Below are 97,117 nucleotides of genomic sequence, written 5' to 3' on the forward strand. Positions count from 1 at the left end.
TAGATCATCATCATGTCCTCCGTTTTATGGTTTTCTTGGTCGAAAACATTGTAACACGGGTCATGATGATGACCTATTCTTTTTACACAATTATATGGACTTAATCTTCTTATCTGTCGAAAGCCAGTTTGGGGTTCTTCTTCAGGGGTTATGAACCCTTTTTATCTGTCGAAAACCAATTTGGGGTTCTCCTTCAGGGGTTATGAACCATTCTTATCTGTCGAAAACCAATTTGGGGTTCTCCTTCAGGGGTTATGAACCATTCTTATCTGTCGAAAACCAATTTGGGGTTCTCCTTCGGGGGTTATGAACAGGTATTTATAAAAGTAACTGCCATAACTAAGGCAGTTACTTTTAAACCTTATATCGCCTTTTCCCCTTTAACCCCATTAATGGAGTAGCTAACCGTGATTTCAGCATTTAAGGTATGAGAAACGGAGCAATATTTTTCCTTTGACAGCTGAATGGCACGGATGACTTTGTCTTCGGGTAATTCCCCGTCTAAAGCATAATGGAGATTGATGTTGGTAAATCGTTTAGGATGCTCCTCTGCCCGTTTGCCTTCCACATCTATTTGAAAGGAACTGGGCTCGAGACGCATTTTATGGAGGATGGAGATAATATCCATTCCGGTGCAGCCTGCAACGGCTTGGAGGAGGAGTTCGGTTGGTCTTGCACCCGTATTTTCTCCACCGACCTCAGGTGCGGCATCCAATTTGGTTTCATGGCCGGAGGGAGTTGTGCCTGCAAATGCCATTTTCCCATTCCAATTAATTGTTAAATCCATCTTAGACATTCCCCTTTCTATTTGCTTATTCTTGCCATTAGGGTCGTTTCTTATTTTTTACTTTATAAAACTAGATATTTCTATATTTACTTTATGTAAAGTGCTTTTATGAAGAACAAGAACCCCTTCCACTCTAGCGAAAGGGGTTCTTTACTTTATAAATTATTCTTTAACAGCATCTTCAGTTACAACTTGGTCTTCTGCCTCCACTTCAGTTGCTTCTGTCTTCTCTTCAGTAGTGACTTGATCTTCATCTTGAACTTCTCGAGCTACTACTGCTTCTTCATCTGCCTTAGCTTCAGTAGCTTCAGTCTTTTCTTCAGTTACAGCTTTATCTTCAGAAACTTCATCAGTTACTACTGCAGTTTCATCTTCTGCAACAGGTGTAGTTGCCTCCGCCGTTTGATCTTCAGTAACTGCTTCACCAGCTAGTACAGCAGAATGTTCATTGGCATGAGCCTTTGCTGTTTCACTCGCATGCGCACTTGCTTGAGATTTTGCTTTATTAGCAGCGGAAGGATTTACCTTAGCTTCTGTTTTCACTTCTTCTAAAGTTGAGTCGGCATCTTCCTTTTCAACATCTTCCAAAGCTGACTCGGCATCTTCTTCCTCTTTCGTTTTCACGACAGCATCCTGGTCTTTAACGATTTTTTTAGAATCCGCATCATCATCTTTATCAGCGTCTTCCTTCTCCTCTGTTTTAGCTGCTGTATCAGCTTCCACTTCAGTTGACTTTTCGTCCTCTTTCACAGACACTTCATCTTCTTGTTTAGGAGTTTTGACTTTAATAGCTTCGTCCTCTGCTTTGGGAGTTTCAACTTTAATAGCTTCGTCTTCTGTTTTTGGAGTTTCGACCTTTTCCGTTTCCTTTTCAACATCCGTTACAGGTTTAGTCGTTTGAGTTTCTGTTGTAACGACCGGTTTAGCTTCTTCCTTTACTTCCACGACTGGTTGTTGAGCCGGAACTTCCTTCGTTACAGTCTCTTCCGTTTTACCGACCTTCCCAAGAACAGCTGAGTTCGGATTTGCATGCTGTTTGGCTGTTTCACTTGCATGCACGCTTGCTTGAGATTTGTTCACTTTTTCAGCTTTCGGCTGCTGGACCTTCACTTCTTTTACCACTGGCTTAACAGTAACAACAGGCTTAGAAACATGCTTTTCCTGCCCATTTGCCTTTACAGTAGCTTTAACCTGAACAGCATGTCCTGCTTTAGCATGGTCAGGCCCAGCCGCTAAGGTAAAATGACCTCCTGCAAAAACTCCAACTGATAATGCTCCAGCTAATACGAAAGATTTCATCACTTTACTAGGGTTTAAATAATGTTTCATTTTATAATTCGCTCCTTTTAATTTGCGTATTCCGTAGGCTTTAGCTGCGGGTAACGGTTTTTAAAAAAGGAACTGTCTGCGGCGGCGGTGATGGCGGCGCATTTACCCATTGGTGGTGCTTTAGGTTATAGCGGGAAAGAAACGGCTGAACAAGCTTTATTTCATAGTGCTTGTTCCATTCAAACCATTTTTCCAAAAAGCTAATCGTATGTAAGCCTTGGCTAACGCGGTCATTCGACTGGCCGCCGCTGCCGCTGTTAGAACGCGGTGCTGGGTTCAAGGACTGATCGACAGTCGGAAGTTCTTCTTCACTTGCCGGCACCTTTTTCTTTACGGGTACTGGTGCAGCAGGCTCGATACGCTTGACTTTCTTAGATTTCATCTCCACTGAAACGGGAACTTGCTCTTTTGGAGCGGCCGTTCTTTTTTCAACAGCAATATTAGCTTGTTTAAGAGGTTGATCCGTTACGGATTGATTTTTTTCTTCCTGCACGGTGTTTACAACAGCGGGCTTCTCTTCGTTCTTGATGGCAGAATGGCCATATCCATTTCCATTTGCCTGAGACGGCAATGTTTTGGTTCCTAGGATTTGTTTCTGAGAAACCGCTTGTTTCGCGCCTCGTTGGACAGCCTGAACCGGCAAGGCTTTGGTTCGTACGGTTTGTTTTGGAGAAACCGCTTGTTTCGGTCCACGCTGGACAGCCTGACCTTTTGCTTTACTAGCAGGTGCTGGTACCGCAGCCTTTTTTTCCACAACAGTCTTAACCTGTTGAGGTTTCAAAGGGACGCTTACCTGTTTCACAACTATATTACCTTGTTTTAAAGAAGGCTGTGCCTCTGCCACATGGGCATTCGCTTGTCCGCTGGGCTCATGTTTCTCGGCAAACGCTTGGTTTGGCAGAAATAGAGCGGCCCCCGCCATAAGAGCAGGTATAATAAACGATCGGAAGTGCAACATCTCACCCCCTTTCCTCATTTGTCACGTTCAATGACAACATTCGGGGAGATTCTACCTTTTTTGACCGCTGGTTGCAGAAACAATTCTTTTTTCCTATACTCACTCCATCTATTTACCTGACTTTTTGAAAAAAAAATCCCTCTTCAATAAGAGGGACCTAAATCTATTTAATTTGAACAAAAACAAACACAACCGCATTGTTCTGCTTTGTTTGCTTCTCAATGCTAACATTTTGGACCGCAATCGTTATCTTGGCACGGTCATTTTCCTTTGTGAATATGGCTTCTTCTGCTTTAATCGTCCCTTTATCAGCCTGATAATCATCAAACTTATCAAAGATCTCCTGTGTATTGAATCTGATAAGCTCTTTACCGTTTTGGTCCGCTACTTTCAAATCGCTCCGTTTATCTTTTGTTTCTTTCAACAAGGAATAAGTTTTGCTTTCCTTTTTAAAATGGCTAATTTCCTTCTCACCATTATGGTCGAAGGGATAAAGATCAGTTTGAACAAATCGATCAAAGCCGGCAATATTTAAAGACATTGGCGGCTCAACCGTCAGGTAAAAAGATTGGTTTTCCTCCCCCGTCGCGTGATACTCACGAAAGCCAAACGTATCCTCAAAATCATTATAAATATTAAAATTTTTCGGTATCCAGTTAATTTCCTTTAGATAGCCCATTTGGTCTAAGTAATGAACCGTTTCGGTAATAATCTCTCTATCCTTTTCAGAGACTGTCCCGTTAGGCTTAATCTGATTATTTTCAAGCATATCATACTTTAAAAGCTCATTTTCAAGCGTGGAAATCTGACTGTTTCGGCTGATGGTAAACGCATCAACTGGAGGAATAATCGAAATAGCCGAAAAAATAATTAACAAGGCGGCAATCACGCCATTTTTACATACAGGTAAAAAGCTTAATAAAACACCAGAAATAATAGCAAATAGTCCAAATAAAATAACATAATATCGGGTATGTGTAATGCCTGTATCCGTTAGACTTATGACCGATGAAGCTATCTGAAAGAGCACAATCGGGATGAGTACCTTTGGGAAAACTTTTCTAAAAAAATCCGTAAACTTATTCTCAAGCTCACTCACTAAGATATAAAGCAAGATGACGGTAATAGCATACGAGACGAGCATAGGCTCCAGCAGGTTATCATCCCAAAAGGCCCCGCCAATGGTTTTGAAAATATAAACTACTAAGATGAGCGTAAACACACCTAGTAACGGAATCATGATATAGGATAACAGTATTTCTAGAAACTTCGGACAATGTGCAGCTTGATCAATGGTGTCGTCCTTCGCCCGTAAATAATGAGGGATAAGCGATAGGAAGTACAGGGGTGCAAAAAGAATAAAGATAACATTTGCTGTATGCGGGTAAGCCGTGTATCCAATCTGAAAAATCAACTCATTAAAAGCAACTAGGATAATATCGATTCCGACAAAGATAATTCCAGAGAAAAAGAGGGAAATAAAAAATGACTTAAAGGTTATCATGAAGCTTTTATTAAAACTGTTGCTGTTTTTGATTACAGGCACCCAGATAAAGGCCCAAAGCAGCGCAAACATGGCCACAACCGTTCTAATTTCCATCTCTGTACTTAAATTTGGAGCCGGCCTAACAATCAAGTAATATCCACCCGTTAGAATGATCGCCGCTCCCATCAGCGCCAGTCGAGACGAAAATTTTGAAAAGAATCGTTCATAGACTACCTGAGTGACGGCGCTAAGGAATGCACCCAGGATAAAGGTTAATAGTATCTTCGTATCATCCTTTTCCGTGCTGATTGAATAGGCATTAACCAAGACGGCGGCTAATAAGAATAATGTGGTTAAAGGGAAACGGCTAATGGCGTCACTCAACCCAGTAAGTCGATCTTTACACTTTTTCAACCATTTCATCTCCATCAAACCTCCCTTTACAGATGATTCCATATATTTCTAATAAAATTATATCATGTATCGCCACACGATATGGGTATTTCCTACTCTTTTATCCCCTTCAAAAACTGCATTTTCTATTTATTTTTCAAAGAAATTCGATTCGACAAACTTCACTAAAACCCTTCACATTTCCCGGGGAATTAACAAGATGATCTAATTTATTCCAAAAACAGCCAGTTTCTAATATCCTAGGTTTTACACAAGATGTTCAACACGTTAAAAATGGTTTCAGTTCCAATGATCAAAATATAACTTAGAATTGTGACCGCCACGGTAAATCGGATGCCGATATGGTCAAAATAACTTAGAATTGTGACCGCCACAGTAAATCGGATGCCAATATGGTCAAAATAACTTGGATTTGTGACCGCCACAGTAAATCGGATGCCAATATGGTCAAAATAACTTGAAATTGTGACCGCCACGGTAAATCGGATGCCGATATGGTCAATATAAAGAACCATGCTTCGTATTATTTCACCTCTTGGCTTATAAAGCTCATAACCTATGATAGGTTCACCGTAACAATAAAAAAAGCGCGCCTAATGTCAGGACACGCTTTTTCTAAGACTTATTAAATTACACTTGAACTGGTTTCCCGCTTGCTTCATGTTCTGCTGAATCGGTTACTTTAAAGCGCCCTGCCACAAAGGCGGCAAGAAGGGAGCCCAAGACCATCGCAAATCCTAATACGTAAAAACCATTGATCAAATTACCATCATGTGCGACCGCACCAACAACGATAGGACCTACAATTCCGCCGAAATTCCCGCACAGATTAATAAGACCATTGGCCGTCCCCGCTTGATCACGCGGCACGAATGACATCGCCCATGCCCACCATGGCCCCATGGCCGCGTAAATGCCGATACCGGCTACAATCAACACAATCATGTTAGCAACAAGACTTAAACCTATAAAATGTTCCACAATGAGAGCAAGTCCTCCGATAGCTAAAGCAACCGCGACAAACGTGCTCCGTTTCCCGCCGCGGCGATCTGACAAAGTAGCAGTTACATACATAGCGATGGCGGCGAGGATAAATGGAATCGCAGACAGAAAACCGATTGCCTGAATTCCAGAACTGCTTAACTGTTTCATCAAGCTCGGCATCCACAGGCCGAAGCTATATAATCCAGTAATCCAAAGGAAGTAAATGATACAAAACACCCAAATTTTCGGATTTGTAATAACCTCCAGAAGAGAACCCTTCTCTTTAATGGCTGTTGACTTATTTTTCTCCAGATAATCCCGCTCTTCCTTAGAGAGCAAGCGATCTTTGGAAGGAGAATCCGCGCCCAAGAAATAGAAAACAACCGCTAAAATCAATGGAGGAATTCCTTGTAAAATAAACATCATCTCATAATTCCAAGTATGGATCATCCAGCCCGCCAAAGGAGACATGATAATGGAAGAGATAGGAAGCGACATTTCCGAAAAGTTGATGGCCCGGGCCCTTTCTTCATCCGGATACCAGTTCACAAAGTAAATGGAAAACGCTGGCCACACGACACCTTCAGCCAATCCCATGAGAAAACGAACGGCCATTAAGGCAGTAAAGCTATGAACGACACCAGTGAGCATCGCGGCTGCTCCCCAAACGACTAAGGCAAAAACAATCATTGATTTGGCACTAAATTTACCGGCAACCCATCCTCCCGGTATCTGGGTAAGCACATATCCCCAGAAGAAACCAGAAAGCAAAACTCCTACACTAGCAGTGGAAAGTCCAAGGGATTTAACCATTAAAGGGGCGGCCATTCCAATATTGGAACGGTCCACAAAAGCCGTCAGATAAATTAAAAAAAGTAAAAGTCCAATACGGTACCAGCGGGCTTTTGGAATCTTTTTCATTATTTTCACTCTCCCAATTTTAAAATTTACTGTATGGTATTTCCTTGATGATTCCTTTTTTCAGGCTTTTCTTGACAGGTATGGATGCTAGAATCGCAGCCAACAGACTTCCCAGCGTCAAATTGCAAACCATGTTCGCCATCGAAGCCAGCCCTGCCAAAGGCCCAAATGTATCATTCGCCAAAACAGTCGCTAAAGCAGCATTGCAAATTCCGACTTCAAATACAATCGACCGGCACTCCGCTTCGTCAAAGCGGAAGAATTTCGCAAAACCATAGCCCAGCAGCATCTGCAGAATAATTTGCAAAATGACACATAAAAATAAGGAAGGTAAAATGGCCGGATGACCCAGCAGCGGCTTACTGGCCTGGGAGGCAATGCCCAAAACCACGATATACAAAGCAGCCGAAGAAAAAATCGGTGCGGCCGGTTTCACCTGCTGCTGGATCTTCGGAAATTTATATTGTATAAATATTCCGATAATTAATGGTAAAAAAACAATTTTTGTCATCTTCCATAGAAAAGGCAGATAGGCAAAATGCACACTTGAACCAATAAAAAGCTTCGCTAAAGCCGGCGTAATCAACGGGCCGATCAACGTGTCCACCGCAGACATGGTGATGCTCAAAGCAAGATCCCCTTTGGCAATCAAAGAGTTCAAATTAGCCGAAGTGCCGCTCGGAACAATCCCCGCCATGACAACCCCTGCAAAAAACTGGGTGGATGAAAAAAATAGATACGCCACAAGCAGCGAAACGAGCGGAGCAATCACCCATTTTCCGGCTGAACCCACTAGAGGGGCCTTGGGTTTTTGAATTAGTACCTTCAGGCGCGCTAGATCCAGCGTCAGCCCCATAATCAACAGGACAAAACCAAGGGCAAGACTGCTAATAGCACTAAGTGGAGAGAATAACCCCGGCATAAAGACAGCCCATGCAGCAAATGCTAGTATCCAAATTGGCATTAAGCGGGCGATCACAAATGTTACGATTTTCATTGTTTAGGAGCCTCCAAACATTCCAAAGGATAGTTTATTAAAATAATTATTCCAAATTGTCCAATTATTTTAAATGGTACAATTTTACCAAAATAATCCTATCCCCTATTCAAACCAATAAATTGATTCCTCTACCCTGTTCATCTTCACGTACTGCCCGATAGAAGCTTGCTCTCCCTCTAAGCGTGCCGTGACTCTTAATCCCCCTTCCAATTCGACCAAGGCAACGATATAAGGCAGCTGTGGTTCATACTTTCCTGCCGCCACGCGAATCGTGGTGTACGAATAGATGCTGCCTGTGCCTGTGTGTTTCATTTCAACGAAATCATTGGAGGTGCATTTTGGACAGGTATATATAGGCGGGAGGGCTTGATGGCCGCATTCCTCGCAAACTACCACGATGATATCCATGCGCTAAACCCCCTTTCCGGCAAAAAGATGGACGACGGAATACGCGCCCGTGCCGCCCAAGTTTTGCGCCATGCCGATCCTGGCCCCTGGCACTTGATTGGCTGCTGTTCCTCTAAGCTGGGAGACAATCTGAATAATTTGCGCAACACCGGTGGCACCGATCGGATGGCCGCGGGAAAGGAGACCGCCGCTCGTATTAACCGGAATCTTCCCGCCATGCTGTGTCAGTCCTTGCCGGACGGCCTGCCAGCCGGTTCCCTTTTCGAAAAAGCCAAGATCTTCAATGGCTAAAAGCTCGGTCATGGAAAAGCAATCATGAAGCTCGAGCACATCGATATCATCAGGGCCCAATCCCGCTTGGGTATAGGTTTGCCGTGCCGCTTCCACCGTTGCAGAAATCGTCAGCAGCTCCGGAATCTCCTGCATGAGCGGCGGACCCGAGGCTTGACCAGAGGCAAGCACCTGGACACCCTGCTCTTTTGCGGAAAGAACCACCGCAGCCGCACCGTCTGTAATCGGGGAACAATCAAATAATCCGAGCGGGTCACAAATCATTCGTGCCTTCAGGATTTCATCTATGGAAGTCCCTTTTTGGAATTGGGCCCTTGGGTTATTTAGTGCATATTGGCGGTTTTTCATGGCTGCCATGGCTAAATGCTCTTTTCGTGCACCTGTTTCATAGAAGTAGCGATTGGCCACAATGCCGAAAAATCCAGGGAACGTCAATCCGGCTGGTCCCTCATTGGAGTCATTGTCCATCGCCGTGTTAATGGAGTGTGTCACAGTCTCCGTTCCGGCATGTGTCATCTTTTCAACCCCTATAACCAGGACCCGGTCATAGATTCCTCCCGCAATCAGCTGGTAAGCCTGCCGGAAAGCAATCCCCCCAGAAGCGCAGGCTCCCTCCATTTTGGCGGCGGGAATCGCACCCAATCCAAGCGAGCTTGCAAGCATCGAACCCAGAATTTCTTGTCCGGCCAAGCTTCCTCCCATAAAATTGCCCACAAAAATTGCATCGATTTTCGGCTTGCCTGCATCTCGCAGCGCTTCCCGGCCCGCTTCCACGGCCAGAGATTTGATGCTCTTATCAGGATGCTTGCCGAATTTTGTCATGCCGATACCTGTTACGGAAACCTTTCTCATTGGGATACCCCCCAATAAGCTGCACGAATTTCCTTGCGCATGATTTTTCCGTACGAGCTTTTCGGCAAAGTATCCACGATGAGTATGGCTTTTGGCTTTTTATATCCGGCCAAGTGATTCCTGCATAGCTCGATCAGCTCCTGCTCTGTCACCTGCTGCCCCTCTTTCAGCACAACATGTGCATACACAGCCTCTCCCCATTTCTCATCAGGGATGCCAAAAACACAGGTTTCCTTAACAGCCGAATGAAGATTTAGCACTTCTTCCACTTCCCGCGGATACACATTCGCTCCTCCGCTGATAATCACATCCTTCTTGCGGTCGACAAGATGCAGAAACCCTTGCGAATCCAGCCACCCCAAATCACCGGTATGGAGCCATCCGTCCTTTAATGTTTCGGCTGTGGCCTCGGGCTGATTCCAGTATCCCTTCATCACGAGAGATCCCCGGCAAATGACCTCACCGATCTCTCCAGCGGACAATGGGTTCCCTTGATCATCTACAATTTTTACGTCCACAAAAGGACCGATGGCCCCGCAGGAATCAGGCTTATTGGCCAACTCTTCCCTCGGCATCATCGTGATGGTCATGGGAGCCTCGACCTGTCCATATGTTTCACAAATTTTAGAACCGAGCCATTCTAACGCGTCCTTGATTTTTTCCACGGCCATCGGGGCACCTGCCATATTGATCGTCCTTAGGGAGGAAAGATCCCTTGAAGGGAAGCTCGCTTCATGAATCATCAGATTGACCATCGTCGGCACCAGAAAGACGGTGGTAATTTTCTCCTTTTCAATGGCCTCAAGAAAATCCTTCGGTTCAAACTTATTGAAGACTACCTGCTTACACCCCAATAAAAGTGCGCATTGAGCCAGGAAATTGCTGCCGTGCGTGAGCGGGGCGACATGCCCAATTACATCCTGCTGTGTAATCCCGCAGCCCATGATCAAAGAAAGCGCACCTGAAAGGAAATTACGATGCGTAAGCATGACCCCTTTGGGTCTTCCGGTTGTTCCGGATGTATACATAATGGCGTAGGTATCGTCTTCGGCCACCTCAATAGCCGGCATGCTTTCCGGATACGGTGAGATCCATTCCTCGTATTCTGCTGTGGTTACTATTGGACACAGTGTCTCGATTCCCTGCAGCAAAAGGGGTTCAGCGATCAACAGGCTGGCCTCTGAATGCTCGAGAATGTATTCATGCTCTTTCGAATGCATTCTGTAATTGAGGGGAACCTTAATCAGCCCCGCCCAAGCGATGGCTACGTCCAATTCGATATGCTCTAATCGGTTGGACATCAGGATCGCGACCCGATCACCCTTCTGCAAGCCGCGGTCAAGCAGCGCATGGGCTAAGCGGGCGGACCGTTCAGACAGCTCCTTGTATAAATAGGTAGTCTCCCCATCCGTCAGTGCCGCCTTATTTGCATATCTAAAGCAGGTCTTTCTAGCAAGGCTCGCTATCGTTTCCATTCCATCATCACTTCCTTCGGTATTGAATAGTTTGAAAGCCCAATTGAGGGCGGTACGCACGTACAGCTTCTATTTCCTGGCCAACAAGAATCGTATATTCCAAGGTAACCAAGATGATATTGTTTCCCTTGAGAAAATGCCCTCCGCGAATCAGGCCGTCCTGGTCAATAAACATTCCATGAAAATGCAGGTCAAGTTCCCCTTCCTGATTGCGGCAGATCATTCCTGTGCCTTGAAGGATTTCCATGACGCCTTGAATGGTCACAGGATCACTGTAGGCAGGTTGTCCATCAGGGCCTTTAATTCCATATACGTAATGGGACTGCTGAAGGGATCCGATACAGGTCACCATGCCGGTATCGATTCCATGGTATTCACATTCCTCAAGCAGCCCTTGCATTAAATCCTGGCCTTTTGCCAGAGTTCCCCAAATGACGCCTTGATCACGGTTATAGACCGATTGTCTTTTGACCGGCATAATTCCTCCCCCCTTACATCATTTGCACGCCGCCGCAAACATTGAGCGCTTGGCCAGTAATGTAAGCAGCTTGATCGGAAGCGAGGAATAAAGCAGCTTCGGCCACCTCCTCGGGCTGTCCCACTCGCTGAAGGGGAATCGGGCCCACATAATCAAGAATGGCTTTTTCCGCGGAACCGCCAAAGAGGGAAGCCCGGTCACGGCCAATCGCCTGCAGCATTTCCGTTTCCATGGGACCTGGACAAACCGCATTGACCCGCACTCCATTTTCTCCAAAAAAATCTGCCATCGACTTTGTTAAGCTAAGCACCGCTGCTTTTGACGCCCCATAATGCATGGCCAGTGGGCGGGGAAAGCGGGCGGCGATCGAAGAAATATGAATGATAGACCCCTGGCGCCTTGTGATCATATGCTTCCCGACTGCTTGAGAAAGAAAGAACAGCCCTTTTAAATTGACGGACAACACACGGTCCCAATCCTCCTCCTCCATTTCCAGAAAAGGTTTGGTCTGCATGATTCCTGCATTATTAATCAAAACATCGATTCGCTCCGTGTCCGCAATGACCTGGTCTACCGTTTCCCTCATTTCCTGAACATTCGTAATATCCATGACCACACTTTTCACATAGTCGGTCAGCTTCAGACATTCCCGCTTCGCCTCTCCCAAGGCCGCTTCATCCCGGTCGACCAAAATCAGGTTTGCTCCTTTTTCAGCGGCGGTGCGCGCCAGAGCTAGACCGATGCCTCTGGCAGCACCGGTTATCATAATAAATTTTCCTAGCAAGTTATCCAATGGCCAGCCCTCCACATACCTTCAGAACTTGACCGGTCACATAATTCGAAGCAGGTGAAGCCAAATAGACAACGGCTTCTGCAATGTCTGCCGGGTCGCCCATCCGCTTGATTGGCTGCCCGTCCAAAGGATACTCCAATCCTCTGGTCAGTTCCGTGACGACCGACCCTGGGGCAATGCTGTTACAATAGATGCCTAGCTCCCCTACTTCCTTCGCCACCCACTTCGTCAGGGCGATGATACCTCCTTTGGAAGCGGCATAGGCAGGGCCGGATCTTCCTCCATTGCTCCCGGGCAGAGAAGAGGTAACTCCCCCAATAATTCCGGAAACCGAACTGATGTTGATGATTTTGCCGCAGCCTTGGTTCTTCATATGAGGATAAATCACCGCTTGCGTAAACAAGAAGGTCCCGAGGAGGTTCGTATCGATATCACGCTGCCAATCCTCCACAGTCATTTCCTCCAATCCTAGACGTGATGCGGTCCCGGCATTATTTACCAGGATATCGACTCTGCCAAAGCGTTCAACGGTTTCATTGACTGCCTTTTGCACTTCCTCCTTCTTGCGTATATCAACCTGCATCGCCAGGACCCTGATATCAGGGTTTTCCGATTCGATGGCTTGCACTGTTTCTTCACTGGATAAAAGATCGATGATCACAATATGGCATCCGTTTTTAGCCAGGGCTCTAGCACAGGCAGCACCAATTCCCCGTGCCGCTCCTGTAATGATGGCCACTTGACCTTTCAAGCTTTGGTTATGGCTAATTTCCCACATATGTAAAACTCCTTTCCATTTCATGAATTAACTATGCAACTATCATGCCAAAAGTTTTTGTATTAAGGATTAAGCGCTTTCAGTGTTATATGCATTAGTGCATATGCAAAAATGCTTCTATTTTTAATTAATTGCGCATACTTGCCTACATGGTTTTCTAAATATAAAATATATTCAAACATTTTAAAACAGGGGGTATTTCATGACAAGGTTCGAAAAAACACGAATTACCGAGAAGCTTTACCAGTCACAATTACTACTTACACATTTAATTGATAGCTCCTATGATGGCATCACAATAATGGATCCGTCTGGAAGAATCATATGGTACAATAAAGCCTATTTGCGTATATCAGGTTTAGCCCCCCATTTATTGGATACCTTAACCGTCGATGAAGTTTTGGAAAGAGGCTTCGTCAAGTTGTCGGTATCGAAGGAAGCGATTATCCACAATAAGACGATCACGAAGCTGAACCAATATTCCACAGGGATTGAAGCCTTGGTGACGTCTACTCCTGTCCTAGATGAAGAAGGAAATTTACTTTTTGTCATCAGTAATATAAGAGATTTAACCGAGCTGAATCGATTAAAAAGACAGCTGGACGAAACAAACAGCCTGACTGAAAGTTACAGGAAAACACTGCAGGAAATGCAGGTGCCGAGTATGGATGGGGCGCAAATCATCTACCGCAGCCAGTCAATGGAAAAAATCGTCTCTCTTGCCCAAAAGGTTTCTGCTATCGATACGCCTGTCCTCATTTTGGGAGAATCTGGGGTAGGAAAAGATGTCTTGGCCAACTATATTCATTTCAACAGTGACCGGCATGACTTGGGCACCTTTGTAAAAGTCAACTGTGGGGCCATTCCGGAGAATCTCCTCGAGTCCGAACTATTCGGATATGAGCCGGGTGCTTTTACTGGTGCGGCACGACAGGGGAAAGCAGGACTGTTCGAGGTTGCCGATAATGGGACGCTTTTTTTGGATGAAATTGGAGAGATGCCCCTCTCCTTGCAGGTGAAATTGCTGGGGGTTTTGCAAGATATGAAGATTCAAAGAGTGGGTGGAACGAAGTCGATTCCTATCGATGTCCGGATTATCGCAGCCACGAACGCAAACCTGGAAGAGCTGATCCAAGCGAAAAAATTCCGCGAGGATCTTTTCTTCCGAATCAACGTTCTGCCCATCCACGTACCACCGTTAAGGGAGAGGACGGAGGATATTTTTGTCATGCTTATGCATTTTCTTCAGATGTTTAACGAAAAACATGGCAGGGAAAAAGTACTTCCCCTCCATCTCATCGATCGGCTTCTTGCTTACCCATGGCCCGGCAACGTTCGTGAGTTAAAAAATGTAGTCGAGCGGCTCGTCATCTTATCTGATGAAGATTTCATCCCTGAATCCTTGCTTCCGCCTGCTATTGATCAGTACAAAGTGGTTAAGCCGTCTCCAGTACCTCAGGACAAGAGGGCTGCAAGGGATCCAAAGATTTCTCTAAAAGAGATGGTAAATGAATATGAAAAGACTCTATTAGCTTCCTATTTATCTACTTATCGTCCCATGAAACGGTGTGCTGAAATCCTTCAAATCGACCTGGCTACCCTTGTCCGTAAGAAAAAGAAGTTTGGGCTGTAACTAGTCTCATTTTTTATGGGCTTTTCGAAAACTAGCTGGTGAAATATCAATATATTTTTTAAAGATTCTATGAAAATGGGTCATGCTTTCGAAGCCGCATATTTCTGCGATGGATGAAACTGAAGAATTTGTTTCTATTAAAAGTTCTTTCGCTTTAATAACTCTTTTGGAATTCAAATACACTGTCAATCCCATCCCAGTTGTTTGTTTAAATACTCTGCTGAAATGAGAGGTGCTGACAAGAGCCTGGCCTGCAAGTTCGGTCAGGCTTAAGGGGTGGCTTAAATTGTTATTAATATACACTAATATTTCTTTGACCCAATACGGTCCATAGGTATTCGGTTCATTTAGGTGCTGCTTATTATCCATGTGGGCACGATATAGGTCCAAGATGATCTGATGAACAATCAACAAAGAAGCATGCTTATGACCAAGCTCACTTTTTTGCATTTCTTGATAAATAGTTAAAAGTTGTTCTTCCATCTTTTGTTGATTCTCTAATGGCAATGCCATTTTATAATTTCCCACTTTTTTTGCCATCTCAAACAAATTTAAAAAAGAAAAAACATCATCTATTAAAATATTATAAAGTAACGTAGGGCTGAAAAAGATGATGGTAGATGTAACTGGTTCATCCCTATCAGGCATTGCACGGTGAATGGTATCGTTTGGGATAAGAAATACATCACCCTTTTGCATGTCATAAAAATGATCATCAATAAAAAATGTCCCTTTTCCGCTATAGACAAACACAATTTCATAGTAGTCGTGAATATGATCAGGCAGTTCATTTTGAGGGCTTTTCGTATCTTGGTAAATAAAAGAAAAAGGAAACAGTAAGTTGTTGTTGGAAACTTTTTGAACGGTTCTCATTTCAGCTCATCCCCTCACTTTATGGTATATCAAAAAATGGTACAAATAAAGCAAAATATGTAATTTATATTTCGTTTCTTGTTGATTAAGATAAAAGGAGGCAAATGGTAGAAATAAATACACCCCAAAATGAAAGGGTTTTCTCACCAATTATTAATGAGACTCTACTGCTTGCTTAAAGACGTTGTAATTCTATAAAAATAAAAGATTATCAAAATTTGAATATTTCATGATGAAATTACCATATAAAATAAAGGAGTGTAATTCCAAATGAAAAGTATTGTCTGTGAAAAGCCTAATGAATTTAAAATGGTTGAAGTTGAACGACCTGAGCTTAAAACGGGAGAAGCCTTAGTCCGTATCCGCCGTATTGGTATATGCGGAACTGATTACCATGCGTACAGAGGGAATCAACCTTTTTTCAGCTATCCTCGTACACTCGGTCATGAACTTTCTGGTGAAATTGAATCCATTGATGAAAACCCTGCTGATTTAAAGCCAGGAGATCAAGTATCAGTCATTCCCTACATGAATTGTGGCGAATGTATTGCTTGCAGAAATGGAAAAACAAATTGCTGCACAGATATGAAAGTATTGGGTGTCCATATTGAAGGCGGCATGAGTGAATGGATTACAGTCCCTTACAATCATTTAGTTAAAACAGAGGGGCTAACATTGGACCAATCTGCGATGATAGAACCTTTAAGCATAGGGGCACATGCCATTAGACGTTCTGAACTCAAGCAAGGGGAGTACGTCCTAATCATCGGTGCTGGCCCTATTGGTTTAGGGGTCATGGCTTTTGCTAAGCATGAAGGGGCAAAGGTGATCGCAATGGACGTTAACGAAGAACGTTTGGAGTTTTGTCGGAAATGGGCCCGTGTGGATTACACTGTGAACGCATTGGATAACCCGGTGGAGAAATTGATAGAAATCACAAAAGGTGAAATGCCTACTGTTGTATTTGATGCAACAGGAAATAGTAAATCTATGGCGGATGCTTTCAACTATCCTGCCCATGGAGGAAAATTAATCTATGTTGGGTTAACCAAAGGGAATATTTCATTCGATGATCCTGATTTCCATAAAAAAGAACTTACCTTAATGGGAAGCAGGAATGCTACACGGGAAGATTTTGAATATGTAGTGAATGCCGTACATCATGGCGGAGTAGATATCGAATCGTATATTACACATCGTACAAGCTTTGATGAGATGATTAATCTATTTGAGGAATGGTTGACTCCAGAGGCCAAGGTAATTAAGGCTGTTGTCGAAGTATAATAACTTAAGATTTTGAATAGAAGTTTCCTTTATGTTTGAAGAGGAATTCCTCTTTCAATTGAGAGAAAGCGCTAACAGATTTTGGGGAGGTAAATCAATGCTATCAAAAATGTTCACAAAAGATAAACTGCCTGTGCTAGTTCTATTATTCTTTGCAGGTGTAATTAACTATTTGGATCGTTCTGCATTATCCATTGGTGCTCCATTTATAAAAGAAGATCTATCATTATCAGCCACACAGATGGGACTAATTTTTAGCAGTTTCTCTGTTGGATATGCCATTTTCAACTTTATTGGCGGAATGGCGTCTGATAAATACGGCGCAAAACTCACTTTGTTCGTTGCCATGGTCGTTTGGTCATTATTTAGTGGTGCTATTGCTTTAGCGGTTGGATTCGCTAGTTTAATTGTCATTCGTATTTTATTTGGAATGGGCGAAGGCCCGCTTTCAGCCACAATCAGTAAAATGGTCAATAACTGGTTTCCCGCTGATCAGCGTGCGTCAGCAGTCGGGTTAACCAATAGCGGAACACCACTTGGCGGAGCCATTTCAGGTCCGATTGTCGGGTTTATTGCCATTACTTACAGCTGGAAAACCTCATTTCTTCTGATTATGGTGATTGGACTGTTTTGGACTGTTTTATGGTGGAAATTTGTTAAAGAAAAACCAGCTGCCTCAGAAGAAAAAACAACTGTTGTAAAAGACAAGCAGGTCCCACAGGAAAAACGCCCATTAACCTTTTACTTAAAACAAAAAACAGTTTTATTTACAGCATTTGCGTTTTTTTCCTATAACTATATTTTGTTTTTCTTCTTAACTTGGTTTCCTAGTTATTTGGTAGATGCCCGTCATATGGATGTTAAGGATATGAGTGTCATTACAATGATACCTTGGATTGTGGGATTCATCGGACTTGCATCCGGCGGATTTATTTCAGACATTGTTTTCAAAAAATTCACAAAAAAAGGTGTATTATTCTCAAGAAAAGTTGTGCTAGTCACTTGTCTATTTATTTCAGCTGTTTGTATCGGAGGTGCTGGCCTTGTCACAACAACCGTCAGCGCAGTAACTTTGGTTGCATTTTCGGTATTCTTCCTATATTTGACTGGAGCCATTTACTGGGCCATCGTCCAAGACGTTGTGGAGCAAAGCAGTGTTGGATCAGTTGGTGGATTCATGCACTTCTTAGCAAATACGGCTGGAATCATCGGACCAGCTTTAACCGGGTTCCTAGTTGATAAATCTGGTTCATTCACATCGGCCTTTTTACTTGCAGGCGGATTGGCTATCTTTGCTTCCTTATCCGTAATCCGTTTTGTACGTCCTATTAAATATCCAAGCACGAAGATGAAATCCGTAAAAATGACAGTTTAAATTAAAATTTAAATAAAAAAATCGACAGGCACATCTGCCTGTCGATTTTTCTATTTAACATATTAGATCGAATTTTACCTCTCTCCTAGTTAAAAGGTAAAATACTCTGAATACTTTTCTATTACTTTTGGTAATTCGTCTTGTTTATGGCTAAAATGGTGCAGCAATAATTTCTCTGTTTTCTCCTCATTTTTAGAAAAAACGGCCTTAAGAATAGTTTGGTGCTGACTTACCACATTTTCCATATGGTTTGGAGTCTTTAACTCTAAATATCGCATCCGGTTCAAATGACCTCTCATTTGTGAAACAACAGAAATTAATGTTTGGTTTTCCACTAGTTCCAGAAAAAGTTGATGGAATGTCTCATCATGCTGCATGAATTCTATACTTTCTCCCTTTAAAGCGGCTTTATGTTGTTTTTCAATTAATTCAAACGCTTTTGCTTGAATCTCCTTATAACGTAAATCATCAGCATCCCAGTTTCTCGCTACTGATTTAAAAGCACTTATTTCCAAGCTTTCTCTTACAAATCTGGCTTCTTCCACTTTCTTTACCGATATCAAAGCAACACGTGCCCCCCGTTGTGGAAGGATTTCAAGCAACTCTTCCTGCAGAAGATTTAGAAAAGCCTCACGAATGGGAGTACGACTTACTCCTAAAGCAGCTGCTAGTTCGCTTTCTGATAACATTTGTCCCGGCTTGAAGTTTAAAGTAATAATTTCTTCTCTGATTTTGGTATAAGCTGCCTTCCCAAGTGTATTTCTGTTGGGAGAAGAGATACTATTTAGGCCCAAAATGGACACCTCTTTACTTTTTGTTTTTTAGTATACTTGTATACCAAATTCTACTTCTGCTTATAATTTAAGTCAACTAACGGACTATTTTTCCTGGTCCATTATTCGCAAACGCAGCAACCTCATCTACCGAGTTACAATCCCCATGAATTGTATGCTTTAATACAGATGCTGCTGTTGCAAATGTAATCAAATCTTTTGAGGACTTATTTTCTAATATTCCATGTTCCCTCTTGCTTCCTGTACTTTTTGAACATACTGCTTTGCATATTCTGTAATTTTGTCATACTGCCCTTGCTTGGCCGGTGCCACTAAATTTCCACCCACTCCGACAGCTACACAGCCATTTTTTATCCATTGATCCACATTATCCAGGCTGACTCCGCCAGTTGGCATAATGTTCACTTGTGGAAGAGGAGCCTTTACTGCTTTTACAAAATCAGGGCCAAATGCATTTCCTGGAAACAGTTTAACAATATCGACTCCTGCTTTTAATGCATGCTTCATTTCAGTGATAGTCATGCATCCTGGCATAAAAGGAATTTGATAAAGATTACATAGTTTTGCCGTATCTTCATCAAATGCCGGACTAACCACAAACTGTGCACCGGCAAGAATCGCGACCCTTGCTGTTGTTGCATCAAGAACTGTCCCTGCTCCAATGACGACATCTGGATTTTCTCCATAAATTGATGCTAATTCTTTGATGACTTGATCTGCACCTTGTACAGTGAAGGTAACTTCAATTCCTAGAATGCCGCCTTCTACACATGCTTCTGATATTTTAATGGCTTCTTCCTTGGAATCCGCTCTTACAACCGCGACTACACCACATTCGGATATTCTCTTCAATACATTTAATTTTTTCATTATATTCCCCACCTGTGATTGTTTAGTTTATTTATTCCTCTTCAAACGGCCAATATTATTAATAGGAAAGAGGCCATGATGAACTTTTCATGGCCCAGCTGCTCCTATCTACCGCTAACTTTTTCCTTTTCCATTATGATATACTTTTCCAAAGTACGGCGGACCGCACCTGTACTAGCAAGCATTTCATAGAACATGGACTCAATCTTCTCACCCAGCCCAATCTCATACAAATTGACTCCGAAGATGGCTTCATTGGACAGGATCAATCTTATGTTAGATGTTTGACTCCCCAAAGCAACACCCTCCAGAGCTGCTTGAAGTGTCTCAAGTTGAGGATCCGGACTTAGAGTAAATGGCTTGCCTTCATCATTAATGCCGAGTAGATAGCGGCACCACGTTGCAATGGCAAGCGGGATCGCGTTCAAATCGGCTGGATTCAGGTCCTCTCTTTTTACATAAGACTTCAACGTTTCACCGAAGCGGATTCCTACTTTTAGGGATGTGTCGCAGGCGATGCGCTGAGGCGTATCAGGGATATAAGGGTTCGAAAAGCGTTCGTTCAAAACTTCATCCAGGAATGCCTTCGGGCTGATAATCTCAGGGTCCACCACTCCCTTCAATCCTTCTTGGTAACCAATCATTTCTACAAATTTTCTCAGTGTTTCGTCTTTCATTTCATCTGCAATCAAAGTATAGCCAAGCAGACAGCCGGAAACAGCCAATACTGTATGTAGCGGATTCAGGCAAGTGGTTACCTTCATCGTTTCAATGTTGTTCACCGTTTCCCTGTCTGTAAAAATAATTCCCGCCTGCTCCAGAGCCGGACGGTCATTTGTGAATTTATCTTCTATGACAAGATATTCACTTACTTCTGCATTGACGAAAGGTGCCGTATACGTATTTTTGGGTGTGACAATAATGTCCATGCCGGAAATCCCTTGGTCAACAAGAGCTTCTTTCACCTTTTCAGATGGCCTTGGTGTAATTTTATCAATCATGGTGAAAGGGAAGGTGATCTTGCCTTCATCTTCGAGATAAGCAATAAAGCCTTCCTCCACATGTCCCCTTTCGAGCCATTCCTTTGCAATCGTCAAGACGGCAGCTTTGAGCTTGTCGCCATTATGCGAACAGTTATCCATGCTGACGAAAGTCATTGGATATTGGCCTTTCAAATATCTGCGGTAGACAAGCGATGTGACAATGCTCATGGCATGGACCGGGTGATCCAATCCAGTTTCAAAATCTTTCTCAACCAAGCCTATGAACTCCCCGGATGGATTCGTCAAGGTATAGCCTTTTTCCGTAATTGTAAAGCTGGCCATCTGCAGACTTGGATTTTCGAATATCCCGACAAGTCGGTTGAATTCATCTTTCCTGTTATAATCAGCTGCAATCGTGTCGACAATGCTGTTAATGACGGTCTTCTCAAAAGAGCCGTTTGCTTTCATGGACACAAGCAGGGTAAGGTTATCATACGGCTTATTTAAACGGTCGATCATGTCAAAATCATACGTTTTTACAGCGATAATTCCGGTCTCCGCTTGTCCCTGGTTTAACAGTTTTTGATGGGCATTGGCAACAAAGGCCCTAAAAATATTTCCGGCACCAAAGTGTACCCACTGCGGCTTCTCTATTGTGTTTTTGGCAATCTGGTTAAAATCAAATTGCGGAAGTTCGACTCCGATTTCTTTCCATGCCTCAGCTTCATTAACTATGCTGTTTCTGTTTAACTGTAGCACCTAGCTCTCTTCCTTTCTCTTTTTCCAGGCTGTCCCAAACACCTAGCATGTACATAATTCCAAGCGCTCTGTCATACAGCCCATAACCAGGTCTGCAGTGTTTCTCCTCGGCCCAAAGGTGACGGCCGTGATCCGGTCGGACATAACCTGTAAATCCATTTTCATGGTAGGCTTTGATAACTTCGGCTACATCGACGCTTCCATCCTGGCCGCGGTGAGAGACTTCAATAAAGTCGCCATTTTCAAAAACCTTTACATTTCGGATATGTGCAAAATGGATCCGATCATGAAATTCGCGAATCATCGCCGGTAAATCGTTTTCAGGATTGGTTCCTAATGACCCTGTGCAGAATGTTAAGCCATTGTAAGGGCTGTCCACTAAATCTAGGAATCTTCTGATATAATCCCGATTACGAATAATTCGCGGCAATCCGAAAATCGGCCAAGCGGGATCATCCGGATGGATCGCCATTTTCACATCAACTTCTTCACATACAGGGATTACTCGTTCAAGGAAGTATTTCAAGTTGTCGAAAAGAATGTCTTCGGTCACTCCCTCATACGCTTTAAACAATTCGTCCAACTTAGCCATACGTTCCGGTTCCCAGCCAGGCATTGTAAAGTCACCGGCGCCGCCCAGGATTTTTTCAACCATATCTTTTGGATCATCGGTAATCGCAGCTTTTTCATAAAACAGGGCGTTGGATCCGTCAGGCAACTCCTTATATAGATCCGTTCTTGTCCAGTCAAAAACCGGCATAAAATTATAGCAAATCACTTTCACACCGACTTTTGAAAGCTTCTTAATGGTATCAATATAAATATCAATATACCTATCCCTGGTAGGCAATCCGATTTTGATATCATCATGAATGTTTACGCTTTCTACTACAGCCGGGCTGAATCCTTTGCTGCGAATTTGGTCTGCAACCTCCTGGATTCTTTCCATTTCCCATTCTTCTCCTGCAGCCTTATCATGAAGAGACCAAACCGCTCCCATTACACCCGGAATTTGCCGAATATGGTCAAGTGTAATCGAGTCGTTCCCTTCACCATACCATCTCCATGTCATTTGCATTGATGTCCACTCCTTCTCATTTTATCGTGAAAAATCTAAATGAACTTTTCTAACTGCATCTGGATTAGTTTCGATTAATTGAATCGCTTCTTTCACTTGCTCGAAAGGAAACGTATGTGTAACAAAGCTATTTGTATCTATTTTTCTATGATTAAAAAGATCGATGACTTCTGGAAACTGGTTCGTTTGTAATCTGGATCCGCTGACTGTCAGTTCTTTTTTCGTAATCTCCAGCTGCGGAATCTCTGACTTTTCTTCACTAAATCCTAATACAACAATTCTTCCAGCAACCGATGCAAGTTGGACAGCTTGTTCGAATGTTTTTGTTGTACATACGGCATCAATGACAACATTCGCTCCCATTCCCTCGGTTAATTCATTTACTTTTTGAAAAATATCTTCTTTCAACGGGTTGATCATAAAATCTGCACCAAGGCTTTCGGCATAGGTCAGCTTTTCTTCACTTAAATCTGAAATGATACAGGTCGCCCCTCTATACTTGGCAATCTGCAAGGCACAAATCCCAATGGGTCCGGCTCCCATGATAAATACAATATCCCCCTGCCTGACATCCCCACGCCAATTTGCTTGTGCCCCAATTGTAAAGGGCTCCACTAAGACTGATTCCTTCCAAGCTAATGTTGGGTCAACTTTGTGAGCCATTTTTTCAGGGACAACGACATACTCCTGATAACCACCATCAATGTGCACCCCAAAAACCTTTAAATTCTGACAGACATTTTGCCGTCCAGATCGGCACGCATAGCATTTCCCACATGTGAGAATCGGTTCGATGACAACATGATCATCTACCTTAAGGGAGGTAACGTCTGCACCAATCTTTACTACTTGGCCTGTGACTTCATGTCCGATTATTCTCGGATAGGTAGCGACTGGTGAGGTTCCATGATAGATATGGACATCTGAACCACAGATACCAGCCATCTTCACTTGAATCAGAACCTCATATTCGTGTTGAATCTGTGGCATTTCTTTCTCTATTATTTCAAGCTGCCCGGGTTTAACGACTTGGATTGCTTTCATCACTAATACTCCTCCATACCCTTCTCCCTTTAAATACTAGTATACAAGTAAAAAAAAAGAAAGAAGGAAGAAAAATTAGCTTCCATTCTCATAAATTCTTTTTATAGGATACTAGTATACAAAGATGGGTATAAAATTAATTTCGATTCGTATAACTCAATTACATTATACTTGCATACTTGTATACAAGTCAATTTATTACGATTTTACATCGCTCTCTTTGTCAACTCATATTTTTTAGTAATAGGTTTAACGAACTTAATGACAGCCAATGAAGCAAAAACGGCTAATCCTCCAGCCAATAAAAAGGCTGCTGTATAGGTACCAGACTTCTCAACAAGGAAACCAGTTAATGTAGGTCCAATAATTCCAGCGGTATTAGCCAAGAAGTGCATAAACCCACCGACAGATCCTACGTTCTTTTGGTCAACAACGTCCTGGACGATGGCCCAGTAAATGGCACCTGTCAAATATAAGAAGAATACAGATAATGCTACTAAACTTACAGCAGATACCGTTGTCGTAACGAGACCGGCAATACCGATACAAACGGCGGATAAAAACAAGCAAGTCACCAATACCACTTTACGGGCAAATAATGCTTTCCCTACTTTTTTATACACAAAATCTGAGACTAAGCCGCCTGAAGCCAGACCAATGAAACCCAACACCCAAGGAATAACGGTTACGACACTCATTTCTTTAATACTTAGACCGCGAGCATCGGTTAAGTAACTTGGGAACCAAGTTAAGAAGAAAAATAGAATATAGTTATAAGCGAAGAATGCAAAGGCAGTAAATAACACTGTTTTTTGTTTTAAATAGAAAGTCAAAGGTATTTTTTCACCTGATAGATCTTGTCCCGGCTTTGCGGAGCCATTAGTTTGCTTGCTTTCCCCAGCAGGCTTATCTTTAATAAAAATCCACCAGCCAGCTGCCCACAATAATCCGATCACCATAATGAGGATGAAAGAGATTTTCCAGCCATAATTCAAGGCAATAATTCCAACGATAGGGCCGGAAATCGCTCCCCCTAGTGGTGTACCGCTATTCGCAAGACCAATCGCACTTGCTCGTTTATCAGAAGGGAACCAGTTATTGACCATTTTATTGATGGTTGCCGATAACGGCCCTTCCCCCATTCCAAAAAGAACACGGATAACAATCAAGCTGGTAAGGCTGAATGCCAATGCAATTGAACCGCTGAATAAGGACCAAACAACCATGGCAACGAACAAAGTGAGTTTTGCACCGTATTTATCAGACGCCATTCCGCCAATAAAATTGAAAATAGCATATCCCACAGAAAAACTACTAAAAACGATACCCATTTGTGTAGGGGATAAATGTAAATCTTCAGTAATAAAAGGGGCCGCAATCGACAGGGCCGATCGGTCCAGATAGTTTACAACACCAGCTAAGAAAAGTAATACTAATACAATCGTTCTTCCTTTTGTAAACATGTTTTTCCTCCTTATTATTGTAGTTAGTGAATTGAAATCGCTTACTTATTAGTATAAAAAAATATTATGATTGTCAGATCTCTAATAATTTTTTTTATCACTCCCTTAAGTTATTAAATGTAAGCACCTTCATTTTCTTACATAAAACGTCTACACAGAGATATTACCATATTTACATACTAGTATACTAGTATTATTTAAATTTTTTTGTCTTTTTTCAAAATATATAGTTTACTCTAACAATTACCGTTATCAATGGAACATAAAAAAGATGACCCCTATTCAAAATAGGAATCATCTCTTAAGTGCTTCTTAACTCTTTTTTTTCTGTATCCTTGATTTGGTACCAGTTTACCCAAGCCCTGTCGTCTTGTTTATTATGTTTATTACCTGATCCTGTTACCCTTTACTTTACAACGTTGAACGTTGTGCTCGCACTGCTTGAATTATAATTTGCTAAGGTAGTAGTTGCGGTAACAGTAAATTTTCCACGCAAATTTTTGGTTATGAAGTAACTATAGGTATACGTACCATTAGCATCCGTCTTACCAGAAACCGATGTCACGATGCCTTTTGGATTTTTCACAGTCAATGCTACCGTTGCACCACTCAAAGGGTTACCATCGCCGTCTTTCACTGTCTTGGTTAGTTTGGCAGTATTGCCGGTGCTATATTGGCTGCTGCCAGCCATCACATTAGTCACGGTTTGTGCAATAGTTTGTGTTGTTTAATAGCTATCTTGGAATTCCCTCTAGACTAAAATCAGCATTTAATGGGCCAGCTTTAATAGATTTTTCGATTCTTTTTCCTATATAATTATCATTTGATTTCTTTGCGGTTAGCCTTACTATGAGTTCATATTCATTTACACTATTAAATGATAACCACTCTAAAAATACACCCGTTTCTTCTTCAGCTAAATCTGAGAAAACACATTCTATTCTTATATTGTCCCTTACATCACCGTATCTTAAGCAATTTTTGAATAAACGGGTCTTGCTGCATGGAAAACACGAGATTAAAAAAAACTTGTAGAAACACCGCTCTACAAGCTTTTCTGCCCCATTGACTTAGTGTAATGTATACGATGAATAAACAAGTGGTGTACCATGCCCAAAAACACAAATACCCAGGCAGCCAGTGCAACATACACCATAAACCGAGGTATCACTGTTAAAAACGGAACCCCCAGCGCCTTAGACAACTGATAGGTGCTTGTCGTATACATCGCTAGCGGAAACGCCATTCCCCAAAACTGCGGATCATACGATAAAGGATAACGATGATACAGATAACGCCAAATCATCAGGATAATCATCAGCGGAATCCACCAGGTACCCATAATCCAGAAAAACAACGTAAAGCCTTTTAAAAACGGAGTAATTTCAACCAGCAGCGGCCAATACTTGGCATTCAAAATGAGCGAAGAACCTGCCAACGTCGTAATCGCAACCGCCCCCATATTAATCCAGTACGGAGGTGTCATGGCTGAATGATCAAGCTTTAAAAAGGTAAAGCGGTAAAAAATCAACGTGATGATGTTGAGATACAACATACACCCAAGAAAATACATACATAACGTAAAAAACAAGACAACATCATGCCCCCGCTCCATATGGGACACAAGCAGCGTGCCAAGGATCGAGATTGAGTGCGTGGCGACCGCCGCAATCAACCATGCTCCATTAATCCCTTCGGCTAGCGCCGGCTTATCCTTGCGAATCGTAACCGCGGAAAAAAAGGTATACATAATTACGACCCATAAAAGAATCGCCAGCCCCCATAAATACATGGCAGCCGTATAAAGATTCGTCATAATCAAAAGCTGGCAACCAAACATACTGGTTCCGGCGACAAGCGTAAAAAATCCGGGACCGACGGTATGACTCATTATATCGGCAGCCATTCTAGGAAAATAGCAAAACAGCCGAATAATCGTTAAGATCCATAAACCAATATAAGCCGCTGTATTTAAATAGAGCAAAATCTTCGCAATCAAGTCCATTCCAAGATAATAAGTTCCGATGGAGAGTGCCCCCGTGGCCATTACCAGCGCAAAATAGCCCGGAAATAGATGAACTGCTTTTTGTTTGATGAAAGTAAACACGGTCTCCCCCCTATTTCGGTTTTCCCTCTATCATTTTATCATATAAAAGTTATATATCCCTGTCGGATTAATTAGAATTATAACGACCGTTAAATTACTTTTTTAAAAGAAATGCCCTGTAAAAACAAAAAGAAGCGTGAAGAACTTGGAAATGGTTCTTTCACGCGTCTCTTTCGTTTCTGTTTTCTAAGCCTCTTTTATTTCTTGCCCTGCATCTAAAAGGTGGCCGACATATGAAATGTCTTTGATTGTGACCAAAACTTCACCAGTTGGAACTTTTAACGATATACTTTCACCGATCTTACTAAGGAGAAGTTGTCTGCCTACCGGTGACAAAAAGGAAATATATCCCGAATCCGGATCAATTTGCTCCGGGAAACAAATAACATAATCCTCTGTTTCATGTTCCTCATCGTACAATACGGTTACCTTTGTACCAATATACACTTTCGGAAAAAAAGAAATGGAACTTTTACGCTTATTGCTTTTTAGAAGCTCCTCGACTTCTAATAAGTAGATATTAAAAAAGTGCTTTAACCGATCATGCATAGGTGTTGATGAAAGATAGAGGTTGATTAGCTCCTTTATATTTTCATCAATATAAACCAACTGTTGAACAAAGTATTCCTTACTTAGGTACACACTATGGTTCATAGTAGATAACCCCCAAGCTTGGATTAAACCGTTTGCAAAACTTTATTGACTTTTTCATGACGCAATCCTCCTGATTATAAAAATAAAACCTAGTATAAAAAAAGCAGATAACCGAGTACTACTCGAGTTATCTGTATTCCTTTAATAAAGGTCTCTGTATAATATTACCACACCCAAGTAAATAAATCATAATTCACTTTCCAATCCGCCAAAAAGGGCAGTGATATCACTGCCCCAATCCGTCTTTAGATCATTCTAAACTTCAGCGGTTCTCCCAATCTGCCTTTTAAACTTTGTGATAAAGAATGTTAATGTTGCAGCTAAGAATAATACAAAGAATATGGCAAGATGCCCGATATTAGTCCACATAAATCCATAGTCGCCGGTTGAAATGACTGCCCTAAACCCAGAAATAGAATAGGTCATTGGCAAGTAATGGTTGATATGTTGTAAGAAATTCGGACTAAGTTCGATTGGATACGTTCCCGCGCTGCCTGTTAACTGCAAGATTAAGAAAATAACCGCTAAGAATCGTCCAGGATTATCAAGTGCTGTAACTAGGAACTGGATAATTGCCATAAAGGTCCAGCTTGTAATGATACTTAACATAATAAAGTAAGGAACACTCTTGACTTCCAGCCCTAAGCCCATCAATAACACGGCATCCGCTAACAGCGCCTGGCCAATCCCCACTGCTAAAATAACCCCGGCTTTTCCCATGAACCAGCCAATTCCACTCTTGGGTTCGACAGCCGGATCAAACATTGGGAAAATAACAGACAACATAAGCGCACCGACAAATAAACTTAATGACAAGAAATAAGGTGCCAAGCCGCTGCCATAGTTTGGAACATGATTCATCTTGGTATCCTTCAGACTAACGGGTTTAGCAAACATATCATATACACGGTTATTCGCTTTGACATCACTGGCATCCTTCGCTCCGTTATCCAATTGATCGCTCAATTCTTTTGAACCATCCGCCAGTTTAGCCATTCCGCTCGTTAAATCGGATGAACCATCCGCAAGCTTGGTCATTCCGGTATTTAAGTCTTTTTGACCGGTATAAAGCGATGTTGTACCGGCAGCTAATTGATTCGCCCCTTGGGCCAGCTGATTTGTTCCATTTTTCAATAGTGTAGAGCCTGATGCTAATTGCCCTAAACCAGATGTCAGGCTGCTTGAGCCATTCACAATTTGGCCGAAGCCTGTTTGCGCTTCATTAAGCTTAGCACCAAACTGAGCCAAACCTTGCTTTAACTGTCCTTGGCCGTCTAGTACCTGTTTTGCTCCGCCGGACAATTGGTTAATTCCCTCCGCCAATTGTCCCTGACCTTGATTCAATCGGGCTGCACCGTCTGCTAAGGAACCTGCGCCTTGCTTAATTTGCTCAGCACTGCTCGACAACCCGCCTACACCTGCAGCGACCTGCTGGCTGCCTTGTGACAGTTGTGTCAAGCTACCCTTTAAAGCAGTCAATTGTGCCTTTTCAGTTGGGTCAGTCGTACTAGCTTCCATGCTGCTTACTTGACCGAGCAGCTGCTCCAGTCCTTGGCTTACAGTATCTGCTCCAGCCTTTGTTTGGTCTGCCCCTGCCTTCCATTTGTCTATAGATGCAGCAAGCTGCGAAGAACCATCTTGCAGTTGCTTTGAACCAGTTTGCAGACTAGGCAGATTGGCAGCAGCTGACGCTAACCCATCCGATAATTGCTGCGTGCCTGCTTCTGTTTGAGTCGCACCGGTCAACAATTTGGTATTGGCATCCTTCATTTGTGTGAGACCAGTACTAAATTGCTCTAATCCGGTTTGAACCTGTTTAGAGCCCGCCGAAGCTGAAGCCACTCCATTTGAAAAAGCAACCGACTTCTCTGCTAAAACTTCAAGGTTTCCCTTAATGGTTTTGGCCCCATCATCAACGGATTTTGCCCCATCCGCTAATTTTGCAGCGCCGCTGCCGGCAGTGGTAATTCCATCTCTTAAACTTTTAGCACCGTCTTTAGCTTCAGAAATACCATTATTTAGCTCTCCAGCACCGTCACTTGCCTTGTTCAATCCGTTAGCGACATCTTTTAAACTATTAAACACGGACTCGGCATACGTTTTTGTGACTGAACTCGACACTTCCTCTTTTATTTTTTCAATCGCAGAATCGCCTATTTTCGATGATAAATAATTATTTCCTTCATTAACGGTATAAATCAGCTTTAATTTTTCGGGATGATCACTTTGCAGGGTTGTCGCGTTTTTTGAAAAATCTTTTGGAATTTCGATCTCTAAATAATAATCCTGCTCCTTCAAGCCTTGTTTGGCTTTCGCTGCACTGACAAACTCCCAGTTAAAGCTTTTTTTCTCCTTTAAATTCTTAACTAAATCCTTCCCAATTGTTAACTTCTCTCCATTGTAAACCGCACCTTGGTCGCTATTTACAATCGCCACCGGCATTCGGTCCAAATGAGCGTATGGATCCCAAAAGGCCCATAAATAGGTGCCGCTGTAAAGCACCGGAATCGTCATCACACCGATAATAGCGATTAGCAATTTGCGCGTGCGAAGAATCCTCATAAATTCACTTTTCACCGATGTGAAAGCTTTCATGTTATTCACCTCATTCATCATTTTCAACCGTTTTGACTGAATTCGCCATTTGGTCATTTTTAAGCAAAAAAAGAAACGTATGTTGATTGACCGCTAAAAAAATTTATGCAGGCGGTCCGTATCCATAAAAGGCACATCCAACTGACCGTTTTAGTATTTCGGTCATTTTATTGACTGTATTACTATACCACGACTTATGATTGGATTCAACTATAAATACTGGTAAGTTGGATTCGATAAACAGTCCTAATAACCTGGAGGTTCCAGCCTAATTTTTTCAAAATAAAAAATTTCATACATTTACAAATTACGACAATTGTCTACCAAAAAATTTAGTAGAATAAGTAATAAATATTTAAGGTTATTTTAAGAATGTTGTAATATAATTGTAATGTTTGATTGAAGGCGAAAAGTAAAGTCGGTTGACGTTGATTGCTGGGTCACCGGTTGAGGGGGAATCTTTATGGAAAGTTCAGTAAGCGAAACAGTGGAAATTGATAGGCGACGGGTAAAATCGTCTAAATGGTTCAAAAACTGGAAGTTTATCACACCAAGTATCATTGTGATCTTGGCCATTATTTTGGGCGGTATCAACTATTATCAGGCAAACCACTTTAATGCAAATATAAAGATTAATGACATAAAAGTCAGTGGACTAACTGCTGACGAGGCACTAAAGAAATTAAAAACGGCTGTCTTAACCAACGAAGTATACGTCGGGCAACGGCAGATTTTAGATGGACAAGATACGAAAATGGAATTTACAGAAAAGGATCTGCCAGCCGTTAAAAAATTATTAGCAAACCAAAAGACACTATTTCCTTCTTCAAAGGCGAAAAACTATTCATTAATGCCCAGCAAAATGGATCAGTATCGCAGCCAGACAATGAAGAAACAAGTCGAAGAAAAGCTTCTTTCCATGAACAAAAGTTTAAAAGCGCCACAAGATGCCGAAGTTCATTTAGAACAAGGTAAAATCGTCGTCTCTAAAAGTGTGAGCGGAAATCAATATGAGATTGCCAGTCTATTAAAGGACTATGAAAAACAGGAATATAAAAGTGATATCCATTTGAATCCTGTCTATATCGAGCCAATCAAAGAAGACAGTCCAATCATTAAAGATGAAAAAAATAAGCTAGAGGCACTACTAAAGCGAACCGTGGATTATAAGGTGCAGGACAAAGTTTATTCCTTAAAAGCGAGCGATTTAATTAAAACCGCCGCGGTGACAAAAGATTTGAAGGTTTCCATTGATGCAACTGATTTAAAAAACAAGATTTCTGAAATTAATGAAACTCAATCGACATTAAATAAAAATTTCCAATTCAAGACCCATTCAGGTTCAGTCATTTCGGTTAAAGGAGAAGGCTATGGCTGGGCATTAGATGAGGACAAAGAAGCCGCTCAGCTTCAGGCCGCTTTCGAAAAGGGCGAGAAATCCCTTTCTGCTTCTCATATTATCGGGCATGGCTGGAGTGGTGAAGGCTACGGTTACAATACGACCTCAAATAATGGCATTGGCGATACGTATGCTGAAGTATCAATTGCCGAACAGAAGATTTGGATTTACAAAAACGGAAAATTAGTCGTTACAACGAATGTCGTAACCGGTAAACACAGCACGGGTGAAGATACATCAAAAGGAGTTTGGTATATCCTTTACAAACGAACACCATCTATCCTCAAAGGCTCTCACGTAGGCAGTGGTTCTTATGAGGTGGAAGTCCAATACTGGGCGCCATTCACCAACAGCGGCCAAGGGTTCCACGATGCCAGCTGGCGGTCAAACTGGTCAAGCACTGCCTACCTAAAAGCAGGATCCGGCGGCTGCGTCAATACACCATCAAGTATCATGAAAACCGTTTATAATAACCTCAGCACACATGAACCGGTTGTCATTTATTAAAATCACGGGGACGGTTCTTCTGCTTCTTAGAAGCAGAAGAACCGTCCCTTTGCATCTTCATCCATCGTTTATTTGAATAAATAACCTGATACTACATATCCTATTTCTGTTTAGGGGGTGACAAATTATGACGAATCAAAATAATAAAGAAAATCAACAAAACAACAACAGTATTGCGAACAGCTTAAAGAATACCGCCGGTTCTGCATTTGAAACGGTTCACAATGCCTTAGAAACGACTGAGAATGTTGCCATGAAAGCAGTTGATGCTACGAGCAACGCGGTAAACAGTGTCACTGGCAACAACAACGACCGTGACAATCAAGAATAGAAAAAGGTGTCCCAAAAGTATTAACTTTATGGGACACCATCTATAATATTATAAAACCTGGTCTAACCGCTCAAGAATTCTTCTTTTTCCATATAGCATCATTCCGGTTTCAGCTAAATCATGAATCATCGATCTATTTGTAAACGCCCCGAAAATGATCCCTGCAATTGGAACCATTTGAAACAGCTTTTTCCAACCAAATTGATCTCTGTACGTATAGACAACCTCTCGCCAGCCTTGGAGCTGAGAAATCGTTTCATCCGATCTGCTTCCTCGCCCTGAATAGCTCGAGAGTTCATGTAGGATGGCTCGTTTTCCAACAATATCAGCTGAAGAAAACTGCAGGCATTTCACCATAAACACCCGTTCATTTTGATCGCTTGGGTCATAGCCATGAATAATCGCAATTTCCTGCAGTGTTTTTAAAGAAATAGCGATTAAAGCTGGGATATCGATAGCCAAAGTAAAAATTCCGCCGATCCCTGTGCTGGCCCCTTGAATGGCAGCAAATTTCTTCCTCTGCTTGGTAAGATCTCGGCTCAACTTATTCATAGTCGTTACAGGAATATCTTTGATATCTGCTAGATCGTTGATCGGCTTCCCGATCTCTTTTTCTACCTTTTTAAAAATCGTCTCTTTTTTAATGAGATAGCTGCCGCCCGTTTGGATATAAGAACCGATTTCTTCAAGCAAGCTCCCCACTTTATTGTGAATGAATGATGGAGTTATTTTATCCAAAAGCTTAAACGGAAGCCGGCCCAGCCGCTCCCAAATCCACAAATCACTCTGGTCCTTTTCCCATTTTTCTATGACGGAAAGTTGATTCACTAGTTCTTCTCTTGTTTCCATGACTGCTTCATCACCTTTATTTCTTATCAATGGTTGATTTATATACGAACACGGACCTATTTGGTTTCAAATGGTAAATCAGGCGGACAGCGGAAACAAATTTTCGCACCTATGTTTTGCTTATTATTTACGATCGTTCGTCACCTGTATACCACTTTGATGAAAACATAAAACTACAACGGATTTTTTAAAATGGTTACTTCCTTATTTAAAAATGCCCAATGCTGAGGTGCCGGCAAACCGATGTGCCAATACGTTGTTCCGGCTAATCCGTAACTATCAAGCAGTTTATACTTTTCCATATAACTGCGGATGTCCTCAAACCAAACAATGTGCTCCTCGGTGCCGGACCAATAACGAAACCATGGTGATTTCGCTGTTTCGTCAAATTGAATCGATTCTCCAACTGAAATGGCTTTGTTTTGCGCATTGAGCACAGACAATCCTTGATTAGCATGAGTAGTAACCACTTTGTCATACCCATACAACGGCAGCGCCATGAATAACTTTGGCGGGCTGACTTGCGTAATGGCATACTTAATCACTTGTTCTACCCAACCGTATGGTGAAATGGGATCAGGCGGTCCACCAGGATAGCCATAATCCATCGTCATAACTGCCATCAAATCAACCGCTTTTCCAATTGCCTCATAATCATACGCCCCGACAATCCGATTGGCCGGTAAATCGGCTGCCTTCGCGTGAACATTAACTTGTAAAAGTAAATTCCCTAATTGCTGCTTTAAATCTGTTAAGAACATTGTAAAATCATTACGCCGTGCCGGCGGGATAAATTCTAGATCAAGGCTCACCCCTCCAAACCCTCTACTAATAGTGAGATTGACGATGCTCGTGACTAAATTCTGTCGATAGGTTGGATTCCCAAGGACCCCACCTGCCAGTTCAGCACTAAAGCCACTGGCGATATAATTCCGGATCATTAATAAGGGTGTCATATTTAATTGCTTGCACTTTGTCACAATGGCAGTATCGTCTATTTGAGCGAAAGCGTAACCCTCATTAGTAAACGCATAGTTCACGACCGCGACATAAGAGAGTTGGTTGGATAAGGAATCTAATAGGGAAAGGTTAGGCCCTGAAGGAACAAAAAACCCAATCGTCCGAACGGCTAATTTGGTCGGAGAAGGTATGGTAATCATCTGCCCGATGTGAAGTTGATTTATATTGATCCCCGGATTAGCTTTACGAATCAAGGAAAGATTGGAATTAAATCGTTGCGCTATTTCCCAAAGGGAATCACCTGCTTTTATTTGATAAGCTCTTGTTGGCAGAGAATCGTCGGGAAGATACAGGGCAAGACCTGGAACAATTTCAGTTGTAGAAGGTAACCCGTTCAAACGAACAATGGTTGGAATGGAAACCTTATATTTTTCGGAAATGGACCACAGATTTTCAGCCGTACCAACGACATGTACAGTCATCGTCCTCACCTCTTCCATACCATCATATTAGCGGGAGGGGGGAGAATATACTTCGTGCAGGAACGAAAAAACGGACTTTTGTCACAAGTCCGCTTTTCTTGCCAATCAAAATCTTTCAAGCAGTTCAATTATTACTTTATATGTAGAGGTGGTATCCATATAGGCGTATCTTCCTTTGCCATTCCAGAAATTTCCCCTTTGAATCATTGGATAGCCCATATCCTCCATTAACTTCACTTTTTCATCCATATCATTTACCAAAAATGAAATATGGTGGACCCCTTCTCCTCGTGTTTCCAGATGCTTTTTCCACGTACTTGGTGAATCCCCTGGCTCGATTAATTCAAGTTGAAGTAAAGGGGTATTAATAAACATATATTTTGATCTACCCTCAGTTGGTTTTCCTTCAAAAACAACTTGAGTAAGCTCACTTGGACCGGACTGAATAACAAGAGGTTTGTCTACACCTAATAACTTACAATACTCTTCTGCAGCAGCATCAAGATCTTTTACGACAATAGCAAGCTGCTCTATTTTATTCGTCCCTAATAACGGGGTGAAGACATCCGTTTTAGGAGCGGTATCTCTCGGTTCAGCACTTTCTAAGAGCTCCATTAGTGTCTTATGACTCTTTAAGGTATCGACATATACATATCTTCCGTCACTGGAAGTAAATTCTCCGCTTTGGAGCAATGCATAACCATTTTCCTCAAAAACAGGAAGTTTATCTTTAATGGAATCCACGTCAAAGGCGAAATGATGAATCCCTTCACCTACTGTGTCCAAAAATTCACGCATAGTCCCAGGTTCTTGATCTGGTTCAATCAGTTCAATTTGCACTGTGGGTGTATTCATGAATACGAGCTTACTGCGGGAATCACTTGGCTGGCCGCGAAAAGTGACTTTTGAAACTTCACGATCACCTGTTAAGAACCAAGTTGGTTTCGGTATACCCAGAAGTTGAGCAAATGCTTCTGATGCCTGCTCAATATCCCGAACAACAAATGCAATTTGATTAATGACGTTATTTCCAGATAACGGCTTTTTTCCGGTCAAGGATTCAGTCATTTAACATTCACCTCAGTTAGTTATTTTCACTAATCAACCAAGCCCGCGAACAGCCAATCCTCCGTCGCTGGAAATCACTTCACCCGTGATCGCACGTGCCTGTTCTGAAGCAAGCAGGATATATGCCCCCACATGGTCTTCCGATTTCATCGCAATTTGCAGTGGGTTCCGTTTTTTAATACTCTTCTCTTTCGTTTCATTATCAACGATCTTTACGAAGGGCTCGAGCGGCGGAATAACATGTAATGCCGTTAAAGTACCTCCTGGGGCCACCGCATTCACTCGAACTTCAGGGGCTAATTCAAACGCAAGCTGACGCATTAAACCAATTTGAGCATGTTTGCTCGCGGTGTACCAGACTCCGCCTCCATCTGGATAGAATCCTGCCCCAGAAACAGTAAAAATCATATTCCCGGATGTTTTCTTAAGCTCCGCAACGGAGGCCCTTGCCCCATTAAAATAGCCCTTCACATTGATATCCATCAGCAGATCATAAGCAGCTGACATCGCTTCCGATGTAACATGTTCAAACTTGGCAAATCCATCAAAAACACCTGCATTGGCAACAAAGACATCTAACTTCCCAAAGGATTCAACTGCAGTTTCAACTGCACGAACATGGTCTTCATATACCGTTACGTCACCATCGATACATTGAACCTTTTCACCAAATTGCTGTTTTAATTCATGTAACCCTTCTGCTGACCTATCAAGGACCGTTACAGCCGCACCTTCTTTGATAAATGCTTCTGTGACAGCCCTTCCAATACCGGAGGCACCTCCGGTCAAATAAATAGATTTGCCGCTAAGCTGAGCCATCAAGTAAGCCCCTTTCTCTTCAGCCATTAAACAAAAATAGCGAGATTTCTTGTATTTAATGTGGTTTGGTCTACAATGAACACGCGCTTCGACAGCTTCCATTCCCCATCCACATATGTAAATTCATCGTGCCGTTCCCCAGAAATTAAATCGTGATGAATATCTGTACTTCGACTGCGATAAATGGTCAAATAACTGTTTACCACCGCTTTTTTATTCGGAACATATTCAAGAAGGCGGACATTATTAACGGATCTTCGTGTCCGAGAAGGAGGAATTTCTGCCCAGGCATAATCCGTTTTTAAACGGTCTACGCGAATCTTCAACAATTCAATATCATCATGAAATGCAAACATATCTAAGGAATAATCCGGACGTTCAATCCCTTCCTTATTTACTCTTACCGGCATTTGATAGGTAATGTCAGGGTGCAGCAAGCTAAACCAGCCATCAAAGTCAATATCATCTAGCAGCTTTGCTTCTACATACAACCATTGTTCAAATTCATAGGTTGCCAGCATTTTCTCTAAACTCATCCGTAATCCTCCAATCTTTTTAATAGAATCTCTCCAGCTTCAGAAAAAATCAAGAAGTCATGAGATCGAGCCAGTATCGATAAAAGTTCCGTTGATTGGCCTCTGTGAATTTATCATCAAAAACGACACCTGGTCCAATAAAATCCGCTACAGGTTTCCGGTGTAAGCCCATCGTATAATTATAGGTAAGCCCTTTCACTAGTGGCATCGGACCAGCGGCCGCAGCAGTAATATCCGTAAATACCTCGGTGTCATCCTGTTCAAAGATTCCTGAAGGACTGAACGTTAAAATAAACGACTCTCGAGAACGTCGTTTCCAATCATCAGAAGCATTTTTCTCTACTAAAAACCAAGTAATGACCTCCATTTTATCCACATCAACCGGTCTCCAAAGGCGGACAGAGGTATTAGAGATCAACTGGCCTTTTACTTTCGTATGGGAAATTAAGAAAGATAGATTAGGAAAGATATTGCCAATCATATTTTTTAAATTAAATAGTACGTCATACTGTTCTTCTGTTAAATTAGACTTGTACTCTTCTTTAAGTTCTTCCGGAAAAGCAAAATCAGGATTCGGTGTGCCAAGATTTAGCCCATGCCCATTTTTTGTATAGATTTGATAGCCTTTTTTCGAATAAGTTGCACTTGGGACCATTCCCAATTTAACAATTGAACCATGAGTAACCATGGTATGATAGGAGTCACCTACAAAATTATCCGCACCAATTTTCCAGTTTGATTGGATAATAAATCTTTGCGGCGGTCCGATGACTTCCATTTGCGCCCGGCCTGCTAAAATATCAAGATACCATTTAAAGTCACCTAAAAAATCTACTAAAGGCTCGGCTTCGTCATTCCACGTGCCAAACATAAGACCTTTGTAAGATTCGATTCTGATTTTATGGAGCCCTAATCCAGATTTATCGAATCCCTCCCCATAAAGATCCTTTTGAAGCGGTACTCCAATACAATCCCCGGTATTTTTAAAATTAAAGCCATGATACGGACATGTAAATGATGATTTATTTCCTGCATCTGCCCGGCACAGTTTCATGCCGCGATGGGTACACATATTATAAAGACCGCGGATTTCACCATCTGCACCTCTGGTAATAATGACGGAATAGCCTGCTATGGCTCTTGTAATAAAATCATTTTTGTTGGGGATCTCTGATTCATGACCAATAAACAGCCAGGTTTTTAAAAATACTTTTTTGTGTTCGATGTCATAAACCTTTGGATCACCTAAAAGAAAGGCAGGAATTGCGCCACTTTCAGGCTGCACCGATTCTTTTAAATAGTCAATCATGTCTGTTTGCGACATTTCTTCAAGCTTGATGTTCGTTTTCATCATATGCCTATTCCCCCTTACTATTAAATGTTGTTTCCTATTTACAGGAGAATATTGTCTAAAAAGATTGGGTTTCCCCTGTTTTCTTTTCTAGAATACTATAATGGCTATCCATATCTTCATTCTACCATCTAACCTACCTTAACTACTGCATCTTTATTTTTCAATACAGACAATACACTTAAGGCTGCTAAGTAGCTTGTTTTAGGATTATTAGGCATCGGATCATTTTCTACTTGAAGAGATAATGCTCCGAAAGACCCTGCAGCCTCTATCAAGTGACTATTTTTTCTCACAGCTGGATCGGAAATTATTTTTACTCCTGTTTTATCGGGTCCCAGTCCTGCCAAGGACAAAATAATCGATACATTTATATTTTTAGGGAATAATTCTATAGCTTCTTTTGCAGTGCCTTCGAACATCACTTGCTCTCTATCGGCAGGAGCACCAGGCAATGCCATAGGCGGTTTCCTCGTAATAATCGAAACAGATTCTAGTTCACCAATGGATTTAGCTGCTTTTAAAATATCCAATCCGCCAATTGCACCGGCCGGCAAATAAATTTTCGAGCGGGCTTCTTGGCATATTCTTTCTAGCTGTTGATAAAAATGGCCATCAGCTAGAGCACCCACACTGCTTACGACTAAATCTTTTCCACTTTTTAAAATAGCAGCAGCGTAGTCTTTTACTACTTGAATATTCGCCGCTTCTATGACTAAATCAATCGCAGCAGATTCGATTAGTGATTGAATATCGAAATAGTTTTCTGTATCAAATTCCCTGGCAAGCTGTTCGGCACTTTGCTGGTTGCGGGTATAAAGGCCAACAATCTTTCCGTCTGGAAGAAGACCATCCCTATTGATGCTTTGAAGAAGGAACTTTCCAATATTTCCTCCGCCAATCAACCCTATTCTCATCAGGCATCCCCCTTTTTAGTTGGCCAGACCATATGAATCTGCGAAATATTCTAGACCGCAATGTCTCGTTTCACGGGACAGGCCGCTTTCTTTTAATCCAGGGAAATCGAGGTGAAGATCTTGGAAAACCGTGTGGTTATTATGAAAAACGGCCCCGGCTTCCAAGCGGTCGGCTAATTTGATCGCAAGTGTTTCATCCTCTGTCCAAACAGACGCCCGTAAACCAAATTCACTATCATTTGCAAGCCTTAGTACTTCATCCATATCTGAAAACGGCAATACCGGGATCACCGGACCAAATTGTTCTGCACGTACGATTTCACTTGTTTGGTCTACTCCAGTAATGATGGTCGGCATGATAAAATAGCCTTGATCCCATGATTCAGGATCGAGTTGAATTCCTCCAGTCCATACAGTTGCCCCTGACTCTGCTGCCCGTTTGATCAGACCATTAACATATTCATATTGGGATTTATTATTTAACGGACCCATTTCAACATCAGGCTGAATCCCGTTTCCAACTCGAATTCGACTGAATTCCTTCTTTAATTTTTCAATGACTTCCTCATACCTAGATTCATGAACATAGATTCTTTTAATCGCTGAGCATACTTGCCCTGCCGCACGAAGGATTCCGAAACGCAGGCGTTTGATCGCCTCTTCATCCAATTTGGCATCAGCCAGAACAATCGCCGCATCATTTCCGCCCAGTTCCATGTACAGTTTCTTTACCGTACCGGCCGCTGAACGCATGATTTCTTTACCAGTTTCCGTACTGCCAACGAACGCAATCGTACGAACCCTTGGGTCAGAGCAAAGAGCATCGCCAATCACACTACCGGAACCTGATACCACATTAATGACTCCATCCGGAAAATAGGAAGCTGCCACCTTTAAGAACGTCATAATCGTTAATGGACAGCTGGTTGCTGGCTTTACGACTACTGTGTTTCCAGCCAACACGGCTGGTATAACCCGCTTAAATGTAAGAATCAGTGGAGAATTCCAAGGAGAGATAATGGCTGCCACACCGCGCGGCCGCTTTCTGATTTGCACTTTTTGGCTGCCTGGTAAACTTTCAGGCTGCCACCATTCTAATAATTCTTCCGCCCCTTGTTTCATAATATCTACACACCTGAGCAAATCCTTCTTCGCTTCAACTAGTACCTTACCATTCTCGCGGACTAGTAAAGTGACATTCTCTTCAACGATTGCTTTAATTTCCTCGGCTGCAAGCCTCATCCGGGTTGCCCGGTCACAAATATCACTTTGCGACCACCCTTCATATGCCTTAGCAGCAGTGAACACGGCTTGGTCTACATCATTTTTTGAACATAAAGCCACCTCACCAACAACTTCACCCGTATTAGCCGGGTTCGTTACAGCTGCTGTTTGTTCTGCTTGAATCCACTTTCCGCCGATTAGATATTTGCCTGAAACAAATGGATACGTTGAAATCACTATCTTTCCTCCTTATAATTTTTTCGGTTTAAAGGCATCTGCTGCTCCTGGAGGTCCTCCAAATGGTTTGGCCATTGGGCCGACTGCTTCCATGTCTACAACAATCATCGTTGGCTTTTTGTTTTCTACAGCCTTCTCAAGCTCTGTAACAAAATCCGTTGGGGAACCAATACGTGAGGCATCGAATCCCATCGACTTTGCTAATAACACAAAGTCAGGGCTTAATAAATCAACCGCTACCTGACGGCCATATGCGGCACTTTGAATATTTCGGAGCACACCATAACCGGCATCATCAAACAACACAACAATCAATGGCAGTTTTTCCTGCGCTGCGGTTGCCATTTCACCGACATTGACCATGAACCCTCCATCTCCTGCCATCAGTACGACAGTACGATCCTTATCACTCATTTGCGCACCAATGGCGGTTGGCAGCCCTTGACCAATCCCGCCGCCCGACGCATGGATCGAGGTCCTTGGTTCATAGATTTCAAACAGGCGGCTCCCCCACACATTTGCTTGAACGGTTACATCACGGACCAAAATCGTATTGATAGGTAACACTTCTCGCATACCATCAAGGATTTGTTCATAGGGACCAAGTGTAGCTCGTAACTGAGCCCGCAGCTCTTCCCGGACAGAGTGCACTTCATCAAGATAGGAAGGATCTGGAACAATCGATTTATGGGATAGTTCTTGATTTAATGCCTGTAAAATTTGTTTCGCGTCGCCGACCAGTCCACAGGTAGCTTCATAGTTCCGATTAATGGCCATCCAGTCGGCATCGATGGCGATATGTTCTTTTGGAACAGGAACTTTCCAATTGGATGTTTCATTCCCTCTAAATCGAACACCGATACTGATTAACAGGTCAGCGTTTTTCAGCAGGTTTTTTGTTAATTCAGAAGCGGCAAAGTGGCCGATGCATTGTGGATGATTTTCAGGTATACTTCCTTTTCCAGATTGGCTTGTGATCACAGCTGCCCCAATCATTTCAGCTAATGCCTCGACTTCTTTGGATGCGCCAGAGGAAATCACTCCTCCTCCTGCCCAAATCACTGGCCGGCGGGCATGATTGATTTTAGTTATTGCCTCTTCAGGCAAGGATGGAATAGTTTTAATAGTTGGAGCTGTGGTTATGATTTCTTCAATCGGATGATTAGGGATAATAGCAGATTGGAAATCAATGGGGATTTCAAGTGTTACTGGTCCTGCTGGATATGCAAACGCGTCTTGTATGGCTTGTCTCACGACTGCAGAAGCTTGCTCGGGTCTTCTTAAGCGGACTGCTTTTTTACACGAACCTTCCATCATGGACAGCTGGTCTTTGCATTCATGGATATACCCTCTGCCAGTTCCTAAGTATGGAGAAGCTACCTCACCGGTAAGATGAAGAACAGGAACTCCTGCTGCCCATGCCTCAATTAAGGAACCTGCTGCATTTCCTGCTCCTGTCCCAGTGCTCGTAATGACAACTCCTAATTTCCCAGTGGCTCTGGCATATCCATCTGCCATATTGACCGCGCCGCTCTCTCCGCGGGAACAGACTAAATGAATACTTCCTTCACGAAGAATCGCATCATAAATCGGCATATTATGGATACTAACAATCCCAAATGCTACTTCCACTCCAGCACGAACAAGTTCATTCACAACTGCATCAGCAGTCGTAAATTCCTTTTGATTTTGTTCACTCATCATTCATTCCTGCCTTCTTCTATAATTAAAGCGCTTTCCCTAGCGCTCCAGCTGTTTCTATTGTTGATCCCGAGACATAGCTAGCTTGGCTTGAGGATAAAAACAAAATCACACTAGCTACTTCTTCTGCTTCCCCTACTCTGCCTAACGGGATATTTCTCTTTTTAGCCAAATCGGCATAATAATCTTCCGCTTTCATGTCGGGGGCATTTTTTAACCTGCGCCGCTCCCATTGATCCGTTCGAATCAACCCAAGGCTTACAGAGTTGACTAATATATTATCTGATGCAAGCTCTTGTGACAGAGTCTTACTTAAATTCAATTGCCCCGCTCTGGTTGCAGCAGTGGCAATCATATGCCTTTCCGGCTCTTTTGCTAACGTAGCATTAATATTAATGATTCTGCCGCCGCCCCGCTTGATAAAATAAGGATGAACCGCCTTGACTGCATAAATAATGGCAAAGTATTTTAACTGAATCTGCTGTTCCCATTGTTCTTCCGTTACATCAAAAAAGTAGCCCATCACACTTTGTCCTGCAGCATTCACAAGGATATCTATCCCGCCAAAGTTAGCAGCTGCTCCGTTTATAAAAGTGTTCACATCGTCCTTACTGGTTACGTCACATGTCGCTGCAAAAATGGAATCTACTGTTCCAAATTTCAGCAGATGATCGTATGCTTTTTCTTTTCTTTCTATATCTCTTCCACAAACCGCTACTCTGGCACCTTCCTGAAGAAACATCTCAGCTGTTTTTAATCCAACGCCAGATGTGCCGCCCATAATAACAGCTACCTTATCTTTTAATCCTAAATCCACGGTACCACCCCTTTTCATCCAGCCGCTAAACCAATTCTATTACATCCACCCAACCCGGGTCTGGCTTTCCAGCCATCGCTGCCCGTGTTTCCGGTTTTGGAGGTCCGGCAATTCCCCATTGGTCCATGAGATGCGGAACACGTTTCCAGACACGCGCACGCCATTCTGACTCATCTTCAATCGTTTCTAAATAGCAGGTATACTCCATTACGAACTTTCCGGGATCTTGAAAGTAGCAAAATATATTATCACCAGGACCATGGCGCCCAGGGCCCCAAATCTCTTGATAGCCTGCCTTTCTTACATTACTAATTCCTCTCATAACCTCATCCACTGTATCCACTTCATACGCGATATGATTAACAGAGGGGTGTTGATCCTGATTGAAGGCAATCGAGTGGTGTTTCCTGTTACAGCGAAGGAAGGACATTTGGTGCTCACTCCAATCGGTCACCTTAAACCCTAAGACATTCGTATAGAAATCAGTAATCATATCAAGGTCTTTCGTATTCATCACGACATGGTTAAGTTTGACCGGATCCACATTTTTCTTTTGCCAAATAGTGGTATGCATTTCCACCCAGGCGGATAATTCGATACATCGATTTTCAGGATCGACAAAACGTAAACCATAACCCTTGCCCTCTTCATCTAGATACCCCGGAGGTGAAACAATCTTCACGCCCTTTGAAGCAAGAATTTCGGCTGCCTGGTCGACGGCATTTTTATCCACCATTCCAAATGCAATATGATGCAGGCCGCTTTTTTCACCGGCATGCAGGCTTAAGATATGATTTTCTGGACCTGCTCCCCGAAAGTAAACCGATTGTTCATCCTGTGAAACTTTATCTAAACCCCAAATTTTTTCATAAAAATCAGCTTGTTCTTTTAGAACTGGGGTAATTAAGCTAATATGCCGTAAATGCGTAATTCCTAACATCTCGCCACCTCGACTTTTAATAAACTTTTAAATTCAGGCAGGGATGATCCCGTATTGAAGTAGGAGGACCATCCCTGTCAATGAAGACTTTTTCAGGAATCAGGGAGTATGCTTAGTTGAGACATCTGCCTAATTTTTAAATTAGTTTCCTTTAATAATGGCTTCTCTTTCTTTTGCCCGCTGGATACGAAGTTCTTCTAAAGCACTGCCTCTTGGATAGGTTGGTAAATTCGGCTTCACTGCTCCTAACATAACCAGCATCAAAGCCTCTTCGTCACCATCGTTTCGAATCCCACGATATACTCCCGGTGGGGAGCTAATACAATCTCTCTCATTTAAGACGATTTCATGGATTTCGTTTTCACCCTCTTCCTGGATAAGCGCTGTCACACTTCCCTTAATGACAAAGAAAACTTCTTCCACATCGTCGTGTAAATGAAGCGGTCCCTCACATCCCGCTGGTAAAACCATCGTGCTTAGTGTAAAGTGTTCTGCCGCAATGACATTGGCATCGTTATTAGCTGTGGCACCACGTCCAATGTATCTCATTTGCGCTCTGCGATAAGCCGGGTTTATTTCTTCCTGAAACTTCAACACATTCCAATCAAGAGAGCGATCCTTTAACCTCGCAACATATTTGTTCTCAAACGCTTCTAATGAAAATTTCTCTTGGGACATTCATAACACTCCTTTTATGTTTTATATATAAAACATTGTTTTGTTTATAAACCAATAATAAATCCCAATATTATAATTGTCAATTAAAAATATTGAGAAAATTCGATTTCTTACAACGGTGTTTTGTATAGGAAACCAACACCCGTATTTATATGCTTTTAAACAGTTACTTGATTAGGCGGCAAATTCTCCATTTTAAGCTCAGATGCCTCTTTTTTTAATGTAAACAGATACGCAGCGAAACCTAGCGCAGCCGCAATAATTAGCATCACGATAGAAGGGCCAAAGTCCCCGCCAGAAACATCAACCATCCAGCCCATAATATAGCTTGAAAAACCGCCAAGGATATTGGTGAATCCCATCAACCCGGCAGCACGTCCAGCTGTTTCAGGCGTAGAGAATTTGACGATAAATAAATTACTTATATGGAAAACACCGCCTTGCGATCCCATTGCTAAGCCCATACAAACCCCGGCCATTACTGGCTGCGGAGATAATATGGCAGCAGTTAAGAAGGTAGCCGTTAAAAGAAATAAAATAGTCGCTATTAAACCAGGACGTTTCGTTTTATCCGCTAAAAATCCGCAAATTAATACAAAACCTAAAGCAAATAGCCACGATAAAGAGGTGATTCCAGTCATCGCCTCCCTTGTGAAACCCTTTGCTCCGACTAAATAAGTCGGGAGCCAAATGCTAATACCAAAAAATAAGAACGACGAAACTAACATTCCAAACCAAACAATCCAATAACGGAAGTCTTGCGTAAAGTTTAGTTTTTTAGTAGATTCTTTGGAATCTGAATGCCGAATATAGGCCAATTCATTTTTATCTAGTCCTGGATGTTCTTCAGGGGTATCACGAGTTAAGAATATAAACATTGGAAGTACAATTAAAACATTAAACGCAGCTAAAGCGAAAAAGGCAGCCTGCCAATGGAAGGTAGCAATAACTAGTGTTAATATTACAGCTCCACATGCAGGTCCTAAATAGTTTCCTGCCAGCCAAGAAGATTGCGCCCTGCCTAGTTCACGCTGGTTAAACCAGTTGGAAATGAACTTTCCGCAAATGGGGATCATCATACCTTCACCCATTCCAAGAACAATACGACTAACAATAAACATTTCATAAGAAGTGGATAGCCCGCCAATAACCATGGTCAGTGCCCATACAGAAAGACCTAAAATGCCTGTCTTTCTAGCTCCAAGTTTGTCAATGATAAATCCCCAAAAGATATTAGACAATGCATAGGAAATGGTAAATACAAAGGTAATCATTCCAATCTTGGCATTCCTATCTGCTCCTGTTAATCCAAGATCATGTAAGAAGCCTTGATCGGTTTGAATAATAGAAATACCTAATTTATCAATTTGTCCAAAAAACCAAAAGAAGAAAATAGGCATCGCAATATAGATCCATCGTTTGTTACCTTTCAGCATGAAAGAGCCCCCTTTTCAAATGAATACGCTTCCAAATTATTATTCATAGTATACTATAATTCAAAGGCTATAACTGACTTTCACTCCTCCTTTTTTAATTGTTGCCAGCAGTCCTAGTGTTTTATATATAAAACACCGTTTACCACTAAGTCTATTTTAAAATTTTAAGAAAATTGTGTCAACATAAAATATACGTTTTGTTTTATTATTTAAAATACGTTTCATATACAAAACAAATAATGCATAATAAAAAGCTTGCATCGAGCTGCAAGCTTTAATTCATTTTAGTATGATAGCCCATAAAACCGGATAATATTTTAGAAACTTCAAGCACTTTTGGTAAAGCCACTTTTTCAATAAATTCACTATTGAACGTTTTTTCTGTTGCGACAATGTTAAGGGCTGCCATTACGTTCCCGGTACGCTCGAATACAGGAGCTGCAACCGATTGAATTCCATGGTGAAACTCTCCCTTTGTAATCGCATATCCCTTTTGCCTAATGGCAGCCAATTCCTGCTGAAATTCCATGTAATCGGTTTGCGTTCTTTCCGTATATGGTTTTAAATTAGAGCCAAACAAGATTTGATTTAATTGGTCCTGAGGTTGATAGGCAAGCTGGACTTTCCCATTTGCAATGGCATGAGCAGGCAGCCTTAACCCAATATTCACATTAACCGCCGAAACACCTCTAACAGGCGCACTGCCAACATAAACGACTTCTTGACCATCCAATATCGATAAATGACAAGATGCCCCTGTTTCATCTCTTAATTTTTCTAAATATGGCTGCGCTATTTCCGGGAGTTTCAATGTGCTTAAATACGCAAATCCTAATTCTAAAACCTTTGGGGTTAAACTATAGCGTTTCGTATGTTCATCCTGGTGGAGGTATCCCAAAGTTTGGAGTGTATACAATAATCGAAAAGGAACTGTCCGGCTCACATCTAGTTCTTTCGCGATTTCTACCAACGATAATGTCGGGCGCTCCTCACTGAATAGCTTTAATATCTCCAATCCTCTTACTAAAGCATTGGCATTATAACGTTCCTTTTCATCTTTTACCATAACGATTTCACCATCTCATTATCTTTAATTTACTTATTCTACTATTTTCATGAAGTTTAATCAAAGAGGGCATTACAGTGCTGATCCTTACCCTTATCTAAAGAGGTTAGAAAGTCTAGGACAATGGAATTAAATTGATTGGGATCCTCTTGATAACACAAATGACCTGTTAAAGGGATCGTAACAAAGGTTGAATTTTTAATGGCATCATGGAAAATCTGTGATTCAGATACCGGCGTGACTTTATCTAATTCTCCACAAATGACAAGGGTAGGTACAGAAATGAGCGGCAGAATCTCCATTTGATTCAAATGAAAAAGTGAATAGGCTACTGATCGGAAGCCCATCGGTCTTATTTGTGAATAGATTCTTTCTGCCTCCTTCTTCACTTCAGGCGTCGGCTGTGGAGAAAGAAGCTCCGGTACACGCAGGGCAGCCAGTTCTTTTGGCGCTAATGTTTCAATGTTGGTTAATCGATTTTTTAATTTCTGTTCATTCACTTCCTTGCTTAAGGCAGCTGCCCCTCTGGTCGCATCAGAAATGATTAAGGCATCTACCATGTCCGGAAAGCGATAACAAAAATCTAGGGCAATGGCCGAACCCATAGAATGTCCCAGAAGTGTAACAGATTCATATTGTAAGTTATCAATAAATCCTTTTAATACATCTGCAAATTGTTTGAATTCCTTTAACTCCGCTGTTGGATCAGAACTTTTCCCATACCCAGGCGCATCCCAAGCGATAACCGTATAATGCTCTGATAAGCCCTTTAATTGTTTTTTCCATGATTGAGAGTTGTTCCCCATTCCATGTAAAATAATTAATGGAGCTCCCTCGCCCTCGATTTCAAAATGAATCTTTAAATCCTCTACTTGTAAATAAGGCATATACTCCCTCCAGAACTCCATGTTTTATTAGCGAAACAACGTTTTATAATTAAATGATAAATCAAATTTAGGAATAGTCAACGGAATTTTCTGAAGTTACTAAAATTGACATAAAGATTCTTCAACTAAATAAGCAGTGGTCCTCCTTTTAGGACCACTGCTTGTTCCATCAATCTTTTGTTAAGTTTACGTTTTTTTCTTTTTCCAGCTGGGCAATTCTTTCATCGATTGTACTGCTGAAGAAAGAACTCTTTACCTTCTGCTCTAAACGATCTAGATAGCCTTCAATCTCCTTAAATTTTGAGAAAGAAGGGCTAGCGGAAGAATCAGTTTCTAACACCTGCTTCATCTCCAAGTTAGCTCGGGTCACATTTTCTCTGCCCATTAACTCCATCCGGCGAATCTGCATATCCTTCACTCTTCGCTTCATCTCTTCATACTTTCTTTCCAATTCACCAAGCTGCTCGGTCACTTGGGTAAGTGAAGCTTGCAGACGCTGCCCCCGCTCATCGTAGTGCTGCTGCTCGGCGGCCGCAAATTGATAGAGGTCGGTTTCCCCAGCAATGGAGGCAATCTCCGCTTGATGCTTTCTCTTTTCAGCCAGTTTCATGGCCTCATTATATTCTTTTTCAAATTCTTCTCTTAATTTTACTTGCCGCCCCACTAGCTTTCCAACCTTCTCTGTTTCCTGCTCGCATTCGCGCAGGTACTGGTTGAGCATGGCAATCGGGTTCTGCTGTTCCTTTTTAGTCAGAGCCTCGTTTAAATCCGCAACAATAATGTCTTTGATTCTGGTTAATAAGTTTGTCATGTCAGTTCTCTCCCTTTTTTAAAAATTACTTTTTCATTTCGTTCCATTGATTTTCGAAGTTTACAAATGGATCCTTGTTTTTGGGTGCTTTTTTGCTCTTTTTCCATTCTTTATAGACAAGATACAGGACATAGGCAGCGGCCACTCCGATTAGAGCTGGGATGTGGTGGATGGTGGAAGATAGGACAATTAAGCCAATAATGACTAGACCAATCTTCCAAGCAATCGAATCGGTTTTAAGAAACTGTCTAAAAATAAAGTAAAGTAACACGAGACTTACCAACAAGCTGACAATCGGGCCAATCGAGTGAAGTAATATAAGAGCAGCCAGCCCGCCGGCTAAAATTAAACCAAATTTTTTCATGTTAATTCCTCCTTGGAATTGTTCATTTATTTGTTTCTTTATCTTGATATCATCTTACCTTTTTTCGTTCGTTGCCATAATTGCGCTAGAGCTTGATTTTTGTATCAGACTTAAGACGTAGGTGATATCAGACTTGATAAGTTGGGCTTGGAGGTAAATGAATTTTGCCCATGTAGGGTGAGGTTTGGTTGGAATGGGCACAATAATCTGTTTTTATTACCAGGTGAGTGATTTTCTGGGGAGAACAGGCACAATATGCTCACCGACATACCCTAGGTTGTTTCCTTTATACACAAAAACCCTACAAGCATTATGCTCGTAGGGCTAACGGTGTCAGGCACCATTAATATGGTGATTTTGCGCCTAGGTATCTAGTTTTCCAATAAGAAGAGGTCATATCAGAGATGACTACCCCTGTTGATGCTGCGCTGATGAATTTGTTGTTTCCTAAATAGATGCCAACATGGGATGGTCCGACTTTATAGGTTTCAAAAAAGACCAGATCCCCTACTCGTGGCGAACTGACTGGTGCTCCAGCATCCCATTGTGTGGCAGCTGTACGTGGTAAGGAGATTCCCACTTTATTAAATACATATACGGTAAAGCCACTGCAATCAAATCCTGCTGGCGTGTTTCCGGCCCATTTGTACGGAGAGCCGATATATTTTTTCGCTTCCGAAACCACTCCTTCTACAAGAGAAGTTGAAGCCACAGCCGGTTTTTGGGTTGCTTCCGCTGTTGGGGCAGCTGGTTGCTGTGGTGCCTGTGCTGTTGGGGCAGCTGGTTGCTGTGGTGCTTCCGGTGCTGGTGCTGGCTGTGTTACCTCTGCTTTTGGTGCCGCCGCTGGCTGCGTTACCTCCGCTTTTGGTGCTGGCGCTGGCTGTGTTACTTCCGCTTTTGGTGCTGGCGCTGGCTGTGTTACCTCCGCTTTTGGTGCCGCCGCTGGCTGCTCTGCTTCTGCTGCTGGTGCTGGCGCTGACTGCGTTACCTCCGCTTTCGGTGCCGCTGCTGGCTGCTCCGCTTCTGCAGCTGGTGCTGGCTGCGTTACTTCCGCTGCTGGTGTTGCCGGTTGTTGCGCCGCTTCCACTGTTGGTGTAGTTGTCTTAGCAGTTTCCACTGTTGTTTGCGGTGCCACTGTGGTTGTGTTAGTAACCTCACCACCACCACTAACGTTTAACGTCTGCCCAGCATAAATCATATCAGAGTTTAAATGATTGTTAGATTTAAGCTGAGGAACCGTTACATTAAAACGTGCTCCGATAACGGAAAGAGAGTCGCCTTTTTGAACGGTATAAGAAGAATCACTATGACTCGTTTCGGCTAATTTCAATTGCTGACCCATCCGAATCAAACTTGAAGTCATACCATTCAAGCGTTTTAGTTCACTTACCGTTGTACCATTATCTCTAGCAATCTCCCAAAGGGTATCACCTTTTTTTACTGTATAAGTAAGGGAGAGTTTTTGATTAATATAGATTGTATCACTAGAAAGAGCATTCCACTCTTTTAATTGATTAATAGACAAATGATTTGTATGAGCAATTTTCCAAAGGCTGTCTCCTGGACGGACCGTATACGCTGGTTCTTGTGCACTTGCTGAAGCTCCAAAAGCAGTGAGAACAAGCCCAGCGGTTGCAGCTGCTGTTACTAAATTTTTCTTCACTTTTTATACTTCCTACCTTCCTTTATTTACTTCAATAGACATATTAATGCAATTTCCGACAAATAACCATCCGACAAAAGTGGTAGTTTACTAGAGCAAAATACGTAAAAAGGTAGGACTTTTTATTAAGAAAACGTTTTTATTTAGCCAAAATAAAAGAGAAGTGCTGAACACTTCTCCCTGTAAAATCAACCATTATCAAGTTCGATTCCAGACGAAAACATCTCCCCCAGATACTCGGCATGCGCTAAATACTGCTCCACAAAATCCATTAAAGTGATCGGTATTCCGGTATCTTCTAACCAATAATCAAAACTGATCGCTATATTCTTTTTGATGATATCATTTTGGCTCCAGATGGGGGCAAGCGGATGATTTATACCAGTCAGAACCTCGGAAATCTCTTGGATGGTGGTAATTGACAACACCCCTTTTCAAAAAATGGAAACCTCTTGTATTTAATGTATGTAAGAAATGAAATTTAACTCACATGGAACAAACCTTAGGTACCTATTTTTAAAAAAGCCGATAAGTGGGTGAAAACCGCCGATATCCTCCCAAAAACCGCTAATAAAAGTTCATAAACCGCTGATATCTACCTAAAAACCGCCGATAAACCGACTTCCTTTTCGATGATATCTACCCAAAAACCCTGATATTCAATCTCTCCATACAAAAAACCCCGCAAGACTCACATCTTGCAGGGCCATTTCTTAGTTTTCTTGTTCTTCGCGTCGATTTTTCTTAAATAACTTCGATAAGATCTCATATACAATCGGTACTACGAACAACGTTAACAACGTCGAACTGATTAAACCACCAATTACCGTAATACCAAGACCTTTCGAGATCAAACCACCGCCGCCTGAGCCGAGTGCTAACGGAATTAACGCACCGACCGTAGCAATCGCAGTCATCAGGATCGGACGTAACCGAGTCGCTCCGGCTTCGAGAACCGCAGCACGCATTTTCAATCCATCTCGTTCCATATGGATAATCCGGTCGACGAGGACAATTGCATTCGTGACGACGATACCAATCAACATCAATAGACCCATCATCACCGAGACGGAAATCGTCTCACCGGCTATCAATAGACCGACAAACGAACCGATGACCGCGAACGGTAACGAGAACAGAATCGCAAACGGCGCGACCCCTTCACGGAAGGTTACTACAAGGATGAAGTAGACGATCGCAATCGCGGCTAACATCGCAGCACCAAGCTGTGTAAAGGTATCGGTCATATCCGCTTGGACTCCGGCAGTGCCGACCGTAACACCTTTTGGCAAATCAAGTTTATCGACTTTTTTCTTGAGACTATCGGTTGCCTTTTTAACATCCTTACCAAGAACCGTTCCGGACACACTTGCGTAGTATTCACCTTTACTGCGTGCCAGGGTATTTAACGTTGTTCCTTTTTCCACTTTTACAAGCTGTGAAAGCGGCACAGTCATACCCATCGCTGTTGGGACAGGAGTTTTTAACATTTCATCAATTGATGCCGGCTGTTTCGACTGTTCTTGCTGAACGATCACATCCAGAGATTCACCGTTTTTCTCAATCGTCGTTAACACATCCTGTGTCTTTGTCGGGTTCAACATCATTACGAGCTGACCAGTGGTTAACCCATATTTAATCAAATCATTCTGAGCTACTCTAAAGGTGTACTCCACATAAGGATCTTCTGCACTAGAAGTAACATCCTTAAGACCCTTATCCTTCTTCATCACTTTTTCAACCTGACCGACAGCTGCATAGAGTTTATCTAAGTTTTCACTGTAGAAAGTGTAGCTGACTTCATTGGAACCAACGGATGACGCACCCATATTTTGGCTCTTCCATGTACCCGATTGATCCAAATTTTTCACATATTTCTCAATTTTATCTTCTACCTTTGGGAAATTCTTGGTATCCGGATCAAAAATCAGGTACATTAATCCTCCGCCGCCGCTGCCGCCAAACATGGCAGTCGATGTATCTGCTTTATCCGTCACGGATAATTGAACGATATCAATATCATCACGTTTTAGCATCTTGTCTTCCACGTATTTCACGTTCGCTAAGGTCTCATCCTTTAACTCACCTGCTTTAGGCGTGTAGGTTAAATACATGACCTTGTCTTGTTCACTGCCCATAAAACTGAAGCCGATTAATGGCGTCAGCGCCAAACTTCCAGCCAATAACACCACCGCAATGACGGACGTGATGACCTTATGATTAAGAGCCTTTTCCAGCCCCCACTTATACCATTTCGCTAGCTCGCCGACTTCTTTATGACGTTTTCCTGTCTTTTCCCCATATAATTTTTTCTTAAATAAGGTATGTGACAGTACCGGTACAACCGTGATCGCAACGAGTAACGAAGCACCCAGCGCAAAGGTCATCGTTAGAGCAAACGGAGCAAACAACTCCCCGACCATTCCGCCGACAAAAATTAATGGCGCAAAGACCGCAACGGTTACTAATGTGGACGATAAGATTGGTTTAAACATCTCAATCGTCGCTTCGCGTACAAGCGCACGGCCAGTTAACTTCTCGTCTTTTAAATGCAAACGGCGATAAATATTTTCCACGACAACGATTGAGTCATCGATAACCCGGCCAATCGCTACCGTAATCGCTCCAAGAGTCATAACATTAAGCGTAATATCGAGCCAATGGAGAATCAGTAACGCCATGAAAATAGACACTGGAATCGAGATAATCGACGTAATCGTTGATTTAAAGCTTCGTAAAAACAATAAAATAATCAATACGGCAATAAAACCGCCAAAGACTGCTTTTTCCACCATGGTTGAGATGGATTCTTGAATTGGTTTACCTTGGTCAAGGGTCACATCAATGTGAAGTCCATCGATTTTTGCCTTTTGCTCTTTTACAAGATCCTTGACAGCGTTCACCACATCCACCGTATTGGCACGCTGCTCTTTCACGATTTGAATCGCGATCGCTTCTTTCCCATTTGTCCGGGAAACGGACTGCACTTTACCCACTGTGTCAATCTTTGCAATGTCACTTAACTTCACAAATGGGGATGGATGCGTTTTAGTCGGTGTGACAGGAATGATTGTATTTTTCAATTCATCCGCGGTCATATATTTGCCGTCAATGCTAACAGCCTGCTCCCCTTCTTTAAACTGATAAAGGCCTAAAGAAACCGCCATATTGCTGGCTTGAACCATTTGCTTGACCTTATCTTCCGTTAGACCAAATTCCTTCAACTTGGCTTGGTTATAGGTAAGGTCCACTTCATCGATATGCTGACCTGTAATCGTGGTAGACGCCACACCATCGATTTTTTCAATTTTTGGAACGAGGATATCTTCTACAGTTGAAGTTAAATCCACAATATTTTCTTTTGAACTGCTTACACTGAGAGCCACAACCGGCATCATATTCATACTGATGGCCGTAACCTTTGGTTCTTGTGCTCCATCTGGTAACTTCACGTCATCTAAAGCTGATTTCAAGGCACGTTTTGCCTCGTCCATGTCGATACCGTATTCATATTCGACCTGAATACTTGACATATTTGAATAGGAATTAGAATGGACTGATTTTACATGATCGAGACCTTCGGATGCTTTCTCGATCGGCATCGAAATATCTTCCATTACTTTTTCAGGAGTAGCTCCAGGATAAACACCTGTGACCATCAAGTATGGAATCGATATATTCGGGATGGTTTCCATATTCATTCGCGTACCTGAATAGATCCCAGATACCGTAACGATAATTGTCAGCAGCCAGACGGCCAGTTTATTTCTAAGGACAAAATTTGCTATACCTTTCACGGTTACACCTACCCTTGATTGACTTACTAAGCTCAAGTATTTATACTAATGACCAATCAGTCATTTGTCAATAAATGACGCTAGGAGCAGATGCAATGAAAAAACTACTAATTATGGAAAAAGCGCTTGAGCTTTTTGCAAAGCAAGGGTTTGAAGCGACTTCGGTCCAACAGATAACCGATCTTTGCGGCATTTCAAAAGGGGCCTTTTATCTAACCTTCAAATCGAAAGATGAATTAATTTTGGCATTGATTGAACATTTTATGAATCAAGTCATTTCGAATATTGACTACGCGGTCAGAAATACAAGCAAGGACGAGCTGCTCTATACCTTTTATTACACAACGTTCCATACTTCTTATCAGCACTCAGATTTCGCGCGATTATTGATGAAGGAACAGTCCCACAGCTTCAATCAGGACCTTCTGGTAAAATTTCAACATTACGACCGCATTCTCGAGAACACGATTTTAGTTATGCTCGACCAATTATATGAGGATCGGGTCAGTGAGACGAAATATGATTTAATGTATTGCATTAAAGGATTTATGAATACGTATTCCCAGTTATTTTTCTTTTATCATGTCCCGCTGGATTTGGAGCTTTTAGCCCAGTCGTTAGTGGAGAAGACGAACCTGTTAGCGCAGCATACAACGGTTCCGTTTATTTCGGAAGAACTGATGGAGATGGTTAAAACTCCGCTGAAGGAAGAGGTCAGCAAAGAACGGATTATCGATTTATTGGAGCAGAAAATTGGGGAAATGGATGAATCAGTGGAAAAGGAGTCACTGCTTTTACTCAAGCAGCAGCTGGTTGAGCCAACCTATAGTCCAGTCATTATCCGAGGGTTACTAGAGAATATCCGCAATCAGCCGCATTGTAAGTGGATCTCCTTTTTACTTCGGCGGTATTATGATTTTTAAAAAGCAGACACGCAACGTGTTCTGCTTTTTTTATGAAGTGACAAAACTAAACATTAAATTTCCTAAATCAACAAATTTCGTGTCTATAAAAAACTAAACAAACGTTTGATTAGAAAAGGCATGAAGCCTTGATATTGTTAAATTTCAATCCAAAATAACACAAAAAACTTGTCAAATCCCCACATCACTTCAAAAAAAAGGACAGAGTGCAATCTGCATCTCTGTCTCCTTCCTATCTTAAGCAGCTAAATTACTTTCATCTTTAATCTTATGCCCTTCCCATTTTGACACCACAACGGCTGCCAGGGAATTACCAACGATATTAACACAAGTACGTGCCATATCCAGGATACGGTCAATACCAGCGATAAACGCAAGGCCTTCAACAGGAATCCCAACACTTCCTAATGTCGCAAGAAGGACAACGAATGATACGCCCGGAACACCGGCAATACCTTTAGACGTTACCATCAAGACAAGCACTAACGTAATTTGGTGAGTAATACTCAAGTGAATTCCATACATTTGTGCAATGAACAAGGCCGCAATTGCTTGATAAAGCGTAGACCCGTCAAGGTTAAACGAATATCCAGTTGGAATAACGAAAGAAGTAATCGCTTTTGGACAACCGATCTTCTCCATTTTTTCCATAATCTTCGGAAGAACTGTTTCAGAGCTTGCGGTAGAATAGCCTAACAATAATTCGTCTTTTAGATAGGCGATGAACTTAAAGATATTGACTCCCGCAATTTTAGCGGTGATACCTAAAACAACTAAAATAAAGAAGATCATGGCTGCGTAAACGACGATTACTAATTTTCCTAATGGAATTAGTGAGGTTAGACCGAATTTAGAAACCGTCACGCCGATTAGGGCAAAAACACCAAGTGGTGCGAATTTCATAACCTGGTTGGTTACATAGAACATGGCATCGGCCGTACCTCTAAAGAAGTTGATAATTGGCGTACCTTTTTCGCCAATCGCTGCAAGACCAAGACCAAACATAACCGAGAAGAAAATAATGGCTAACATATCACCATTTGCTAATGACTGAATAATGTTCGTGGGAACAATATTAACGACGGTATCGACCATGGAATGAGTTTCCGTTGTTTTCGCTGTTTCCACATACGTATTGATATCTGTTTTTGTTAAATGGGAACGATCGACCCCAGTTCCAGGATGGAAGACATTTGCAAATAATAACCCTACGATAATGGCAATAGTGGTAATTATTTCGAAATATAGAATGGTTTTGCCGCCAAGTTTACCAAGCGATTTCATATCGCCAGTACCAGCAACCCCAACAATAATACTTGAGATAACAATTGGGACAACGATCATTTTAATTAAGCGAATAAAGATATTCCCAATTGGCTGCAGAAAATCAGCTACATGGGGATTTCCGTAAAAAATCGCACCTACAATAATACCCAGGGCTAGACCAATGAAAATTTGCCATGCAAGACTTATTCTTTTCATAAATTCTCTCCTTTTCCTTAAGTTAAAACTCATTACTATATTCACAAAAGTATAAATTAGATTTAATCAATATCATATCATGATACTACAATATAATTCTAGATATTTCTTTCGACATACACAACACTGAAAATAATGGCAGTTCCTAAATTTAAATTAAGTTTATTACTATTGTATTAGTGTAAATTGCCCAAAACTCGCGCTTTCGTTAAGTATTTTAGGATAATGCTCATGGTTTTATATTCCTGTATTGGGTTGCTTCACCACTAAAAGTGTACCCTATTAAGATTTGAATAAAACGGGAAGAAACGGTCAATGCTGTTACTAGAAAAAGAAAACACTTTTGGAGGCTGTACAAATGGGGAGAGATTTAGAAAGTATTTTTAGAGAGTTAACAATCGTGAAAACGAAGGAATTGGAAAATTGCAATCAAGAGCTTACGAATCCGGATTATAACAGCGTGGTCAAGAAAGCATTATTGGTTTATAAACACGGACTTTTAGAGAGTTTGGAAATGTACGACCTATATCTTGAAAAAAGAGATTCGCTCCTTATATAACAAAAGGCTCCTATTGTGGGAGCCTTTTTCGATTCCAGTTAATAATACATCCTCTCACTGCTGAATAATTATAGTTAAGGAGAGGGGAAATAAAATGGACAATCATGGTTTCATTCAATTTGTACTATATAAACTCATATCTCTTTCAGTCGAGCTGACATTACTTTATATCCTCGTCCTTTTGTGTGAATGGTTTGCGGTAAAAAAGGGATATAACATCTTTGAACGGTCCTTCTTAGTTACGCTCGTCACACTGCCAATCGTAACATTGATAATTTGGACAATTATTATCGCTAGATTTAAATTGTTTTAGAAAAAAAAATTGATATAAAATCAGCTTAAATATGCTAAAATCAGCTCCAAATTTCTCATTTGAGGCCCAAAAAGTGGCTTTTCACCCCAAAAACGCCTACAAATTCGAAAAAGTGGAATTCGAATTCCCCTGCAAAACCCGATATCGTAGAGATGCCAGAAAAGTCCGATTCGATAACAAATCTCTGCGGTTGAAAGGATGTTAGCACATGCTCCATTTAAAATCAGGTAAGATCGAGAAATTCGAACAGTATTCTCAATTTCGTACCCTACAGGAATTTAATCACCATATCGAGATGTGGCTGTTAGAACATAAGCAAGCTTTTTCAAAAGGAGAATTAATCGGTTTTAAAAGATTGGTACGATATGCCGCTAAAATCCCTGGGGTTTGCAATGCCAAGATCGGCACCGTCTTAAAATCCATCCACGAGGAATACCAAAACAACGGCATCTCCCGTTCAACCTTTAAGCGGATGATCTTGAAGGCCAAGGAATTAGGAATCCTAACTGTCTTTGAAACAGAAAGAAAAAATGGTTCACAAACCAGCAATCTATACCAATTTAATCGTTTTCCTTCAAATGAGCCACCTAAAGAAAAAACGATGGACCACCCTAAAGAAGCTAGTAATCTTTTAAAAACTGAAAAAGATCAAAAGATAAAAAAACGTATAGAAGAACCAGCAAAATTAGACCATACATATGTGAGCGATCGTGTTCCGCAGCCATTTGTCCAACTCGTTAAGTGCTTCTTTAATGATGCAAAGACCATCGAGGAGTATTGGAAAATGGCAAAAATCACTGCCTACCAAAACCTCTGGGAGAATGATCCTGAACTAATTCAAGATGTCGCCATTCAATCCTTTAAGCAGCTAATCAATAAGCTGAAGCTCAGCCGCAACATCCAAAATCCGTTCGCCTATTTTTATGGAATCTCTTACAATAAGTTTTGCAACCTTTTCCACAAAAAAATGCAGGGCGAGTACGAGTTGAATGATACGGAGGTAGTATTCAGGATTGTTTAACTTCTGGTCCAAACTTCTGATATTATTAGGAAGAGAATCTATCCATTTAATAGGAGTGGACATCATGAAAGCTTTTTTCTTCGACCTAGATGATACTTTATATGACCAGCTGCAGCCATTTCAAGCAGCTTATCATCGAGTGTTTTCAACCATTACCGATATTTCGATTCTAGCACTCTTTAAAAAAAGCAGAGAATACAGTGATAAAGTGTTTGGACTGACAGAATCAGGAGAAATGTCTTTAGAGAAGATGCACCAATACCGAATGATAAATGCTTTTAAAGACTTCGGTTATTCGATCTCGACCGATGAGGCTAATGCCTTTCAAAAAGAGTACAAAGATCACCAGTACAAAGTTTCGCTTATTCCGGAAATGAAGAATATCCTTCATTATTTAAACAAGAAGGACATTCCGATTTATGTCACCACCAATGGGCCTTCCCGCCACCAGCGGTTAAAGCTAGCTGCATTGAATCTTGCTGAGGTGATTCCCGAATCCAATTTCTTTATTTCCAGTGAAGTCGGTTTTGCTAAACCGCGAAAGGATTTCTTTGAGTATGTGAATCGAAAAACGAATACACATCCTGCCGATTCGTATATGGTGGGGGATTCTTTTGAGAATGACATTGCCGGGGCGGATCTTGCGGGTTGGAACTCTATTTGGATTAATCCCACGAACAAGCAAAAGACGATCGATTCGATTCAGCCCACTTATGAGATAAATTCCTATCCGCAACTTGAGGAACTTATTAAGTTATTATTTTAGGCTTATTTATAAATGATCGGTGATGTAGGGTTTGAGTCTAGTAAGATTATTGGTTCATTAGAGGGACTCTATTAGACAGAAACCGGTGGTCGACTTCTATTAGACAATACCGGCGCTCTACTTCACTTTTTGTCTATTAGAGGGACTCTATTAGACAATACCAGATGGTCGACTTCATTTTTTGTCCTTTAGACGGACTCTATTAGACAATACCAGGTGGTCGACTCATACTTTGTCCATTAGACGGACTCTATTAGACAATACCAGGTGGTCGACTTCATTTTTTGTCCATTAGACGATCTCTATTAGACCTACTCCTACCTCTAAATCCCCCAACACCTCCTCCCTAACCCTTCCTATATTTCCGACAATTTCCGATAAATTACAGCAACTATAATTAAAAAAATCAACAATTTTGACATAAATTTTTCCAATTCCAGTATTGCATTCGACAATATTTTTTGGTTAGATAGATATGGTATTGTAAGAATATTTTTCCTTCATGGAATTTTTGCGCTTTTATTACTAGTTTTATATTCTAGCATAGGCAGGTTAAATGAATGGTATTTGATGGCATCATTATTTCGTTTATTGTCGGTTTTCTTCGCAAAGGGAACTTAAGAGCACTTGCACAATTAAAGTTAAAGTGGGGATGGATTTTCCCTCTACTATTAGTTGTAGAATTGACTGTCTTTAAGCTTCAGAACAGCAATAAAATTCTAGGACAATGGAGCGGATCTATCTACATAATAGTCTATGTTTTAGGCCTCCTATTTCTATTTATAAACCGAAAAAATCGAGGATTTACGCTCATTCTAATTGGGGTATTTCTTAATTTTATTGTAATGATTCTAAACGGCGGACGAATGCCAGTATCGGTTCAAGCAGCCTCCATTTTGGATCCAAGCTATACCGAAGTACTAAAAAAAAGTTTATATGCTAAACATGCAATGTTAACATCTTCAACACATCTCGGATTTTTGGGAGATGTGATCCCTATCTCTAAACCCTATCCAAGGACACAAATCATCAGCATTGGCGATATCGTGATGAATATTGGAATCTTCCTTTTTATTCAGTACCTTATGGTTGGTCATCCACTGGTGAAAAAGGTCGTTGCTGCCTCCCTTTCCTTGAAAGGGGGTGAAAAGTGATGAAAAAAAATCAAAAACAAGGCATTAAATTAACTGGTATTCTTTATAATGCAATCATTATTGGTTGTGTTATTATTGCATTAACATCTGGCTATAAATTAGTATAAAAGTAGTACCATAAGGGGAAGTAAATAGTTATTTACTTCTCCTACATTATTTATATGAGAGTGATGAACATGCGCATTTTAAAAACACCTGCCAATACATATCTTTTCCTGATTTCAGCAATAGGCTTTTTGTCTTTTGCTTTTTTAATAAAACTTCCAGAATCCTCCCATTTGGATTTGATTATGATCCTTGCTCTAGCAGGATCAATACTACTACTTAATTACTACACTATTTTAATACCTCCAAAGGGCAACTCTCTTTCAATGGACTCGTCCATCTACTTAGCATGTCTTTTTATGTATGGACTAGATACAACTCTACTTGTTTTATTCATTTATTCATTCATTTTCTTTCTTTCACAGAGAAAGATTGCCTGGTGGAAACACCTGTTTAATTTCGCTGTCTATTCGTTAATGATTATCTGTGCCTATTATTCTTTTATATTTACAAGTGGATCTACTGGTTCAATCCGTCTTAATAACATCTTTCCCTATTTAATTTCTTTTTGTACCTATTTCGGCTTGAATCTTTTATTAGTTGGTATTTATTTTATAATGGCGGCTACCGTAAGCATCATTAACTATTTTAAGGAAATTGTAAAAGAGACCATTGCTACTTATTTTAGTACCCTTGTCCTTTCGTTAGTATTAGTTATTTTAATGAAACCTGATGAGTTATTCGGCCTATCGTTATTTACCTGTATCGCATTCTTATTATCATTAGCATTCAAACAGCATTTTAATTTATTTAAAGAAGTAACCGAAAAAGCAAATAAAGATTATTTAACCGGGTTGAATAACCATGGTTATTTTAAAGAAATTCTAGCAAAGCTCGTAAAGGATGCACAAGACAATGATGAGTCACTAAGCGTAGCCATCCTCGATATTGATGATTTTAAAAAATACAATGACCTGTACGGACATATCCAAGGAGACCATCTTCTCCAGGAATTTGGGGCCCTCCTGCAAACGGAGGCTGACAAGGCCGATTATATTGTGGCCCGATATGGCGGTGAGGAATTTGCGATCGCCATGCCAAATACAGACCGGAATAAAGCTTATTCATTCATGAATGAGTTGAGAAAGAAAGCCAATGACACGTATTACAGCGGGGTTGAGCGTCTCCCCTACGGCTGTTTTTCCTTTTCCTGCGGGATTGCTGAATGCGAAAAAGAAACCTATAGTATTTCAGAACTTTTAAACAAAGCAGACCAAGCCATGTATGCAGGGAAAAACCAAGGAAAAAACCTAGTACAAATTTACAATGCGAATTCGGAATACACGGTCCATCATTCTTTGTTCCTTGAAAAAGAGCTAGAAGAAGCAGAATACCAACTGAAAATTTTCCTCTCAAAGGATGTTTATACCTATCGGCATAGTAAGCGCGTCTACCAATACGCCGTTGATTTTTCACGGATGCTGAACCTAAGTATTCACGAACGTAAAACCTTGATTCTTGGGGCTCTGGTTCATGATATTGGAAAAATTGAAATCCCACGGGAAATTTTAACGAAAAAGGGTAAGCTTGATCCTCACGAGTGGGAAATGATGAAAAAGCACGTGACTTTCGGAAAAGAGATTATTTCAACGAATAAGAAGTTGGAAGACTTGATTCCTTTGGTTGAACTTCATCATGAACGGTACGACGGTAAAGGCTATCCTTATGGATTAGCGGGAAAATCGATCCCAAAACTAGCACGGATCCTCTGTTTGATTGATTCCTTTGATGCGATGACCACTGAGCGTCCTTATCAAAAAACAAAAACGTTCCAAGAAGCCATCGTGGAATTACGCGAGTGTTCAGGGAAGCAATTTGATCCTCAGTTTATTGAGCCGTTTATTGAGATGATTAAGCAATTAGAAGATTCGGGAATAGAATTAGAAAAAGAATTGGCCGCGGTGCAATAGCTAATTTATGAAAAATAAACAAATCCTCTTCCGGAATGGTAGAGGATTTTCAAGTTAGTAGTATTGCCCCGTTGGCAGCCAATTGGCTGAATTACGAAAACAGAAGCACATTTCTGCCTATCATTCATTATGTATTTTCTTGAAATAGTAGGAGAATTTTTTACATTCATGTAACCTCTCGTTACTTTCGGATGGTACTTGTATATTTCTTGTCTATGAAAAAAGAGACACTAACTAAGATTACTAGTATGCCTAAACAAACAAAAATACTTAATCGGTTCTCTTCACTGAAGGCAAATGCCACACAGCTAATAATCAATGCCGCTGCCGTAAAGGCTGTCACATAAGGAAATCCCCAAACTCGAAAATGAGGCAGTTCCCGATATGTTTTACGAAGCTTGACCTGCGCCAAACAGATGGCAATCCACACCACCGAGACCGTAAAGCCTGGTATTGCCATCAGATACCCAAACACACGGTCTGGCGAAAAATACGCCACAAACGTTCCCCCAACAAGAACGATTGCACTCAGGATCACACTGTATAACGGCACCCCATTCTTCGCTACATATGAAAACTGTTTCGGTGCTTCCCCTTCTGCAGCTAAGGAATATAACATCCGCGTACAGCCATAGATTCCTGAGTTCGCCGCCGACAAAACAGCTGTAATGAGGACGAAGTTCATAATATGGGCAGAACCGGGAAATCCAACCGCAGATAACACTTGGACGAACGGACTATCCTGACTGCCGACTTCGTTCCATGGAATTAACCCACAAATGATCAGGATAGGGACTGTATAGAATATCACAATCCTCCATATCACTCCTTTAATCACCTTAGGCAATACCTTTTCGGCATCCTTTGTTTCGGTTAACGTCAATCCAATCAGTTCTGAACCACCATAAGAAAATATCACTATTAATAGGGCCGAGAACACGCCTGACCAGCCATGCGGAAAGAACCCCTGGTGCTGCGAATAGTTTTGCAGGTAGTGAGTTTCATTGCTTGGGATTACCCCAAATAAAATACCGGCACCTAGGATGATAAATAAAACAATCATCGTAATTTTAATACCAGCGAACCAAAATTCGAACTCACCGTACTTCTTAACATTCATAAAATTGATCGCTACAATAAAAATTGCGCTAATAAAACTTAATGACCATAATGACATCGAAGGAAACCAGTACTGCAGAAAGCTTCCTGCGGCGATTACCTCAATCACACAAACGGTGAGCCACATGAAACAATACAGCCACCCAATGATAAAGGAAACTCTAGCTCCAAATGCTAATCGAATAAATCCTTTCATATTCAGCCCAGGATAGGCAATCGCCATCTCGGCAATAGCACTCATGACAACAAGCAGCAATATGCCTGCGAAAAGATAGGAAAATATAACAGCTGGCCCCGCAATGGAGACCGTTTCAGAAGTTCCTTTAAATATACCTGTGCCAATCGCTCCCCCGATGGCCATCAAACGGATATGCCGTGGCAATAATCTTTTTTGTAATTCCAAAATAGTATCCTCCTATTAAATAGCGCCGCTCATTTACCGCGATGGGTAGCTAGGCAGTCCCTCGAGCAATGACAAACACCCAATAAATACAAAAAGCCCCTACTGATCAAATCAGTAGGGACGACTTTTATCGCGGTACCACCCTAGTTGCAGACGAAGTCTGCCTCTCGACTTTGTTAACGGTTCATTGACCGTCTTTCCCTTATAAAGGTCCTCTTTACTTCGAGAAAGATGCTCTGGGACTGAAGTTCATCCTTATCTTTGTACTGATTCGCACCTTCCATCAGCTCTCTAAAAACAGTGAGATAAGCACTACTAATATTCCCTTCATTGCTCAATTATGTAAATTTTAAAGAAGTAGTTCCAAATTTCAAGTATGTTCTGTATTATAGAATTTGAATTATTATTCTGTCAATACTTTTTCTAAATACTATTTTAGGAAAGATTTTTATCAACATCTCTTATAGCTTACTACTAAAAAAGGTGTTAAAATAAATCAAATTCAACGAGAAGGAGCACATGCATGCAACAAAAAATATCATTTTCAACCTACGCCATCATTGGGACAATGCTATTCGGAATGTTCTTTGGCGCTGGAAATTTAATCTTCCCTATCCAGATGGGACAGCTTGCTGGGACACACTTTTGGCCAGCATTAATCGGATTCCTCGTAACAGCCATTGGCTTGCCGTTTATGGGTATTTTAGCGTTCGGTCTATCTGGGAGTAATGGACTGCGCGACTTAGCGGGACGCGTCCATCCACTATTTGGAGTCGTCTTCGCCATGGCACTTTACTTAACGATTGGACCATTCTTCGCGATTCCACGGACCGCTACGGTACCTTTCGTAGTTGGTTTTGAACCATTTATTAATCCAGCGCACACAAGTTTATATCTAGGACTCTTTAGCTTCGTATTTTTTGCCATTGTTTATTATTTCTCATTAAATCCTGCAAAAATCATTGACTATATCGGCAAATATTTAACACCGGCATTTTTAGTATTTTTATTTGTTTTAATCGTTATTGCGATTGTTAAGCCGATGGGAAGCTTCGGAAAGCCAACTGGCGATTATAGCGGGCTAGCATTTATAACAGGCTTTAAAGAAGGCTATAACACCATGGATGCCCTCGCCTCCCTTGCTTTCGGTATTGTCGTCATCAATGCGATTAAGGGACAAGGCATCACCGATACGAAGGCGATTGCGAAGGCCACTTGGAAATCAGGTATTTTTGCAATGGCACTCATGATGTTGATTTACGGACTGATCACCTATATGGGGGCATCAAGCGTATCAGCAATCGGAACCTTCGATAATGGCGGTTTGATTTTTGCAGCAGTAGCTCAGCATTATTTCGGGTCCTTCGGGGCGATATTATTGGCGATTATTATCGTACTTGCTTGTATAAAAACGAGTATCGGATTGATTACCTCGTGCAGTGAATTTTTTAATGGTGTTTTTCCAAAAGTAAGCTACAAAATGTTTGTGCTGGTCCTAAGCCTTTTATCGTTTATCATCGCGAACTTCGGCTTAAATAATATCATTCAATTCGCGGTACCGGTGTTAATGTTACTGTATCCTTTAGCGATTGTTTTGATCTTATTGGCTCTTTTCTCACCACTATTTGGCCATAAACAAAGTGTGTATGCCGTTTCTATGTTTTTAACTTTTTGCGTAAGTTTCTTCGACGGATACAGCACGTTAGTCGGCAGCTTACCTGGCGCAACGGTCCCGGTATTCGAATCAATAAAAACGTTCTATATGAATAACTTACCGTTCAATGATATTGGGCTTGGCTGGATTTTACCGGCTGCAGTTGGCGCATTTATCGGTTATTTTTGGCCGGCAGGGACTAAAAAAGTCGTTATGAATTAAGATAGGCATAAAGCGTCTCAATTCTTGAAGTTGAAATTTATAGTTTCTTACCTAAAAATAGAACCATCCTTTCATTTTTGAAGGGATGGTACTTTGCTTTCTCATATTTTCAAATAAAACTAAACCAAGAATCATCTTCATTTCTGTTCCTCTATATAATTGTGCTGGGCTATGCCCTAGAAGCCCAATTTAGTAACACGCCACTAGTAAATCAACAAAACTCTGGTAATCCACTGCATTCATTACACGAGAAATATTGCCATCTTCATTAAAAATGGCAGCGAGTGCATCTACTACGTCATGGAATAACCTCCGATCGTCCTTGCTTACAGAGAAAAGCAGGACAACATAAACAGTAAGATCCCCCCACTCGATCCCTTTCTCATTGATCAAAACAAACATACCTGTCTTTTTGGCATTCATTTTGATTGCATGAGGGATAGCGATACGACCAAAAGCCGTGGATGACATAGCCTCACGTTCTAAAACATTGGTAAGAAAACCTGTATCGACAAACTCCCTTTGTTCCATGATTTCACATATCCTCGTAAGTGTATCCTCTCTAGTTCCCTCCGAATGAATAATATCAAATAGCTGCTCTCCCGTAATCGTCCCAAGATTCCTCTTAAAAGAATCCTTCCGCCTTGTTTCTTTTATTTCATTAATTTTAGACGCCACCTTGTTCTGGTCCATACTAGTAAATAGAGGGTTAATGAGAACATAAGGAATTTTAGGAACAGAATTAAGTTGTACAGCTGAAATAATTAAATCACAGTTTAAAGTGTTCAAGTCTCCTTCATTCGTTACGATATGTTGAATCAGTAGATCTTCCCCAAATTGCTTGACCAGCTTTTCAGTTAGCTGAACGTTGTAATTATAATAAAACGGGAAAAGAATGGAGCAAGTAATTTTCGAATGGGCCTGCTTTTGCAGTTCTAACGCATAGCCCAAATGAAAGGCAATATAGGCGATCTCATCATCATTCATCGTGAATCCCGTCTCTTCCTTAATCGTATAGGAGACATGGACGGCACAATCATAAATGGATGGACAATTTAGTTTTATTGTTGAAGTCAACGGATTCTTACTGACAAAATGGTTCTCCAAACGCATAAGTAGATTTTTAATATGTAATGTAAATCGTACTAAGAAATCTGGATCCTCAATGACAATATAATAATACGTTTGCAAGTCTTCTAGGATCTTCCCTACCAGATTTAAGCAGTGTCCTCCTGCTACATCCTTCAAATCGGAAAGCTGCAAGTGCATGAAATTGACACTTGTCCCACTACTCGAAATAAGTAAAGCAAGATCCCGAATTTCTTCCTCGCAATACCTTACAGCAAAGTGAGCTTCAAGTCTCCGGGCAATCTCAATAGCAATTTTGTACTCCTTTTCATGTGTAGCTTCCTTGTCCACCTGTTTCGAAAAAACAAAGCCATTTTCCATTCGATCAATAGCTATAGCAATGTGTACAATAATATTGGTAAGCGAATAATCATTCGTGAAGTAGTGGTAGGTCGAAAAGACCTCGGCGACGACATCCCGGATAAAGTCGATATCATAACCTTCAAAAGATGACTTTAACTTATCAATATCAAGAAAATGATCATTTGTCTCATTATATAAAATAGAGCTCATTAATTTCCTTTTACTTTTTTCTTGTCCAACCATTTCAATAAAGTCGCCTGAGATTTTAAGTTCCAGGTTATGATCAGCTAAGCGTTTTTTAACTTTACGCAAATCACCTTTTATAGTGATCTCACTGATATACAATTCATCACTTAAATCAAAAATATTTAGTGGACCATCTGCATTTACTAAACTTTTTAAGAGATATTCCGCACGCTCTTTTGGTGATTGTGGAATCGTAGTAGCCATTTTCTTTATAAATGGATTTAATTTTTCCAGATCAACCTGGTAACCCTTTTTGGATGAGGATATCAGCCCTTTTTCCATCGAGTTCAGTTCAGCAATATATGTTTTCACACTTCTTTTTGAAATTCCTATAAAGCTAGCGAGCTGGGCTGACGATTTCCAGTCTTGTTGAGTACTAAGATAACGAAGGATTTTCTCATACTTATTATTCATAAAATCTAGCCTCATTTCATCGCCAAAGGTGGTTTGGACTCTTACAATATAAATTTGCACCACCCTAGTGTAAATAGTTATTGGAAAGTTTCTACTATTCATTCTATAGTAGAAACGTAGAAAAGAAAACGCTATCAAAAAAAATGGAGGGGTATAATTTATGGAAAAATTAAATGTTTTACTAGTTTGTGGTTCTGGAGCAAGTTCTGGTTTTATGGCATCCAATATACGAAAAGCTGCATCAAAACGGAATCTTGACATCAACATCAAAGCCCGTGGTGAAGCGGAAATCGAGAATTATCTTGATGAAATCGATGCATTAATGGTGGGACCTCACTTAGCCTATATTCTCGACGAGATCGAAGAATATATCGGAGATGCGGATGTAAAGGTCCTGCTGATGAAACCATCCTATTACTCTACTCTTGATGGTGAAGCTGCGTTAGAGGATTTATTAAAGGAATTCTAATATTAAAGGATTCGAGGTGGATAGAACATGCAAAAGATGATTACATGGCTGGAAAAGGATTTTTCACCTAAGATGATGAAAATTAACCATAATGTATGGGTTATAACATTAAAAGACTCCATTATGCAAGTGCTTCCTTTTATTCTATTAGGCTCTTTATTTTGTTTACTAACTATTCCTGGTGATGTGTTCCACCTTAAACACTATCCAAATTTCTGGACATTATTTGGTTGGACAATGGGTGTACTATCACTATTGATTTCTTTCTTAATTCCATTCAATTTAATGGAAAAGAAACGTCTGCGCAAACAACGTTTTATCGCTGGAAGTACAGGCCTTATCACTTTCTTAATGATTATCACTCCGCAAGTGATTGCTGACAAAGCGATTGGCTTCAGCCACGAATCATTAGGTGCAGGCGGTATGTTTGTGGCGATTGTGGCAGGTGTTTTTACCGGATACATCATGGGGTTGTTTGGTAAGTTCTCGTTTTTTAAAGAAGACTCCGTTATTCCCGACTTTGTTCGAGCCTGGTTTGATTCCATGCTCCCAATTGCCGTAGTCATCATCGCGACATGGTTAGTCGTAGATATTACTCATTTTGATCTCTATAACTTTATTCAAAATTTATTTAAGCCTCTATCAAATATATTCGAATCACCTTGGGGATTTGCTCTCATTATGTTTATTACCTGTTTTATCTATTCAATGGGTATTTCCACTTGGGTTCTTCAACCAATCACAAAGCCAGTTATTTTAGCAGCAATTACAGCAAATGCCACGGCCGGAGCCGCTAACCTAGTTACGGCAGAAACAATGTATTCAGCCTATTTATGGATTGGCGGTATCGGCTGTACGCTTCCATTAGTATTAATGTTAACTTTCTCAAAAAGTGCCAAACTGAAAGCACTCGGCCGTGCTTCCTTAGTTCCTGGAATCTTTAATATCAATGAGCCTGTGGTATTTGGAGCCATTGCCTGGAACCCAATTATGATGTTCCCAATGTGGATAAATGGATTAGTTCTGCCACTGATTATTTGGTTCGGAACAAAGGTGATTCACTTTGCGCCCGTTCCAAAGATTGTCTTCGACTTATGGTATGTTCCGTTTCCATTTTCAACTTGGATTACAACAGGGGCTGTGAGCGGGCTGATTCTAATGCTAATTTGTGCAGCTGCAGCATCTGCTATTTGGTATCCATTCTTTAAGGTGTATGAAAAACAAGAATTGGGAAACGAAACGCAAGAGACCCAAACATCTGCCTCTTTTAGAGAAGCAAAATAATCATTTTTGAGGAGATATTATCATGCTTGATGACAAAACAGCTGAAAATGCCATGCAAATTATTCTCCATGCTGGAGATGCTCGCGTTCATTGTATGAATGCGTTAAAAGCGATTGAAAATAGTGACTTTGAACAAGCAAAAGCGGAAATCAAACTGGCCAATAGTGTAATTGTCAAAGCACATCATATTCAAACCAATGCAATTTCCAGCGAAACACAAGGGGAAAGCGGTGATTATTCCGTCCTTTTTGCCCACGCTCAAGATACCTTAATGACGATTTATAGTGAGATTAACATTGCCAAGCGAATGATTAAGATTTTTGAAGTATACGATGCCAGGTTGGCAAAGTTGGAAAAGATGGAAAAGGAGAATGACCATGAGAAATGTACCAACAGGATTTCCTAAGGGCTTTTTATGGGGTGGCGCCATTGCTGCTAACCAGGCGGAAGGAGCCTATGACGTTGATGGAAAAGGGTTAAGTGTAGCAGATATTAACGAATTCCGTGATGATATTCCAATTGAAAAAAAATCAAACTTTGAAATAACCACACAATACATTGAAGAGGCTTTAAAAGATAAGGATCGGATTTTTCCAAAACGCTGGGGAATCGATTTCTATCACACTTACAAAGAAGACTTGAAATTACTTGCAGGTATGGGTCTCAAAACATTCCGTACATCTGTTGCATGGACACGCATCTTCCCTAACGGTGATGAATTAGAACCAAATGAGGCAGGCTTAAAGTTTTACGATGATTTATTTGATGAAATCATTAAAAATGGCATGGTGCCGATGATTACCATATCCCATTATGAGATGCCAATACACTTAACAACCGCCTACAAAGGCTGGTATTCTCGCGAACTAATCGAATTTTTTAATCGCTTCTGTAAAGTATTGTTTGACCGATACCATGATAAAGTGAAGTATTGGATTATCATTAACCAAATTAACTTAATTGTCCATGAATCCTTTAACCATTTAGGAGTCGCCGAAGACAAAGTCGACAACCTCCTTGAGGCAAAATATCAGGGAGTTCATAATGAAATGGTTGCTTGCGGACATGCGACAAAATATGCTCATGATAACTATCCTGATTTAGAGATTGGCATGATGTTATGCGGCGGCCCAGCGTATGCAGCCACTTCTAAACCGGAGGATGTTTTGGCAACCGTTCGACACAATCAAATGGAATATTTCTATTCAGATGTATTGATGCGCGGGTACTACCCTGGATATGCCTTCCGATATTTTGACGATATTGGTATTAACATTGTATTTGGCGAAGGTGATGAAGAAGCGCTTAAAAATACAGCAGACTTTATGTCATTCTCTTTTTACTATACGAAGATTTGTGATGCAGAAAGCTATGCAAATGGGAATGAAGATCACCGTAACCCACAATTGGATGCAAACCCTTGGGGCTGGTCAATCGATCCAGTCGGGTTAAGAACCTTTCTTAACCTGTTCTACGACCGTTATCAGTGTCCAATCTACATCACAGAAAACGGCGTTGGTTATTACGACCAATTAGAAAATGGCCAAATTCATGATCCTTACCGGATTGACTACTTACGGGCACATATCGAACAAATGAAAGAAGCAATCAAAGATGGCGTTGACCTTCGTGGTTACTATGCTTGGGGACCGATTGATATTGTCAGCTGTTCTTCATCGGAAATGTCTAAGCGCTATGGATTCATTTATGTTGACCAAGATGATTATGGAAACGGGAGCAAGAAACGAATATTGAAAGATAGTTATCATTGGTACAAAAAAGTCATTGAGACAAATGGAGAAGATTTAACCTTTACGAAAGAACTTAGTTCTAAATCCTAAAATGAAATAAGCGGAGGGACGGTTCTTTTGCTTCGGAAGCATGAGAACCGTCCCTCTGTTTTTTTAGCCATTTGTTTTTTCTGCAAGGTTTGTTGCGGTATTAGCAACGGTTAAATCAACTTGCAGCTGTTCGCTCAGTTCGTGCGGATGGTAGTATCCTTTTGCAATCATATAGTTGGTAATGTCTTCATGTGTTTGAATGGCGGCTCTTAATTGTTCCCGTAAGGCCGTCCGTAATTCTGGAGTAGCCGTTTCTGTTAAAGCCACTGTATAGTTTCGAACCCCTGCTTTCGCTGCTATTAAGAAGTCGGTTGCGATGACTTGATCGGTCATCCCGCCCATCCCCATCATATTTTGAATAAATCCGTTCATTACTGCGCCTCCCGATTGGTAATAAATTTCTGTAATTGTTCAATATGCTGTTGTCCGGCTGCCGCGTCATTTGCCAAAATGGTTTTTAATTCTTCATCTTGTACAAGTGCACTCATTGTCGTGGATTTTGTTAAACACAGACTTTTAAACGTTAACAATTCGTGTAAATCGATCGTTTCATGAAGCCCTAAGTATTGAACCATTCTTGCTCACTCCATCTTTCAGTATTTTCGTCCTCTTATATTTTCAATAAATTGTGCTCTGTATTCATGATTTCTTTCGTTTAAATTTATGAAATTGATTTATTTGGAGAAAATATCTGTGTTAAGAAATGGAGGTGCCGAAATGGAACAGGAAAAATTAGCTTTGCATGAGACATTAGAAACACACGAAATCATTAATTTTAAAACAGTCTGTTTGCTCCGTTCGAAACTAATGCAGGGGATTTGCTTCAATAATGAGCTAAAACAGCTCATGGAAAAAGACGTAAAGCAATCGATTCAGGATATAAACGAACTACTTCCCTTTTATAAACAAAGCCAAATACTTCATTAAGCCGGAGGTGACCACAACATGCAAGATTACCTTGACCCTCGTAATGCGGAAGGCATGCCCAATTTAGCAGACTCCACATTTGCGATGGATTTTTTACTAACTGTTAAAAATGGAATTCGTAATTATGGTTTTGCGATTACCGAGACGACCAACCCTGAACTAAGAAGAGTACTAACAAAGCAGTTGGAATCTGCCCTTGATTTACACGCGGAAATCTCCGATCTCATGATAAAAAACAAATGGCTCCATCCTTATAACTTTAAGGATCAGTTCCCAATTGACCTTAAAGGAGCCGAGACCGCCGTCCAAATTGCGCAAATGAGGCTCTTCCCTAATGACACGGACAGAGGCGGAATGTTTGCGACACCAAACCAATAAAAGGAGGGATATTCGAACATGAAAGCTGTTACTTACCAAGGGATTAAAAACATTGAGGTGAGGGAGGTTAAAGATCCCACAATCAAGAACTCCGATGACATTATTGTTAAAATTACAAGCTCTGCCATTTGCGGGTCAGACCTCCATTTAATTCATGGCATGATTCCCAACACGCCTACAGATTTTGTCATTGGCCACGAACCTATGGGAGTGGTAGAAGAAGTAGGACCCGATGTCCGAAACCTAAAAAAGGGAGATCGAGTGATTATTCCTTTTAATGTGAGCTGCGGAACTTGCTGGTACTGTCAGCATGATTTAACGAGCCAGTGTGACAATTCCAATCCACATGGTGAACAGGGAGGTTTTTTTGGATACTCCGAAACAACAGGAGGCTATGCTGGCGGGCAAGCGGAATATATGAGGGTTCCGTACGGAAATTTTACTCCTTTTAAAATCCCTGAAAGTTGTGAAATGGAAGATGAAAAACTAGTATTGCTGTCAGATGCGGCCGGGACCGCTTATTGGTCTGTTGACCATGCGGGTGTGAAAGATGGAGATACGGTGGTTATTTTAGGCTGTGGCCCCGTTGGCTTACTTGCCCAAAAATTTGCCTGGTATAAAGGGGCTAAACGGGTCATTGCCGTTGATTATATTGACTACCGCCTGCAGCATGCGAAACGGACCAACAAGGTGGAGATTGTCAATTTTGAACAGCATGAAAATACAGGACAATACTTAAAAGAAATCACCAAAGGCGGAGCTGATATTGTGATTGATGCCGTTGGGATGGATGGCAAGTGGACACCAATGGAGTTTCTCGCTAGCGGGCTAAAGCTTCAGGGTGGAGCCATGGGCGCCATTGTCATTGCCAGTCAGGCAGTCCGAAAAGGCGGCACCATCCAAATTACCGGGGTCTATGGCGGCCGTTATAACGGTTTCCCGCTTGGAGACTTGTTTCAGCGGAATATCGACATAAAAGCAGGACAAGCACCGGTCATCCCTTATATGCCTTTCCTATACGATTTATTTGCAACCGGAAAAATGGACCCAAGTGATGTAGTGACCCACGTCCTCCCATTAGACCAAGCAAAACATGGCTATGAAGTCTTCGATACAAGAACAGAAGACTGCATCAAAGTTGTCTTAAAACCATGAGGAATCACGGGGACGGTTCTCATGCTTCCGAAGCATGAGAACCGTCCCCGTGCACCATTAAAAACTCCTCAATCTCATTTTTCGAAGGAATCGACTGTTGGGCTCCGTGTTTGGTAACTGCTAGCGCAGATGCGGCAGTGGCAAATAAAATGGCCTCCTTGGTGTTGTTTCCTGAAGCTTTTGCAGCAGCAAATGCGCCGATAAAGGTATCTCCGGCTGCCGTTGTATCAACTGCTTTTACCTTGAAACCAGGAGTAATCAAACCGGTTTCAGTTTTGGAATAATAGTGCGATCCCTTTTCACCAAGTGTCAGAATGACGGAACTCACTCCATGATCCACCAACCAGTTAAGTGCCTGCCCCCTTGCTTCTTCGGTCTCAATCCTTATGTTCGTGATCACTTCTATCTCTGTTTCATTCACGATCAAAACATCAATCAATGGAAAAATTTCGCTTGGAATCTCCAATGCTGGTGCTGGATTAAAATAGGTTTGAACCTTCCGCTGATGTGCTTCCTTTAACACAAAAAAAGTGGTTTCCAATGGGATTTCATTTTGGACTAATAGAATTTCCGCCTCATCTAATAAATCTAACTGTTCTTCTATATCTTTTACCGACAGCCTTCCATTTGCGCCTTCAGATAAAATGATCGTATTTTCTCCAGACTCACTAACGGTTATAAACGCCATGCCGGATGTTCCCTCTTTTTTCAAAATAGCTTTCGTATCGACATTCGCTTTAGCTAGCGAGTCCAGCAGCTCTAAACCATACGGATCTTTTCCAATGGCCCCTAACATGCCTACCCGGCCGCCCGCTAAAGCAGCTGCCACTGCCTGATTAGCGCCTTTACCTCCTGGCGAGTATACGGTCGACAACCCTTTAATGGTTTCCCCCGGTACCGGATGATCGACTACTCGATTTACGATATCCATATTGATACTACCGACTACAAGAATATTCATCTCTATCCGCTCCTTTTTAAAATAATTCATCCAATAAATCTTTGATTTAATGGAGGTTTCGCTTAATAAATTAGTATCCCCATTCAGACAAACTCTTCATCTTTTTAAAAACAAGAACCTGGTCCAGCATGAGTAGTCCTCGAGATAAGGTTAACTTTTGAATACGACAATTGGAATTATTATACTATCGTTTCCAACTATATTAATAGTTAATGTAAAAGTCTATTTTCCAGAAATATTCTTTGTGGGGTCACCCCTAACTGGATTGGTTTACTGCCTAACAGGGTAAACATCCTATACTCTACTATCTACATAACCAAGGGGGAAACAGAATATGGAGAGAAACAAAACCATCATGCAATTTTTCGAGTGGCACCTGGAACCAGATGGCACCCATTGGAGCCGCCTAAAGGAAATGGCCCCGCAATTAAAAGAAAAAGGAATCACTTCCGTCTGGATACCACCAGTGACAAAAGCGTCCACTCCAGACAATAATGGCTATGCCATCTATGACTTATATGATCTAGGTGAGTTTGACCAGAAAGGTTCCGTCCGAACAAAGTTTGGGACCAAGCAGGAACTGCTAGAAGCAATAGATGCCTGTCATAATGTCGGCATAAAAGTCTATGTCGATGTCGTCATGAACCATAAAGCGGGGGCAGACGAAACGGAGGTCATTCAAGTCATTGAAGTGGACCCAGAGGACCGGACGAAAGAATTATCTGAACCCTTCGAAATTGAAGCTTGGACAAAATTCACCTTTCCAGGGCGTGGGGAAACATATTCTTCCTTTCAATGGGACCATACCCATTTTAACGGAACAGATTATGATGCCAGGACAGAAAAAACAGGAATCTTTAAAATCGTTGGCGATCATAAGGATTGGAGTAAACATGTCGATGATGAATTCGGCAATTATGATTATCTCATGCTTGCCGATATTGACTATGAACATCCGGAAGTAAAAAAAGAAGTGATCGAATGGGGAAAATGGCTTGCGGATACCCTTAATTGCGATGGATACCGCATGGATGCCATCAAACATATAAATCACCAATTCATCAGGGAATTTGTAATGGAAATGATTAACCATCGGGGCGATGATTTCTTTTTTGTAGGAGAAGTTTGGAAAACGGACCTACTTGCCTGCCAAAAATACTTGGATCATATCGATTATAAAATCGAATTGTTTGATGTTCCCTTGCATTATAAACTGCATCAGGCCTCCCAAGAAGGCAGCGATTTTGATTTAAGCACGATATTCGAGGATACCCTTGTAAACACTCATCCTCAAAATGCTGTTACCTTCGTGGATAACCATGACACTCAGCCCGAAGAATCCCTGGAATCATGGGTACAGGACTGGTTTAAGCCAAGTGCCTATGCGCTAATTCTCCTAAGGAGAGATGGGAATCCATGCCTGTTTTATGGCGATTATTATGGAATCAACGGCCCAGAGCCTGAAGAGGGCAAACAGGAAATCCTCGACCGCCTTCTGCTAGCCAGGTACAATAAGGCGTACGGGGAACAGCATGATTACTTCGATCATCCCAATACGATTGGCTGGGTTCGACTTGGTACGGAAGAGGTTGAAAAGTCCGGATGTGCCGTCGTCATCTCGAATGGCGATGACGGGGAGAAAAGAATGTATGTTGGTGAAGACAAAGCTGGGGAAACCTGGATCGACCTAATGAACTCAAGAGATGAGCAAATCCTGATTGAAGAAAATGGATATGCTACTTTCCCAGTGAATGGCGGCAGCGTTTCGGTTTGGGCTTGCGGTCCAGAGGAGTAAGATAGAAGGCTGTTTTTCTGAATCTCTTTTCAGAAGGGCAGCTTTTTTTGTTATTTTACACTCCCGGAGGACTATATTTTCATCCACTTAGCGCCCAGGGGATCTGCTTTTTCCGAGAGCTTATAGACGATCGGCTTCCCCAAAACATTGAAAAAAAAAGAAAAATAGTTTGAACTCCTAGAAGCCGGGTACATAAAGAATGTAAGTCAATAGCAATTCCAAACTCAAAAAGGAGGAATCTATGATGAACAAAGATCGTAATGAAAAAAACGGTAGTATGACGGTGGAAGAAGCAGGTCGTAAAGGCGGAGAAGAGACTTCAAGAACCCATGACAGAGAATTTTATCAGGAAATTGGCCGTAAAGGCGGGGAAGCCACAGCCGAAAGCCATGACAAAGAATTCTACCAGGAAATCGGCCGCAAAGGCGGAGAAGCCACATCGGAAAACCATGATAAAGAATTTTATCAAGACATCGGCCGCAAAGGCGGAGAAGCAAGAGCTGAACAACGGGATAATGATGATTAAAAGTTCATAGATAAAGGGAGAAGATCACTCTTCTCCCTTTTTTTATTCATAAGTAATCGGAAACCGAACCTCAACGGTGGTACCTTGATTCTCAATACTTTTTATCGTGATCGTCCCATTATGCTGTTTTACAATGCGAAAGCATAACATTAAACCCAGGCCCGTCCCTTTTTCTTTATTGCTATAAAAAGGCTCACCGAGTCTTTTCAGGCGCTCTTCACTAATCCCGATGCCATTATCGATGATTTTAATCAGAACAAACTCACTTTCCAAACTTCCAACGATCGTAATCCTGCCTTCATTTACCATTGCTTCCATACTGTTTCTAATGATATTAATGAACACTTGTTTCACTTGATTACGATCACAAATAATGTTCGGGAGCATGTGATCATATTCTTGATCGATTTGAACATTTTTCAGATTGGCTTCTGGACGAAGCAATTTGACTACATCTTGAATAATAGAAGTCAGGTCATCCGGTTTCAATTTAAATGGTTGCGGCTTAGCCAGATTTAAAAATTCTTGAAGAATATCCTCTAGCCTTTGAAACTCATCAAAGATGACGTTAAAGTATTCCGGTTTTTGGATCCCTTGCTCAAATAGCTGGATAAAACCTTTTATAGAGGTAATCGGGTTTCGGATTTCATGGGCCATTCCGGCCGCCAGTTCTCCTACTATCGCTAATTTCTCTGATTGTACTAATTGTTCTTCTGTTCGCTTTTTTTCTGTTATATCACGTCCCGCAATGATAAAATGTTCCATTTTACCATTACTCCCTATAACCGGTGTACCAATACCTTCAATTAATACCCAGCTGCCATCGGAATGCAGAAAACGTGCTTCCATTCTAGCAGAAGGTAACTTATTTAAGATTTGTTTATATTGGTCCATTACTTGATCTCGGTCTTCGGGGTGGATTAAAAGAAATGAGCTTTTCCCCTCGTAGGTTTTTGTTGGTGTGCCTAGTACCCTGCCAAGTGAAGGAGAGGCATATAAAATCCGTCCACGATGATCCAGCAGCATAAGGATATCACTCATATTTTCTGTGATAAGCCGATACCTGGACTCGCTTTCTCGTAAAGAAATTTCTGCCTGTTTGCGGGCAGTAATATTCACACAAGACCCAATCACCTCGATGATTTCGCCGCCTTTTTTGACGGGGCGTAAACTAGCCAGATAGTCAATTCCATTAATCTGGTCTTCAAATTGAACCAGTTCTTCTCCATCCCACGCCCTCTGATAGTAAGCGGTTTTTTTAAGGGCTTTTTCCAATGGAAGAAATTCATCTAACCGTTTCCCCACCACTTGAGCGGGGATCAATCCCATTTGATATAATAATTCCCCATCACAAATGGTGTGAATAAATTGTCCGTTTATTCGTTTATACTTAAAAATCATGCCTTGTTGCAAACGGACTGTATCTTGTAACTCTTTTTTGGCTTTATTCAATAATTCCTCATACCAGATACGCGTCCTTGTATCCTCTGGAATCCCTTGTTGATTGACAACTTGTTGCACCTCAAAAAGGTTTTCTTTTAACTCGTTTGCCGGCATGGGTTTACTAAACAAATATCCTTGCCCCTGATCACATAAATGTTGTTGGAGAAAGATGAGTTGTTCCTTTGTTTCGACCCCTTCAGCCACCACCTTAAGGTTTAAATTGTGGGCGATCGAGATAATCGTTTTTACAATCGCTTCATCGTTTAGATTTTGATGAAGTTCCCTTATAAAAGACTGGTCAATTTTTAATGTATCAATCGGGAATTCCTTTAAATAGTTTAAAGAACTATAGCCTGTCCCAAAATCATCAATACTGATGGAAACGCCCAGCTTCTTCAGCTGCTGTAAGGAGAGGATGGTCTGATGAATATCAGATTTTATACTTTCCGTTAATTCAATCTCTAAATAGTGTGGTTCCAGCTCTGTTTTTTGCAGAACCTCTTCAATCGTTCGAACGATATTGGAGTGAATAAACTGCTTTTGTGATAGATTGACAGAAACGACTGTGAATAATCCTTCCTTTTGCCAATGTTTAATTTGACTGCAAGCAGAAGTTAATACCCATTCTCCAATCGGGATAATTAAATCTGTATCTTCGGCAATCCCAATGAACCTATCTGGTGGTACCATGCCCCATTTTGGGTGATTCCACCTAATTAACGCCTCTACTCCCACTAATTCACCCGTTCTTAAATCAATCTTCGGCTGATAATGGAGGAAAAATTGGTTCTGTCCAATGGCTTTTTCTAGTTCTATTTTTATACTATGATTGTCTATTGATTCATTCACATACTATACCCCATCACTGCTTTTTTAAAAAAGATATTGTCAGTTTATCACATTTTTCGTAGTAATTGGCTCTATTTTTACCGTATTTTACTAGTGCAAAAGGAGGAAAAAACTTTATATATACGAAGAAAAAAGGAAAGTGCAATTTTATTTGTTTAATAAACAAATAGTATCCCCAATCATATGATTCTTTGCTATAATTTTTTAAGTTAAGCAGAATTGCATTATTTATTACTAGCATTCATACCTTTTTAAAAAATGGACACTTATGAGGAGGAAATTATGGAGATAAGTTTTCTTTCCATTCTAGCTTTAGGATTTGTTCTGGGAATCAAGCATGCAATCGAGCCGGACCATGTGATTGCTGTTTCTACCATTGCCAGCCAAAGTAAAAAATTAGTCAAATCTACTTTAGCGGGGGTTTTCTGGGGAATTGGCCATACGGCGACATTATTTATCATTGGTGTTATTCTGATTTTGATGAAGGGTGAAATACCGGAAAAATGGGCGATGTCATTAGAATTTTTAGTCGGAATTATGCTTGTTTACCTTGGTTTAACCACCATACGCTCTTTTAAAGATATCCATGTACACCAGCATGGGCATGATGGCGACCATCATAAACATGTCCATTCACATGTTAATAACGGGCAGCATCAGCACCAACATCAAAATGTCTCCTACTTGAAATCCTTGTTTATCGGCTTAGTACATGGTCTTGCCGGCAGCGGCGCAATGGTCTTACTAACGATGAGTACAGTGAAAAGTGTTTGGGAGGCGGCTGTTTATATCCTTATTTTCGGAGTAGGAACCATTTTGGGAATGCTTTTCTTTACAACCATTATCGGAATTCCTTTCGTTTTCAGTGCCAAAAAACAGGTACTGAATCAAACCCTCACCCGGCTCACAGGTGTCATTAGCGTCGCCTTTGGGGTCTATTACATGTACAACCTAGCCATAACAGAAGGCCTATACAAACTTTGGCTGCAGTGAGCGTGGGGACGGTTCTCCTGCTTCCTATTGGAAGCAGGAGAACCGTCCCCGTGGACCACTCTTATTCAGCCTTTAATTTTTCAATTTCCTTATTTAGCTCTTCTTCACTTACATAGTTATCGTATGCCGCGTCAAACTGGGCTAATGGAGCTGCAAATTGATTGCCTGCCTGCACTTCTGCTTCCATTAAGAGAATCCGATCTTCCGCACGGGCCACGCCTCTAGCAATATCATCAGTGTGAAAAGAAACGGTTGCTTTCTGGATTTGTTTCATCGACTGAACCACATTCACTCTTGATGCTAACAAAATTTTCTTATGCTGTAGTTGATTATACGTCTCTTTTAGTTCGTCCAACTTTGCCACAAGGATTTGGGTTTGTCCCTTAACCGCCTCTAATTGCTCCACATATAGGTGCAACTGCTTTTCTTGATTGAGCTTTTCTTGCACGGCTAGTTTTGCCATCGCTTCATCACCTTGCTCAATCGCCAGTTTGACCTGACGAGTCCGCTTGTCCACTAGTATTTTTGTCTGTGAAATGAGCGCTGCCTGTTTTTTCTCTACAAAAATCTGTCTTGCTAGGGCTTTCTGGCCTTTGACCATTTCCTGTTCCATTTCTCTAGAATACTCATTTAACAACGTAATTGGATCTTCAATCCCATCTAGTAATCCGTTCATTTCCGCCATTGTAATGGTTTTTAATCGTTTAAAAATACCCATGTTATTCATTCTCCTTTTTCGTTAATAGATTTTTTTCCCATTGATCTAAAATGCTCGCATTTTGGTTTGTTACAGGTATGTGTGAACCGGCAAGAGAGGTGTCAATAAACTGCTTCATGGATGATGCTTTTGCTTTCTTTCGAAGCCATCTTACTAGTAGAACGAGAACGGCTAGTCCAATAATAAGGAAAAGCCAAGGAAATCCGCCGCCATGGTGAGCACCATTCATCATGTGATGATGGTCAAAGCCGCCTCTCTGCCCCAATCCACCTTGTTGCGGTATTCCACCCTGTTGTCCTGCACCACTTGGTTGAGCCATTCCACCAGGGCCGCGTCCTCCTACTCGCCCTCTATCGCCTCCTAGCAGCAAGTGGAGCACGTTAAATACCAAAACAGTAGCAGCAACGATCACTCCCCAGAAAACACCCTTTTTAACCTTTGTATTCATATACTTATCTCCTTTCCTTACTTGATAGATAGAATAATAATAGAGGTTGGTGAAAACTTGGTGAAAAGGAAGCATGGGGACGGTTCTTTTGCTTCCGAAGCACGAGAACCGTCCCTATGCTTCTTGTAAAGGGTTTCATACAAAGGTTCATACTTATGTCACATTTATTGTGAAAAACTTCACAAACTAGTGATATACTAACACCATCAAGTTGTTAACTAGTCATAACATCAAGAATATCGCTTATCTCATTTTAGTAAATTTCATATAAAGAGGGGAAATCATCATGGAAAACAGAAATAAGAAAGTGAATCGAGTAGTGTTAATAGGAACAGGTGCAGTTGGATGCAGTTATGCTTACTCTATGATTAATCAAGGCGTAGCTGAAGAATTAGTTCTAATCGATGTGAATGAGGCAAAATCAGAAGGCGAAGCGATGGACTTGAATCACGGAATCCCATTTGCTCCTTCTCCAATCAACGTGTGGAGCGGTACTTATCAAGATTGTGAAACAGCAGACTTAGTGGTCATTACAGCGGGATTAGCGCAAAAGCCAGGTGAAACTCGCCTACAATTAGTCGAAAAGAACACTAAAATTTTTAAAGAAATTGTAAAAAACATCATGGCGAGTGGCTTTGACGGCATCTTCTTGGTCGCAACCAACCCAGTCGACATTTTAACCTATGTGACTTGGAAAGAGTCTGGTCTGCCAAAAGAGCGGGTGATTGGTTCTGGTACTGTCTTAGATTCTGCGCGACTTCGCTTTGCGCTTGGCCAGCATTTCAACATGGACACACGAAATGTACATGCGTATATCATCGGTGAACACGGGGACACCGAACTTCCGGTTTGGAGCCGTGCTTCAGTAGGAGTGGAACGACTTGAAGAACTCCCAGCCGAAAAACTAAACCATGAATGCTTAGAAAACATTTTCGTTAATGTCCGTGATGCGGCTTATCATATCATTGAACGAAAAGGTGCTACCTACTATGGCATCGGCATGTCTCTTGTCCGGATTACCAAAGCAATTTTAAATAATGAAAACTGTATCTTAACGGTATCTTCTTATCTAAATGGCCAATATGGACAACAAGATGTATTTATCGGTGTTCCGGCTGTCATTAACCGTGGCGGAATCCGCGAGGTGATCGAAATCGACTTAAATGAAAAAGAAAAACAGCAATTTAATCATTCCGTTACCGTCTTAAAAGAAACTATGAAACCTGTAATTTAAGGAATTTTTATAAAATCCTTATCAAGGAAAGAAGATGAAAGCATGGAAACGTTGAATCAAACAAAAAAAGGTTATTTTATGATGGCAGTTTTATGGCTGGCCTATGTAACCTTTGCCATGAACTGGGTGGCGGGTTCTTCCTTGACACCGCAAATTACCGAAACATTTTTCGGTGGACCGGTCGACCCGATTATTTCTCAATTAGTGAACTATTCGATTACGACCGCGCGTGTATTTGCCAACATTTTAGCAGCGATTGTCCTTATGAAATTAGGACCTAGAAAAGCAGCCGGCACGGCGATTGGCCTGTTAATGATGGGGCTTGTTGCGATCTATCTGCCTAATTATTGGGCCTATACAGTCGCTCGGATGGTCATGGCCGTCGGGGGCTCGATGGTGATTGTCTACATGAACCCAATCGTGGCCCACTATGTGAAAAATTCAAAAACAAAGCTGCGTATTAATGCGGCCAATACGGTCGCCTATAATGCTGGTGCCTTTATTGTCGCTGTATTATTCACCGTTTTTTCCAAGCAAATGGTCGCCAATTGGCGTGTAACGTTAACGTTTTTTGCCTCTTTAACGATTCTTTTCTTTATTGGCTGGCTTTGGAAAGCAGAGAACTTTGAGACAAACGAAGCTGGTGAAAAAACGGAAAAGTATGGCTACAAAGATGCACTCAAGGATGGATTTCTTTGGCGTTATGGCCTGGCGTTTGCTTCCTTTTTAACTCTATATGTCTTATCACTCGTGAGCTTTAAAGCGATTTTTGACCAATATACCTTGTTAAATGGATCCGTGACGAACCTGTTAATCTCAGGCTTCGGGATTCTTGGTACATTTGCCGGGATTACCATCGGGAATAAAGGGGTGCCGCGGAAGCCGACTCTTCTGTTGTCAGGAATTGTTATGGTAGGAACGTTCGCCCTTGCGATTGTTTTCGCGAATAAAATTCCGCTCCTATCTTACACGCTTATTTCGGTTTCCGGCTTTGCGATGTATATCCAGTACCCAATCTTTTTGAATCTCCCACATGAATTAAAAGGGATGACTCCACAAAGATTGACCATTATGTTCGGATTATTTTGGGCCATTGCCTACGCGGGCCAAACGATTGCAACCATTATTTGGAGCTTTATTCTAGGCTCTTCCGGATACACACCAGCCATGATCTTCTTCATCGCTGCCTCCAGCCTGTACATCTTCCTGGTCGCTACCTTCCCCGAAACAAGACAGAAGGCAGCAGTCACAAGGAAAGCAGCATAAGTGGGTGGGAGCATGGGGACGGTTCTTCTGCTTCCAGTTTTGAAAGACATTCTAATGCAAAACCCCCCTTCGCCTAATTAACGAAAGGGGGTTTTGTTTTAACTTTGGACGAAGCAAGAGAACCGTCCCCCCGCTTCATATTCCTTTATTTTATTAATCCGATTTGCGTGCCTGCCGCCTTCAAAGGGGGTTGTTAACCATATTTTTGCGATATCGCGGGCTAGGCCTGGACCGATGACACGTTCTCCCATAGCTAGGATATTGGAATTGTTATGCTCTCTTGTTGCATTAGCACTAAATGTATCGTGCACAAGTGCACAGCGTATTCCCTTTACTTTGTTTGCCGAGATACTCATTCCAATCCCTGTGCCGCAAATTAAGATACCTCGTTCTACTTCACCACTTGCTACCTTTTCCGCAACAGGAATCGCATAATCTGGATAATCAACAGAGGTGTCACAATCACACCCTAAATCTACGTACTCAATTTTCATCTCTTCTAGCAATGAGATGATCTCATTCCGAATATTTATACCACCATGATCAGATGCAATCGCTACTTTCATTTTACTTCCCTCCAACTGTCCATTAACGTTACTCTTCTTTCTTCCCCTCGGAACATTCCTGACACATTCCATACCACGTTTTCACGCCTTCTGTACTTTCAACCACGTCAATTACTTCTTCACACACTTGGCAGATAATCGTACCTTGTTTTTCCATTATTTTCTCGCCCATTTTCGCTTCCCCCTAAATTTTTGTTATTAAAAACTTATTGATCCAAGCAACAATACAGCGCATACTTTTCTAACCTAAAAGCTTTTCTAGTAATCTATATTTATCCTGCTTATCCGCTATCTCGGAATTTACGCAGTCCAGTTCTTTATGAATCATTTTATTTTCTTTTATTCCAACAGCTAGACCCGAATGTCCATTCATCAACAGTTCCACTGCCTTAACGCCCATCTTACTTGCTAATACCCGATCAAATGCTGATGCATTTCCCCCTCTTTGGATGAACCCTAATGAGGTAGTTCTTACACGAATGTTTAACTTCTTTTCAATGTAGTCCTGCAAGTCCTGCAAATCATACATTCTTTCGGTAACGATGACGAGGTTATCATTTTTTCCATTATTCATTCTTAAACGTAATTTTGAACAGATGGAATATAAATCTAGTGGCCTTTCTGGAGTAGAGATGATTTCTCCTCCACCTGCTAAAGCAGAATATAAAGCTAAATCGCCGCAATATCTTCCCATTACTTCAACAATCGTTGTTTTATCATGAGAACAGTCCGTATCTTTAATTTTACCGATACACTCCAATACCGTATTTAAAGTGGTATCAAATCCGATTGAATAATCTGTATAAGCTAAATCATTGTCAATGGTTCCAGGTATCCCGATCACATGTATACCTAGTTTATGTAATTTTTCGGCTCCTTTTAAAGACCCTTCCCCACCTATGACAATCAAGGAATCTATATTCAGATTTTCCAATAGATTATAAGCTTTCTTTCGTCCTGTTTCCTCCATGAATTCTAAGGATCTCGACGTTTTTAAAATCGTGCCGCCACGATCGGCAATATCTTCTACCTCTGGAGATGTTAAGCGATGAAATTTACCATCGATTAATCCCTGGAATCCGCCCTCTATCCCCATTACTTCCACTTGATAGTGATTTGCTGCTTTGACGACTGCCCTTATCGCCGCATTCATTCCTGGGGCATCGCCGCCACTTGTTAGGACCCCTAGTTTTTTCATGACCAATCCACCTCATGTGTAATCCAGAATCATATTTAGTGTTTAAATCCTGTAATGATAGATTTTCTTAACTAGATCTTTTCAGGACGTGAACAGTCTTGCTTTGAACCTTTCCAGACTGTTTTACTAAGAAAACAATAATACAAGAACTTATAATCATACTCACACCTAAGAAAACCATACTAGTATGAAAAGATCCCGTTGTATCTTTAATATAGCCCACAATGTAAGGACCAAAGAATCCACCAAGATTTCCGATACTATTGATGAGGGCAATAGCGCCTCCAGCTGCAGCCCCAGTTAAGAAAGAAGGTGGAATGGCCCAAAACGGTGCGTATGCTCCAAATGCTCCACATAATGCAATGGTTAGAAATACAAATGATAAGATAATGCTTACTTCGGAAATATAGCTGCTAATAATCATCGCAATCGCACTTATGGTTAAACAAACAGCAGCATGCCAGCGTCTCTCATTCTTTCTATCTGAACGGTTGCCAACTAGAACCATCGTCACCATGGCAATAATATACATAGGGAATAAAATCCAGCCCATACCTTGAGTACTAATAGATATTTTTTCAGATAAACCTTTTGTAATAGTTGGTAAAAACATGTTAATTCCGTAATAGCCAATCATCCAGCAAAAATATCCGGCTGCTAAAATGAGAACGTCACGATCCTTTAAAGCTTGAAGGAAAGTGTAGTGTTTTACTTGCTGCTTTTCAAGTTTCTCGTTAGTTGTAACATCAATTAACCATTTTTTCTCTTCTTTGTTCAACCAATTTACTTCTTTAATTTGATCATCTAGATAGAAATAACATATAACACCCAAGATTACAGATGGAATGGCCTCAGAAATAAACAACCATTGCCATCCTGCCATACCAAACCAGTTAACGCTTAGCAGGAAAGTACATAATAGAGCACCTATAGCATTTGTACTCGGTATGGCCACCATAAAGCCAGCAATCGCTTTTGCATGATGTTTCGTTTGATAAAAACCGCTTAAATAAGAGACCATACATGGATAAAAACTGGCCTCAGCAACTCCTAAAAGGAATCGTACTGTATAAAACTGTATGGGAGTCTGGACGAAAGTTTCTAAAAAGGCAAGGATGCCCCATGTAATCATGATCCTGCTAATCCATTTTCGCGGTCCAATTTTTGCCATCATTGCACTGCCCGGTACCTCTAAAAGGAAATAGCCAAGGAAAAAAATTCCGGCTCCAAAACCAAAAATAGCATTTGAAAAACCTAAATCTTTGTTTATTTGCAGGGCAGCATACCCAATATTTACCCTATCAAGTACAGATATCGAAAAACATAGAAACAGAAATGGAATTAATCTTAACGTAACTTTTTTAGTAGTGGAACGCTCTAGTGCAAGTTGATCCAAAATAATTCCCCCTTATGTTGTTGTCCCTTCCATATGCCAAGCCATCATCTCATTAAAGGTTACAGGGAATTAAAATTTTCCTAAAAAAAGTAGTTCCCCTAAGCAAGATATAAACCTTTGTAAACCCATACATCAAACGCTTCTAAAAAAACTTTAAAATGACTTCTTCAACACAAATAGATCTGGCAACTCTCCTATTTCTATTATATAAATAGAAAATTTCTGCATGGTCGCTCCCTATATATTTTGTCTACTTGTATACTAAGTTCCCTTATTTGCATTTAGTATATCCTTGCATGTAAGGGTTGTCAATACGATTTAGGATTGGTAACTTAATAGGTCTAATCCTTCCAATATCGGTCATATAAGTTTTTCATATGCTTATTCATGACTTCGACTGCTTCTACTGCGTTGTGATCCTCAATGGCTTGTATAAGTAGTTGATGCTCCTTAAAATTAGGGTCTCGATAATCCGGCCGAGTGACCGTACGATCTCGAATAAATTCCCACATTTCTTGTTGTTTCATTGCATTACTTATAGCTGCCATAATGTTAATAAATAAATCATTATGAGAGGCCTTGGCAATACTAAAATGTAATTTGTGGTCTGTTTCTGGTACATAAACACCAGCCATCGTTTCTTTCTTCATCTCTTCGATGGTCGAATGAAGTTCCTCGATGTCTTCATCCGTTGCTCTTTCAGCTGCAAATTTTATAATGAGAGGCTCTATCGCCATCCTTGCTTCAACAATATCTTCCGGGGAGATCGATTTAAAAAAAATGGCGGATTCAGAATGATCAAATGTAATCTGATTACTTTTTACATAAACTCCTTCACCTTGACGGGAATAGATAATTCCATTCAATTCTAATGCACTTAGGGCCTGGCGAATGGGAACACGGCTTACACCAAATTGTTCGCACAGCTCTCTTTCGGCAGGCAGTTTATCACCTTTTTTAAATGAACCCAATTCGATTTCAGAAAGGATTTGATGATAAATTTGCATATATAATTTCTTACTGGCCACTGGATTAAAATTAATAACAACCACTCCTTTCTCAGTGCTCATAGAAATTACACAGGCATTCCTAACTGGAATGCCTGTACAGTAAGGATAAAATTAATCCATGTGTGAACCGCCATTAATATCAATTTCTTCTCCTGTAATGTAGGATGCTTCTTGTGAAACTAAGAAAGCAATCGTTGCCGCAATCTCTTCCGTCTCACCTGGTCTTCCCATTGGAATTCCGTCGATCACTTTCTTTGCTTCCTCTTCAGGAAGGGACTTCCAAATGTCTGTATTAACAAGACCTGGTGCCACGCAGTTTACGGTGATTCCATCAAGAGCAACTTCACGGGCAAGGTTCTTAGAAAAACCTAATACGGCAGCTTTTGAAGCAGAATAGTGCGGCCCGCCAAATACTCCGCCTCCTCGTTTGGCGGAAACCGAGGAAAGACTTACGATTCGGCCATACTTTTGTTCTTTCATTGTTTTTAGTACGGCTTGCGTGCATAAGAACAATCCAAACATATTTACGTTAAATACTCGGTTGATGTCCTCATATGTCATATCTTCAACGGTTACCTTTTGTGAAATCCCCGCATTATTGACAAGGATATCAATTCGGCCAAAAGTTTGCAGAACTTTTTCTACCATGGCCTCATTCGATTCTTTGCTGGTTACATTTAATTCAACTCCTAAAGCTTTTCCGCCAGCTTCTTTAATCTCATTAACGACCTCATGAACTCCATCCATATTAAGGTCGGCAATCACCACTGCTGCCCCCTGTTTGGCTAGGGTTAAAGCAATTGTGCGTCCAATCCCCTTTTTTGAACCACTGCCTGTAACGATCGCTACTCTATTTTCTAATTCAAACATGTTTCTCTCTCCTCGGTAATGTATTAGTTTTTGACTAGATCTTTTGCTGTAGTGACAATATTTTCGATTGTAATACCATTAAGCTCTAACAATTTTTCATATGGGGCCGACTGCCCGAATTGATCTTGAACCCCAATTCTTCGCACGATTCCCTTGCCTTCTTCAGCAACTACTTCGCATACCGCACTTCCTAGACCATTTAAAATATTATGGTCTTCAACTGTAATGATTTTTCCAATAGTCAAACAGTCAACGACCGCTTCTCGATCAAGAGGCTTTATCGTATGCATATCTAATAGTTTTACAGATATACCTTCTTTTTCTAATTGCTTCGCTGCTTCTAAGGCAAGATAGACGGTGTCGCCGTTTGCAATAATCGCGATATCTTCCCCATCTTTGATCTGCTTTGCTTTCCCAATCGTAAATTCTTCATTTTCATCATATAGAACCGGAACGGTATCTCTCGTAAAACGAAGATAGACTGGACCATACATTTCAGCTGCTTGTTCTATTAATTTTCTAGTAGAATGATAGTCAGCCCCCATAATGACCGTCATATTTGGAATGGTTCTTAGTACCCCCATATCTTCAATACTTTGATGACTTGCTCCATCATTCGCTGGAGTAAGTCCGCCATGAGAACAAGCAATTTTTACATTTAGGTTGGGGTAACAAATTTCCTGTCTGATCTGCTCCGCCATTCTTAGTGAACCAAATACTGCGTAAGTGCTTACAAAAGGGATTTTACCTGTTGTCGCAAGTCCTGCCGCCAATCCAGCACCATTTTGTTCTGCTATACCAACATTTACATGCTGATTTGGAAATTTATTTGCAAATGCTGTAGTCTTACATGATTTACCGATATCAATATCCACCACATAAATATTTTTATTTTTTTCCCCTAAACGGACAATTTCATCACCGAAGGCTTCTCTGGTCGCTTTTTTAACGACAATATCTTTTTCCATTAAGCTCATTATTTTAACCCCCCTGCTACTTCTTCAATTGCATTTAGAAACTCGACATCATTTGGAGCAACACCATGCCATCCTACGGAATGTTCCATAAAAGATACTCCCTTACCTTTTACCGTGTTCAGTACGATACATTTTGGCTTTCCATTTTTAGCGTCGCGAATCTCATCTAGTGTTTCAACAATCTCTTCCATCGAATGTCCATTGATTCTTTTTGTTTCAAAACCAAAGGCCTGGAATTTCTTTTCTAAATCTTGGTTTGGCATAATTTCTTCGGTTGTACCATCAATTTGCAACCCATTGTCATCCACAAAAACTACTAAATTATCCAACTGATACTTAACTGCACTTTGTGCCGCTTCCCAAATTTGGCCTTCTTGACACTCTCCGTCTCCTAACATAGCGAAAACCCGGTAAGTCTTTGAATCCCTTTTGCCTCCCAGTGCCATTCCAACTGCACAAGAAAGTCCCTGTCCTAAAGACCCTGTCGAAATATCAATCCCTGGACACTTTTTCATATCTGGATGTCCTTGGAATGGAGAACCAAACTTTCTTAACGTGTAAATGGTGTCATAAGGTACATAACCTCGTAAAGCTAAGGCTGAATATTGGATCGGACAAACATGCCCTTTTGATAGCACGAACCGATCACGATCTTCCCATTGGGGATTATTTGGATCAATGTTCATTTCTCTAAAATAAAGTGCCGTTACCACATCAGCTGCAGATAAGGAGCCTCCTGGATGCCCGGATTGTGCCTCGTGAATCATCGTGAGAGCGGTTTTCCTCATCTCTATTGCCTTTTGCTTTAATTCTTCAATACCAACATCTTTCATACCAGTCACCTCATTCATTTTGATAACTCTTTAGATTTACTATTACCTTGTTGTCCTCTTGTCTACTTGTCTACTAAGTTAACTTATGAACTCAGTATAACACCGTTTTCATTTTTGTCAATAAGGTTTTTATATAAATTTATTCCATTGGTAAATCGATAAAAATCCAACTTTTCTTCATAGAAATCTGTTTTAATAGACAAAAAAGCCTCCGGTTAACAAATGAGTGTTATCCGAAGGTCTGAGCCGTCTACAAGACATAGATGAATTTCACTTTTAACTAGTCTTTTCTAATTTATTTTCGTCATTTGTACTTAAAACCTTGCCTGACTGCTTCACTAAGAAAACCACAATACAAGAGCCTATAATCAAACTGGCACCTAAGAAAACCATACTAGCATTAAATGATCCTGTTAGATCTTTAATATATCCAACAATGTAAGGTCCAAAGAATCCACCAAGATTTCCTACACTGTTAATAAGTGCAATCGCCCCTGCTGCCGCTGCTTCCGTTAAGAAAGATGGAGGAATTGACCAGAATGGAGAGTATGCGCCAAATGCTCCACAAAGGGCGATGGTTAAAAAGACAAATGATAAAACAATACTCGTATTGGCAACCAAACTGCTAATGACCATTGCAACCGCACTGGTTGTTAAGCATACGGCCACATGCCAGCGCCGCTCGTTCTTTTTGTCGGAGTGGTTACCAACTAGAATCATCGTGACCATCGCACAAACATACATAAGCCCTAAAACCCAACCCATTGATTGAGTACTAAGGGAGGTTGCTTCTGTTAAACCTTTAGAAATGGTTGGTAAAAACATGACAATACCGTAATAGCCAATCATCCAGCAAAAATATCCGATCGATAAGATTAAAACGTCGCGATCCTTTAAAGCCTGTAAGAAAGTGTAGTGCTTAACTTCCTGTTTTTGAAGTTTCTCTTTTGTTGTAATATCAATTAACCATTTTTTCTCATCTGTATTTAACCATTTGACATCTTCAATTTTATCATCAAGATAGAAATAGCATACGATACCTAAAATCACAGCCGGAATCGCTTCCATAATAAACATCCATTGCCATCCCTCCAGTCCTAACCAGTTGACTCCTAGTAAGTAAGTGGAAAGTGGTGAACCTAATGCATTTGCACCTGGGATAGCAACCATAAATCCTGCAATTGCCTTTGCATGATGTTTGGTTTGATAAAAACCGCTTAAATAAAATACCATGCATGGATAAAAACTAGCCTCAGCAACCCCTAAAAGAAATCGTGCTGTATAAAATTGCATGGGTGTTTTTACAAACGCCATAAAAATGGCAATGATCGCCCATGTAACCATAATTCTACTAATCCATTTTCTTGGTCCAATTCTTGTCATTATGGCACTGCCCGGGACCTCTAAAAGGAAATAACCAAGGAAGAAGATCCCTGCCCCAAATCCAAAAACCGCATTTGAAAAACCTAAATCCTGGTTCATTTGAAGTGCTGCAAATCCAATATTTACCCGATCTAGTATCGATATCGTAAAACATAAAAATAAAAACGGAATTAATCGTAACGTAACCTTTTTAGTAGTTGAACGTTCTAATTGAAGTATATCCAACATAATTCCTCCTATCATTCCCTCAAGTATCCTTGCAACCCCTTACATAAAACACTTTTAAAAAACGTTTCATTCCCTCTTTTTTCTCTATAAAAGATCGAAGCTACAATAATATGAACATTAAAATTTCAATAAAACCTTTATTACATTCTCTAACTTTTGGTCAACTAGATTCATAGCATCCGTGATATCATCGATTGGTACAACTTTTGTTATAAACAAAGAGGTATCAAATAAATTAGCTGCAATGGCCTCAAGCGCAATCTCAAAGTCCTTTCTCACATACATGTTGGAGCCTATTAATTCGATCTCTTTATTTTGAATGTACGAAATATCAATTTCTGGTTTTTTTCCAAAAAGAGCCACTTCAGATACTTTACCGCCTCTTTTGACGATCTTGAAAGAATCATTCAGAACGGATTGAATTCCAACAGCAATAAATACGGTATCTACTCCTTCACCATCTGTCTCTTCCATTATTCTTTCAACTGCATCCTCATGATTTGTATTAATTGGAAATGCGGCACCCATCCTTTTGGCAATTTCCAAATTATAATCCAACGCATCTGTTATGTAGATCTTGGATACACCTGCGTTTTTGGCAGCGATCAGTAAACCCAAACCGATCGGGCCTGCTCCAAGAATCGCTATTTTATCCCCAGGACCTACTCCAGCCTTTCTAACAGCGTGAACGCCTACTGCAAGGGGTTCGATGATAGCTCCCTGTTCATTGGATATGGAATCTGGTAACTTTACTATGGTGTTTTCCGGAACTACGATATATTCACCGAAAGAGCCGATCCATTCTTGTGTACCTAACACTCTTTTTTCTTTACAAATATGGTAACTTCCAGCTTTGCAAGATCTGCAAACCCCACATCCATATTGAGGCTCCACTGTAACTCGATCCCCTACTGAGACCCCCTTGACTTCTGACCCTGTTTCTACAACCACCCCTGCAAGCTCATGTCCTGATATAACGGGCGGGATTCGAAAAGGATGGGTACCGTGGTAAGCATGAATTTCTGATCCGCAAATTCCTGTTACCACCACTTGAATTTTGACCTCATTAGCATGCTTTATTACCGGTGAATTTACCTTTTGTAATCCGATTGAAAATGGTTTATCGATGACTGCTGCTCTCATAATATCCTCCTTTTTTAATGTTTTCCACTTACTTGTCCTCTTGTCCACTTGTCTACTAAGATGTTATGTATTTACTATACTTTTCTTGATTTTGTTTGTCAATAAGAAAAGTAAGCATTTTCATAAATACCAGTGGACTACTAGAAAATAAAAAAATTCCCCATGATTCTTTTTCATGGGGAATTTGGAATATTGGTACTATACAGTTTCGAAAGGTTAGTTTATCTATTCCTTCCAATACCGATCATATAAATTTTGCATATGGTTCGTCATAATTTCCACGGCTTCTTTTTCGTTGCGATCCTCAATCGCTTTAATAAGCAATTGATGTTCTCTGAAATTAACATCCCGGTAGTCTGGCCGAGTTACGGTCCGATCTCGAATAAATGTCCACATTTCCTGTTGTTTCATCGCATTGATAATAGCAGCCATGATGTTGATAAATAAATCATTATGAGACGCCTTTGCAATACCACTGTGTAATTTCTCGTCTGTTTCTGGTACGTATATGCCAGCCCTTGTTTCGTCCTCCATCTGTTTTATGGTTGAACGAAGCTCCTCTATGTCTTCATCCGTTGCTCTTTGGGCTGCAAATTTAACAATAAGTGGCTCGATGTTCATTCTAGCCTCAACAATCTCTTCAGGTGTGATGGATTTAAAGAAGGATTGATCTGTCGCAAGTTGATTGCTTTTCACATAAACACCTTCGCCTTGACGGGAATAAATAATTCCATTTAACTCCAAAGCGCTTAGGGCCTGTCGAATAGGGGCACGACTTACACCGAACATTTCACATAGTTCTCTTTCAGCTGGCAGTTTATCACCTATTTTAAATGAACCCGACTGGATTTCTGAAAGAATTTGGTTATAAATTTGCATATATAATTTCTTGCTGGATACAGGATTAAAATTCATAATAATCACCTCATTTTTGATTCGTACGTTGTATTCTAAGTGAGTAATTAGACATGTTTAATTATAAGGTTATTTATTCAAAAGGGCAATGAACTTCATAGTTTGAAGGTATAATCCAATTCTTAATTTTTCACTTTTTAGCCGATTATTCTATCAATGTTAATAAAGTATTCAAACACTTATTTAGTCATTTTTTGTAAAATTAAGTGGAGTATTTTAATAATAAGAAGGGAAGTCTGATATGCATCCTTATAAGACGCGTCAAAAGTCAAAAGAATTAAGAATCCTGAGCTCTTTAAACGCACGAATGGGATTATTACCAAAAGACAAGAAACATTATGATTACCAAGAAAAAGGATACCAGGGTGAGCTGCTCTTTGACCAGCTAACGTCAAAGCTGCAAGATGATTTATACATCTTAAATGATTTATGCCTTGAGCATAATAAATCATTTTTTCAAATTGATACCTTGATCATTTCTCAGCTAATGATCTACCTATTTGAAGTGAAAAACTATGAAGGTGATTATAGGTATGAATCAGGAAATTTCTATCCTAGATTATCAAAAGAAGAAATTAAAAATCCCTTGGATCAATTAAAACGGTGTAATTCCCTACTATGTCCAATACTTAGAAATCTTGGCTTTCAACTACCGATTGAAGGGTATGTAACCTTCGTTAACCCCAATTTTACTTTATATCAAGCCCCAATAAACGAGCCTATTATTCACCCCACTCAGCTTAATAGCCTTATGAAAAAATTAAACGATATTCCGTCAAGACTATCAAATCGCCATAAAATACTGGCTGATCAGTTAATTTCGATGCATCAAACGGACTCTCCTTATTCTCGTTTCCCCTCTTATACCTATAATCAATTGAATAAGGGAATAATTTGCTCAGTGTGTCACACGGGATTTTCTGTTTTGGAGGCGAAGCAGAAGATCGTTTGTCCTACATGCGGCCACGAGGAAACGGTCGATTCAGCCGTCTTACGATCCATGTAGGAGTTAGCGTTGCTTTTTCCTGATTTCAAAATCCCTACAAATAGAGTTTATGAATGGAATAAGGTGATTGAGTCTAAGAAGCAAATTAGTCGAATCCTTAAAGAAAACTATACGTTGAAAGGCTTTGGTCAATGGTCCTATTATGAATAAAAAGCGGTTTACTTTTTAGTAAGTTAATGTGTCAGCTATTGCAATTACTATGGTGCGATTGTCTACCCTGGGGGCTCCTTTTTCTCTTGCTCGGTCGTTAATAGGCTCTATTGTCTACCCTGGGGGC

The 97,117-nt window shown here is 41.0% G+C and carries 89 protein-coding genes, 2 pseudogenes and 1 other annotated feature; of the genes and pseudogenes, 26 read left to right on the plus strand and 65 right to left on the minus strand.

Annotated features, from left to right (window positions below):
- Window positions 1–361: 361 nt before the first annotated feature.
- The 13 genes from J7E81_RS07575 to J7E81_RS07635 all read right to left on the minus strand — a co-directional run bounded on the left by J7E81_RS07575 (window position 362) and on the right by J7E81_RS07635 (window position 12,978).
- Window positions 362–787: an OsmC family protein gene (locus tag J7E81_RS07575; protein ID WP_215041556.1), complete on the minus strand. Its 426-nt coding sequence runs from the start codon at window positions 785–787 to the stop codon at window positions 362–364.
- Between the two features lie 162 nt (window positions 788–949).
- On the minus strand, window positions 950–2,116 hold the full coding sequence (locus tag J7E81_RS07580) for a hypothetical protein (protein ID WP_215041557.1): 1,167 nt from the start codon (window positions 2,114–2,116) through the stop codon (window positions 950–952).
- Window positions 2,117–2,156: 40 nt separating this feature from the next.
- On the minus strand, window positions 2,157–3,074 hold the full coding sequence (locus J7E81_RS07585) for a hypothetical protein (RefSeq protein ID WP_215041558.1): 918 nt from the start codon (window positions 3,072–3,074) through the stop codon (window positions 2,157–2,159).
- A gap of 163 nt (window positions 3,075–3,237) precedes the next feature.
- The gene (locus J7E81_RS07590; protein WP_215041559.1) at window positions 3,238–4,983 is read right to left on the minus strand and encodes a DUF4153 domain-containing protein; all 1,746 of its coding nucleotides are present in this window, start codon (window positions 4,981–4,983) and stop codon (window positions 3,238–3,240) included.
- Window positions 4,984–5,213: 230 nt separating this feature from the next.
- The gene (locus J7E81_RS07595; RefSeq protein ID WP_215041560.1) at window positions 5,214–5,489 is read right to left on the minus strand and encodes a hypothetical protein; all 276 of its coding nucleotides are present in this window, start codon (window positions 5,487–5,489) and stop codon (window positions 5,214–5,216) included.
- Between the two features lie 115 nt (window positions 5,490–5,604).
- Complete coding sequence (locus J7E81_RS07600) at window positions 5,605–6,879, minus strand: MFS transporter (protein ID WP_215041561.1); 1,275 nt, start codon at window positions 6,877–6,879, stop codon at window positions 5,605–5,607.
- Window positions 6,880–6,898: 19 nt separating this feature from the next.
- The gene (locus tag J7E81_RS07605) at window positions 6,899–7,876 is read right to left on the minus strand and encodes a bile acid:sodium symporter family protein (RefSeq protein ID WP_215041562.1); all 978 of its coding nucleotides are present in this window, start codon (window positions 7,874–7,876) and stop codon (window positions 6,899–6,901) included.
- Between the two features lie 105 nt (window positions 7,877–7,981).
- The gene (locus tag J7E81_RS07610) at window positions 7,982–8,287 is read right to left on the minus strand and encodes a Zn-ribbon domain-containing OB-fold protein (RefSeq protein ID WP_215041563.1); all 306 of its coding nucleotides are present in this window, start codon (window positions 8,285–8,287) and stop codon (window positions 7,982–7,984) included.
- Window positions 8,288–8,290: 3 nt separating this feature from the next.
- Entirely contained in the window at window positions 8,291–9,430 is a 1,140-nt protein-coding gene (locus tag J7E81_RS07615; RefSeq protein ID WP_215041564.1) for a thiolase domain-containing protein, read from the minus strand.
- A complete protein-coding gene (locus tag J7E81_RS07620) occupies window positions 9,427–10,905 on the minus strand; it encodes a class I adenylate-forming enzyme family protein (RefSeq protein WP_215041565.1) in 1,479 nt (492 codons plus the stop codon). Before J7E81_RS07620 ends, J7E81_RS07615 begins: the two co-directional genes overlap by 4 nt.
- 7 nt (window positions 10,906–10,912) lie before the next feature.
- Window positions 10,913–11,383 (minus strand): PPC domain-containing DNA-binding protein, encoded by a 471-nt coding sequence (locus tag J7E81_RS07625; RefSeq protein ID WP_215041566.1) that lies wholly within the window; start codon window positions 11,381–11,383, stop codon window positions 10,913–10,915.
- A gap of 13 nt (window positions 11,384–11,396) precedes the next feature.
- Window positions 11,397–12,176 carry an SDR family NAD(P)-dependent oxidoreductase gene (locus tag J7E81_RS07630; protein ID WP_215041567.1) on the minus strand — a complete coding sequence of 260 codons (780 nt, stop codon included), beginning with the start codon at window positions 12,174–12,176 and terminating at the stop codon, window positions 11,397–11,399.
- A complete protein-coding gene (locus J7E81_RS07635; protein ID WP_251028522.1) occupies window positions 12,169–12,978 on the minus strand; it encodes an SDR family NAD(P)-dependent oxidoreductase in 810 nt (269 codons plus the stop codon). The genes J7E81_RS07630 and J7E81_RS07635 overlap by 8 nt, the downstream gene beginning before the upstream one ends.
- A gap of 178 nt (window positions 12,979–13,156) precedes the next feature.
- Between J7E81_RS07635 and J7E81_RS07640 the strand changes: the two genes are divergently transcribed.
- Window positions 13,157–14,587: a sigma-54 interaction domain-containing protein gene (locus tag J7E81_RS07640; protein ID WP_215041568.1), complete on the plus strand. Its 1,431-nt coding sequence runs from the start codon at window positions 13,157–13,159 to the stop codon at window positions 14,585–14,587.
- 6 nt (window positions 14,588–14,593) lie between these two features.
- Here J7E81_RS07640 and J7E81_RS07645 read toward each other — a convergent pair whose 3' ends face one another.
- Complete coding sequence (locus tag J7E81_RS07645) at window positions 14,594–15,460, minus strand: AraC family transcriptional regulator (RefSeq protein WP_215041569.1); 867 nt, start codon at window positions 15,458–15,460, stop codon at window positions 14,594–14,596.
- Between the two features lie 270 nt (window positions 15,461–15,730).
- Between J7E81_RS07645 and J7E81_RS07650 the strand changes: the two genes are divergently transcribed.
- On the plus strand, window positions 15,731–16,744 hold the full coding sequence (locus tag J7E81_RS07650) for a zinc-binding alcohol dehydrogenase family protein (RefSeq protein WP_215041570.1): 1,014 nt from the start codon (window positions 15,731–15,733) through the stop codon (window positions 16,742–16,744).
- A gap of 109 nt (window positions 16,745–16,853) precedes the next feature.
- The gene (locus J7E81_RS07655) at window positions 16,854–18,119 is read left to right on the plus strand and encodes an MFS transporter (RefSeq protein WP_215041740.1); all 1,266 of its coding nucleotides are present in this window, start codon (window positions 16,854–16,856) and stop codon (window positions 18,117–18,119) included.
- 89 nt (window positions 18,120–18,208) lie between these two features.
- Here J7E81_RS07655 and J7E81_RS07660 read toward each other — a convergent pair whose 3' ends face one another.
- From J7E81_RS07660 to J7E81_RS07705, 10 genes are all read right to left on the minus strand, one after another.
- On the minus strand, window positions 18,209–18,913 hold the full coding sequence (locus tag J7E81_RS07660; RefSeq protein WP_215041571.1) for a GntR family transcriptional regulator: 705 nt from the start codon (window positions 18,911–18,913) through the stop codon (window positions 18,209–18,211).
- 213 nt (window positions 18,914–19,126) lie between these two features.
- Entirely contained in the window at window positions 19,127–19,783 is a 657-nt protein-coding gene (locus J7E81_RS07665) for a bifunctional 4-hydroxy-2-oxoglutarate aldolase/2-dehydro-3-deoxy-phosphogluconate aldolase (RefSeq protein ID WP_215041572.1), read from the minus strand.
- A 104-nt stretch (window positions 19,784–19,887) separates the two neighbouring features.
- Window positions 19,888–21,525: a mannitol dehydrogenase family protein gene (locus J7E81_RS07670; protein ID WP_215041573.1), complete on the minus strand. Its 1,638-nt coding sequence runs from the start codon at window positions 21,523–21,525 to the stop codon at window positions 19,888–19,890.
- The gene (gene uxuA / locus J7E81_RS07675) at window positions 21,494–22,603 is read right to left on the minus strand and encodes a mannonate dehydratase (protein ID WP_215041574.1); all 1,110 of its coding nucleotides are present in this window, start codon (window positions 22,601–22,603) and stop codon (window positions 21,494–21,496) included. Before uxuA ends, J7E81_RS07670 begins: the two co-directional genes overlap by 32 nt.
- Before the next feature lie 21 nt (window positions 22,604–22,624).
- Window positions 22,625–23,647, minus strand: a complete 1,023-nt coding sequence (locus J7E81_RS07680; RefSeq protein WP_215041575.1) for a zinc-binding alcohol dehydrogenase family protein — start codon at window positions 23,645–23,647, stop codon at window positions 22,625–22,627.
- Between the two features lie 206 nt (window positions 23,648–23,853).
- Window positions 23,854–25,110 (minus strand): MFS transporter, encoded by a 1,257-nt coding sequence (locus J7E81_RS07685; protein ID WP_215041576.1) that lies wholly within the window; start codon window positions 25,108–25,110, stop codon window positions 23,854–23,856.
- A gap of 406 nt (window positions 25,111–25,516) precedes the next feature.
- Entirely contained in the window at window positions 25,517–25,801 is a 285-nt protein-coding gene (locus J7E81_RS07690; protein WP_215041577.1) for an Ig-like domain-containing protein, read from the minus strand.
- Between the two features lie 354 nt (window positions 25,802–26,155).
- Complete coding sequence (locus J7E81_RS07695) at window positions 26,156–27,217, minus strand: tellurite resistance/C4-dicarboxylate transporter family protein (protein WP_308162165.1); 1,062 nt, start codon at window positions 27,215–27,217, stop codon at window positions 26,156–26,158.
- A gap of 186 nt (window positions 27,218–27,403) precedes the next feature.
- On the minus strand, window positions 27,404–27,871 hold the full coding sequence (locus J7E81_RS07700; RefSeq protein WP_215041578.1) for a GreA/GreB family elongation factor: 468 nt from the start codon (window positions 27,869–27,871) through the stop codon (window positions 27,404–27,406).
- A gap of 255 nt (window positions 27,872–28,126) precedes the next feature.
- Window positions 28,127–30,466 carry a YhgE/Pip domain-containing protein gene (locus J7E81_RS07705; RefSeq protein WP_215041579.1) on the minus strand — a complete coding sequence of 780 codons (2,340 nt, stop codon included), beginning with the start codon at window positions 30,464–30,466 and terminating at the stop codon, window positions 28,127–28,129.
- A gap of 463 nt (window positions 30,467–30,929) precedes the next feature.
- On the opposite strand from J7E81_RS07705, the gene J7E81_RS07710 reads away from it, so the two are divergent.
- Window positions 30,930–32,372: a L,D-transpeptidase family protein gene (locus J7E81_RS07710; protein ID WP_215041580.1), complete on the plus strand. Its 1,443-nt coding sequence runs from the start codon at window positions 30,930–30,932 to the stop codon at window positions 32,370–32,372.
- Between the two features lie 127 nt (window positions 32,373–32,499).
- Window positions 32,500–32,703 carry a hypothetical protein gene (locus J7E81_RS07715; RefSeq protein ID WP_215041581.1) on the plus strand — a complete coding sequence of 68 codons (204 nt, stop codon included), beginning with the start codon at window positions 32,500–32,502 and terminating at the stop codon, window positions 32,701–32,703.
- A gap of 48 nt (window positions 32,704–32,751) precedes the next feature.
- Here J7E81_RS07715 and J7E81_RS07720 read toward each other — a convergent pair whose 3' ends face one another.
- From J7E81_RS07720 to J7E81_RS07815, 21 genes and pseudogenes are all read right to left on the minus strand, one after another.
- Window positions 32,752–33,552 carry an EcsC family protein gene (locus tag J7E81_RS07720; RefSeq protein ID WP_215041582.1) on the minus strand — a complete coding sequence of 267 codons (801 nt, stop codon included), beginning with the start codon at window positions 33,550–33,552 and terminating at the stop codon, window positions 32,752–32,754.
- Window positions 33,553–33,725: 173 nt separating this feature from the next.
- Window positions 33,726–34,994 (minus strand): glycosyl hydrolase family 18 protein, encoded by a 1,269-nt coding sequence (locus tag J7E81_RS07725; protein WP_215041583.1) that lies wholly within the window; start codon window positions 34,992–34,994, stop codon window positions 33,726–33,728.
- A 105-nt stretch (window positions 34,995–35,099) separates the two neighbouring features.
- Entirely contained in the window at window positions 35,100–36,062 is a 963-nt protein-coding gene (locus J7E81_RS07730) for a VOC family protein (RefSeq protein WP_215041584.1), read from the minus strand.
- A 33-nt stretch (window positions 36,063–36,095) separates the two neighbouring features.
- Complete coding sequence (locus tag J7E81_RS07735; RefSeq protein WP_215041585.1) at window positions 36,096–36,881, minus strand: SDR family NAD(P)-dependent oxidoreductase; 786 nt, start codon at window positions 36,879–36,881, stop codon at window positions 36,096–36,098.
- Window positions 36,882–36,907: 26 nt separating this feature from the next.
- A complete protein-coding gene (locus J7E81_RS07740; RefSeq protein WP_215041586.1) occupies window positions 36,908–37,417 on the minus strand; it encodes an aromatic-ring-hydroxylating dioxygenase subunit beta in 510 nt (169 codons plus the stop codon).
- A gap of 49 nt (window positions 37,418–37,466) precedes the next feature.
- Window positions 37,467–38,771 (minus strand): aromatic ring-hydroxylating oxygenase subunit alpha, encoded by a 1,305-nt coding sequence (locus J7E81_RS07745; protein WP_215041587.1) that lies wholly within the window; start codon window positions 38,769–38,771, stop codon window positions 37,467–37,469.
- A gap of 128 nt (window positions 38,772–38,899) precedes the next feature.
- Window positions 38,900–39,685 (minus strand): aspartate dehydrogenase, encoded by a 786-nt coding sequence (nadX, locus tag J7E81_RS07750; protein ID WP_215041588.1) that lies wholly within the window; start codon window positions 39,683–39,685, stop codon window positions 38,900–38,902.
- 15 nt (window positions 39,686–39,700) lie between these two features.
- A complete protein-coding gene (locus J7E81_RS07755; RefSeq protein WP_215041589.1) occupies window positions 39,701–41,146 on the minus strand; it encodes an aldehyde dehydrogenase family protein in 1,446 nt (481 codons plus the stop codon).
- Between the two features lie 12 nt (window positions 41,147–41,158).
- Window positions 41,159–42,847, minus strand: a complete 1,689-nt coding sequence (locus J7E81_RS07760) for a thiamine pyrophosphate-binding protein (RefSeq protein WP_215041742.1) — start codon at window positions 42,845–42,847, stop codon at window positions 41,159–41,161.
- A gap of 25 nt (window positions 42,848–42,872) precedes the next feature.
- Window positions 42,873–43,664: an SDR family oxidoreductase gene (locus J7E81_RS07765; RefSeq protein WP_215041590.1), complete on the minus strand. Its 792-nt coding sequence runs from the start codon at window positions 43,662–43,664 to the stop codon at window positions 42,873–42,875.
- 25 nt (window positions 43,665–43,689) lie between these two features.
- Window positions 43,690–44,604, minus strand: a complete 915-nt coding sequence (locus J7E81_RS07770) for a VOC family protein (protein WP_215041591.1) — start codon at window positions 44,602–44,604, stop codon at window positions 43,690–43,692.
- 141 nt (window positions 44,605–44,745) lie between these two features.
- Window positions 44,746–45,282: a cupin domain-containing protein gene (locus J7E81_RS07775; protein WP_144565652.1), complete on the minus strand. Its 537-nt coding sequence runs from the start codon at window positions 45,280–45,282 to the stop codon at window positions 44,746–44,748.
- Window positions 45,283–45,440: 158 nt separating this feature from the next.
- Window positions 45,441–46,718 carry an MFS transporter gene (locus J7E81_RS07780; protein ID WP_215041592.1) on the minus strand — a complete coding sequence of 426 codons (1,278 nt, stop codon included), beginning with the start codon at window positions 46,716–46,718 and terminating at the stop codon, window positions 45,441–45,443.
- A gap of 274 nt (window positions 46,719–46,992) precedes the next feature.
- Window positions 46,993–47,784, minus strand: coding sequence for an IclR family transcriptional regulator (locus tag J7E81_RS07785; protein ID WP_215041593.1), 792 nt, complete (start codon window positions 47,782–47,784; stop codon window positions 46,993–46,995).
- Window positions 47,785–47,840: 56 nt separating this feature from the next.
- Window positions 47,841–48,671 (minus strand): alpha/beta fold hydrolase, encoded by an 831-nt coding sequence (locus J7E81_RS07790; RefSeq protein ID WP_215041594.1) that lies wholly within the window; start codon window positions 48,669–48,671, stop codon window positions 47,841–47,843.
- A 169-nt stretch (window positions 48,672–48,840) separates the two neighbouring features.
- On the minus strand, window positions 48,841–49,482 hold the full coding sequence (locus J7E81_RS07795) for a PspA/IM30 family protein (RefSeq protein WP_215041595.1): 642 nt from the start codon (window positions 49,480–49,482) through the stop codon (window positions 48,841–48,843).
- A 25-nt stretch (window positions 49,483–49,507) separates the two neighbouring features.
- Window positions 49,508–49,846 (minus strand): lmo0954 family membrane protein, encoded by a 339-nt coding sequence (locus tag J7E81_RS07800; RefSeq protein WP_215041596.1) that lies wholly within the window; start codon window positions 49,844–49,846, stop codon window positions 49,508–49,510.
- Window positions 49,847–50,189: 343 nt separating this feature from the next.
- A pseudogene (locus J7E81_RS31295) lies at window positions 50,190–50,444 on the minus strand (C40 family peptidase); the annotation flags it as partial.
- Window positions 50,438–50,525: pseudogene (locus J7E81_RS31300) on the minus strand (NlpC/P60 family protein); the annotation flags it as partial. The pseudogenes J7E81_RS31300 and J7E81_RS31295, both read right to left, overlap by 7 nt.
- Before the next feature lie 1,172 nt (window positions 50,526–51,697).
- Complete coding sequence (locus tag J7E81_RS07810; protein ID WP_215041598.1) at window positions 51,698–51,934, minus strand: hypothetical protein; 237 nt, start codon at window positions 51,932–51,934, stop codon at window positions 51,698–51,700.
- A gap of 288 nt (window positions 51,935–52,222) precedes the next feature.
- Entirely contained in the window at window positions 52,223–55,306 is a 3,084-nt protein-coding gene (locus tag J7E81_RS07815; protein ID WP_215041599.1) for an efflux RND transporter permease subunit, read from the minus strand.
- A 95-nt stretch (window positions 55,307–55,401) separates the two neighbouring features.
- Here J7E81_RS07815 and J7E81_RS07820 point away from each other — a divergent pair, with 95 nt between their 5' ends.
- The gene (locus J7E81_RS07820) at window positions 55,402–56,229 is read left to right on the plus strand and encodes a TetR/AcrR family transcriptional regulator (RefSeq protein WP_215041600.1); all 828 of its coding nucleotides are present in this window, start codon (window positions 55,402–55,404) and stop codon (window positions 56,227–56,229) included.
- Window positions 56,230–56,466: 237 nt separating this feature from the next.
- On the opposite strand, the gene J7E81_RS07825 is transcribed toward J7E81_RS07820, so the two are convergent.
- Window positions 56,467–57,711 (minus strand): cation:dicarboxylate symporter family transporter, encoded by a 1,245-nt coding sequence (locus tag J7E81_RS07825; protein WP_215041601.1) that lies wholly within the window; start codon window positions 57,709–57,711, stop codon window positions 56,467–56,469.
- 358 nt (window positions 57,712–58,069) lie between these two features.
- On the opposite strand from J7E81_RS07825, the gene J7E81_RS07830 reads away from it, so the two are divergent.
- The 6 genes from J7E81_RS07830 to J7E81_RS07855 all read left to right on the plus strand — a co-directional run bounded on the left by J7E81_RS07830 (window position 58,070) and on the right by J7E81_RS07855 (window position 63,539).
- Window positions 58,070–58,270, plus strand: coding sequence for a hypothetical protein (locus J7E81_RS07830; protein WP_215041602.1), 201 nt, complete (start codon window positions 58,070–58,072; stop codon window positions 58,268–58,270).
- A 94-nt stretch (window positions 58,271–58,364) separates the two neighbouring features.
- Complete coding sequence (locus J7E81_RS07835; RefSeq protein WP_215041603.1) at window positions 58,365–58,583, plus strand: hypothetical protein; 219 nt, start codon at window positions 58,365–58,367, stop codon at window positions 58,581–58,583.
- Between the two features lie 208 nt (window positions 58,584–58,791).
- Entirely contained in the window at window positions 58,792–59,604 is an 813-nt protein-coding gene (locus J7E81_RS07840; RefSeq protein ID WP_215041604.1) for a GNAT family N-acetyltransferase, read from the plus strand.
- A gap of 64 nt (window positions 59,605–59,668) precedes the next feature.
- Window positions 59,669–60,370 (plus strand): HAD family hydrolase, encoded by a 702-nt coding sequence (locus J7E81_RS07845; RefSeq protein ID WP_215041605.1) that lies wholly within the window; start codon window positions 59,669–59,671, stop codon window positions 60,368–60,370.
- A 560-nt stretch (window positions 60,371–60,930) separates the two neighbouring features.
- The gene (locus J7E81_RS07850) at window positions 60,931–61,524 is read left to right on the plus strand and encodes a DUF5317 domain-containing protein (RefSeq protein ID WP_215041606.1); all 594 of its coding nucleotides are present in this window, start codon (window positions 60,931–60,933) and stop codon (window positions 61,522–61,524) included.
- A 176-nt stretch (window positions 61,525–61,700) separates the two neighbouring features.
- Complete coding sequence (locus tag J7E81_RS07855) at window positions 61,701–63,539, plus strand: diguanylate cyclase (RefSeq protein ID WP_215041607.1); 1,839 nt, start codon at window positions 61,701–61,703, stop codon at window positions 63,537–63,539.
- 181 nt (window positions 63,540–63,720) lie between these two features.
- On the opposite strand, the gene J7E81_RS07860 is transcribed toward J7E81_RS07855, so the two are convergent.
- Window positions 63,721–65,019 carry an amino acid permease gene (locus J7E81_RS07860; RefSeq protein ID WP_215041743.1) on the minus strand — a complete coding sequence of 433 codons (1,299 nt, stop codon included), beginning with the start codon at window positions 65,017–65,019 and terminating at the stop codon, window positions 63,721–63,723.
- A 155-nt stretch (window positions 65,020–65,174) separates the two neighbouring features.
- Window positions 65,175–65,401, minus strand: a binding site (T-box leader).
- Window positions 65,402–65,584: 183 nt separating this feature from the next.
- Here J7E81_RS07860 and brnQ point away from each other — a divergent pair.
- Window positions 65,585–66,937, plus strand: coding sequence for a branched-chain amino acid transport system II carrier protein (gene brnQ, locus J7E81_RS07865; protein WP_215041608.1), 1,353 nt, complete (start codon window positions 65,585–65,587; stop codon window positions 66,935–66,937).
- A gap of 189 nt (window positions 66,938–67,126) precedes the next feature.
- On the opposite strand, the gene J7E81_RS07870 is transcribed toward brnQ, so the two are convergent.
- Window positions 67,127–69,028 carry a BglG family transcription antiterminator gene (locus J7E81_RS07870; protein WP_215041609.1) on the minus strand — a complete coding sequence of 634 codons (1,902 nt, stop codon included), beginning with the start codon at window positions 69,026–69,028 and terminating at the stop codon, window positions 67,127–67,129.
- Between the two features lie 160 nt (window positions 69,029–69,188).
- Between J7E81_RS07870 and J7E81_RS07875 the strand changes: the two genes are divergently transcribed.
- Genes J7E81_RS07875 through J7E81_RS07890 form a run of 4 tightly spaced genes read left to right on the plus strand, consistent with a single transcriptional unit; the run spans window position 69,189 to window position 72,622 of the window.
- On the plus strand, window positions 69,189–69,497 hold the full coding sequence (locus J7E81_RS07875) for a PTS sugar transporter subunit IIB (protein WP_215041610.1): 309 nt from the start codon (window positions 69,189–69,191) through the stop codon (window positions 69,495–69,497).
- 27 nt (window positions 69,498–69,524) lie between these two features.
- Complete coding sequence (locus J7E81_RS07880) at window positions 69,525–70,781, plus strand: PTS sugar transporter subunit IIC (RefSeq protein ID WP_215041611.1); 1,257 nt, start codon at window positions 69,525–69,527, stop codon at window positions 70,779–70,781.
- 22 nt (window positions 70,782–70,803) lie between these two features.
- Window positions 70,804–71,187, plus strand: coding sequence for a PTS lactose/cellobiose transporter subunit IIA (locus J7E81_RS07885; protein ID WP_215041612.1), 384 nt, complete (start codon window positions 70,804–70,806; stop codon window positions 71,185–71,187).
- Window positions 71,159–72,622: a glycoside hydrolase family 1 protein gene (locus tag J7E81_RS07890; protein WP_215041613.1), complete on the plus strand. Its 1,464-nt coding sequence runs from the start codon at window positions 71,159–71,161 to the stop codon at window positions 72,620–72,622. Before J7E81_RS07885 ends, J7E81_RS07890 begins: the two co-directional genes overlap by 29 nt.
- Before the next feature lie 63 nt (window positions 72,623–72,685).
- Here J7E81_RS07890 and J7E81_RS07895 read toward each other — a convergent pair whose 3' ends face one another.
- Together J7E81_RS07895 and J7E81_RS07900 are read right to left on the minus strand one after the other, a co-directional pair.
- The gene (locus J7E81_RS07895; protein ID WP_215041614.1) at window positions 72,686–72,994 is read right to left on the minus strand and encodes a spore coat protein; all 309 of its coding nucleotides are present in this window, start codon (window positions 72,992–72,994) and stop codon (window positions 72,686–72,688) included.
- Window positions 72,994–73,197: a hypothetical protein gene (locus tag J7E81_RS07900; RefSeq protein WP_215041615.1), complete on the minus strand. Its 204-nt coding sequence runs from the start codon at window positions 73,195–73,197 to the stop codon at window positions 72,994–72,996. The genes J7E81_RS07895 and J7E81_RS07900 overlap by 1 nt, the downstream gene beginning before the upstream one ends.
- A 142-nt stretch (window positions 73,198–73,339) precedes the next feature.
- Here J7E81_RS07900 and J7E81_RS07905 point away from each other — a divergent pair, with 142 nt between their 5' ends.
- The 3 genes from J7E81_RS07905 to J7E81_RS07915 are packed head-to-tail and all read left to right on the plus strand — an operon-like array spanning window position 73,340 to window position 75,082.
- Window positions 73,340–73,549 carry a spore coat protein gene (locus J7E81_RS07905; protein ID WP_215041616.1) on the plus strand — a complete coding sequence of 70 codons (210 nt, stop codon included), beginning with the start codon at window positions 73,340–73,342 and terminating at the stop codon, window positions 73,547–73,549.
- An 18-nt stretch (window positions 73,550–73,567) separates the two neighbouring features.
- A complete protein-coding gene (locus tag J7E81_RS07910; RefSeq protein WP_215041617.1) occupies window positions 73,568–73,927 on the plus strand; it encodes a spore coat protein in 360 nt (119 codons plus the stop codon).
- Between the two features lie 18 nt (window positions 73,928–73,945).
- Window positions 73,946–75,082 carry a zinc-dependent alcohol dehydrogenase gene (locus J7E81_RS07915; protein WP_215041618.1) on the plus strand — a complete coding sequence of 379 codons (1,137 nt, stop codon included), beginning with the start codon at window positions 73,946–73,948 and terminating at the stop codon, window positions 75,080–75,082.
- A 19-nt stretch (window positions 75,083–75,101) separates the two neighbouring features.
- Here the strand turns inward: J7E81_RS07915 and rbsK are convergent, their stop codons facing one another.
- Window positions 75,102–76,043, minus strand: coding sequence for a ribokinase (gene rbsK / locus J7E81_RS07920; protein ID WP_215041619.1), 942 nt, complete (start codon window positions 76,041–76,043; stop codon window positions 75,102–75,104).
- Between the two features lie 334 nt (window positions 76,044–76,377).
- On the opposite strand from rbsK, the gene J7E81_RS07925 reads away from it, so the two are divergent.
- Window positions 76,378–77,838 carry an alpha-amylase gene (locus tag J7E81_RS07925; RefSeq protein ID WP_215041620.1) on the plus strand — a complete coding sequence of 487 codons (1,461 nt, stop codon included), beginning with the start codon at window positions 76,378–76,380 and terminating at the stop codon, window positions 77,836–77,838.
- 244 nt (window positions 77,839–78,082) lie between these two features.
- Entirely contained in the window at window positions 78,083–78,364 is a 282-nt protein-coding gene (locus tag J7E81_RS07930) for a KGG domain-containing protein (protein WP_374104005.1), read from the plus strand.
- Between the two features lie 42 nt (window positions 78,365–78,406).
- On the opposite strand, the gene J7E81_RS31070 is transcribed toward J7E81_RS07930, so the two are convergent.
- Window positions 78,407–80,656 (minus strand): EAL domain-containing protein, encoded by a 2,250-nt coding sequence (locus J7E81_RS31070; protein ID WP_215041622.1) that lies wholly within the window; start codon window positions 80,654–80,656, stop codon window positions 78,407–78,409.
- A 282-nt stretch (window positions 80,657–80,938) separates the two neighbouring features.
- On the opposite strand from J7E81_RS31070, the gene J7E81_RS07940 reads away from it, so the two are divergent.
- Window positions 80,939–81,649 carry an urease accessory protein UreH domain-containing protein gene (locus tag J7E81_RS07940; RefSeq protein WP_215041623.1) on the plus strand — a complete coding sequence of 237 codons (711 nt, stop codon included), beginning with the start codon at window positions 80,939–80,941 and terminating at the stop codon, window positions 81,647–81,649.
- 61 nt (window positions 81,650–81,710) lie between these two features.
- Here the strand turns inward: J7E81_RS07940 and J7E81_RS07945 are convergent, their stop codons facing one another.
- Both J7E81_RS07945 and J7E81_RS07950 read right to left on the minus strand, forming a co-directional pair.
- Window positions 81,711–82,367 carry a PspA/IM30 family protein gene (locus J7E81_RS07945; protein ID WP_215041624.1) on the minus strand — a complete coding sequence of 219 codons (657 nt, stop codon included), beginning with the start codon at window positions 82,365–82,367 and terminating at the stop codon, window positions 81,711–81,713.
- Between the two features lies 1 nt (window position 82,368).
- Complete coding sequence (locus J7E81_RS07950) at window positions 82,369–82,815, minus strand: hypothetical protein (RefSeq protein ID WP_215041625.1); 447 nt, start codon at window positions 82,813–82,815, stop codon at window positions 82,369–82,371.
- Between the two features lie 286 nt (window positions 82,816–83,101).
- On the opposite strand from J7E81_RS07950, the gene J7E81_RS07955 reads away from it, so the two are divergent.
- Both J7E81_RS07955 and J7E81_RS07960 read left to right on the plus strand, forming a co-directional pair.
- Entirely contained in the window at window positions 83,102–84,049 is a 948-nt protein-coding gene (locus J7E81_RS07955) for an L-lactate dehydrogenase (RefSeq protein ID WP_215041626.1), read from the plus strand.
- A gap of 42 nt (window positions 84,050–84,091) precedes the next feature.
- Window positions 84,092–85,315: an MFS transporter gene (locus J7E81_RS07960; RefSeq protein WP_215041627.1), complete on the plus strand. Its 1,224-nt coding sequence runs from the start codon at window positions 84,092–84,094 to the stop codon at window positions 85,313–85,315.
- A gap of 98 nt (window positions 85,316–85,413) precedes the next feature.
- On the opposite strand, the gene rpiB is transcribed toward J7E81_RS07960, so the two are convergent.
- The 11 genes from rpiB to J7E81_RS08015 all read right to left on the minus strand — a co-directional run bounded on the left by rpiB (window position 85,414) and on the right by J7E81_RS08015 (window position 95,834).
- Window positions 85,414–85,881, minus strand: a complete 468-nt coding sequence (gene rpiB, locus J7E81_RS07965) for a ribose 5-phosphate isomerase B (RefSeq protein ID WP_215041628.1) — start codon at window positions 85,879–85,881, stop codon at window positions 85,414–85,416.
- Between the two features lie 28 nt (window positions 85,882–85,909).
- Window positions 85,910–86,053 carry a GapA-binding peptide SR1P gene (locus J7E81_RS07970; protein WP_215041629.1) on the minus strand — a complete coding sequence of 48 codons (144 nt, stop codon included), beginning with the start codon at window positions 86,051–86,053 and terminating at the stop codon, window positions 85,910–85,912.
- A gap of 69 nt (window positions 86,054–86,122) precedes the next feature.
- Window positions 86,123–87,079: a 6-phosphofructokinase gene (gene pfkA / locus J7E81_RS07975; RefSeq protein WP_215041630.1), complete on the minus strand. Its 957-nt coding sequence runs from the start codon at window positions 87,077–87,079 to the stop codon at window positions 86,123–86,125.
- A gap of 67 nt (window positions 87,080–87,146) precedes the next feature.
- Window positions 87,147–88,475 (minus strand): MFS transporter, encoded by a 1,329-nt coding sequence (locus J7E81_RS07980; protein WP_215041631.1) that lies wholly within the window; start codon window positions 88,473–88,475, stop codon window positions 87,147–87,149.
- Between the two features lie 341 nt (window positions 88,476–88,816).
- The gene (locus J7E81_RS07985; protein ID WP_215041632.1) at window positions 88,817–89,545 is read right to left on the minus strand and encodes a FadR/GntR family transcriptional regulator; all 729 of its coding nucleotides are present in this window, start codon (window positions 89,543–89,545) and stop codon (window positions 88,817–88,819) included.
- Between the two features lie 51 nt (window positions 89,546–89,596).
- Entirely contained in the window at window positions 89,597–90,355 is a 759-nt protein-coding gene (locus J7E81_RS07990) for an SDR family NAD(P)-dependent oxidoreductase (RefSeq protein ID WP_215041633.1), read from the minus strand.
- Between the two features lie 23 nt (window positions 90,356–90,378).
- Window positions 90,379–91,332: a transketolase family protein gene (locus J7E81_RS07995; protein WP_215041634.1), complete on the minus strand. Its 954-nt coding sequence runs from the start codon at window positions 91,330–91,332 to the stop codon at window positions 90,379–90,381.
- Window positions 91,332–92,183: a transketolase gene (locus J7E81_RS08000; RefSeq protein WP_215041635.1), complete on the minus strand. Its 852-nt coding sequence runs from the start codon at window positions 92,181–92,183 to the stop codon at window positions 91,332–91,334. The genes J7E81_RS07995 and J7E81_RS08000 overlap by 1 nt, the downstream gene beginning before the upstream one ends.
- A gap of 258 nt (window positions 92,184–92,441) precedes the next feature.
- Window positions 92,442–93,773 (minus strand): MFS transporter, encoded by a 1,332-nt coding sequence (locus J7E81_RS08005; RefSeq protein WP_215041636.1) that lies wholly within the window; start codon window positions 93,771–93,773, stop codon window positions 92,442–92,444.
- Between the two features lie 120 nt (window positions 93,774–93,893).
- Window positions 93,894–94,919, minus strand: coding sequence for a zinc-dependent alcohol dehydrogenase (locus tag J7E81_RS08010; protein WP_215041637.1), 1,026 nt, complete (start codon window positions 94,917–94,919; stop codon window positions 93,894–93,896).
- Between the two features lie 225 nt (window positions 94,920–95,144).
- The gene (locus J7E81_RS08015; RefSeq protein WP_215041638.1) at window positions 95,145–95,834 is read right to left on the minus strand and encodes a FadR/GntR family transcriptional regulator; all 690 of its coding nucleotides are present in this window, start codon (window positions 95,832–95,834) and stop codon (window positions 95,145–95,147) included.
- A 241-nt stretch (window positions 95,835–96,075) separates the two neighbouring features.
- Between J7E81_RS08015 and J7E81_RS08020 the strand changes: the two genes are divergently transcribed.
- Window positions 96,076–96,840 carry a nuclease-related domain-containing protein gene (locus J7E81_RS08020; protein ID WP_251028526.1) on the plus strand — a complete coding sequence of 255 codons (765 nt, stop codon included), beginning with the start codon at window positions 96,076–96,078 and terminating at the stop codon, window positions 96,838–96,840.
- Window positions 96,841–97,117: the final 277 nt, after the last annotated feature.

The sequence above is a fragment of the Bacillus sp. ISL-18 genome, assembly GCF_018613415.1.
Classification (GTDB): Bacteria; Bacillota; Bacilli; order Bacillales; family Cytobacillaceae; genus Neobacillus.

Excerpts from the sequence above, each read along its gene's own strand:
- J7E81_RS07575 (WP_215041556.1), bottom strand. The coding sequence starts at position 787 with ATGGATTTAACAATTAATTGGAATGGGAAAATGGCATTTGCAGGCACA.
- J7E81_RS07580 (WP_215041557.1), bottom strand. The coding sequence starts at position 2,116 with ATGAAACATTATTTAAACCCTAGTAAAGTGATGAAATCTTTCGTATTA.
- J7E81_RS07585 (WP_215041558.1), bottom strand. The coding sequence starts at position 3,074 with ATGTTGCACTTCCGATCGTTTATTATACCTGCTCTTATGGCGGGGGCC.
- J7E81_RS07590 (WP_215041559.1), bottom strand. The coding sequence starts at position 4,983 with ATGAAATGGTTGAAAAAGTGTAAAGATCGACTTACTGGGTTGAGTGAC.
- J7E81_RS07595 (WP_215041560.1), bottom strand. The coding sequence starts at position 5,489 with ATGGTTCTTTATATTGACCATATCGGCATCCGATTTACCGTGGCGGTC.
- J7E81_RS07600 (WP_215041561.1), bottom strand. The coding sequence starts at position 6,879 with ATGAAAAAGATTCCAAAAGCCCGCTGGTACCGTATTGGACTTTTACTT.
- J7E81_RS07605 (WP_215041562.1), bottom strand. The coding sequence starts at position 7,876 with ATGAAAATCGTAACATTTGTGATCGCCCGCTTAATGCCAATTTGGATA.
- J7E81_RS07610 (WP_215041563.1), bottom strand. The coding sequence starts at position 8,287 with ATGGATATCATCGTGGTAGTTTGCGAGGAATGCGGCCATCAAGCCCTC.
- J7E81_RS07615 (WP_215041564.1), bottom strand. The coding sequence starts at position 9,430 with ATGAGAAAGGTTTCCGTAACAGGTATCGGCATGACAAAATTCGGCAAG.
- J7E81_RS07620 (WP_215041565.1), bottom strand. The coding sequence starts at position 10,905 with ATGGAAACGATAGCGAGCCTTGCTAGAAAGACCTGCTTTAGATATGCA.
- J7E81_RS07625 (WP_215041566.1), bottom strand. The coding sequence starts at position 11,383 with ATGCCGGTCAAAAGACAATCGGTCTATAACCGTGATCAAGGCGTCATT.
- J7E81_RS07635 (WP_251028522.1), bottom strand. The coding sequence starts at position 12,978 with ATGAAATGGAAAGGAGTTTTACATATGTGGGAAATTAGCCATAACCAA.
- J7E81_RS07640 (WP_215041568.1), top strand. The coding sequence starts at position 13,157 with ATGACAAGGTTCGAAAAAACACGAATTACCGAGAAGCTTTACCAGTCA.
- J7E81_RS07645 (WP_215041569.1), bottom strand. The coding sequence starts at position 15,460 with ATGAGAACCGTTCAAAAAGTTTCCAACAACAACTTACTGTTTCCTTTT.
- J7E81_RS07650 (WP_215041570.1), top strand. The coding sequence starts at position 15,731 with ATGAAAAGTATTGTCTGTGAAAAGCCTAATGAATTTAAAATGGTTGAA.
- J7E81_RS07655 (WP_215041740.1), top strand. The coding sequence starts at position 16,854 with ATGTTCACAAAAGATAAACTGCCTGTGCTAGTTCTATTATTCTTTGCA.
- J7E81_RS07665 (WP_215041572.1), bottom strand. The coding sequence starts at position 19,783 with ATGAAAAAATTAAATGTATTGAAGAGAATATCCGAATGTGGTGTAGTC.
- uxuA (WP_215041574.1), bottom strand. The coding sequence starts at position 22,603 with ATGCAAATGACATGGAGATGGTATGGTGAAGGGAACGACTCGATTACA.
- J7E81_RS07680 (WP_215041575.1), bottom strand. The coding sequence starts at position 23,647 with ATGAAAGCAATCCAAGTCGTTAAACCCGGGCAGCTTGAAATAATAGAG.
- J7E81_RS07685 (WP_215041576.1), bottom strand. The coding sequence starts at position 25,110 with ATGTTTACAAAAGGAAGAACGATTGTATTAGTATTACTTTTCTTAGCT.
- J7E81_RS07690 (WP_215041577.1), bottom strand. The coding sequence starts at position 25,801 with ATGGCTGGCAGCAGCCAATATAGCACCGGCAATACTGCCAAACTAACC.
- J7E81_RS07700 (WP_215041578.1), bottom strand. The coding sequence starts at position 27,871 with ATGAACCATAGTGTGTACCTAAGTAAGGAATACTTTGTTCAACAGTTG.
- J7E81_RS07705 (WP_215041579.1), bottom strand. The coding sequence starts at position 30,466 with ATGAAAGCTTTCACATCGGTGAAAAGTGAATTTATGAGGATTCTTCGC.
- J7E81_RS07710 (WP_215041580.1), top strand. The coding sequence starts at position 30,930 with ATGGAAAGTTCAGTAAGCGAAACAGTGGAAATTGATAGGCGACGGGTA.
- J7E81_RS07715 (WP_215041581.1), top strand. The coding sequence starts at position 32,500 with ATGACGAATCAAAATAATAAAGAAAATCAACAAAACAACAACAGTATT.
- J7E81_RS07720 (WP_215041582.1), bottom strand. The coding sequence starts at position 33,552 with ATGGAAACAAGAGAAGAACTAGTGAATCAACTTTCCGTCATAGAAAAA.
- J7E81_RS07725 (WP_215041583.1), bottom strand. The coding sequence starts at position 34,994 with ATGACTGTACATGTCGTTGGTACGGCTGAAAATCTGTGGTCCATTTCC.
- J7E81_RS07730 (WP_215041584.1), bottom strand. The coding sequence starts at position 36,062 with ATGACTGAATCCTTGACCGGAAAAAAGCCGTTATCTGGAAATAACGTC.
- J7E81_RS07735 (WP_215041585.1), bottom strand. The coding sequence starts at position 36,881 with ATGGCTCAGCTTAGCGGCAAATCTATTTATTTGACCGGAGGTGCCTCC.
- J7E81_RS07740 (WP_215041586.1), bottom strand. The coding sequence starts at position 37,417 with ATGAGTTTAGAGAAAATGCTGGCAACCTATGAATTTGAACAATGGTTG.
- J7E81_RS07745 (WP_215041587.1), bottom strand. The coding sequence starts at position 38,771 with ATGATGAAAACGAACATCAAGCTTGAAGAAATGTCGCAAACAGACATG.
- nadX (WP_215041588.1), bottom strand. The coding sequence starts at position 39,685 with ATGAGAATAGGGTTGATTGGCGGAGGAAATATTGGAAAGTTCCTTCTT.
- J7E81_RS07760 (WP_215041742.1), bottom strand. The coding sequence starts at position 42,847 with ATGAGTGAACAAAATCAAAAGGAATTTACGACTGCTGATGCAGTTGTG.
- J7E81_RS07770 (WP_215041591.1), bottom strand. The coding sequence starts at position 44,604 with ATGTTAGGAATTACGCATTTACGGCATATTAGCTTAATTACCCCAGTT.
- J7E81_RS07775 (WP_144565652.1), bottom strand. The coding sequence starts at position 45,282 with ATGTCCCAAGAGAAATTTTCATTAGAAGCGTTTGAGAACAAATATGTT.
- J7E81_RS07780 (WP_215041592.1), bottom strand. The coding sequence starts at position 46,718 with ATGCTGAAAGGTAACAAACGATGGATCTATATTGCGATGCCTATTTTC.
- J7E81_RS07785 (WP_215041593.1), bottom strand. The coding sequence starts at position 47,784 with ATGGTAAAAGATGAAAAGGAACGTTATAATGCCAATGCTTTAGTAAGA.
- J7E81_RS07790 (WP_215041594.1), bottom strand. The coding sequence starts at position 48,671 with ATGCCTTATTTACAAGTAGAGGATTTAAAGATTCATTTTGAAATCGAG.
- J7E81_RS07795 (WP_215041595.1), bottom strand. The coding sequence starts at position 49,482 with ATGACAAACTTATTAACCAGAATCAAAGACATTATTGTTGCGGATTTA.
- J7E81_RS07800 (WP_215041596.1), bottom strand. The coding sequence starts at position 49,846 with ATGAAAAAATTTGGTTTAATTTTAGCCGGCGGGCTGGCTGCTCTTATA.
- J7E81_RS07820 (WP_215041600.1), top strand. The coding sequence starts at position 55,402 with ATGAAAAAACTACTAATTATGGAAAAAGCGCTTGAGCTTTTTGCAAAG.
- J7E81_RS07825 (WP_215041601.1), bottom strand. The coding sequence starts at position 57,711 with ATGAAAAGAATAAGTCTTGCATGGCAAATTTTCATTGGTCTAGCCCTG.
- J7E81_RS07830 (WP_215041602.1), top strand. The coding sequence starts at position 58,070 with ATGGGGAGAGATTTAGAAAGTATTTTTAGAGAGTTAACAATCGTGAAA.
- J7E81_RS07835 (WP_215041603.1), top strand. The coding sequence starts at position 58,365 with ATGGACAATCATGGTTTCATTCAATTTGTACTATATAAACTCATATCT.
- J7E81_RS07840 (WP_215041604.1), top strand. The coding sequence starts at position 58,792 with ATGCTCCATTTAAAATCAGGTAAGATCGAGAAATTCGAACAGTATTCT.
- J7E81_RS07845 (WP_215041605.1), top strand. The coding sequence starts at position 59,669 with ATGAAAGCTTTTTTCTTCGACCTAGATGATACTTTATATGACCAGCTG.
- J7E81_RS07850 (WP_215041606.1), top strand. The coding sequence starts at position 60,931 with ATGGTATTTGATGGCATCATTATTTCGTTTATTGTCGGTTTTCTTCGC.
- J7E81_RS07855 (WP_215041607.1), top strand. The coding sequence starts at position 61,701 with ATGCGCATTTTAAAAACACCTGCCAATACATATCTTTTCCTGATTTCA.
- J7E81_RS07860 (WP_215041743.1), bottom strand. The coding sequence starts at position 65,019 with ATGGCCATCGGGGGAGCGATTGGCACAGGTATATTTAAAGGAACTTCT.
- brnQ (WP_215041608.1), top strand. The coding sequence starts at position 65,585 with ATGCAACAAAAAATATCATTTTCAACCTACGCCATCATTGGGACAATG.
- J7E81_RS07870 (WP_215041609.1), bottom strand. The coding sequence starts at position 69,028 with ATGAATAATAAGTATGAGAAAATCCTTCGTTATCTTAGTACTCAACAA.
- J7E81_RS07875 (WP_215041610.1), top strand. The coding sequence starts at position 69,189 with ATGGAAAAATTAAATGTTTTACTAGTTTGTGGTTCTGGAGCAAGTTCT.
- J7E81_RS07880 (WP_215041611.1), top strand. The coding sequence starts at position 69,525 with ATGCAAAAGATGATTACATGGCTGGAAAAGGATTTTTCACCTAAGATG.
- J7E81_RS07885 (WP_215041612.1), top strand. The coding sequence starts at position 70,804 with ATGCTTGATGACAAAACAGCTGAAAATGCCATGCAAATTATTCTCCAT.
- J7E81_RS07890 (WP_215041613.1), top strand. The coding sequence starts at position 71,159 with ATGAGAAATGTACCAACAGGATTTCCTAAGGGCTTTTTATGGGGTGGC.
- J7E81_RS07895 (WP_215041614.1), bottom strand. The coding sequence starts at position 72,994 with ATGAACGGATTTATTCAAAATATGATGGGGATGGGCGGGATGACCGAT.
- J7E81_RS07900 (WP_215041615.1), bottom strand. The coding sequence starts at position 73,197 with ATGGTTCAATACTTAGGGCTTCATGAAACGATCGATTTACACGAATTG.
- J7E81_RS07905 (WP_215041616.1), top strand. The coding sequence starts at position 73,340 with ATGGAACAGGAAAAATTAGCTTTGCATGAGACATTAGAAACACACGAA.
- J7E81_RS07910 (WP_215041617.1), top strand. The coding sequence starts at position 73,568 with ATGCAAGATTACCTTGACCCTCGTAATGCGGAAGGCATGCCCAATTTA.
- J7E81_RS07915 (WP_215041618.1), top strand. The coding sequence starts at position 73,946 with ATGAAAGCTGTTACTTACCAAGGGATTAAAAACATTGAGGTGAGGGAG.
- rbsK (WP_215041619.1), bottom strand. The coding sequence starts at position 76,043 with ATGAATATTCTTGTAGTCGGTAGTATCAATATGGATATCGTAAATCGA.
- J7E81_RS07925 (WP_215041620.1), top strand. The coding sequence starts at position 76,378 with ATGGAGAGAAACAAAACCATCATGCAATTTTTCGAGTGGCACCTGGAA.
- J7E81_RS07930 (WP_374104005.1), top strand. The coding sequence starts at position 78,083 with ATGAACAAAGATCGTAATGAAAAAAACGGTAGTATGACGGTGGAAGAA.
- J7E81_RS07940 (WP_215041623.1), top strand. The coding sequence starts at position 80,939 with ATGGAGATAAGTTTTCTTTCCATTCTAGCTTTAGGATTTGTTCTGGGA.
- J7E81_RS07945 (WP_215041624.1), bottom strand. The coding sequence starts at position 82,367 with ATGGGTATTTTTAAACGATTAAAAACCATTACAATGGCGGAAATGAAC.
- J7E81_RS07950 (WP_215041625.1), bottom strand. The coding sequence starts at position 82,815 with ATGAATACAAAGGTTAAAAAGGGTGTTTTCTGGGGAGTGATCGTTGCT.
- J7E81_RS07955 (WP_215041626.1), top strand. The coding sequence starts at position 83,102 with ATGGAAAACAGAAATAAGAAAGTGAATCGAGTAGTGTTAATAGGAACA.
- J7E81_RS07960 (WP_215041627.1), top strand. The coding sequence starts at position 84,092 with ATGGAAACGTTGAATCAAACAAAAAAAGGTTATTTTATGATGGCAGTT.
- rpiB (WP_215041628.1), bottom strand. The coding sequence starts at position 85,881 with ATGAAAGTAGCGATTGCATCTGATCATGGTGGTATAAATATTCGGAAT.
- J7E81_RS07970 (WP_215041629.1), bottom strand. The coding sequence starts at position 86,053 with ATGGGCGAGAAAATAATGGAAAAACAAGGTACGATTATCTGCCAAGTG.
- pfkA (WP_215041630.1), bottom strand. The coding sequence starts at position 87,079 with ATGAAAAAACTAGGGGTCCTAACAAGTGGCGGCGATGCCCCAGGAATG.
- J7E81_RS07985 (WP_215041632.1), bottom strand. The coding sequence starts at position 89,545 with ATGAGCACTGAGAAAGGAGTGGTTGTTATTAATTTTAATCCAGTGGCC.
- J7E81_RS07990 (WP_215041633.1), bottom strand. The coding sequence starts at position 90,355 with ATGTTTGAATTAGAAAATAGAGTAGCGATCGTTACAGGCAGTGGTTCA.
- J7E81_RS07995 (WP_215041634.1), bottom strand. The coding sequence starts at position 91,332 with ATGAGCTTAATGGAAAAAGATATTGTCGTTAAAAAAGCGACCAGAGAA.
- J7E81_RS08000 (WP_215041635.1), bottom strand. The coding sequence starts at position 92,183 with ATGAATGAGGTGACTGGTATGAAAGATGTTGGTATTGAAGAATTAAAG.
- J7E81_RS08010 (WP_215041637.1), bottom strand. The coding sequence starts at position 94,919 with ATGAGAGCAGCAGTCATCGATAAACCATTTTCAATCGGATTACAAAAG.
- J7E81_RS08015 (WP_215041638.1), bottom strand. The coding sequence starts at position 95,834 with ATGAATTTTAATCCTGTATCCAGCAAGAAATTATATATGCAAATTTAT.
- J7E81_RS08020 (WP_251028526.1), top strand. The coding sequence starts at position 96,076 with ATGCATCCTTATAAGACGCGTCAAAAGTCAAAAGAATTAAGAATCCTG.